This window comes from Apilactobacillus kunkeei (assembly GCF_005930975.1).
Classification (GTDB): domain Bacteria; phylum Bacillota; class Bacilli; order Lactobacillales; family Lactobacillaceae; genus Apilactobacillus; species Apilactobacillus kunkeei_E.
Genome location: NZ_VBSE01000037.1, coordinates 1 through 83,426 on the forward strand (window position 1 = coordinate 1; position 83,426 = coordinate 83,426).

The 83,426-nt window shown below is 36.4% G+C and carries 88 protein-coding genes and 3 tRNA genes; 80 read left to right on the forward strand and 11 right to left on the reverse strand.

All coding sequences use genetic code 11. The features are described 5' to 3' along the window. The 6 genes from FD688_RS02365 (at position 1) to rpoC (ending at position 10,822) form a co-directional block, all read left to right on the forward strand. Positions 1–74: transfer RNA gene (locus tag FD688_RS02365), tRNA-Arg, on the forward strand. 12 nt (positions 75–86) lie between these two features. Beyond that, positions 87–160: transfer RNA gene (locus tag FD688_RS02370), tRNA-Pro, on the forward strand. A 125-nt stretch (positions 161–285) separates the two neighbouring features. After that, on the forward strand, positions 286–753 hold the full coding sequence (locus tag FD688_RS02375) for a CtsR family transcriptional regulator (protein WP_138741663.1): 468 nt from the start codon (positions 286–288) through the stop codon (positions 751–753). A gap of 15 nt (positions 754–768) precedes the next feature. Beyond that, the gene (locus FD688_RS02380) at positions 769–3,267 is read left to right on the forward strand and encodes an ATP-dependent Clp protease ATP-binding subunit (protein WP_138741664.1); all 2,499 of its coding nucleotides are present in this window, start codon (positions 769–771) and stop codon (positions 3,265–3,267) included. 266 nt (positions 3,268–3,533) lie between these two features. After that, positions 3,534–7,142, forward strand: coding sequence for a DNA-directed RNA polymerase subunit beta (locus FD688_RS02385; protein WP_034534412.1), 3,609 nt, complete (start codon positions 3,534–3,536; stop codon positions 7,140–7,142). Positions 7,143–7,159: 17 nt separating this feature from the next. Next, on the forward strand, positions 7,160–10,822 hold the full coding sequence (gene rpoC, locus FD688_RS02390; RefSeq protein ID WP_138741666.1) for a DNA-directed RNA polymerase subunit beta': 3,663 nt from the start codon (positions 7,160–7,162) through the stop codon (positions 10,820–10,822). A gap of 37 nt (positions 10,823–10,859) precedes the next feature. On the opposite strand, the gene FD688_RS07470 is transcribed toward rpoC, so the two are convergent. Continuing rightward, positions 10,860–11,519, reverse strand: coding sequence for a prepilin peptidase (locus FD688_RS07470; RefSeq protein WP_138741667.1), 660 nt, complete (start codon positions 11,517–11,519; stop codon positions 10,860–10,862). A gap of 172 nt (positions 11,520–11,691) precedes the next feature. Between FD688_RS07470 and rpsL the strand changes: the two genes are divergently transcribed. The 39 genes from rpsL to FD688_RS02590 all read left to right on the forward strand — a co-directional run bounded on the left by rpsL (position 11,692) and on the right by FD688_RS02590 (position 34,321). Next, complete coding sequence (rpsL, locus tag FD688_RS02400) at positions 11,692–12,105, forward strand: 30S ribosomal protein S12 (protein WP_034531492.1); 414 nt, start codon at positions 11,692–11,694, stop codon at positions 12,103–12,105. A gap of 40 nt (positions 12,106–12,145) precedes the next feature. Then, the gene (gene rpsG, locus FD688_RS02405) at positions 12,146–12,616 is read left to right on the forward strand and encodes a 30S ribosomal protein S7 (protein ID WP_034531493.1); all 471 of its coding nucleotides are present in this window, start codon (positions 12,146–12,148) and stop codon (positions 12,614–12,616) included. 107 nt (positions 12,617–12,723) lie between these two features. Continuing rightward, entirely contained in the window at positions 12,724–14,814 is a 2,091-nt protein-coding gene (gene fusA, locus FD688_RS02410; protein WP_138741668.1) for an elongation factor G, read from the forward strand. Positions 14,815–15,215: 401 nt separating this feature from the next. After that, the gene (rpsJ, locus tag FD688_RS02415; protein ID WP_034531495.1) at positions 15,216–15,524 is read left to right on the forward strand and encodes a 30S ribosomal protein S10; all 309 of its coding nucleotides are present in this window, start codon (positions 15,216–15,218) and stop codon (positions 15,522–15,524) included. Positions 15,525–15,558: 34 nt separating this feature from the next. Next, positions 15,559–16,194: a 50S ribosomal protein L3 gene (gene rplC / locus FD688_RS02420; RefSeq protein ID WP_034531496.1), complete on the forward strand. Its 636-nt coding sequence runs from the start codon at positions 15,559–15,561 to the stop codon at positions 16,192–16,194. A 17-nt stretch (positions 16,195–16,211) separates the two neighbouring features. After that, positions 16,212–16,835: a 50S ribosomal protein L4 gene (gene rplD / locus FD688_RS02425; protein ID WP_034531497.1), complete on the forward strand. Its 624-nt coding sequence runs from the start codon at positions 16,212–16,214 to the stop codon at positions 16,833–16,835. Beyond that, on the forward strand, positions 16,835–17,122 hold the full coding sequence (gene rplW, locus FD688_RS02430; protein ID WP_034531498.1) for a 50S ribosomal protein L23: 288 nt from the start codon (positions 16,835–16,837) through the stop codon (positions 17,120–17,122). The genes rplD and rplW overlap by 1 nt, the downstream gene beginning before the upstream one ends. 25 nt (positions 17,123–17,147) lie before the next feature. Continuing rightward, on the forward strand, positions 17,148–17,987 hold the full coding sequence (gene rplB / locus FD688_RS02435) for a 50S ribosomal protein L2 (RefSeq protein WP_034531499.1): 840 nt from the start codon (positions 17,148–17,150) through the stop codon (positions 17,985–17,987). A 63-nt stretch (positions 17,988–18,050) separates the two neighbouring features. Then, positions 18,051–18,326, forward strand: coding sequence for a 30S ribosomal protein S19 (gene rpsS / locus FD688_RS02440; RefSeq protein WP_034531502.1), 276 nt, complete (start codon positions 18,051–18,053; stop codon positions 18,324–18,326). Positions 18,327–18,342: 16 nt separating this feature from the next. Beyond that, a complete protein-coding gene (gene rplV / locus FD688_RS02445; RefSeq protein ID WP_034531503.1) occupies positions 18,343–18,690 on the forward strand; it encodes a 50S ribosomal protein L22 in 348 nt (115 codons plus the stop codon). Positions 18,691–18,702: 12 nt separating this feature from the next. Beyond that, positions 18,703–19,374 carry a 30S ribosomal protein S3 gene (gene rpsC, locus FD688_RS02450; RefSeq protein ID WP_034531504.1) on the forward strand — a complete coding sequence of 224 codons (672 nt, stop codon included), beginning with the start codon at positions 18,703–18,705 and terminating at the stop codon, positions 19,372–19,374. A 2-nt stretch (positions 19,375–19,376) separates the two neighbouring features. Next, positions 19,377–19,811, forward strand: a complete 435-nt coding sequence (rplP, locus tag FD688_RS02455; protein WP_034531505.1) for a 50S ribosomal protein L16 — start codon at positions 19,377–19,379, stop codon at positions 19,809–19,811. After that, positions 19,801–19,995 (forward strand): 50S ribosomal protein L29, encoded by a 195-nt coding sequence (gene rpmC, locus FD688_RS02460; protein ID WP_034531506.1) that lies wholly within the window; start codon positions 19,801–19,803, stop codon positions 19,993–19,995. The genes rplP and rpmC overlap by 11 nt, the downstream gene beginning before the upstream one ends. 24 nt (positions 19,996–20,019) lie before the next feature. Next, positions 20,020–20,280 (forward strand): 30S ribosomal protein S17, encoded by a 261-nt coding sequence (gene rpsQ / locus FD688_RS02465; protein ID WP_138741669.1) that lies wholly within the window; start codon positions 20,020–20,022, stop codon positions 20,278–20,280. Positions 20,281–20,332: 52 nt separating this feature from the next. Beyond that, positions 20,333–20,701 carry a 50S ribosomal protein L14 gene (gene rplN, locus FD688_RS02470; RefSeq protein WP_054450328.1) on the forward strand — a complete coding sequence of 123 codons (369 nt, stop codon included), beginning with the start codon at positions 20,333–20,335 and terminating at the stop codon, positions 20,699–20,701. A gap of 32 nt (positions 20,702–20,733) precedes the next feature. Beyond that, entirely contained in the window at positions 20,734–21,042 is a 309-nt protein-coding gene (gene rplX, locus FD688_RS02475) for a 50S ribosomal protein L24 (RefSeq protein WP_034531511.1), read from the forward strand. A 28-nt stretch (positions 21,043–21,070) separates the two neighbouring features. Beyond that, positions 21,071–21,613 carry a 50S ribosomal protein L5 gene (rplE, locus tag FD688_RS02480; RefSeq protein ID WP_034531513.1) on the forward strand — a complete coding sequence of 181 codons (543 nt, stop codon included), beginning with the start codon at positions 21,071–21,073 and terminating at the stop codon, positions 21,611–21,613. An 18-nt stretch (positions 21,614–21,631) separates the two neighbouring features. Further along, a complete protein-coding gene (locus FD688_RS02485; protein ID WP_034531514.1) occupies positions 21,632–21,817 on the forward strand; it encodes a type Z 30S ribosomal protein S14 in 186 nt (61 codons plus the stop codon). Positions 21,818–21,850: 33 nt separating this feature from the next. Next, the gene (gene rpsH, locus FD688_RS02490) at positions 21,851–22,249 is read left to right on the forward strand and encodes a 30S ribosomal protein S8 (protein ID WP_034531516.1); all 399 of its coding nucleotides are present in this window, start codon (positions 21,851–21,853) and stop codon (positions 22,247–22,249) included. 31 nt (positions 22,250–22,280) lie between these two features. Then, positions 22,281–22,820, forward strand: coding sequence for a 50S ribosomal protein L6 (gene rplF, locus FD688_RS02495; RefSeq protein WP_034531517.1), 540 nt, complete (start codon positions 22,281–22,283; stop codon positions 22,818–22,820). Positions 22,821–22,874: 54 nt separating this feature from the next. After that, the gene (rplR, locus tag FD688_RS02500) at positions 22,875–23,231 is read left to right on the forward strand and encodes a 50S ribosomal protein L18 (RefSeq protein ID WP_080695536.1); all 357 of its coding nucleotides are present in this window, start codon (positions 22,875–22,877) and stop codon (positions 23,229–23,231) included. A gap of 20 nt (positions 23,232–23,251) precedes the next feature. After that, the gene (rpsE, locus tag FD688_RS02505) at positions 23,252–23,755 is read left to right on the forward strand and encodes a 30S ribosomal protein S5 (protein ID WP_034531520.1); all 504 of its coding nucleotides are present in this window, start codon (positions 23,252–23,254) and stop codon (positions 23,753–23,755) included. A gap of 14 nt (positions 23,756–23,769) precedes the next feature. Further along, positions 23,770–23,952 (forward strand): 50S ribosomal protein L30, encoded by a 183-nt coding sequence (gene rpmD, locus FD688_RS02510; protein WP_034531522.1) that lies wholly within the window; start codon positions 23,770–23,772, stop codon positions 23,950–23,952. A 25-nt stretch (positions 23,953–23,977) separates the two neighbouring features. Continuing rightward, entirely contained in the window at positions 23,978–24,409 is a 432-nt protein-coding gene (gene rplO, locus FD688_RS02515) for a 50S ribosomal protein L15 (RefSeq protein ID WP_034531523.1), read from the forward strand. Further along, positions 24,410–25,726, forward strand: a complete 1,317-nt coding sequence (gene secY / locus FD688_RS02520) for a preprotein translocase subunit SecY (RefSeq protein WP_053796776.1) — start codon at positions 24,410–24,412, stop codon at positions 25,724–25,726. Between the two features lie 30 nt (positions 25,727–25,756). After that, positions 25,757–26,407 carry an adenylate kinase gene (locus tag FD688_RS02525; protein ID WP_318530871.1) on the forward strand — a complete coding sequence of 217 codons (651 nt, stop codon included), beginning with the start codon at positions 25,757–25,759 and terminating at the stop codon, positions 26,405–26,407. Between the two features lie 158 nt (positions 26,408–26,565). Beyond that, positions 26,566–26,784 carry a translation initiation factor IF-1 gene (gene infA, locus FD688_RS02530; RefSeq protein ID WP_034531529.1) on the forward strand — a complete coding sequence of 73 codons (219 nt, stop codon included), beginning with the start codon at positions 26,566–26,568 and terminating at the stop codon, positions 26,782–26,784. Positions 26,785–26,817: 33 nt separating this feature from the next. Beyond that, positions 26,818–26,934, forward strand: a complete 117-nt coding sequence (gene rpmJ, locus FD688_RS02535; RefSeq protein ID WP_034531530.1) for a 50S ribosomal protein L36 — start codon at positions 26,818–26,820, stop codon at positions 26,932–26,934. A gap of 27 nt (positions 26,935–26,961) precedes the next feature. Then, on the forward strand, positions 26,962–27,327 hold the full coding sequence (gene rpsM / locus FD688_RS02540; protein ID WP_034531532.1) for a 30S ribosomal protein S13: 366 nt from the start codon (positions 26,962–26,964) through the stop codon (positions 27,325–27,327). A 23-nt stretch (positions 27,328–27,350) separates the two neighbouring features. After that, positions 27,351–27,740, forward strand: coding sequence for a 30S ribosomal protein S11 (gene rpsK, locus FD688_RS02545; RefSeq protein WP_034531534.1), 390 nt, complete (start codon positions 27,351–27,353; stop codon positions 27,738–27,740). A gap of 73 nt (positions 27,741–27,813) precedes the next feature. Next, on the forward strand, positions 27,814–28,764 hold the full coding sequence (locus FD688_RS02550; protein WP_034531535.1) for a DNA-directed RNA polymerase subunit alpha: 951 nt from the start codon (positions 27,814–27,816) through the stop codon (positions 28,762–28,764). Between the two features lie 21 nt (positions 28,765–28,785). Beyond that, on the forward strand, positions 28,786–29,169 hold the full coding sequence (rplQ, locus tag FD688_RS02555; RefSeq protein WP_034531537.1) for a 50S ribosomal protein L17: 384 nt from the start codon (positions 28,786–28,788) through the stop codon (positions 29,167–29,169). Positions 29,170–29,324: 155 nt separating this feature from the next. Next, the gene (locus FD688_RS02560) at positions 29,325–30,173 is read left to right on the forward strand and encodes an energy-coupling factor transporter ATPase (protein ID WP_412174673.1); all 849 of its coding nucleotides are present in this window, start codon (positions 29,325–29,327) and stop codon (positions 30,171–30,173) included. Continuing rightward, positions 30,143–31,018 carry an energy-coupling factor transporter ATPase gene (locus tag FD688_RS02565; RefSeq protein WP_138741672.1) on the forward strand — a complete coding sequence of 292 codons (876 nt, stop codon included), beginning with the start codon at positions 30,143–30,145 and terminating at the stop codon, positions 31,016–31,018. The genes FD688_RS02560 and FD688_RS02565 overlap by 31 nt, the downstream gene beginning before the upstream one ends. After that, on the forward strand, positions 31,011–31,805 hold the full coding sequence (locus FD688_RS02570; RefSeq protein ID WP_138741673.1) for an energy-coupling factor transporter transmembrane component T family protein: 795 nt from the start codon (positions 31,011–31,013) through the stop codon (positions 31,803–31,805). The genes FD688_RS02565 and FD688_RS02570 overlap by 8 nt, the downstream gene beginning before the upstream one ends. Positions 31,806–31,814: 9 nt before the next feature. Continuing rightward, a complete protein-coding gene (gene truA / locus FD688_RS02575; RefSeq protein ID WP_138741674.1) occupies positions 31,815–32,615 on the forward strand; it encodes a tRNA pseudouridine(38-40) synthase TruA in 801 nt (266 codons plus the stop codon). Between the two features lie 121 nt (positions 32,616–32,736). Continuing rightward, positions 32,737–33,180: a 50S ribosomal protein L13 gene (rplM, locus tag FD688_RS02580; protein ID WP_034534424.1), complete on the forward strand. Its 444-nt coding sequence runs from the start codon at positions 32,737–32,739 to the stop codon at positions 33,178–33,180. Between the two features lie 13 nt (positions 33,181–33,193). Continuing rightward, complete coding sequence (gene rpsI / locus FD688_RS02585; protein ID WP_034531546.1) at positions 33,194–33,586, forward strand: 30S ribosomal protein S9; 393 nt, start codon at positions 33,194–33,196, stop codon at positions 33,584–33,586. Positions 33,587–33,724: 138 nt separating this feature from the next. Then, the gene (locus tag FD688_RS02590) at positions 33,725–34,321 is read left to right on the forward strand and encodes an ECF transporter S component (RefSeq protein ID WP_054450323.1); all 597 of its coding nucleotides are present in this window, start codon (positions 33,725–33,727) and stop codon (positions 34,319–34,321) included. Between the two features lie 20 nt (positions 34,322–34,341). Here the strand turns inward: FD688_RS02590 and FD688_RS02595 are convergent, their stop codons facing one another. Further along, positions 34,342–34,611 carry a hypothetical protein gene (locus FD688_RS02595; protein ID WP_041152910.1) on the reverse strand — a complete coding sequence of 90 codons (270 nt, stop codon included), beginning with the start codon at positions 34,609–34,611 and terminating at the stop codon, positions 34,342–34,344. A 241-nt stretch (positions 34,612–34,852) separates the two neighbouring features. On the opposite strand from FD688_RS02595, the gene FD688_RS02600 reads away from it, so the two are divergent. The 10 genes from FD688_RS02600 to rlmD all read left to right on the forward strand — a co-directional run bounded on the left by FD688_RS02600 (position 34,853) and on the right by rlmD (position 47,198). Further along, complete coding sequence (locus FD688_RS02600) at positions 34,853–35,419, forward strand: glycoside hydrolase family 73 protein (protein ID WP_080695538.1); 567 nt, start codon at positions 34,853–34,855, stop codon at positions 35,417–35,419. Next, a complete protein-coding gene (locus FD688_RS02605) occupies positions 35,400–35,975 on the forward strand; it encodes a xanthine phosphoribosyltransferase (RefSeq protein ID WP_138741675.1) in 576 nt (191 codons plus the stop codon). Before FD688_RS02600 ends, FD688_RS02605 begins: the two co-directional genes overlap by 20 nt. Positions 35,976–36,081: 106 nt before the next feature. Further along, positions 36,082–38,343, forward strand: a complete 2,262-nt coding sequence (pcrA, locus tag FD688_RS02610) for a DNA helicase PcrA (protein WP_138741676.1) — start codon at positions 36,082–36,084, stop codon at positions 38,341–38,343. 11 nt (positions 38,344–38,354) lie between these two features. Then, positions 38,355–40,373 (forward strand): NAD-dependent DNA ligase LigA, encoded by a 2,019-nt coding sequence (ligA, locus tag FD688_RS02615; RefSeq protein ID WP_138741677.1) that lies wholly within the window; start codon positions 38,355–38,357, stop codon positions 40,371–40,373. 18 nt (positions 40,374–40,391) lie between these two features. After that, complete coding sequence (locus FD688_RS02620; protein WP_138741678.1) at positions 40,392–41,492, forward strand: CamS family sex pheromone protein; 1,101 nt, start codon at positions 40,392–40,394, stop codon at positions 41,490–41,492. A gap of 61 nt (positions 41,493–41,553) precedes the next feature. Then, on the forward strand, positions 41,554–41,859 hold the full coding sequence (gatC, locus tag FD688_RS02625) for an Asp-tRNA(Asn)/Glu-tRNA(Gln) amidotransferase subunit GatC (protein WP_041152907.1): 306 nt from the start codon (positions 41,554–41,556) through the stop codon (positions 41,857–41,859). 5 nt (positions 41,860–41,864) lie between these two features. Continuing rightward, positions 41,865–43,325, forward strand: coding sequence for an Asp-tRNA(Asn)/Glu-tRNA(Gln) amidotransferase subunit GatA (gene gatA, locus FD688_RS02630; RefSeq protein WP_138741679.1), 1,461 nt, complete (start codon positions 41,865–41,867; stop codon positions 43,323–43,325). Further along, the gene (gatB, locus tag FD688_RS02635) at positions 43,325–44,746 is read left to right on the forward strand and encodes an Asp-tRNA(Asn)/Glu-tRNA(Gln) amidotransferase subunit GatB (RefSeq protein ID WP_094750961.1); all 1,422 of its coding nucleotides are present in this window, start codon (positions 43,325–43,327) and stop codon (positions 44,744–44,746) included. The genes gatA and gatB overlap by 1 nt, the downstream gene beginning before the upstream one ends. A 19-nt stretch (positions 44,747–44,765) precedes the next feature. After that, the gene (locus FD688_RS02640; protein WP_138726700.1) at positions 44,766–45,746 is read left to right on the forward strand and encodes a diacylglycerol kinase; all 981 of its coding nucleotides are present in this window, start codon (positions 44,766–44,768) and stop codon (positions 45,744–45,746) included. Positions 45,747–45,830: 84 nt separating this feature from the next. Then, positions 45,831–47,198 carry a 23S rRNA (uracil(1939)-C(5))-methyltransferase RlmD gene (gene rlmD / locus FD688_RS02645; RefSeq protein ID WP_138741680.1) on the forward strand — a complete coding sequence of 456 codons (1,368 nt, stop codon included), beginning with the start codon at positions 45,831–45,833 and terminating at the stop codon, positions 47,196–47,198. A gap of 36 nt (positions 47,199–47,234) precedes the next feature. On the opposite strand, the gene FD688_RS02650 is transcribed toward rlmD, so the two are convergent. Further along, entirely contained in the window at positions 47,235–47,543 is a 309-nt protein-coding gene (locus tag FD688_RS02650; protein WP_138741681.1) for a nucleotide pyrophosphohydrolase, read from the reverse strand. 32 nt (positions 47,544–47,575) lie between these two features. On the opposite strand from FD688_RS02650, the gene FD688_RS02655 reads away from it, so the two are divergent. Further along, positions 47,576–49,369, forward strand: coding sequence for a DUF2075 domain-containing protein (locus FD688_RS02655; RefSeq protein WP_138741682.1), 1,794 nt, complete (start codon positions 47,576–47,578; stop codon positions 49,367–49,369). A 100-nt stretch (positions 49,370–49,469) separates the two neighbouring features. After that, on the forward strand, positions 49,470–50,141 hold the full coding sequence (locus tag FD688_RS02660) for a type 1 glutamine amidotransferase (protein WP_138741683.1): 672 nt from the start codon (positions 49,470–49,472) through the stop codon (positions 50,139–50,141). A gap of 119 nt (positions 50,142–50,260) precedes the next feature. Here FD688_RS02660 and FD688_RS02665 read toward each other — a convergent pair whose 3' ends face one another. Both FD688_RS02665 and gntK read right to left on the reverse strand, forming a co-directional pair. Next, positions 50,261–51,589, reverse strand: a complete 1,329-nt coding sequence (locus tag FD688_RS02665) for an APC family permease (protein ID WP_054604894.1) — start codon at positions 51,587–51,589, stop codon at positions 50,261–50,263. A gap of 87 nt (positions 51,590–51,676) precedes the next feature. After that, a complete protein-coding gene (gene gntK / locus FD688_RS02670; protein ID WP_034531577.1) occupies positions 51,677–53,227 on the reverse strand; it encodes a gluconokinase in 1,551 nt (516 codons plus the stop codon). 219 nt (positions 53,228–53,446) lie between these two features. Here gntK and FD688_RS02675 point away from each other — a divergent pair, with 219 nt between their 5' ends. The 11 genes from FD688_RS02675 (at position 53,447) to FD688_RS02725 (ending at position 62,566) form a co-directional block, all read left to right on the forward strand. Further along, positions 53,447–54,196 (forward strand): GH25 family lysozyme, encoded by a 750-nt coding sequence (locus tag FD688_RS02675; RefSeq protein WP_138741684.1) that lies wholly within the window; start codon positions 53,447–53,449, stop codon positions 54,194–54,196. Between the two features lie 75 nt (positions 54,197–54,271). Continuing rightward, the gene (locus FD688_RS02680) at positions 54,272–55,591 is read left to right on the forward strand and encodes a DEAD/DEAH box helicase (protein WP_138741685.1); all 1,320 of its coding nucleotides are present in this window, start codon (positions 54,272–54,274) and stop codon (positions 55,589–55,591) included. A 51-nt stretch (positions 55,592–55,642) separates the two neighbouring features. Then, positions 55,643–55,715: transfer RNA gene (locus FD688_RS02685), tRNA-Arg, on the forward strand. 142 nt (positions 55,716–55,857) lie between these two features. Then, entirely contained in the window at positions 55,858–56,721 is an 864-nt protein-coding gene (locus tag FD688_RS02690; RefSeq protein ID WP_138741703.1) for a phosphate ABC transporter substrate-binding protein PstS family protein, read from the forward strand. Positions 56,722–56,875: 154 nt separating this feature from the next. Continuing rightward, positions 56,876–57,733 (forward strand): phosphate ABC transporter substrate-binding protein PstS family protein, encoded by an 858-nt coding sequence (locus FD688_RS02695; protein ID WP_138741704.1) that lies wholly within the window; start codon positions 56,876–56,878, stop codon positions 57,731–57,733. A gap of 14 nt (positions 57,734–57,747) precedes the next feature. Further along, positions 57,748–58,662 (forward strand): phosphate ABC transporter permease subunit PstC, encoded by a 915-nt coding sequence (gene pstC / locus FD688_RS02700; protein ID WP_034531582.1) that lies wholly within the window; start codon positions 57,748–57,750, stop codon positions 58,660–58,662. Between the two features lie 2 nt (positions 58,663–58,664). Continuing rightward, complete coding sequence (gene pstA / locus FD688_RS02705) at positions 58,665–59,552, forward strand: phosphate ABC transporter permease PstA (RefSeq protein ID WP_041152894.1); 888 nt, start codon at positions 58,665–58,667, stop codon at positions 59,550–59,552. A 12-nt stretch (positions 59,553–59,564) separates the two neighbouring features. Then, on the forward strand, positions 59,565–60,359 hold the full coding sequence (gene pstB / locus FD688_RS02710) for a phosphate ABC transporter ATP-binding protein PstB (RefSeq protein ID WP_138741686.1): 795 nt from the start codon (positions 59,565–59,567) through the stop codon (positions 60,357–60,359). A gap of 9 nt (positions 60,360–60,368) precedes the next feature. Then, positions 60,369–61,124, forward strand: a complete 756-nt coding sequence (gene pstB / locus FD688_RS02715) for a phosphate ABC transporter ATP-binding protein PstB (protein WP_138741687.1) — start codon at positions 60,369–60,371, stop codon at positions 61,122–61,124. Between the two features lie 11 nt (positions 61,125–61,135). After that, complete coding sequence (phoU, locus tag FD688_RS02720) at positions 61,136–61,843, forward strand: phosphate signaling complex protein PhoU (RefSeq protein WP_138741688.1); 708 nt, start codon at positions 61,136–61,138, stop codon at positions 61,841–61,843. Positions 61,844–61,858: 15 nt separating this feature from the next. Beyond that, on the forward strand, positions 61,859–62,566 hold the full coding sequence (locus tag FD688_RS02725) for a response regulator transcription factor (RefSeq protein WP_138741689.1): 708 nt from the start codon (positions 61,859–61,861) through the stop codon (positions 62,564–62,566). A gap of 47 nt (positions 62,567–62,613) precedes the next feature. On the opposite strand, the gene rbsU is transcribed toward FD688_RS02725, so the two are convergent. Continuing rightward, on the reverse strand, positions 62,614–63,498 hold the full coding sequence (gene rbsU / locus FD688_RS02730) for a ribose/proton symporter RbsU (RefSeq protein WP_054450288.1): 885 nt from the start codon (positions 63,496–63,498) through the stop codon (positions 62,614–62,616). Between the two features lie 285 nt (positions 63,499–63,783). Between rbsU and FD688_RS02735 the strand changes: the two genes are divergently transcribed. Further along, entirely contained in the window at positions 63,784–65,139 is a 1,356-nt protein-coding gene (locus FD688_RS02735) for a gluconate:H+ symporter (protein WP_138741690.1), read from the forward strand. 52 nt (positions 65,140–65,191) lie between these two features. Here the strand turns inward: FD688_RS02735 and FD688_RS02740 are convergent, their stop codons facing one another. Further along, positions 65,192–65,608 carry a GtrA family protein gene (locus FD688_RS02740; protein WP_138741691.1) on the reverse strand — a complete coding sequence of 139 codons (417 nt, stop codon included), beginning with the start codon at positions 65,606–65,608 and terminating at the stop codon, positions 65,192–65,194. Next, entirely contained in the window at positions 65,608–66,543 is a 936-nt protein-coding gene (locus FD688_RS02745) for a glycosyltransferase family 2 protein (RefSeq protein WP_138741692.1), read from the reverse strand. The genes FD688_RS02740 and FD688_RS02745 overlap by 1 nt, the downstream gene beginning before the upstream one ends. Before the next feature lie 166 nt (positions 66,544–66,709). Here FD688_RS02745 and wecB point away from each other — a divergent pair, with 166 nt between their 5' ends. Next, positions 66,710–67,858, forward strand: a complete 1,149-nt coding sequence (gene wecB / locus FD688_RS02750; protein ID WP_318530870.1) for a non-hydrolyzing UDP-N-acetylglucosamine 2-epimerase — start codon at positions 66,710–66,712, stop codon at positions 67,856–67,858. Then, positions 67,848–68,738: a YihY/virulence factor BrkB family protein gene (locus FD688_RS02755; protein WP_138741693.1), complete on the forward strand. Its 891-nt coding sequence runs from the start codon at positions 67,848–67,850 to the stop codon at positions 68,736–68,738. Before wecB ends, FD688_RS02755 begins: the two co-directional genes overlap by 11 nt. Positions 68,739–68,784: 46 nt before the next feature. On the opposite strand, the gene FD688_RS02760 is transcribed toward FD688_RS02755, so the two are convergent. Next, positions 68,785–69,240, reverse strand: coding sequence for a flavodoxin (locus FD688_RS02760; RefSeq protein WP_176589797.1), 456 nt, complete (start codon positions 69,238–69,240; stop codon positions 68,785–68,787). A gap of 79 nt (positions 69,241–69,319) precedes the next feature. On the opposite strand from FD688_RS02760, the gene recX reads away from it, so the two are divergent. From recX to FD688_RS02780, 4 genes are all read left to right on the forward strand, one after another. Beyond that, the gene (gene recX, locus FD688_RS02765) at positions 69,320–70,123 is read left to right on the forward strand and encodes a recombination regulator RecX (RefSeq protein WP_190242886.1); all 804 of its coding nucleotides are present in this window, start codon (positions 69,320–69,322) and stop codon (positions 70,121–70,123) included. Positions 70,124–70,155: 32 nt separating this feature from the next. Further along, positions 70,156–71,265 carry an AI-2E family transporter gene (locus tag FD688_RS02770; protein ID WP_138741695.1) on the forward strand — a complete coding sequence of 370 codons (1,110 nt, stop codon included), beginning with the start codon at positions 70,156–70,158 and terminating at the stop codon, positions 71,263–71,265. 36 nt (positions 71,266–71,301) lie between these two features. Then, on the forward strand, positions 71,302–71,712 hold the full coding sequence (gene tagD, locus FD688_RS02775) for a glycerol-3-phosphate cytidylyltransferase (protein ID WP_034531602.1): 411 nt from the start codon (positions 71,302–71,304) through the stop codon (positions 71,710–71,712). A 107-nt stretch (positions 71,713–71,819) separates the two neighbouring features. Next, the gene (locus FD688_RS02780) at positions 71,820–73,397 is read left to right on the forward strand and encodes a peptide chain release factor 3 (RefSeq protein WP_138741696.1); all 1,578 of its coding nucleotides are present in this window, start codon (positions 71,820–71,822) and stop codon (positions 73,395–73,397) included. An 18-nt stretch (positions 73,398–73,415) separates the two neighbouring features. Here the strand turns inward: FD688_RS02780 and FD688_RS02785 are convergent, their stop codons facing one another. Together FD688_RS02785 and FD688_RS02790 are read right to left on the reverse strand one after the other, a co-directional pair. Further along, positions 73,416–74,441 (reverse strand): MucBP domain-containing protein, encoded by a 1,026-nt coding sequence (locus tag FD688_RS02785; RefSeq protein WP_138741697.1) that lies wholly within the window; start codon positions 74,439–74,441, stop codon positions 73,416–73,418. A gap of 105 nt (positions 74,442–74,546) precedes the next feature. After that, positions 74,547–76,718, reverse strand: a complete 2,172-nt coding sequence (locus FD688_RS02790; protein ID WP_138741698.1) for an ATP-dependent Clp protease ATP-binding subunit — start codon at positions 76,716–76,718, stop codon at positions 74,547–74,549. 481 nt (positions 76,719–77,199) lie between these two features. On the opposite strand from FD688_RS02790, the gene FD688_RS02800 reads away from it, so the two are divergent. The 5 genes from FD688_RS02800 to FD688_RS02820 all read left to right on the forward strand — a co-directional run bounded on the left by FD688_RS02800 (position 77,200) and on the right by FD688_RS02820 (position 83,042). Beyond that, positions 77,200–77,466 carry a phosphocarrier protein HPr gene (locus tag FD688_RS02800; RefSeq protein ID WP_034531608.1) on the forward strand — a complete coding sequence of 89 codons (267 nt, stop codon included), beginning with the start codon at positions 77,200–77,202 and terminating at the stop codon, positions 77,464–77,466. Between the two features lie 238 nt (positions 77,467–77,704). Then, positions 77,705–78,892 carry a glycosyltransferase family 4 protein gene (locus FD688_RS02805; RefSeq protein WP_138741699.1) on the forward strand — a complete coding sequence of 396 codons (1,188 nt, stop codon included), beginning with the start codon at positions 77,705–77,707 and terminating at the stop codon, positions 78,890–78,892. An 8-nt stretch (positions 78,893–78,900) separates the two neighbouring features. After that, positions 78,901–79,923: a glycosyltransferase family 4 protein gene (locus FD688_RS02810; RefSeq protein ID WP_138741700.1), complete on the forward strand. Its 1,023-nt coding sequence runs from the start codon at positions 78,901–78,903 to the stop codon at positions 79,921–79,923. A 2-nt stretch (positions 79,924–79,925) separates the two neighbouring features. Continuing rightward, complete coding sequence (locus FD688_RS02815) at positions 79,926–80,939, forward strand: lysylphosphatidylglycerol synthase transmembrane domain-containing protein (RefSeq protein WP_138741701.1); 1,014 nt, start codon at positions 79,926–79,928, stop codon at positions 80,937–80,939. Positions 80,940–80,981: 42 nt separating this feature from the next. Beyond that, a complete protein-coding gene (locus FD688_RS02820; protein WP_138741702.1) occupies positions 80,982–83,042 on the forward strand; it encodes an LTA synthase family protein in 2,061 nt (686 codons plus the stop codon). The last annotated feature ends 384 nt before the right edge of the window (positions 83,043–83,426 follow it).

Genomic DNA, 83,426 nt, shown 5'->3' on the forward strand with positions numbered 1-83,426 from the left:
GCACCCATAGCGCAACTGGATAGAGTGTCTGACTACGAATCAGAAGGTTGTAGGTTCGACTCCTACTGGGTGCATTTTTTTATTTTCGGGAAGTAGCTCAGCTTGGTAGAGCACCTGGTTTGGGACCAGGGGGTCGCAGGTTCGAATCCTGTCTTCCCGATAATATAAGTAAGAGAGAAAACATTAGATTGTTTTCTCTTTTTTGTTTTTCGTTAAAAATCTTTGCATTTTCAATATAAGTCCGTATAATTATAGTCAGAATTAGTCAAAGAAAGAGGTGGTATTATGCAGGGTAAAAATATTTCGGATATTATTGAGAAGTATTTAAAGGAAATGATTGCTGAAGACGAGAGAGTTGAAATTAGTAGATCTGATATTGCCAGCCATTTTGATGTTGTTCCATCACAAATCAACTACGTTATTAAGACTAGATTTACCATTCAAAATGGATACGTAGTCGAAAGTAAACGCGGTGGTGGTGGATACATCCGTATTGAAAAAGTAAAACTGCTCGATAATATAGATATTTTAGATACGCTGATTAATGCCATCGGCGATGGTTTAACCCAACGTGAAGGTAAGGCAATTATCAATACTTTGGTGTTAAACAATCTAATTACTGACAATGAAGCTGACTTAGTGTTAGCATCTATTAACAAGCAGACACTAGCTGTTGGCAACAAACTACTTGAAAATGAGATTAGAGCGAATATAATGATTGCAATACTTGATCATTTAAGATACAAAAGCTAGAAAGTGAGGCACTATATGGATAACATTTTTACTCCAAGCGCAAAGAACGTATTGATTTTGGCACAAGAACAAGCCAAAGTGTTTGGCCACCAAGGAATTGGGACAGAACACTTATTACTAGCTTTATCAATGGAAGATAACGGCATCGCAAAATCAGCACTAAAGCAGTGCGATGTTCATGAAGATGATATCAAAGGCGAAATGGAAATATTGGTTGGATATGGTAATCTAACTGATTCAGATAAAGACACATACTTACCATATTCTCCTAAAGCGGAAGCCATTTTAACCTTATCAGGACAAATTGCAAAGAAATACGGTGCAATTAAAATAGGAACAGAACACTTATTACTTGCCATCTTAGATACTCCAGACACTTTAGCCGCTAGAATTTTAGTGGCACTAAACGTGGTTGAAGTAAATGATGTAAAGAAGGTGCTATTGCGTAAGATGGGATTCCCAGGCGATTCAAGTTCAAATTCCAAGAACATTCCATTACCAGGAAGTAGGGCATCTCGTAATAAAGGAACTACTCCTACTTTAGATTCACTTGCTACTGATCTTACCAAATCAGCTAAAGATGGTTTGATTGATCCTACTATTGGTAGGGACGATGTTATCAAACGTGTAATTCAAATTCTTAGTCGTCGTACTAAGAACAATCCAGTGCTAATCGGGGAAGCAGGGGTAGGTAAGACTGCTGTTGTTGAAGGCTTGGCATTAAAGGTTGCTCACAGACAAGTTCCAGAAGATATGCAAAATAAGCGTATCATGATGCTTGAAATGGGAACTTTAGTCGCTGGTACTAAGTACCGTGGTGAGTTTGAAAAACGTCTAATGAAGATTATTAGTGAAATCAAGTCAGTGGGTAACGTAATCCTATTCATTGATGAATTACACACCTTAATGGGTGCTGGTGGCGCTGAAGGAGCAATCGATGCTTCCAATATTCTAAAGCCAGCACTTGCTAGAGGAGATCTTCAAACAATCGGTGCTACTACCCTGGATGAATATCAAAAGTACATCGAAAAAGATGGGGCTTTAGCTAGAAGATTCGCAACTGTTTCGGTTGAAGAACCAACTAGAGATGAAGCTGTCGAAATCCTAAAGGGAATTCGTCCTAAGTACGAAAGCCATCACCAAGTTAAAATTACTGATGATGCTATTGAAAAGGCTGTAGATTTATCAAGCAGATACATCAGTAACCGTTTCCTACCTGATAAGGCAATTGACCTGATGGATGAGGCTGCCGCCATGGTTAGAATAAACAACCTAGACGAAAATAATCCATTGGAAGAACTTGAAAACAAGATTAACGAGTACAGTACACAAATGGAAAGTGCCATAGAAGAGCAACGTTTTGAAGATGCTGTTTCACTTCGTCAAAAGGAACAAGAACTACAAGAAGAATTAAAGAATAAACGTCAAGAAACAGCTGATATTAGAAAGAAACGTCAAGAAGACCACAATTTTGATATCAAAGAAACTGGTGAAGATGTCGCTAAGGTTGTCTCAGAATGGACTGGGGTTCCAGTAACGAAGATGACTAAGTCTGACAGCAAGCGTTTAGTTAACCTAGAGTCAATCTTACACAAGAAAATTATTGGTCAAAATGAAGCTGTTTCTGCGGTATCACGTGCAATTAGACGTGCTAGAAGTGGTATCAAGGATCCAAACAGACCAATCGGTTCATTCATTTTCTTAGGTCCTACCGGTGTTGGTAAGACTGAATTAGCTAAGGACTTAGCTGAAGAAATGTTTGGTTCAAAAGACGACATTATCAGAATTGATATGTCAGAATATATGCAAAAGGAATCAGCTTCTCGAATGGTCGGTTCAGCTCCAGGATACGTTGGATACGATGAAGGTGGACAATTAACCGAAAAGGTAAGACAACATCCTTACTCAGTTGTTTTATTCGATGAAGTAGAAAAGGCTCATCCGGATGTCTTCAACTTGTTACTACAAGTATTAGACGATGGATATCTAACTGATTCTAAAGGTAGACATGTTGACTTTAGAAATACTGTCTTGATTATGACTTCTAATTTAGGTGCTAGAACACTACGTGATAAGAAAACCGTTGGTTTTGGTGCTGAACTAGATCATGAGGATGAAAACTACAAGCTAATGAGAAAGACGGTCGAAGAACAAATGAAGAGATTCTTCAGACCAGAATTCTTAAATCGTATCGATGAAACAATCATCTTCCACGAACTAAATGAAAAACAAGTTCAAGAAATTGTTAAATTAATGTCCAATGATTTATTGAAACGAGTTCATGATTTGGGTATCAACGTGAAGATGACTACTGCGGCAATTGAATTGATTGCCAAGAATGGTTTTAATCCTGAATATGGTGCGCGTCCAATTCGTCGTGCATTACAAAATGATGTAGAAGACAAAGTTTCTGAAGAAATTCTTTCTGGTGAAATTAAACCGGGGGATGACGTGTCAATTGGAGCATCTAAAGGTAAGATTACGATTACAAAAAAAGAATCCGTTAAGGCATAATAAAAAAGAGGGAATTATCCCTCTTTTTTATTGTCTAAATCTTGACTTTATATACCTTAGATAGTATCATACTAAATATATAACTACGAAGTGAAATGTGTGTCGGCGATCTATTGTCCGTCAGACACGCCTATATTAACCAAAAATAAGCTTCATTTTGAATTGCTTATTTTGGTTTTTTTTTGCTCATTTTTAGAAAAAAAGGGCAAAAAAAAGCAATTGTAACACAATTGTAATATTTCATTTACGTAGAAATTTTTGGAGGGGTGAAGAACTTGGCAGGACATTTAGTTAAATATGGTAAACACCGTATTCGTAGAAGTTACTCTCAAATCAAGGAAGTTCTTGATTTACCTAATTTAATTGAAATTCAAACAGATTCATACAAGTGGTTCTTAGATGAAGGTTTGCGTGAAATGTTTAACAGCATTATGCCTATCGATGATTTCCAAGGAAAACTATCCTTAGAATTTGTTGATTACCAATTATTAGAACCTAAGTACACTGTTAATGAAGCAAGAGATCATGAGGCTAACTACTCAGCTCCACTTCATATCACATTGAAATTGACCAATCATGAAACTGGCGAAATTAAGACCCAAGATGTATTCTTTGGTGATTTCCCATTGATGACTGATCAAGGTACTTTCATTATTAACGGGGCGGAACGTGTAATTGTTTCACAATTAGTTCGTTCTCCTGGTGTATTCTTCCACAAAGAAGAAGATAAAAATGGACGTATCAGTTATGGTACTACTGTAATTCCTAACCGTGGTGCCTGGATGGAATTCGAAACTGATGCAAAGAACTTATCATATGTTCGTATTGATAGAACTAGAAAGCTACCAATTACTGAACTAGTTCGTGCTTTAGGTTTCGGTTCAGATGACGAAATTACTCAAATTTTGGGTAGCAATGATAGTCTTTCATTGACACTTGAAAAAGATGTCCACAAAGACACAGAAGATTCACGTGTTGAAGAAGCATTAAAGGACATTTACGAACGTCTACGTCCGGGTGAACCTAAGACTGCTGATTCATCTCGTAGCCTATTGACTACTCGTTTCTTCGATCCAAAACGTTACGACATGGCTCCTGTTGGTAGATACAAGACTAACAACAAATTAAGCCTAAAGACTCGTTTACTAGGATTAACCCTTGCTGAAACTTTAGCTGATCCAGATACTGGTGAAATTATTGCTAAGAAGGGTACTGTAATTGACAAGAATGTCATGAAAGAATTAGCTCCATACTTGGACCGCGAAGATTTCAAGGCATACACTTTCAACCCGTCAGAACAATCAGTTGTTCCAGAACCAATGACTGTACAAATCATCAAAGTACAATCAGAAAAAGACCCAGATCATGTTGTTAACATGATTGGAAACGACAACATTTCATTGGATTACCATCACATCACTCCAGCAGACATCATTTCTGCTATTAACTACTTCTTCAACTTGCAAGAAGGAATTGGTGAACCTGATGATATTGACCATTTAGGTAACCGTCGTATCCGTTCTGTTGGTGAATTACTACAAAACCAATTCAGAATTGGTCTAGCAAGAATGGAACGTGTAGTAAGAGAACGTATGTCAATTCAAGACACTACTACTGTTACTCCACAACAATTAATCAATATTCGTCCTGTAGTAGCTTCAATTAAGGAATTCTTTGGTTCATCTCAATTGTCACAATTCATGGACCAAACCAACCCATTGGGTGAATTAACTCATAAACGTCGTCTATCTGCATTGGGACCTGGTGGTTTAACCAGAGACCGTGCCGGATACGAAGTTCGTGACGTTCACTACACTCACTATGGTCGTATTTGTCCTATTGAAACTCCCGAAGGTCCTAACATTGGTTTGATTAACTCACTTTCAAGTTATTCTAAAGTTAACAAGTATGGTTTTGTGGAAACACCTTATCGTCGTGTATCATGGGATACTCACAAAGTAACTGATAAGATTGATTACTTATCAGCTGACGAAGAAGATAACTTCGTAGTTGCTCAAGCTAACTCTCCATTAAATGAAGATGGATCATTCAAGAACGATGTTGTTATGGCTAGATACAAGTCAAACAATATTGAAACTAAGATTGAAAACGTTGACTACATGGATGTTTCTCCTAAGCAAGTAGTTTCAGTTGCCACTGCATGTATTCCTTTCTTGGAAAACGATGACTCTAACCGTGCCTTGATGGGTGCCAACATGCAACGTCAAGCTGTTCCTTTGGTTAACCCACATGCACCACTAGTTGGTACTGGTATTGAATACAAGGCAGCTCATGACTCTGGTGTTGCTTTAATCTGTAAACACCCAGGTACTGTTGAATACGTTGACGCTGACGAAGTTCGTGTTAGAAGAGAAGACGGTTCATTAGACACTTACAAGCTAATGAAGTTCCAACGTTCAAACGGTGGTAAGAACTACAACCAACGTCCAATTGTTCGTGTAAACGACAAGGTTGACGCTGATGAAATTCTAGCTGACGGTCCTTCAATGGAAAACGGAGAACTTGCTTTAGGTCAAAACCCAGTTGTTGCATTTATGACTTGGCAAGGTTACAACTTCGAAGATGCCATTGGTATTTCAGAAAGATTAGTTCGAGAAGACGTATACACTTCAATTCATATTGAAGAATACGAATCAGAAACTAGAGATACCAAACTTGGACCTGAAGAAATGACTAGAGAAATTCCTAACGTTGGGGAAGACGCTTTGAGAAACCTTGACGAAGAAGGAACTATTAGAATTGGTGCAGAAGTACATGACGGTGACATCTTAGTTGGTAAGGTTACTCCTAAGGGTGTAACAGAATTATCAGCTGAAGAACGTTTACTACATGCTATCTTCGGTGAAAAATCTAGAGAAGTTCGTGATACTTCACTACGTGTACCTCACGGTGGTGGCGGTATCGTTCAAGATGTTAAGGTCTTCACTAGAGAAAATGGTGATGAATTAGCACCAGGTGTAAACAAGATGGTTCGAGTTTACATTGCTCAAAAACGTAAGATTCAAGTTGGGGACAAGATGTCTGGTCGTCATGGTAACAAGGGTACTGTTTCCATTGTTATTCCTGAAGAAGATATGCCTTACTTACCAGATGGTACTCCAATTGATATTCTATTGAGTCCCATGGGTGTTCCTTCACGTATGAACATTGGACAAGTTCTTGAATTACATTTAGGTATGGCTGCTAAAAAACTAGGTATTCACGTAAGTACTCCGGTATTCGATGGTGCTCGTGATTCAGATATCTGGGACGCTGTTAAAGAAGCTGGTATGGCTTCAGACGGTAAGTCAGTTGTTTATGATGGTAGAACCGGTGAACCATTCGATAAACGTGTTGCTGTCGGTGTAATGCACTACTTGAAACTTGCTCACATGGTTGATGATAAGATCCATGCTCGTTCAATTGGACCTTACTCACTAGTTACTCAACAACCACTTGGTGGTAAAGCACAATTTGGTGGACAACGTTTTGGTGAAATGGAAGTTTGGGCCCTAGAAGCTTATGGTGCCGCATACACACTACAAGAAATCTTGACTTACAAATCAGATGACGTTGTTGGTCGTGTTAAGACATACGAAGCTATCGTTAAGGGTGAACCAATTCCTAAGCCAGGTGTTCCTGAATCATTCCGTGTTCTTGTAAAAGAACTTCAAGCTCTAGGATTAGACATGAAGGTTCTTAACGAAGACAACCAAGAAATCGAACTTCGTGACTTAGATAGCGAAGAAGACGATGGTGTTGTTAACGTTGATGCTTTAAGCAAATTAGCTGAAAAGCAAAAGAAAGAACAAGAAGAAAAAGATGAAGAAAAGTCTGAACAAGACGATAAAGCGAACACCAACTTTAAGGAATAAAGAAAGGGGACTATCCATTGGTCGATGTAAACAAATTTTCAAGCATGCAAATTGGATTAGCTTCTTCTGATAAAATTCGTAGTTGGTCATTTGGTGAAGTTAAAAAGCCAGAAACTATCAACTACAGAACTTTAAAACCAGAAAAAGATGGTCTATTCGACGAAAGAATTTTCGGTCCTACAAAGGATTGGGAATGTGCTTGTGGTAAATATAAACGTATTAGATACAAGGGTATCGTCTGTGATCGTTGTGGGGTAGAAGTTACACGTGCCAAAGTGCGTCGTGAACGTATGGGACACATTGAATTAGCTGCTCCAGTAACTCACATTTGGTACTTTAAAGGAATTCCAAGTCGTATGGGTCTTGTATTAGACATGAGCCCACGTGCTTTGGAAGAAATTATCTACTTTGCTTCATACGTTGTTACAGATCCTGGTGATACTCCACTAGAAAACAAGCAACTAATCTCAGAACAAGATTACCGTGAAAAGAAACTTGAATACGGTAACCGTTTTGAAGCTAAGATTGGTGCTGAAGCAATTAGAACTTTATTGAACAATGTTGATATCAATAAAGAAGTTGCTGAACTAAAAGATGAACTAAAGAAGGCTACTGGTCAAAAGCGTGTTAGAGCTGTTAGACGTCTAGATATTCTAGAAGCCTTCCTACAATCAGGAAATGACTTGTCATGGATGGTAATGGAAGCAATTCCAGTTATTCCACCTGACTTAAGACCAATGGTACAACTAGAAGGTGGCCGTTTTGCTACTTCTGATTTAAATGACTTGTACCGTCGTGTTATTAACAGAAATAACCGTCTAAAGAGATTATTAGACTTACATGCTCCTGGTATCATCGTTCAAAATGAAAAACGAATGTTACAAGAAGCTGTTGATGCTTTGATTGATAACGGTCGTCGTGGTCGTCCTGTTGCTGGTCCTGGTAACCGTCCACTTAAGTCACTATCACACATGCTTAAAGGTAAGCAAGGTCGTTTCAGACAAAACTTACTTGGTAAGCGTGTTGACTACTCTGGTCGTTCTGTTATTGATGTTGGACCATTCTTGAAGTTCAACCAAATGGGACTTCCAGTTCCAATGGCCATGGAATTATTCAAGCCTTTCATTATGAAAGAACTTGTAAAACGTGGTAGTGCATCAAATATTAAGTCTGCTAAACGTCAAATCGAACGTAAAGATGAAGAAGTATTCGATGTATTGGATGACGTAATTAAGGAACATCCAGTATTGCTTAACCGTGCGCCTACATTGCATAGATTAGGTATTCAAGCATTCGAACCTGTGTTGGTTTCAGGTAAATCAATGCGTCTTCACCCATTAGCTTGTGAAGCTTACAATGCCGATTTTGATGGTGACCAAATGGCCATCCACGTTCCTTTATCAGACGAAGCACAAGCTGAATCAAGACTATTGATGCTAGCTGCTACTCATATTCTTGCCCCTCGTGATGGAAACCCAATCGTTGCTCCTTCACAAGATATGGTTATCGGTAACTACTACCTAACTATGGAAGAAGAAGGTCGTGAAGGTGAAGGTATGATCTTCAACACACCTGAAGAAGCAAGACTTTCATACCAAAGTGGTTTAACACACTGGCACACTCGTGTTGGTATTGCCGCTTCATCAATGAGTGAAAAGCCATTTACTGATGAACAAAAGGACAAGATTTTGGTAACAACTATTGGTAAGATTATCTTTAACGGTATTCTTCCAAAGACATTCCAATACTTGAACGAACCAACTGATACTAACCTACATGGTCACTTATCTGACAGTTTCTTCCTAGAACCTGGTGAAGATATCCATGAACACTTGAAGAATGCTCCACTAAATGGTGCCTTCAAGAAAGGTTTCTTATCAGACATCATTGCTGAAGTTTACAAGCAATACAAGGTAACTGAAACTTCACAACTACTAGATAGAATGAAGGACTTAGGTTACAACGAATCAACTAAATCAGGTTTAACTGTTGGTATCACAGATGTTACTGACCTTAAATCAAAACCTCAAATTATTGCTGATTCACACAAAAAAGTTGAAAACGTTACAAAACAATTCCGTCGTGGTTTAATTACCGACCAAGAACGTTACGAAAGAGTTATCGGTATCTGGAGTGATGCTAAGGATGAAATTCAAAACGACTTGTTGAAGAACTTCGATCCTCAAAACCCTATCTTTATGATGAGTGACTCTGGTGCTCGTGGTAACATCTCTAACTTTACTCAATTAGCTGGTATGCGTGGTTTGATGGCTGCACCTAATGGTGAAATCATGGAACTACCTATCACTGCTAACTTCCGTGAAGGTCTATCAGTTCTTGAAATGTTCATTTCAACCCACGGTGCCCGTAAGGGTATGACTGATACCGCCTTGAAGACTGCCAACTCAGGTTACTTAACTCGTCGTCTAGTTGATGTGGCCCAAGACGTTATTATCAGAGAAGAAGATTGTAATACTGACCGTGGAGTTATCGTTGCTGCATTGAAGCAAGGTAACGAAATGATTGAACCTCTATATGACAGAATCATTGGTAGATATGCTATGAAGACAGTTAAGAACCCAGAAACTGGCGAAGTAATTGTTAAGCATAACCAAATGATTAACGAACCCGAAGCAGAAGCAATTGAAGCTGCTGGAATTGAAGAAGTTGAAATTCGTTCAGCATTCACTTGTAACACAGTGCATGGGGTTTGTGAAAAATGTTATGGTCGTAACTTAGCCACTGGTTCACCTGTCGAAGTTGGTGAAGCTGTTGGTACTGTTGCAGCTCAATCAATTGGTGAACCTGGTACTCAATTAACTATGCGTAACTTCCATACCGGTGGGGTTGCTGGTAACGCGGATATCACACAAGGTCTTCCTCGTGTTCAAGAAATTTTCGAAGCTAGAAACCCTAAAGGTAAAGCTGAAATTACTGAAGTTACAGGTACTGTATCTCTAATTGAAGAAAACCCTGCTGAAAGAGTGAAGGAAGTTACTGTTAAAGGTGACGCCGACACTAGAACTTACAAGGTTCCAATTAATGCTCGTATGAACGTGGCTGAAGGTGACTTCATCCGTCGTGGACAAGCTATTAATGAAGGTTCAATTGATCCTAAGGAACTAATCAAGGTTCGTGACTCACTATCAACTGAAGTATACTTGCTAAGTGAAGTTCAAAAGACTTACCGTATGCAAGGGGTAGAAGTTAGTGATAAGCATGCTGAAATCATGGTTCGCCAAATGTTACGTAAGGTAAGAATCATGGACTCAGGTGACACTGACGTTCTTCCAGGTACTTTGATGGATATTAATGACTTTAAGGAAGCTAATGCTGACGCAGTTATTTCTGGTAAGATTCCAGCAACTGCACGTCCAGTTATCTTAGGTATTACTAAGGCTGCCCTAGAAACTAACAGTTTCTTATCAGCTGCATCATTCCAAGAAACTACTCGTGTTCTAACAGACGCTGCTATCCGCGGTAAGAACGATCCATTAGTTGGTCTTAAGGAAAATGTTATTATTGGTAAGCTAATTCCAGCTGGTACTGGAATGAAGACTTACGGTGAAATCAACGCTAAAGTTGAAGAACAAGAATCACCAAAAGTTGATTCAAACGATGTTTACTCAATTAGTCAAATTGAAAAACGCATGAATGAAGAAGACGTAAATAACCAATAATTTACAACTTAAAATAGCAATCGCTGAAAAGCGGTTGCTATTTTTTTATACATAGAAACATCAGATAGGATAAATAAATGAATGGAATAAACGGAATTTTATTACTTTGTGGTTTAATAAATGGATAGGCTATTAATGCCAAGAAACTGGCAATGAAGATAATTAAAAGAACATGGTTACCGGTTAATAGAAATAGAATTGCGAATAAATCGATATCTGCTTGACCAATAAAATGGTAGTTATAGTTTAAAAGGTAGAAGAAGAAATAAATTGGCAAGAGTATTAATACCCTTGAGAAGGGGAGAACAAAAATAAAAACAGTCAATAGCAATGAATGTAAAATAATATTTGAAACCATCTGTTTATGCATATCTTCTAAACTTAAGTAGAAAAGATAGACGACTATTAGTAATGGCAGCATACTCCTGGTTTCAACGAATATTAATGGAAAGATTGTGCCTAAGAAGACTTCGTTTACAAAGGATAAACTCGAGTATATCCTATGACAGTGACGACATCTACCACGACTGAGTAGATAAGAAAAAATGGGAATCAAATCAATTATATCCAGTTGGTGTTTGCAAATATCGCAATGTGAAAAAGTAAGTAAGCTTTCTTGATGTTCTATCCGATAAAATAGGGCAGTGAGAAATGATCCAAAAGAAGAACCCAGAAAAAATAAAATACATAAAAACATATTTAAAACCTCCAATAATATTTACGAAAGAATTCCTAAGTTTCATTGACACAAATTGGACCTCGTGATAATATTATTAAGTGCTTATTCATCCGGTGAACTTTTACATAAAAAAGAACCACCTGGATGTGTGGACTTAAAAATAAATTTTATTGGAAGGAGGAATTTTTAGATGCCTACTATTAACCAATTAGTACGTAAAGGTCGTCATTCTAGAAGTTCTAAATCAAAAGCCCCAGCTTTAAACCATGGGTACAACAGTTACAAGAAGAAGCAAACTAACAACCCTGCTCCTCAAAAACGTGGAGTAGCTACCCGTGTTGGTACTATGACTCCAAAGAAGCCTAACTCAGCTCTACGTAAGTACGCCCGTGTTAGACTATCAAACTTGATTGAAGTTACTGCATACATTCCTGGTATTGGTCACAACCTTCAAGAACATAGTGTTGTTTTAATTCGTGGTGGTCGTGTTAAGGATTTACCTGGGGTACGTTACCACATCGTTCGTGGTGCTCTAGATACTGCCGGTGTTGCTGACCGTCGTCAAGGTCGTTCAAAATACGGTACTAAGAAGCCTAAAGACTAAAACATTTATTCCGCTATAAGAAAACAAGGAGGATTTTTAAATGCCAAGAAAAGGAAATGTTCAAAAACGTGAAGTTCTTCCTGATCCAATCTACAACTCAAAATTGGTTTCAAGCTTAATTAACCGTTTGATGTTAGATGGTAAGAGAGGAACTGCATCAGAAATTTTATATGGTGCATTTGATCTTATTAAGAAAGAAACTGGAAATGACCCAGTTGACGTATTCGAAGAAGCTATGAACAACGTTATGCCTGTACTAGAAGTTAAGGCTCGTCGTGTTGGTGGATCAAACTACCAAGTTCCTATCGAAGTACGTCCTGACCGTCGTGTTACTCTAGGTTTACGTTGGATCGTAAACTACGCACGTCTACGTGGTGAACACACAATGGTTGAACGCCTAGGTCGTGAACTTATGGATGCTGCTAACAACACAGGTGCCTCAGTTAAGAAACGTGAAGACACTCATAAGATGGCAGAAGCTAACCGTGCATTTGCTCACTACCGTTGGTAAAATAAACGTACAAACTTATTTGTACATTTAATGAGTGGCTAATGTGTTATTATATTAGCCACTTTTTTACAAAAGAGATTTATTTTTGAGAGGAGAAACTTTTTATAATGGCTAACAAACGTGAATTCCCATTAGAAAAAACTCGTAATATCGGTATCACTGCTCATATTGATGCTGGTAAGACTACTGCTACTGAACGTATTTTGTACTACACTGGTAGAATCCACAAAATTGGTGAAACTCATGATGGTGCTTCACAAATGGACTGGATGGTACAAGAACAAGAACGTGGTATCACTATCACTTCAGCTGCTACTACTGCACGTTGGAAAGATACTCGTATCAACATCATCGATACTCCAGGACACGTGGACTTCACTGCCGAAGTTGAACGTTCACTACGTGTTCTAGATGGTTCAATTACTATCTTGGATGCTGCTGCTGGGGTTGAACCTCAAACAGAAACTGTTTGGCGTCAAGCTTCAGAATACGAAGTTCCTCGTATCGTATTCGCTAACAAGATGGATAAGCTAGGTGCTGACTTCGAAGCTTCAGTAGAATCACTACATGAACGTCTAGATGCTAACGCACATGCTATCCAAATTCCTATCGGTAAGGAAGACACTTTCCAAGGTGTTATCGACTTAGTAGAAATGAAAGCATACATCTATGATTTAGATGAAAATGGTTCAAACTACGATATCGTTGATATTCCAGACGATTACAAGGAAAAAGCTGATGAAGCACGTGCTAGCTTAATTGAATCACTTGCTGACATCAATGACGGAATCATGGAAAAATACCTTGAAGGTGAAGAAATTTCTGTACCTGAAATCAAGGCTGCTATCCGTCAAGGTACTCTTAACCTAGAATACTACCCAGTATTAGCTGGTTCAGCATTCAAGAATAAGGGTATTCAAATGTTAATGGACGCCGTATTGGACTTCTTACCATCACCACTTGATGTTCGTCCATACAAGGCCACTGACCCTGAATCAGGTGAAGATGTTGAACTTAAAGCTGATGACAACAAGCCATTTGCTGCTTTAGCATTTAAGGTTGCAACTGACCCATTCGTTGGTCGTTTAACTTTCATTCGTGTATACCAAGGTACTCTAGAATCAGGTTCATACGTTCTTAACGCAACTAAGGACAAGCGTGAACGTGTTGGTCGTTTACTACAAATGCACTCAAATGATAGAACTGAAATCCCAGAAGTATTCTCTGGTGATATCGCTGCTGCTATTGGTTTGAAGAACACCACTACTGGTGACTCACTAACTGATCAAAAGCACCCATTACACCTAGAATCAATGGTATTCCCAGATCCAGTTATTTCTGTTTCTGTTGAACCTAAGACTAAGGCTGACCAAGACAAGATGAACATTGCTCTACAAAAATTATCAGAAGAAGATCCTACATTTAAGGCTGAAACTGATAACGAAACTGGTGAAACTATTATCGCCGGAATGGGTGAACTTCACTTGAACATTATCGTTGACCGTATGAAACGTGAATTCAAGGTTGAAGCTACTATTGGTCAACCACAAGTTGCCTACAGAGAAGCATTTACTAAGCCAACTAAGGCCCAAGGTAAATTCGTTCGTCAATCTGGTGGTAAAGGTCAATATGGTGATGTTTGGATTGAATTTACTCCAAATGAAACTGGTAAAGGTTTCGAATTCGAAAATGCTATCGTTGGTGGGGTTGTTCCTCGTGAATACATTCCTTCAGTTGAACAAGGTCTAAAAGAATCAATGGCAAACGGTGTTCTTGCTGGTTACCCATTGATTGACGTTAAGGCTAAGTTATATGATGGTAGTTACCATGATGTCGATTCATCTGAAGCTGCATTTAAGGTTGCTGCATCATTAGCATTAAGAAATGCTGCTAAGTCAGCTGGCCCAGTTATTCTAGAACCAATCATGAAAGTTGATATCGTGGTTCCAGAAGAATACATGGGTGATGTTATGGGACAAGTTACTGCACGTCGTGGTAACGTTGACGGTATGGAAGTTAGAAACAAAGCTCAACTAATCCATGCTATGGTTCCACTATCAGAAATGTTTGGTTACGCAACTACATTGCGTTCAGCATCTCAAGGTAGAGGTACTTTCTCAATGACATTTGATCACTACTCACCAGTTCCAGCCGCAGTTCAAGAAGAAATTATTGAAAAGAACGGTGGAAACAAGTAATTAGTGTTTCTAAAAAAAGAAGTGTTGATTAATTTCGACGCTTCTTTTTTTGTACATAAAAAATTTATTTATTAAACACAATTTTCTGCAATAATTTAGTTCAATGATCATATAAACATAATTATTGAAGAAAAAATAAAAAATTTTCAATTTTTTAAAAAAAGTTTTATTGAAAAAAACAAAAATATTTTTAATAAAATGAGTGAAAACCCTTGAAACACCGCAGAAAATCTAGTATGATATACAAGTACCTGTTCGAGGGGTTAGTATGCTCTCAAGCAGATATGAGAAAAGCGTTGATGTGGGAGGTTGCGACACACCCGGCCACTTTGTCATGAAGGGTGCGCCGGTAATTTCCACGGAGTTAGTCGTATTTAAAATACAGACGAGGAGGGAAAATAATGGCAAAGCAAAAGATTCGTATCCGTTTAAAGGCATATGAACATCGTACTTTAGATCAATCAGCTGAAAAGATTGTGGCTACTGCGCAAAGAACTGGTGCTAGTGTTTCTGGTCCAATTCCATTGCCAACAGATAGAACTGTTTATACTGTTCTAGCTTCACCACATAAGTTTAAGAAGTCACGTGAACAATTTGAAATGTTGACTCACAAACGTCTTATCGACATCTTAAACCCAACACCAAAAACAGTTGATTCACTAATGAAGCTTGATTTACCAAGCGGTGTTGATATCGAAATTAAACTATAATTAATCAAAATTACAATATATCGGAGGTGTACTCATGACCAGAAAAGGAATCTTAGGTAGAAAAGTCGGAATGACTCAAGTTTTCACTGAAAACGGTGAATTAGTACCAGTTACTGTTGTAGATGTAACTCCAAACGTTGTTCTACAAACTAAATCAACTGAAACTGATGGATACAACGCTATCCAACTTGGTTACGAAGACAAACGTGATGTTTTAAGTAACAAACCAGAAAAAGGTCATGTAGCAAAAGCAAATACAAATCCTAAGCGCTTCATTAAAGAAATCAGAGATGTTGAGCTTAGCGATTACAATGTAGCAGACGAAATCAAGGCAGACATTTTTGAAGCCGGTGACATCGTAGATGTAACAGGTATTACAAAGGGTCATGGTTACCAAGGTAACATTCATAAGGATGGTCAAGCTAGAGGTCCTGAAACTCACGGTTCTAGATACCACCGTCGTCCTGGTTCACTTGGTGTAATTATCAACCGTGTTACTAAGGGTATGAAATTACCAGGTAGAATGGGTAACAAACAAGTTACTATTCAAAATCTTGAAGTAGTTAAGGCTGACGTTGACAACAACGTAATCCTAATTAAGGGTAACGTTCCTGGTGCCAACAAGTCATTCCTAACTGTTAAATCTGCAGCTCGCGGATCACAAAAATAAGAAAGGAGGAACCATAAATGACAAGCGTAGCATTATACAAACAAGATGGTAGTAAGAACGGAAACGTTGAATTAAACGATGAAATTTTTGCTATCGAACAAAACGACAGTGTTGTATTTGACGTTGTTTTGATGCAAAGAGCATCAATGCGCCAAGGTACACACGCTGTAAAGAACAGAAGCGCTGTTAGAGGTGGTGGTAAGAAGCCATGGCGTCAAAAGGGTACTGGACGTGCTCGTCAAGGTTCAATCCGTTCACCACAATGGCGTGGGGGTGGAATTGTCTTCGGACCAACTCCTCGTTCATACAGCTACCACTTACCAAAGAAGGTTAGCCGTCTAGCTATCAAATCTGTTCTATCAGAAAAGGTTGCTAACGACAACTTCGTAGTTGTTGACTCATTAAGCTTTGATGCTCCTAAGACTAAAGACTTCTCAGAAGCACTAAACAAGCTAAATGCTTCAACTAAGACATTAGTAGTCTTGGAAGAAGACAACAAGAACGCTGTATTATCAGCTCGTAACCTAAAGAACGTTGAAATTGTTTCAGCTAAAGGTTTAAACACATTGAGCGTTGTAAACAGTGACAAGATTGTCATCACAAAGGCTGCTCTTTCTCAAGTAGAGGAGGTGCTCGCATAATGGAATCACGTGATATTATCCTACGTCCCGTTATTACAGAACAATCAACTGCTATGATGGACGAAAAGAAATACACTTTTGATGTTGACTTACGAGCAACTAAAACACAAGTGAAGAACGCAATTCAAGACATCTTTGATGTTAAAGTTGCAAACGTAAATATTATGAATCTTAAAGGTAAGCTAAAGCGCCAAGGTCGTTTCTCAGGTTACACTAAGAAACGTCGTAAGGCGATCGTTACTTTATCAAACGATTCAAAAGAAATTAACTTATTTAGCAATAAATAAAATATCAATTTAGGAGGAAAACACCGTGGCTATTAAAAAATACAAGGCAACCAGTAATGGTCGTCGTAACATGACTAGCATTGACTACAGTGTTTTGACTACTTCAAAACCTGAAAAGTCATTATTGGCTCCTAAGTCACACACTGCTGGTCGTAACAACTATGGTCATATGACTGTTCGTCACCGTGGTGGTGGTAACAAGAATCAATACCGTATTATTGATTTCAAGCGTAACCATGACGACGTTGATGGTATCGTTAAGACTATTGAATACGATCCAAACCGTACTGCTAACATTGCGTTAGTTGTTTACACTGACGGTATCAAGTCATACATTCTAGCACCTAAGGGTCTAAAAGTTGGCGACAAGGTTCAATCAGGACCAAACGCTGATATCAAACCAGGTAATGCTTTAGCATTGAAGGATATCCCTGTAGGTACAGTTATTCACAATATCGAATTAAAACCAGGTAAGGGTGGACAATTAGTTCGTTCTGCTGGTACTTCAGCTCAACTATTGGGTAAGGAAGGAAAATACGTATTAGTTCGTCTAGCTTCAGGTGAAGTTCGTATGATTCTTTCAGTTAACCGTGCAACAATTGGTAGCATTGGTAACGAAGAACACTCATTAGTTAACATTGGTAAAGCTGGTCGTAACCGTTACAAGGGCCAACGTCCACACGTTCGTGGTTCTGTAATGAACCCTAACGATCACCCTCATGGTGGTGGTGAAGGTAAAGCTCCAGTTGGTTACCCATCACCATTATCACCATGGCACAAGAAGACTGTTGGTAAGAAGACTCGTAGTAAGAAGGCTCGTTCCAACAAGTTCATTGTTCGCCGTCGTAAGGGATCAAAGATGTAATAAATTAAGTTATACCTTCGGGTATACACTTCCCTATACTGATTTTGAAGAGGAGGTTTCATAATGTCTCGTAGTTTAAAAAAGGGACCTTTTGCCGATAAGCATCTTTTAAAGAAAATCGATGCTCAAAAAGACCAAGACAAGAAAGACGTAATCAAGACATGGTCACGTCGTTCAACAATCTTCCCTAGTTTTATTGGCTACACTATCGCTGTTTATGATGGAAGAAAGAACGTTCCAGTATATATTCAAGAAGATATGGTAGGTCACAAACTAGGTGAATTCGTACCAACTCGTACTTTCCATGGACATGGAAACGACGATAAGAAAACTGTTTAAGCAAGGAGGATAACAAATGGCTGAACAAGTTACATCAGCAAAAGCTACTGCTAGAACTGTTCGCATTGCCGCACGTAAGGTCCGCCTTGTAGTTGATCTTATTAGAGGTAAAAGCGTTTCAGAAGCAGCTGCAATCTTGAAGTTCACTCCAAGAGGAGCTTCACCAGTTGTTTCAAAAGTTTTAATGTCAGCTGTAGCAAATGCAGAAAATAATTTTGATTTAGATCGTGAAGACTTGGTAGTAAGCGAAGTTTTTGTTAACGAAGGACCAACTTTAAAACGTTTCCGTCCAAGAGCAAAAGGTTCTGCTTCTCCAATCAACAAACGTACTAGTCATATCACAGTTGTAGTATCAGAAAAATAGGAGGGATTAGCCGTGGGTCAAAAAGTAAATCCTACTGGATTACGTGTCGGAGTTATTCGCGATTGGGACGCAAAATGGTATGCTGAAAAAGCTGACTTTGCTAACGATCTTAACGAAGACCTAAAAATCCGTGAATACATTAGCAAGAGACTCGCTGACGCTTCCGTATCAAGAGTTGTTATCGAACGTGCTGCAAAGCGTGTTAACGTATCAATTCACACTGCTAAACCAGGTATGGTTATCGGTAAAGGCGGATCAGAAGTCGAAAATCTTCGTAAAGAATTAAACAATTTAACAGGTAAGAGAGTTCACATCAACATCATCGAAATCAAGAAACCTGATTTAGATGCAAAACTTGTTGGTGAAAACATTGCTCGTCAATTGGAAGGCCGTGTAGCATTCCGTCGTGCAATGCGTCAATCAATGCAACGCTCTCGTCGTGCCGGTGCTAAGGGTATCAAAACTCAAGTTGCTGGTCGTCTAAATGGTGCAGATATGTCACGTGTGGAAGCATACGCTGAAGGAACTGTTCCATTGCATACACTAAGAGCAGACATCGATTACGCTTGGGAAGAAGCTCACACTACTTACGGATCAATTGGTGTAAAAACTTGGATCTACCGTGGTGAAGTTTTACCACAAGCAGTTAACGATGCTCAAGAAAACGATAAAGGAGGGAAATAAACATGCTAGTACCAAAACGTGTTAAGTTCCGTCGTGAACACCGTGGTAAGTTACGTGGTCATTCAAAGGGTGGAAACACTGTTTCATTCGGTGAATTTGGTTTACAATCAATCGATTCACATTGGATCACTAACCGTCAAATCGAAGCTTGTCGTATTGCTATGACAAGACATATGAAGCGTGGTGGGAAAGTTTGGATTAAGATTTTCCCTCACAAGTCATACACTGAAAAAGGTGTAGGGGTTCGTATGGGTAATGGTAAAGGTTCTCCAGCAGGATGGGTTGCTCCAGTTAAACGTGGAAAAGTCCTATTCGAAGTTGGTGGAGTTTCTGAAGAAGTTGCTCTAGAAGCTTTACGTTTAGCTTCAGCTAAACTTCCTGTTCGAACAAAGATTATTAAACGTGAGGAAGTAGGTGGCGAATCAAATGAAGGCTAAAGAAATTAATGAACTAACCACTGCTCAAATGCATGAAAAAGAACAAAGCTACAAAGAAGAACTATTCAACCTTCGTTTTCAATTAGCTACTGGTCAATTGGAAAACACTGCAAGATTGAAGCAAGTTCGTAAGAACATTGCACGTATCAAAACTGCTTTGCGTCAACAAGAACTAAACAAATAGAATACGATAGGAGGTCAATGTAATATGGAACGTAATATGCGTAAGGTCTACAGAGGCCGTGTTGTTTCAGACAAGATGGACAAAACCATTACTGTTGTTGTTGAAACTTACAAAACACATCCTACTTACGGAAAACGTGTTAAGTACTCAAAGAAGTACAAGGCTCATGATGAAAACAATGAAGCTAAGATGGGCGATATTGTAGAAATTATGGAAACACGTAAGCTATCAGCTACTAAGAATTTCCGTCTAGTTAATATCGTTGAAAAAGCTGTTATTATCTAACATAAGAATTTTATCGTATTCTGAGTAAATACCGGAAGGAGGGTATTAGCTAATGATTCAACAAGAAAGTCGTTTGAAAGTTGCTGATAACTCAGGTGCTCGTGAACTTTTAACTATCAAAGTTTTAGGTGGATCAAGCAGAAGATATGCAGGTATCGGTGATATCGTTGTTGCTACTGTTAAACAAGCAACACCAGGTGGCGTTGTCAAAAAGGGTGACGTTGTTAAGGCTGTAATCGTAAGAACTAAGTCAGTATCACGTCGTGCAGATGGTTCATACATCCGTTTCGATGAAAATGCTGCCGTACTTGTTCAAGATGATAAAAGTCCAAAGGGAACTCGTATTTTCGGACCAGTTGCACGTGAACTACGTGACAACGAATTCATGAAGATCGTTTCTCTAGCCCCTGAAGTACTTTAATTAATCAATGTCAACCAAGGAGGTGCCAAGAAATGTTTATTAAAACCGGTGACAAAGTTCGCGTTATTAGTGGTAAGGATAAAGGTAAAGAAGGTACTGTTACCAAGACTATCGCTTCAAAAGATCGCGTAATCGTTGAAGGTATTAACATTGTTAAGAAACATCAAAAAGCTTCACAAGCTAACCCACAAGGTGGCATTAATGAAGTTGAAGCTCCTATTCATGTTTCAAACGTTATGTTAATTGATCCTTCAACTAACGAACCAACTAAGGTTGGATTCAAAATTGAAAATGGTAAGAAAGTTCGTATTTCTAAAAAATCAAACAAATCAATCGATTAAAATTTAATTGAAAGGAGGATACCTTTCCATGTCAAACCGTTTACAAGAAAAGTACAAAAATGAAATTACAAAAGCATTAGTTGAAAAGTTTAACTACTCTTCAGTTATGCAAGCTCCAAAAATTGAAAAGATCGTTCTAAACATGGGTGTTGGTGACGCTGTTACTAACGCTAAGAACTTAGACGAAGCTGTTTCAGAATTAACTCTAATTTCTGGTCAAAAACCTTTAGTAACAAAGGCTAAAAAATCAATCGCCGGCTTCCGTTTACGTGAAGGTATGTCAATTGGTGCCAAAGTTACTCTACGTGGTGAACGTATGTATGACTTCTTAGACAAGTTAGTTAACGTTTCATTACCACGTGTTCGTGATTTCCATGGTGTTAACAACCGTTCATTTGACGGTCGTGGTAACTACACACTTGGTGTTCGTGAACAATTAATTTTCCCAGAAATTAACTACGATAACGTTAACCGTGTACGTGGATTAGATATCGTTATTGTTACAACTGCTAACACTGACGAAGAATCCAAAGAATTGTTAACTCAATTCGGTATGCCATTTGCAAAATAATAGGAGGGTATAAATAATATGGCTAGAAAAGCATTAGTTGTAAAAAGTGAACGTCCTGCTAAATTCTCAACAAGAAATTACACTCGTTGCGAACGCTGTGGTAGACCTCATTCAGTTTACAAGAAGTTTCATTTATGCCGTCTATGCATCAGAGATCTTGCGCACAAAGGCCAAATCCCTGGTATGAAGAAGGCAAGTTGGTAAAATTAACTATAATTAGATAGGAGGTCTACGTTAATGTCCATGACAGATCCAATCGCTGACTTATTAACTAGAATTCGTAACGCCAACATGGCTCGTCACGATTCAGTTGAAGTTCCAGCTTCAAAAATCAAAAACAACATTGCTGAAATCTTAAAACGTGAAGGTTTTGTTCGCGATGTTGAATACGTTGAAGACGACAAACAAGGCGTTATCCGCGTATTCCTAAAATATGGTAAGAACAATGAACGTGTTATCACTGGTTTGAAACGTATTTCAAAACCTGGTCTACGTTCATACGTAAAATCTGATTCAATTCCTAAGGTATTAAATGGTTTAGGTATTGCAATTATCTCAACTTCTGAAGGTGTTATCACCGATAAAGAAGCTCGTGCTAAAAAAATTGGTGGAGAAGTATTAGCTTACATTTGGTAATACTTTTTGCTTGAATTGGAGGTGTAATGAAATGAGTCGTATTGGTTACAGAAAGATTGTTTTACCTGAAGGTGTTGAATTATCAACTGAAGGTAACAACGTAACTGTTAAAGGTGCTAAGGGTTCACTAACTCGTGAATTCTCACCAATTATCAAGATGAACGTTAATGATAACGTTGTAACTTTTGAACCAGCAGTTAGATACGATAACAAGACCCGTGCAATGCACGGTACTATGCGTGCTAACTTAAACAACATGGTTGAAGGTGTATCAAATGGTTTTACTAAGACACTTAAGCTTGTCGGTGTTGGTTACCGTGCTCAAGCTAAAGGTTCTGTCCTAGAATTAAACGTTGGTTACTCCAACCCTGTTGAAATGGAAATCAATGATGATCTTAAGGTTGAAACTCCAGATAGTTTAACTATTACTATCAGCGGTATCAACAAAGAACACGTTGGTGACTTTGCAGCTCGTGTTCGTGCTGTTCGTTCACCTGAACCTTACAAGGGTAAAGGTATTCGTTACGAAAACGAAGTTGTACGTCGTAAGGAAGGTAAGACAGGTAAGTAATGAGTTAACTCTCATTGCTTAACTATTTTAATTAATATTTAAGAGGTGACTATTTTGATTAATAAACCAGATAAAAATAAGACACGTCAACGTCGTCACTTGCGTGTCCGTAACAAAATCTCTGGTACTGCTGTGTGCCCACGTTTGAACGTTTACCGTTCTAACAAAAACATCTACGCTCAAGTTATTGATGACGTAGCGGGTGTTACGCTTGCTAGTGCCTCAACTCTAGACAAAGAAGTTAACGGTTCAAACAAGACTGAACAAGCATCATCTGTTGGTGCTTTAGTTGCCAAACGTGCCGTTGAAAAAAATGTTAAAAATGTTGTTTTCGACCGTGGTGGTTACTTATACCATGGACGTGTACAAGCTCTTGCTGAAGCTGCACGTGAAAACGGACTAGAATTTTAATAAAAGGAGGAATAACCGCAATGGCTGAATTTATTGATCCAAATAAATTAGAACTTGAAGATACTGTCGTATCAATCAACCGTATTACTAAGGTTGTTAAAGGTGGACGTCGTCTACGTTTTGCTGCTTTAGTTGTTGTTGGTGATAGAAATGGTCACGTCGGATTTGGTACTGGTAAAGCTCAAGAAGTTCCAGATGCTATCCGTAAGGCTGTTGAAGATGGTCGTAAGAACTTAATTAGTGTTCCTAAGGTTGGTACTACTATTCCTCATGAAATTATCGGTACTTATGGTGGTGGTAAGATCATGTTAAAACCTGCTGAAGAAGGTTCTGGTGTTGCCGCTGGTGGTGCCGTTCGTTCAGTTATGGAATTAGCTGGTATTGACGATGTTACAAGTAAGCGTTTAGGTTCAGATACTCCAATCAATGCTATTCGTGCTACTTTTGAAGGACTAAAAGCATTGAAGAGTGCAGAAAAAGTTGCTACTTTACGTGGCGTTTCTGCTCAACATTTAGCAGAATAAGGAGGGGTTAGAAGATGGCTCAATTAAAGATTACTTTAACTCACAGTGCAGAACACCGTCTCCCCAAACAACGTAAAATTGTTAAGGCGCTAGGTTTAGGTCGTATTAACAGTACTGTTGTTAAACCTGACAACGAAGCAACTCGTGGAGCATTGTTCCATATCGCACACTTAGTTAAAGTTGAACAAGTTAAGTAATAAATAACAAGGAGGTGCACTTCAAATGAAATTACATGAATTAAAAGCTGCCGAAGGTTCACGTTCATCAAGACAACGTCTAGGTCGTGGATTAGGAAGTAAAGGTAAGACTTCTGGTCGTGGACAAAAGGGTCAAAAGGCTCGTAGTAAGACACGTGTTGGATTCGAAGGGGGCCAAATGCCTTTCTACCGTAGAATTCCTAAGCGTGGTTTCACTAACATTAACCGTAAGGAATACGCTATCGTTAACTTATCTACTTTAGATCAATTTGACGACGGTGTTGAAGTTACACCAGAAACTTTAATGGAAGCTGGTATCGTTAAGAGTGCCAAGGATGGAATTAAGATTCTAGGTAACGGTGAACTTAACAAGAAGCTAACTGTTAAGGCTAATAAATTTTCTGATGCTGCTAAATCAGCCATCGAAAATGCTGGCGGTAAGATCGAGGTGATCTAGATGCTATCAGCCTTGAAAAACGCTTTTAAGGTAAAAGATATTAGAAATAAAATCATGTTTACTTTGGGAGTATTGATTGTTTTTAGATTAGGTGCTTATATTACAGTTCCTGGTATAAATGCTAAAGCACTCCAAAGCGTTGCTTCATCTGGCTTGGTTAGCATTTTAAACACCTTTAGTGGTGGTGGATTAACTAACTATTCACTATTTGCTATGGGTGTTTCACCATATATTACTGCGCAAATCATCGTTCAACTATTACAAATGGACATCGTTCCTCGTTTTGTTGAATGGAGCAAACAAGGTGACGTGGGTAGACGTAAGTTAAACCAAGTTACCAGAATACTTACAGTATTTCTTGCTTTCGTGCAGTCTATTGGAATTACAGCCGGATTTAACACTTTAAGCAGTTTGAACCTTGTTCAAAATCCTGGTCCTGCTACTTATTTGAGTATCGGTTTAATTTTAACCGGTGGTTCAATGTTAACAACTTGGATGGGTGACATGATTACTGATCGTGGTATCGGTCAAGGTGTTTCAATGATCATCTTCGCCGGTATTATCGCAAGAATTCCTACAGGAGTTCAACAACTATATAAGGAATACATCGTTGGAGATACTTCTTCACAATTATGGCCTTCTATCTTATTCTTAGTTGCGCTATTCGTTGTAATTCTAATAATTGTTACTTTTGTTACCTGGTTCCAACAAGCTGAACGTAGGATTCCAATTCAATATACTAGAAGAGAAACAGGCGCTGGTGACAATAGTTACCTACCTTTAAAGGTTAACGTTGCTGGTGTTATCCCTGTTATCTTCGCCAGTTCGTTTATCTCAACACCACAAGCAATCTTGCTTTTCTTTGCAGGTAAACATTCTGGTGATGGTTGGTACCAAGTATTGAGTAACGTATTTAATATGCAAACTCTTTCTGGTGCTACCTTATACACTGTATTAATTGTTGTCTTTACATTCTTTTACGCTTTTGTTCAAGTTAATCCTGAAAAACTTTCAGAAAACTTGCAAAAACAAGGAAGCTATATTCCAGGTGTTTGGCCAGGAAATGGAACTCAAACTTACGTATCAAAAGTCTTAATGAGACTTAGCGTAGTTGGAGCCCTATTCCTAGGAATTGTTGCTTTAATTCCTTTAATTGCACAAAACGTTTGGAGCTTAGACGAATCCATCGGTTTAGGTGGTACTAGTTTACTAATTGTTGTTGGTGTTGCCATCGAAACAATTAGACAAATTCGTGGTTTAATGATGAAACAAGAATATGTTGGATTCATTCAATCACCTCGTCCAAATGATTTATAAAAGTGTGAATGGAGGTAATTAAATATGTCAATGAACTTAATCTTAATGGGGCTTCCTGGAGCTGGTAAAGGTACACAAGCTGAATCCATTATTGAAAATTATGGTATTCCACATATCTCTACTGGAGATATCTTTCGTGCCGCTATAAAAGACCAAACTGAAATGGGATTAAAGGCAAAACAATATATTGACAAAGGGAACTTGGTTCCTGATGATGTAACATGTGGAATTGTTAAAGATCGTCTTGCACAAGATGATACTAAAAAAGGATATATGTTAGACGGTTTTCCTAGAACAATCGAACAAGCAAATGCTTTACAAGAAATTTGTAAAGAGCTTGATCGTCCATTGGATGCTGTTATAAATATTGACGTTGACCCTAAAGTTCTTGTTGATCGACTTTCTGGTAGATTTATTTGTAAGAACTGTGGTGCCACTTACCACAAGCTATACAAAATGCCAAAAGTTGAAAATACTTGTGATATTTGTGGTGGCCATGAATTTTATCAACGTAGTGATGACAAGCCTGAAACAGTTAAGAATCGTTTAGATGTAAACATCAAGATGAATACACCATTAATTGATTTTTACAAAGAACGTGATTTATTATTCACTGTTGATGGTGGTCAAGATATTGATGATGTTACTAAAGACATTGACAAAATACTTAAGCAATTCTAGTAATTGCTTCTGCGGCTAGCATTGTTGCTGGAAGTATGTTTGTGTGATAAACTAACCCATGTGTATTTGCGATTAGCTACATGGCGGTCTTTGTCGATAATATCTTGGCATTTGGCTACCTTTATGTAGTAATCGTATTTTTCGAGGAGGAAAATTCTTTGTCTAAAGATAATGTTATTGAAATTGAAGGTAAGGTTAGCGAAACCTTACCAAATGCTATGTTTCGTGTTGAACTAGAAAATGGTCACGAAATTTTAGCTCACGTTTCCGGTAAAATTAGAATGCATTACATTCGTATTTTACCTGGTGATCGTGTCACAGTTGAAATGTCACCATATGATTTAAGCAAGGGACGTATTACTTACCGTTATAAGTAAGGATACTGTCTTGAAGTATAGGAGGGTTATATAATGAAGGTTCGTCCATCAGTAAAACCAATGTGTGAAAATTGTAAAGTAATTAAGAGAAAAGGCCGTGTTATGGTCATTTGCTCAAATCCAAAACATAAACAAAGACAAGGTAAGTAATTTTATATAAACAGGAGGTGTGTTTGAATGGCTCGTATCGCCGGAATTGATTTACCACGTGATAAGCGTATCGTTATTGGTCTAACTAGCATCTTTGGAATCGGTCAAAGCAGAGCTGCTGAAATCCTTTCAAAGGCTGGCGTTTCAGAAGATGTTCGTGTTCGTGATCTAACTCCAGACCAAGAAGATAAAATCCGTGAAGTTGTTGACAATTACAAAATTGAAGGTGACTTACGTCGTGAAGTAAGAATGAATATCAAGAAGCTTCAAGAAATTGGTTCTTACCGTGGAATGCGTCACCGTCGTGGTTTACCTGTTAGAGGTCAACACACAAAGAACAACGCCCGTACTCGTAAGGGTAAAAAAGTAACTATTGCTGGTAAGAAAAAATAATAAATAAAGGAGGTTAGTAAATCATGGTTCAAAAGAAAGGTTCTCGTAAGCGTAGAGTAAAGAAGAACATCGAATCTGGTGTTGCTCACATTCATTCTACTTTTAATAACACATTAGTTATGATTACCGACATGCAAGGTAATGCAATTGCTTGGTCATCTGCTGGTGCTTTAGGATTCCGTGGAAGTCGTAAATCAACTCCATTTGCTGCACAAATGGCTTCAGAAGCCGCTGCTAAGACAGCTATGGAACATGGTATGAAGACTGTTGAAGTTGCTGTTAAAGGTCCTGGTTCAGGTCGTGAATCAGCTATCCGTGCACTTCAATCAACTGGTTTAGAAGTTGCTGCTATTCGTGATGTTACTCCAGTTCCACATAATGGATCTCGTCCTCCAAAGCGTCGTAGAGTTTAATTTATTCTCATCTCTGTATGATGGACTAATTAATATTTAACTCAGAGCGTTTTGAAAGGGGTAGAAGATAAGAATGATTGAATTTGAAAAACCTAATATTCATAAGATTGATGAAACTGATAATTATGGAGAAGTTGTTGTTGAACCACTAGAACGTGGATACGGAACAACTCTTGGAAACTCGTTGCGTAGAATTTTACTTTCATCTTTACCTGGTGCAGCCGTAACTAGCATTCAAATTGATGATGTTTTACATGAATTTTCTACAGTACCTGGTGTTGTAGAAGACGTAACTCAAATTATTTTAAATGTTAAAAAGATTTCATTGAAGTTGGATGCCGAAGATGGCGAAGACAAAGAAATGGAAATCAATGTTACAGGTCCAGCTCAAGTAACTGCTGGAGACATTCAGGCTGATGGTGATGTAACTGTCTTAAATCCAGACTTACACATTGCTACAGTTGCTGAAGGTTCTACATTCCATATGAGAATGACTGCAAACAAGGGTCGCGGATACGTTTCTGCTGATGAGAATAAGGCTCGTAATGATGGAATGCCAATCGGTGTCTTACCAGTTGATTCCATTTATACCCCAATCGAACGTGTTAATTATCAAGTTGAAAACGCACGTGTTGGTCAAAGATCTGACTTTGACAAACTAACTCTTGACGTTTGGACTGATGGTTCCATCACTCCTAGTGAAGCAATTAGTTTAGCAGCCAAGATTCTAAATGACCATCTTGCAATGTTTGTTGATCTTACCGATGAAGCCAAGAACACTGAAGTTATGGTTGAAAAGGAAGAAACACACAAAGAAAAGATGCTTGAAATGACAATTGAAGAATTGGACTTATCAGTTCGTTCATACAACTGTTTGAAGCGTGCAGGAATCAACACTGTTCAAGAATTAACCAACAAAAGCGAAGCAGACATGATGAAGGTTCGTAACTTAGGACGTAAGTCACTTGTTGAAGTAAAGAATAAGTTAGAAGCCCTTGGATTGTCATTGCGTAAAGAAGATTAGTATAAAGGAGGATATCCATTTATGAGTTACCGTAAATTACAACGTACTAGTGCACACCGTCGTTCATTACTACGTAACCTAACTACTGACTTGTTAGTAAACGGTGAAATTAAGACCACTGAAGCTCGTGCTAAAGAAGTACGCTCAACTGCTGAAAAGATGATTACTCTTGGTAAGCGTGGAGATCTTCATGCTCGTCGTCAAGCTGCAGCTTTCCTACAAAATGTAGTTGCTGATGCTAAAGAAGATGGTGATGACGTAACTGTTACTACTGCATTACAAAAGCTATTTGATGAAATTGCTCCTAAGTATGCAGAACGTAACGGTGGTTACACTCGTATTCTAAAGACTATGCCTCGTCGTGGTGACGGTGCATCAATGGTTATTTTACAATTAGTTGATTAATTAATCGTAAACTTAATTTAATAGTAACAACAAATCACTAGGGCTATTGATATAAAGCGTTATGATGATGGGCAAGCCCCAAGTCTAGCTTGAATGGAGCTTTGCTTCGCATCAATAGCCTATTAGTGATTTTTTTATACATAAATTTAAACGGGGTGGATGAATTGTCTAGTAAGATTATTAATGTATCAAATTTAAAATTTAAATATACTGATTCAACAAAATTTGCGGTAAATAATTTATCTTTTGATATTAATGAAGGTGAATGGGTATCTATTATTGGAAAAAATGGTAGTGGTAAATCAACATTAATTAGCTTACTAGATGGTTTATTAAAGGCTCAAAGTGGTAGTATCACTGTCGATGGAATCGACTTAAACGAAGATACAGTTAATGACATAAGAGATAGAATTGGAATTGTTTTCCAAGATCCTAATAACCAATTCGTAGCATCAACCGTTCAAGACGATATTGCATTTGGTTTAGAAAATAGAAATATTCCTCAAGATAAAATGAGGTTAGCTGTTGAAAAAGCGTTAACAGATGTTGATATGTTGGATTATGCTGAAAAAGATCCAACCAGACTATCTGGTGGACAGAAACAACGTGTTGCAATTGCGGGAATCTTATCGATGAATCCAAAGATTATTATATTAGATGAAGCTACTAGCATGTTGGATCCAAAAGCAAAACACTTAATAACAAATTTGATTAATGAGGTTAGAACAAAGTATAATTTAACTGTATTATCGATTTCGCACGATATTAATGAAATCGAGAAATCAGACCGGACGATTTTAATTCGTGATGGTAGTATGGTATTGGATACCACTCCACAAAAACTGTTCACAGAATTAGATAACGTTGAGGAATATGGTTTAAAGTTACCTTTCTCAGAACAATTACGTTTGAGATTAAAAGAAGAGGGCTTTGATATTTCTGATGACTATTTGAATGACGAGGAGATTGTAGAATGGATAACGCAATATTATTCAAAAATGTAAGCCATGTGTATCAAGAGAATACGCCATTAGAATTTAATGCTCTAGAAGATGTGAATTTAAAGATAAAGAGCGGCTCTTTTGTTTCAATTATAGGTAAGACTGGTAGTGGTAAATCGACATTGATTAAACATATTAATGCACTGTTAAAACCAACTAGTGGGAGTGTCACAATTGGTGATAAGAAAATTACAAGTCATACTAATAACAAACATTTAAAGCAGTTGAGACAAAAGATTGGAATGGTATTTCAGTTTCCAGAACAACAATTATTTGCTGAAACCGTTGAGGAAGATATTTCATTTGGACCAAGTAATTTTGGTGTTAGTGGAGAAGAATTAACAGATACTGTAATGCATGCAGCTGACTTGGTACATTTAGACCGTGATTTAATGAAAAAGTCACCATTTGATCTTTCAGGTGGCCAAAAAAGAAGGGTAGCGATTGCCGGTGTCCTAGCAATGAATCCTGAAATATTGGTATTGGATGAGCCAACAGCTGGTTTAGATCTTGAAGGGCAACAGTATATTCTTGATTTGATTAGAAGACTTAATCGAGAAGAAAAAATGACTATCATTTTAGTCAGCCACCAAATGGATGACGTCGCTAAATATTCGGATCGAGTGGTTGTAATGAGTGAAGGAAAAGTTGTTAAAAAATGTTACCCTGATGAACTATTCATTGACGTGGATTTCTTGAATAAGTATGATTTACAAGTGCCTGAGACTGTTAAGATTACCAAGGAGTTAGCTGATAAAGGTGTAAAACTAGATAAGTTATCTTTAGATGCAGATGAATTGATTAACGGCATCATTAATAAATTAAGGAATGAAGATAAGGATGAATAACTTTATATTTGGAAGATACCTTCCTGGTAACTCAATAATTCATAAAATGAATCCGGCTGCCAAGATGTTAATCGCATTTGCATATATCATCATGGTTTTCTTTGCCAACAATCTAATTACATATGTTGTAATGGCTGCGACTGTATTGTTATTTGTCATGTTATCCAAGTGTTCTTTTGGATACTTTATCAAGGGATTAATGCCGATGCTGTGGGTGATTATCTTCACAGTCATGATTCAGGTGTTCTTTGGATCAGGTGGTCACGTGTACTTTTCGTGGGGAATTATTAAATTAACCAGCTATGGGATTTTAAACGCAATTGTATTAACTATTCGTTTTATGCTAATTATTGCGATGTCGACCGTGTTGACACTAACGACATCACCACTTGAGATATCACAGGGTATTAGTTCACTATTAAAGCCACTAAAGAGATTTAAATTTCCAGTTGAAACATTTTCTTTAATGATCTCGATTTCATTGAGATTTGTACCAACATTGACTGATGAAACTAAATTAATCATGGATGCACAACGTTCTCGTGGTGTAGATTTCGGTGATGGGGGATTAATCAAACGTGTTAAGGCATTTGTCCCACTATTGATTCCTTTGTTTGTTAGTGCATTTAAGCACGCCGACGATTTAAGCATCGCGATGGAAGCAAGAGGATATCAGACTAATAAGCAACGCTCTCACTTTCATGTATTCAAATGGAAACCAAATGATTTTGTATGCATGCTATTAATTTTAGTCATGGCGATAGTTATATTTATATATAGGAGTTAGATAATAAAAATGTCATATCGTTATAAAATCACGATGGCTTACGATGGAACCGATTTTTACGGTTTTCAACGTCAGCCAAAGAAAAGAACAATCGAAGGAATCTTGACTAAGATTGTTAATAAGATGGCCAAAAATCCGGAGCCAGCAATTACTGTATATGGTTCTGGTAGAACAGACGCAGGAGTACATGCTTTAGGACAAGTTGCTCATTTTGACTTTCCATACGACCTTCCTGAAGAAAATATGCTAAAGGCATTAAACAGTATGTTGCCTTTGGATGTTCAAATTAAAAAAGTAGAAAAAGTTCCAAGCGATTTTCATGCTAGATACGATGTATCTGGGAAGAGATATATGTATCGAATGGATATGGGTGAGTTCCGTAACCCTTTTAAACGTAGGTATACAGCTCAATGGCGCTTCCCCGTTGATATCGAAAAGATTAACATTGCACTAAAAGACTTGATTGGAGAACATGACTTTACTAGTTTTGTTGCCTCAGGCTCTTCTGCTAGAACCAATGTTAGAACCATCTATGAAGCAAAATGTAGAATTGATGAAAAAGAAAATGAATTGATATTTGAATTTTATGGTAATGGTTTTTTATATAACATGGTAAGAATCATGGTAGGAGTCTTAGTTGAAATTGGTTCTGGTTCAAGGGAAGTGCATGATATTTTAAGACTATATGAAATTAAGGATAGAACAGAAGCGAGAAGAACTGTTCCCGCTAGCGGACTATACTTAAAACATGTATACTATGAGGGAGATGATCCTGCTCATCCTACAAAACTACCTCATCATCAAAGATGATTTTAGGTTGACTTTATAATTAAAAAATTGTAGTATAAAGCATGGTATTGTTTGCCCCACAATAAGCCCCGGAAACTTATATTGGTGTCGAACAAACACAGAAACATGGAGGAAGATTAAAGTGCGTACAACATATATGGCAAAACCAGGTGAAGTAGAACGCAAATGGTACATCATTGACGCAACTGATATCAGTTTAGGTCGTCTATCAACTGTCGTTGCTTCTATTTTACGAGGAAAAAACAAGCCAACATTTACACCTCATGTAGATACTGGCGATAACGTTATTGTTATTAATGCTTCAAAAGTTGCATTAACAGGTCGTAAAGCTAGCGATAAGCTATACTCCCACCACACAGGTTATTTAGGTGGTCTAAAACAAAAAACTGCTGGTCAAATGTTAAATGATACTCCAGACAAGTTAGTTGAAACATCAGTTAAAGGTATGCTACCAAGTGGTACATTAGCTCACAAGCAATTACTACACTTACACGTATACGCTGATGCTAACCATGCTCACCAAGCACAAAACCCTGAAGTATTAGACATTAATAACCTAATTTAAGGAGGAAACTTAATTGGCTCAAGTACAATATCGCGGCACAGGCCGTCGTAAAGACTCAGTAGCCCGAGTAATTTTAGTACCCGGTACTGGTAAAGTTGTTATGAACAAAAAGGATATTGAAGATTACATTCCATTCCCTAACTTAAGAGCAGTGGTAATGCAACCATTCAATGTTACTGAAACATCAGGTAACTACGATGCTTTAATCAATGTTAACGGTGGTGGTTTCTCAGGACAAGCTGGTGCAGCTCGTCACGGAATCGCTCGTGCATTGCTAGAAGTAGATCCTGACTTCCGTGCTTCATTAAAGAGTGCCGGTTTATTAACTCGTGATGCTCGTATGAAAGAACGTAAGAAACCAGGTCTTAAGAAAGCTCGTAAGGCTGGTCAATTCTCAAAACGTTAAGATACACTTATCTTTCTGTTTTCAAAAGAACTTCCCATGTGGAAGTTCTTTTTTTATACATAATTGGACTTATTAATTAAAATAGTGTTTAATATTCAATGTTGTTTTATATGAAAGTAAAATCTCAAAGAGGAGATGATGATCATTAGAAATAAGACTTATAAGATGAACATCTTATCCGTGTTTATCGCCATAATTATCGTACAAACAAGTATCCCTGGATTGGGAAATATTCCAATTGGACCACTTAGCGTTACTATTATTCCAATCACCGTTGTATTAGCAGCAATTGTATTAGGAACTAAAGATGGGGCAATCGTTGGTGGTGTTTGGGGATTAATTACCTTTGTCCGTGCATTCTGGTGGCCAACTAGTCCATTGGCAATTTATGTATTTACAAATCCATTAGTATCTATTTTACCTAGAATTCTTGTTGGGTTAGTTGCTGGACTTATTTTTACACGTTTATACAAACCTAATAAACCATATCGGATGTACATGTCCATTACTGGTTTTGTCAGTTCAATTGTGAATACGGTTGTATTATTAGGATTAGTTTATATATTCTATCGCGGTGATGCATTTAATATTTATCACATTAATGTTGATCAATTATTACCTTACTTATTATTTGTAGCCTTAACTAATGGTTTAGTTGAAGCATTTCTATCAGCCGTATTGGTACCGGTGATAGGTTCACCATTATTAAAGATAAGAAAAAGCACCGATGACTAATGTCATCAGTGCTTTTTTTATTACTTTTCGTCGGCTTCACTATCTTTGTTTTTACCCTTTGAGTTGTGAGGTCCTTCTTTTACCATGGTGATGTTCTTGTTGTTAATAACAATCTTTCCGTGGTATTTGTCCTCTAATGCAGGATCGGTGGTTTGAAAACCAATCATGTATGAGTTGTTGTATCCTTTTTCAATAATTCCTTGGAATTTCTTTTTTTCTAGCATGAATGAAACTTGGTCACCAACATCAAATGGTGATTTGTCATTGCTTGTTAATTTATCTTTTACCAAAAGCATACATCTCCTAACTTATACCTTAAAATTACAGAAAAATGAGTCATTTGTCAATTAAACAATATTTAAGTTAAAATTTGATTTTCATTTTTTTAGTGAATAGTTTAGAATATTAAATAATATAAGGAGAGATTCTGTGAGTAAAAGAAGATATCGAAAAAGAAGAAAGAAGAAAACATCTAACTTTGGATGTCTTATTTTTATTTTAATTGTTGGTGTATTATTATTTGCAGGCGGAATGAAGATATTTGATCGGATTTACACATATGATTCATATACACAACAGAATGTGTTAAAAAAGCATCGTAAGTTTATCAACGCTTTATTACCAGCTGCAAATGATGTACAAAGACGTTATAACATCCTAGTTAGTATTAGTTTGGCTCAAGCAATCCTTGAGTCAAATTGGGGAACTAGTCAATTATCTAGTCAATATAATAATCTATACGGTGTTAAAGCGTCAGGGAACCAACCATCGGTGAATCTTTCTACACAAGAGTTCGTAAATGGCCAATTTATCACGATTACGGGTCGTTTCAGAGTATACAACAGTTGGTCTGAGTCAGTTGAGAGCCATGCGTTATTGCTTGTAAATGGGACTGATTGGAACCCAAATCAGTACAAGGATGTAATTGATTCAGATAATTACGTTGCTGCTGCCAAAGGACTACAAGTAGACGGATATGCGACAGATCCAACTTATCGCAATAAGATTATTGAAATTATCCGTAAATACAAATTATATCAATATGATAAACAAACTACCACTACAGGAGGAACATCAAATGAAACTACTGGAAGATAAGATTAAAGAAGTCGGACGTGTATTACCAGGGGATGTATTAAAGGTTGATGCATTTCTAAACCATCAGGTTGATCCTAAATTGATGGCTGAAATGGGTAAAGAATTTGCCAGATTATTTAAGGACGACAACATTACCAGAATTGTAACTGTTGAGTCTTCTGGAATTGCTCCTGCAGTGATGGCTGGATTATACATGGATGTACCAGTTGTATTTGCTAGAAAACATAAGAGTTTAACGCTAACAGATGACGTATATACTAGTGAGGTATATTCATACACTAAACAAACCAGCAACCAAATTAGTATCGATAAAAGATTTATTCAACCCAATGACCATTTATTAATCATTGATGATTTCTTAGCCAATGGCCAGGCCGTTCAAGGATTATTGGACGTAGCTAAACAAGCTAATGTATCAGTTAATGGAATTGGTATCGTGATTGAAAAGTCATATCAAAAGGGCCACGATTTGATTGAAAAGACAGGAATCCACTTAGAATCTCTTGCTAGAATTAAATCACTAGATAACGATAAAGTCACTTTTGTAGAAGATTAAATAGAGTCGGCATAATTTGCCGACTTTTTTATTTGGTGCTAAATGAAAATATGCCCAGCTATGATATAATTAAACTATATATAAATTTGAGAGGATTGTGTTTTTTGTGCCAGTAAACGATTTAATTTCAGGAATGAATGATAAACAAAAAGAAGCAGTATTATGTACCGAAGGTCCTCTATTGATAATGGCCGGTGCAGGTAGTGGTAAGACCCGTGTCTTAACCCATCGCATTGCTTACTTAATCGAAGAAAAAAATGTATTGCCATGGAATATCCTAGCAATTACTTTTACCAATAAAGCAGCTCGTGAAATGAAAGAACGTGTTTCTAACCTATTGGATTACGGTGGGAACGACGTTTGGATTTCTACTTTCCATGCTCTATGTGTCAGAATTTTAAGAAGACATATTGATAAGATTGGTTTTAACCGTGCATTTACCATTGCCGGTAGTAGTGAACAAAGAACTTTGGTAAAGAGAATTCTAAAGGATTTTGATATTGATCCTAAGAAGAATGATCCAAGAGCAATTCTTTCAGCTATTTCAAACGCTAAAAACGATTTATTAGACCCAATTCAATACAGCGAATCAATCGATCACAACAGTCCATTTGAAGAAACTGTATCTAAGGTGTATGAAGAATACCAAAAACGTCTTCACGGAAACCAAGCATTGGACTTTGATGATTTAATCATGTTAACCATCCAATTGTTTGAATCCGACAAAGAAACATTGGAATACTACCAAAACAAATTCCAATACATTCACGTTGATGAATACCAAGATACCAATGAAGCACAATACAAACTTGTTACTATGCTTGCTAAGAAGTACAGAAATATCTGTGTTGTTGGTGATTCTGATCAAAGTATTTATGGTTGGCGTGGTGCCAATATGAACAATATCTTGAACTTTCAAGATGACTACAATGATGCTCACACAACATTACTTGAACAAAACTACCGTTCAACTAAGAACATCTTAAGTGCCGCTAACGACGTTATTCAAAATAATGTTGCTAGAAAGGCTAAGAATCTTTGGACTGAAAACAAAGAAGGAGACAAAGTTTCATACTACCGTGGCCAAAGCGAAATTGATGAAGCTCGTTTTGCCGTAACACAAATTCAAAAGATTATGGATGAAAAGCATTACTCATATAATGATTTTGCTATCCTATACCGTACCAACGCTCAATCACGTATCATTGAAGAAACACTTCTAAAATCAAACATTCCATACAACATTGTTGGTGGACACAAGTTCTACGACAGAAAGGAAATTCAAGACATCTTGGCTTACCTAACACTAGTCGCTAACCCAAGTGATTCAATGAGTTTAGAACGTATTATCAATGAACCTAAACGTGGAATTGGTGCATCCAGCGTTGATAAACTTAGAGTTTTCGCTGGGGAAAATGGTTGGTCAATGCTAGAAGCTTCCAAGAATGTTGATTTAAACAACACACTTTCCAGTCGTGCAAGAAACTCAATTGCTGACTTTGCCAACGTGATGACCAAAATTCAAAAGGTTGCCAAAGAAGGTAGTGTAACGGATGTTGCCCAACATGTTTTGGATGACACAGGTTACTTAGATGAATTGAAGAAGACTAACTCACTTGAAAACAAAGCAAGAATTGAAAATATTGAAGAATTTATTTCAGTAACTCAACAATTCGATACTAATAGAAGCGAAGAAGATAACGAAGATGGAAATGAACCATTAACAGATTTCTTAGCTGATCTAGCGTTAGTTTCCGCACAAGACGACGTGGAAGAAAACTCTCCTCAAGTTACCTTAATGACACTTCATGCTGCCAAGGGGCTAGAATTCCCAGTTGTATTCTTAATGGGAATGGAAGAAGGAATCTTCCCATTAGGTCGTTCAATGGAAAACGAAAAAGAACTAGAAGAAGAACGTCGTTTAGCATATGTAGGAATTACCCGTGCGCAAGAAAAACTATTCTTAACCAACGCATTCTCAAGAATGTTATATGGTCGTCGTCAAACTAATCCGGAATCTCGTTTTGTAAACGAAATTTCACCAGAATTAATTGAATCAGAGAATAACTTTGCACAAAGTAGTACTGTAAAGACCCCATTTGATTCAAACAGAAGTCAACGAAATGCTCGTTTTGCACAACAACGTGCCTACAAGCAACCAGCTAAGAAGGTTCAAAAACCTGAAGGAACTGGTGCTGACAAGAAAGCATGGACTGTTGGTGATAAGGTTGAACACAAAGCATGGGGAACAGGTACCGTCGTTAAAGTTAACGGTGCTGGTGAAGATATGGAACTAGATATTGCCTTCCCAGACAAAGGATTGAAGAGACTATTAGCTGCATTCGCACCAATTCAAAAAGTTCAATAGAGGTGAGCTAATTGACTGATCAAAGTAACAATATTCAAACTGAATACAATAAATTAAAAGACCAACTAAAGACTTGGAGTCGTCAATACTATCAAGAAGATAGCCCAAGCGTAGAAGATCATGTTTATGATATGAGCTACCGTCGACTTCAAGAAATCGAAGCTAACCATCCTGATTTAATTGCTAATGATTCACCAACTCAAAATGTTGGGGGACAAACATTACCTGGTTTCAATAAGGTCAATCATGAAATTCCAATGCTTTCTTTGGGGGATGTCTTCTCTGAAGAAGAATTAAAGGACTTCATCGATCGTCTGGATAAAAACTACCCAGAAATCACTGAATATAATTGCGAATTAAAGATTGATGGTTTAGCAATTTCACTTCGCTATGAAAATGGAATTTTAGTACAAGGTTCAACTCGTGGAAACGGAACAATTGGTGAAGATATCACCAACAACCTAAAGACGATTGAATCAATTCCACAAAAGTTGACTCGTCCAATTGACATTGAGGTGCGTGGCGAATGTTATATGCCTAAGTCATCTTTTGTGAAACTAAATGAACAACGTGAAAAAGACGGTGAATCTGTTTTCGCTAACCCACGTAATGCGGCAGCAGGAAGTCTAAGACAATTGGACTCAAATGTTACTGCTCATCGTAAATTAAGTACCTTTATGTACAATGTTGCTAATTACGATGATTTAGAAACTAACACCCAAGCTGGATTATTGGAGGAACTTAAGGAACTAGGTTTTACCATTAATCCCACATACCGTGTAATTAAGAATATGGACGATGTTCATAACTACATCGAATATTACACACAACGTCGTGACGAACTTAGCTATGGAATCGATGGAATTGTGATTAAGGAAAATGACTTATCCTTACAAGAACAAATTGGAACTACAGTTAAGGTTCCAAAGTGGGCAATTGCTTATAAGTTTCCACCAGAAGAAGTTGAAACTAAACTGCTGGATATTGAATGGACCGTCGGTAGAACTGGTGTTGTTACACCAACTGCCATCATGAATGAAGTTCAATTAGCTGGTACTAAAGTTTCCAAGGCATCATTGCATAACCCTGATTATTTAGAAGAAAAGGGTGTCCGCATTGGTGACACTGTAAAGTTGCATAAGGCGGGAGATATTATTCCAGAAATTTCTGAATATATTCCAGGTAAACGTCCAGCTGACAGTGAAGAATATATAATTCCAACTACTTGTCCATCATGTGGTGACAAGCTAGTTCATTTGGATGATGAAGTTGCTCTGAGATGTATCAATCCGAAGTGTCCGGCTCAATTAAGTGAGCAAATTAATCACTTTGCTTCTAGGAATGCGATGAACATTGATGGATTGGGACCTAGAATTGTTCAACAACTTTTTGATCGTCATATGCTAGACGATGCTGCAAGTTTATACAAGCTAACTCAAGAAGAACTTGAAACTTTAGATAAATTTGGTAGCAAATCTGCAACTAACTTATTATCTGCAATCGATAATAGCCGTAGTAATTCTGTTGAAAGATTATTATTTGGTCTGGGAATCAGACATGTTGGGGCAAAGGCTGCTAGAATTATCTCTGAACACTTCGGTGACATGGATGAGCTAATGGCAGCTAGTGCTAACGATATTGCTGAGATTAACGGAATGGGTCAAACAATCGCTGATAGCATTGTTACTTACTTCGAAAATCCTGAAGCACAAAAACTAATTGATGAATTCAAGTCATTGGGTGTTAATATGCAATATCTAGGAGCAACCCAATCTGATATCGATAATTCAGATTCACCAGTTGCTGGAAAGACAATGGTCCTAACTGGAAAGCTTTCAGAATGGACACGTCCAAAGGCCAGTGAATGGTTGGAAAACCACGGTGCAAAAGTTACTGGAAGTGTTTCTAAGAAGACTGATGTTTTAATCGCTGGTGAAGATTCGGGAAGCAAGCTAACAAAGGCCCAAAGCCTTGGTGTAGATGTATGGACCGAACAAGATTTTATTGCTGTAGTTAATGAAACTAAGTAATTTGTGGAGGAAAGCAAATTGAAAAAATTAAATGTTTTATTCGTAGCACTACTAAGTGCATTAGTGTTAGCAGCTTGTGGAAGTAAAGATGATAGTAGCAGTTCATCTGGTACTCAAGTTATTTCACAAACTAATAGCAATTATTATCAAGGTGTAATTAAGAATGGTCATTACTTAACAAGTAAGTCCAGAGGGGTGTCCGTTCAACAAAATGATAACCAATTAAATCTTAAAGGTTTTGAAAATGGATTACTAAGTATCTCAAAGGATCAATTCCCAACAGATACATACATCTTACAAGAAGGCCAATACATCGACACTAGTACTGCCGAAGATTGGTTGGGCCGTAAGAGTAAAAATAACCCTGATGGTTTAAACCCATCGGGTAGTGACGCCAAAGAACCACTTTACTTACAACAAATGGACGAACAAGATTTCATGGAACAAAGTCATGGCTCTTTAAAGATTAAGGGAATGACCATTGGTCTTGGAATTAATTCCGTTTACTACTACCGTAAGGAAGCTTATGGTGCTGTCTACCAAAAGAAATTAAGCGATAGTGATATTAAAAAACAAGGTAAAGAAATTGCTGATAAGGTATTACAACGTTTAAGACAAAAGAAAGACTTAAAGAACATTCCAATTGTGATTGCGTTATACAAACAAGCATCAAATGATAGTCTAGTAGGTGGTAACTTCTACTCATATTCAGTTAACAAGGCTGGTTCAACCAGTGTTGATAACTGGAAGTCACTAGATATTAAGAACTATGTCCTACCAGACAGTTCAACTAGTGAAGTTAATAGTAATGATGAAGATGCTTTTGAAAACTTTAAGAACCAGGTGCAAAAGTTCTTCCCTAACTTAAGTGGTGTTACCGCTCAAGCACATTACGTTGACGGAACTCTACGTGGACTACACGTTAACATCACTACACAATTCTATGGACAAAGTGAAATTATCAGTTTCACCCAATATGTTGCTGCAACTGCTAAGAAATACTTACCAAACAATATTCCAATTGATATCCAGGTTTCTTCTTCAGAAGGAATTCAAAGCTTCCTATCAAGAAAAACCGGATCAAAGAATTTCTATACTCACGTTTTTACCAGTTATTAATGTGAATGTGTTAAAATACTGGTAGCGTATTATCAATATATATAAGAAAGAGGGAACAACGATGTCTGAAAAAATTAGTAAAGAGACAGTAAGTCACGTTGCATCATTGGCTAAGTTGGAATTAACCGATGAACAACTACCATACTTTACTGACCAATTAGGTAGTATCATGGGAATTTTTGATTCCTTAAATGATGTAGATACTAGCAATGTCGAACCAACATTTAGTGTTACTGATCAAATTAACGTTATGAGAGAAGATGTTGCTGATAATTGGGGACAAAGGGATGCACTATTGAATAATGCACCAGACGTTTCCGACGGATTAATTAGAACACCTACAATCATTGATGAAAGCGGGGACTAGTGAAGATGGACTATTTAGGAAAAGATATTTTTAGCATTCACGAAAGCCTAGTTAATGGTGATATTACCGCCGAAGAATTAACAAGACAAACAATTGAAAATGCTAAGAAGAACGATGAAGATATTAACGCTTTCGTCGTTTTCGATGAAGAAAATGCAATTAAGCAAGCCCAAGAAATTGATAAGGCCGGAATTGACCCAGATAACGTATTATCAGGTATTCCAGTTGCAATGAAAGATAACATGTTAACCAAGGGTGTATTAACATCTGCAGGTTCAAAAATGTTATCAAACTTCAAACCAATCATTGATGGGACAGCCGTTGCTAAGATGAAAGAAGCTGGCACTATCAACATTGGTAAGACCAACATGGACGAATTTGCAATGGGTGGTTCAACCGAAACTTCATTCCATGGTAAGACTAAGAACCCATGGAAATTAGACAAGGTACCTGGTGGATCATCAGGTGGTGCCGCTGCTGCAGTTGCTGCAGGGGATGTCTTAGTATCACTAGGTTCAGATACCGGTGGTTCAATCAGACAACCAGCATCATTTAACGGTATCGTTGGTATGAAACCAACATACGGTCGTGTATCTAGATGGGGATTAATTGCATTCGCATCAAGTTTAGACCAAATTGGTCCATTGACTAGAACTGTTAAGGACAACGCCGTAGTTCTAAATGCCATTGCCGGTAAAGATGAACATGATATGACAAGTTCAAACAAAGAAGTTCCTGACTTTACTGCAAACATCGATAAGGGTGTTAAAGGTATGAAGATTGCTTTACCTAAGGAATACTTAGGTGAAGGTGTTGATAAGGATGTTCAAGATGCTATTCTAGCCGCTGCTGATAAGTACCGTGAATTAGGTGCAACTGTTGAAGAAGTATCTCTTCCAAACAGTAAGTACGGTGTGGCAGCTTACTACATCATTGCTCCTTCAGAAGCATCATCAAACTTACAACGTTTCGATGGTATTCGTTATGGTTACAGAGCTCAAGATGCTAAGAACCTAGAAGAACTATACGTTAAGAGTCGTTCACAAGGTTTTGGTGACGAAGTTAAACGCCGTATCATGGTTGGTACTTACTCACTATCAGCTGGTTTCTTTGATGCTTACTTTAAGAAGGCCGCTGAAGTTCGTACTTTAATCATTAACGACTTTAAGAAGGTTTTCCAAGATTACGATGTAATCTTAACTCCGACAGCTCCTACTCCAGCTTACAGCTTGAAGGATGAAAAAGATCCAATCACTATGTACATGAATGATATTTTAACCATTCCTGTTAACATGGCAGGTCTTCCAGGAATGTCAGTTCCTGCAGGTTTCTCAGACGGACTACCAATTGGTATGCAATTAATCGGTAAGCCATTTGATGAATCAACTCTATACCAAGCTGCTTACGCTTTCGAACAAAATACTGATTTCCATAAGCAAGATCCAAAGATGGGGGGAGCACAATAATGAACTTTGAAACTACAATTGGACTAGAAGTCCACGTTGAATTAAAGACTAACTCTAAGATTTTCAGTCCATCTCCCGTACAATACGGGGTTGACCCTAACTTAAACACCAACGTAATTGATTGGGGATACCCAGGGGTATTACCATCAACCAACAAAGGTGTTGTTAAATCAGGTATTATGGCTGCTTTAGCACTACACGCTGAAGTTGAAAAACACCCTCACTTTGATCGTAAGAACTACTTCTACCCAGATAATCCAAAGGCTTATCAAATTACGCAAAAGGATACTCCTGATGCGCATGATGGTTGGATTGAAATTGAAGTAGATGGTAAGAAAAAGAAAATCGGTATCGAAGAAATGCATATTGAAGAAGATGCCGGTAAGAATACCCACGGAAACAAGTTCTCTTACGTTGACTTGAACCGTCAAGGTACTCCACTTATCGAAATTGTTTCAAAACCAGATATCGCTTCACCTGATGAAGCATACGCTTACCTTGAAGCTTTACGTGAAAGAATCCTATTTACAGGAATTTCTGATGTGAAGATGGAAGAAGGTTCAATGCGTGTGGACGTTAACGTTTCAATCCGCCCATACGGTCAAAAAGAATTCGGTACTAAGGTCGAATTAAAGAACTTGAACTCATTTAACTACGTAAGAAAAGGTCTTGCATACGAAGAAAAACGTCAACAACGTGTAATCATGGCTGGTGGCGAAATTCAACAAGAAACTAGACGTTTCGATGAAACAACTGGTAAAACAGTCTTAATGCGTGTTAAGGAAGGTGCGGATGATTACAGATACTTCCCAGAACCTGACCTACCAGCACTAGACATTACGGACGCATGGATTAATGAAATCAACGATTCAATGCCTGAAATGCCAGCAAGTCGTCGTCAACGTTACGTTAACGAATTTGGTTTGAAGGACTACGATGCAATGGTTCTTACCCAAACTAAGGAAATGGCAGATTTCTTTGATGCCATGATTAAATTAGGTGCAGATCCTAAGATGGCATCTAACTACCTACAAGTTAACGTTAACGCTTACTTGAATGATGAACAAAAAGATTTATCTGAAACTGAGATTACACCAGAAAACTTAGCTACAATGATTAAGCTAATTGAAGACGGTACTATTTCATCTAAGATGGCTAAGAAAGTCTTCAAAGGTATTACTGAAGGTAAAGAACCTAAGAAGTTCGTTGAAGACAACGGAATGGTTCAATTATCAGACCCAGCTCAATTACAACCAATTATTGATGAAGTACTATCAAACAACCCACAATCTGTGGAAGACTTCCATAATGGTAAGGACCGTGCTATCGGTTTCCTAGTCGGTCAAATTATGAAGCAAACTCGTGGTAAAGCTAACCCACAAGTTGTTAACAAATTATTAATGGCATCCATTAATAAATAAAGTTTAGGAGAATTTGGAAATGCAAAAAAGGGCACGTGTAATATACAATCCAACATCTGGCCGTGAGGCCTTGAAACGCAACCTGATTGATATTCTCGCTGTTTTCGAAGAAGCTGGTTATGAAACTAGTGCATACGCAACTACTCCTAAACCTAATTCAGCACGCGATGAGGCCAAGAGGGCATCATTAGATGGTTTTGACTTAATCGTTGCTGCTGGTGGGGATGGAACTATTAACGAAGTCGTTAACGGGATTGCACCACTAGAAAAACGTCCTAAGCTAGCAATTATTCCAGCTGGGACTACCAATGACTTTGCCCGTGCATTGCATATTCCAAGAGAAGATCCAATTGAAGCGGCCAAAGTTGTTTTGAAGGGTCAAACTTTCAACATGGACATTGGTAAAGCTGGAGAAAAATACTTCATGAATATCGCAGGTGGTGGTTTATTAACCGAATTAACATACGATGTTCCTTCAGATTTAAAGACCATTTTTGGTTATTTAGCTTATCTAGTTCGTGGAGCAGAATTACTTCCAAGAATTAAACCAATTCAAATGGATCTTGAATATGATGGTGGAGAATTTAAAGGTAAAGCTTCAATGTTTCTACTTGCCATGACTAACTCAATCGGTGGTTTAGAACAAATCGTTCCGGATGCTAAGTTAGATGATGGTAAGTTTACAATGATTATTGTTAAGACTAGTAACATCGTTGAAATCGTTCAATTACTTGCGAAAGTCTTAAGTGGTGGTCGCCATATCAATGACCCTAGAATCATTTACAAAAAGACCAGCAAGTTAGTTGCTAATCCTGTCGAAGACAAGATGCAAATTAACTTGGATGGTGAATATGGTGGCGACGCACCAATGACTTTTATTGACTTAAAACAACATATTGAAATGTTTGCTAATGTCGATGAAATGCCAAAGAAATCTATCAGTTTTGATGCTGAAAAGGTGGAAAAAGAATTCGTCGATAAAGTTGATAAATTATCATAGTGGAATTTAAAAACGAAAAGTTTTGTTGTATGATTATTTTAGAAGATTACAACAAAACTTTTTTGTTTAGAAAAAGGGGTAAATATGAAATTTAAAGCACCAGTTACAAAGAACGAAGAATATGAAGTCGATATTATCGACTTAACTTATCAAGGCCTAGGAGTTGCTAAGATAGAGGATTATCCTTTGTTTATTGAAGACACTCTTCCAGGCGAAAAAGCTTTGATTAAAGTAATCAAAGTTAACCAAAACTTTGGTTTCGCAAAGTTAGAAAAATTACTAACTAAATCACCAGATCGTGTAGAAAACATTGATAAGAACTACACTCGTACCGGAATCGCTCCATTACAACATCTAAAATACGATGCTCAATTGGAATTTAAGCAACACCAAATCCAAGAACTTTTCGATAAGTCTAAGATGGATGTTGAAGTATTGCCAACTATTGGGATGGATAACCCAACTCATTACAGAAACAAGGCGCAAATTCCAGTTCGTTCAATTAATGGAAAACTACAAACTGGTTTCTTCCGTAAGCACTCACATGATTTAGTAACTATTGAAGATTTCTACATCCAAGATCCAGAAATCGACAAGGCTATTGTTGTCGTTAGAGACATCTTACGTAAGTACCACATCGAACCATACAATGAAACTAAGCACAATGGTGTGATTAGAAACATCATGGTTAGAAGAGGACACTACACTAACGAAATGATGATTGGTTTAATTACTCGTACCAAGAAGATTCCAATGGTTGATATAATTGTTCGTGAAATCAAGGAAGCCTTACCAGAAGTGACAAGTATCATGCAGAACATCAATTTGTCAGATGGTAACGGATTATTAGGTAAGAGTACTATTTGTCTAGATGGTAAGAAGTACATCGAAGATAAGTTACTTGGCTTGAAGTTCGCTATTTCATTGAACTCATTCTACCAAGTTAACCCAGAACAAACTGAAAAACTTTACTCTCTAGCAATTGAAAAGGCTCAACTAAATGGTACTCAAACAGTAATAGATGCTTATTGTGGTATCGGTACAATTTCACTAGCTGTTGCTGAACATGCCAAGAAGGTTTATGGTGTGGAAATTGTTAAGGAAGCCATCGAAGACGCTAAGATTAACGCTCAAAAGAACCACATCAACAATACTACATTTGTAACCGGTAGTGCAGAGGAACAAATGGAAAAATGGCAAGCACAAGGATTGAAACCAGATGTTATCATGGTTGATCCTCCACGTAAGGGACTTGCATCATCATTCATCGACAGTGCTGCTCAAGTAGCACCTAAGAAGATTGTTTATGTATCATGTAACCCATCAACATTAGTACGTGATGCTTGTCGATTAGCTGAATACGGATATGAAATTACTCAACCAGTTCAACCTGTTGATCAATTCCCACAAACCGTTCACGTTGAATCAGTGACTGTATTTGAAAAGAAATAGATAATAAAGAAGACACCTTGAGGAGGGTGTCTTTTTTTATTTGTCGAATTTCCAACTTCGACCCTTATTAATATTTATTTTTTCTTGTATAATATCATTAGGATTAACTTGTAGTTTTTCGCACATGTAGTAGCAATATATCAATACATCAGCTAATTCTAACTTCAAGTTATCTTTTTCTTTAGATGACATAGCATTATCATCTTTCTTCCATAGAAAGATTTTTTCAACTTCAGAAGCTTCAATACCTAAAGCTCTAGATAATGAAATGAGTGTATGATATTGATTCCATCCTCTGTCATTTCTAAATTCAATTAATTCTTGAATTATATCTTTATATTCCATAAAAATTCTCCTTTAAGGTGGGTGTTTCATAAATGTCTAATAGCGAAATAGCTAAACCAATCATTAGAAAATATGATTACAGTATTAATAGTGACATAGAACAAGAAATTTTGAAACAAAATAATACTGATGAAGAGCATGAATTAATAACTAGATTTCCAACTGTATACATAGTTATAGATAAAATTCGTGGTAATAGAAAAAAATTTGGACAATTTAAAGCATATGTTGGAGAAACCAATAATATAGTTCGAAGAACTGAGGAACATTTAAATAGTGAGTCAGAAGATAGAACAGATTGGACAGAATTAAATAATTCTAATGATGCTAAAATAATTGTTATTGCTCATAAAGAGTTCAATAAATCATTAACTCTTGATGTTGAAAATCAATTGATGAAATATTTACTTAGTGATGATGCTATTGGTGAATTGAATAATCGTAGATCCAATGACCAAGATTTATATTTCACAAGAGATCACTTTAGAGACATATTTCAGAACATTTGGGATGAACTATCTAAAAGAAATGAAAATATATTCCCAAGTGTTGATGATATTACCAATTCCGCAATTTTTAAAGCGTCTCCATTTCACAAATTAACAGATGAGCAACTAAATGCTAGAGATAAAATAATTGATAAAATCAAAAAAATCAGGAATGGAGATAGTACTGATAATTTGATTATTATTAAGGGTTCTGCTGGTACAGGAAAAACAGTCTTATTAAGTTCTTTATTTTCGGAGCTTAATAAACCTGATAACCAAGAAGCGTACATACTTGTTAATCATGATGAACAGGTAAAAGTTTATGAAAATATAGCTTCAAAAATTGGAATTAAGACTAAGATGGGTGATAGTATTGCTAATAAGCCAACTATGTTTTTGAATCAACATCTAGTTGACGAAATTAATAAAGGTAAACAAAATAAAGTTGATATTTCATTAATTGATGAAGCTCATTTATTATTCACACAAGGTAATCAGTCATATCAAGGTAAAAATCAATTGGGTGATATAATGAACGTTTCAAATGTTGTAGTGGCGGTTTTAGATCCAATGCAAGTATTAAAAAATAATGGATACTTAGAACAAACTTACTATGATACATTAATAACGAATGCTAAAAAAAATAATAACTTAATCGAATTATCGGATCAAAACAGAATGGTTGCTTCAAAAGAAACGATCAATTGGATTGAAGATATTGTTACTAAGAATGAAATTAATAAGATTCCTAATGACGAAAAATATGATTTAAGAGTATTTGGCAATGTTAATGATATGTATAATGAAATCAAGAAGCATAATGATAATATAGAATCATTAACTAAAGGTTTATCTAGACTAGTTGCAACGTATGATTGGAAATATATTAAAAATAAGAAGAATATAATTAAATTAGAAAATGGAAATGAATTTGCGGACTTATGGCGTGTTAAAATTGGTGATAAATTTAATTTACCATGGAATAATCAGCTACCCGTTGAAAAAAAATATAAAGGATTATCTTGGGCTGAACAACCACAAACAATAAATGAAGTTGGATCAACATTTACAATTCAAGGATTTGATCTTAACTATTGTGGGGTTATTATTGGACCATCTGTCAAGTTTAGAGATGGTAAAATAGTTTATGATAAATCAGAAAGTTATGACAAAAAAGTGACTGGTAGGAGAACTTTAAAAAATGATGAAAAAAAGGATGTATCGTCAGAGTTAATTCGAAACCAGCTTAACGTATTATTAAAACGTGGTGTTCATGGACTATTCATTTATGCAGTTGATGACGAACTAAGAAAAGAACTACTGCGACAAAGTAAGTAAATTAAAAAGACACCTCCACTCAGGTGTCTTTTTTGCACTCTCATGTTTTTTGTTATATATTATTTTTTATAAAAAATGAATGTAAAAGTAGGCGAAGATAATGCGTATTAATATTATTCAACATACTCCAAACGAACGACCAGGTTCAATTTTAGATTGGGCACATGACAGGGGACATGATGTTTATATCTATCATCCATACCAATTTGGTATTCTACCAAAGGTAGATGAAACTGATATGTTAATTATTATGGGTGGTCCAATGAGCGTTAACGATGATATTGATTGGATTGAGTTCGAACGTGATATTATTAGAGAACTCGCTGAAAAAGATGTTCCAATCTACGGTGCTTGTTTTGGTGCACAACAAATTGCCAAAACATTTGGTGCCAAGATTACTACTTCAATGGCTAAGGAAGTAGGATGGGCGCCTGTATACTTAAGATCCGAACGCATTCCTGGAATTTACAACAAGCTTACTGCAATGCATTGGCATGGTGAAATGTTTGAGATTCCTAAGAATGGGGAATTATTATTCTCCAGTGATTTGGTGGAAAACCAAGGATTCATTATTGGTGAAAGAATTGTTGGTTTACAATTCCACTTTGAACTAGGTACTGACGAAGTTAGAGAAATTGTTACCAACGACAATAAGTACGTTGCAGGATCTGCTTTAAATCAAACCAATGAAGATATCTTAGCTAGACCAGTGCCAAAAGAAAATAAACAAGTGATGTATGCAATCTTAGATTACATCTCTAAAGGCAAATAATCGCTATATTTGAAGATGTATTAATCATTAATATAAATAGACTATCCGTATATTAAAATTGCTTCAATCAATAAATTAATACGAAAAAAAGCATTCGAACTTAATCGAATGCTTTTTTATTATTTACTGTTCTTCAAATGTCTTTGTTGTAGGTAGTAAACTGGAATTCCAATTAGTGTTAATAGTAATCCAACTAGAGCTAAACCAGTTTGTGTAATTAGTGTTTCGGCTAGGATGAACACACCACCAACCAACGCTATAATTGGCACGATTGGGTACCAAGGAACCTTATATGGACGAATCATTTCAGGTTCTTTACGGCGAAGTTTAAATACGGCAATGAATAGTAGACAGTTAAATATCCACATAACAAACACTAACATGTCAGTTAATAAGTCGAAACTTCCCGCGAAAATCATTAAAATTGCGATTACGAATTGGAAGATTCCAGAAGTGTATGGCACGCGAGTTTTCTTAGAAAGTTTAGCAAACCAATCACTAAATGGAAGGGACTTACTTTGACCCATTGCATAAGGAATTCTCATTCCTGATAGTGTGTAACCATTTAAGGAACCATAAACTGAAACTAGAATACCGATAGTAACTAACTTACCACCGAATTCACCGAATAGCTTGATAGCAGTTTCAGACGCCGTGTTTTGGTTACCAGCAATGTGATCAATTGGTAATGTTTTTAGAAATGCAACGTTTACCAATGTGTAAATTACCATAATCAAACTTAGACCAATAATAATAGCTTTTGGTAAGTTTTTCTTAGGGTTCTTAATTTCACCAGCAACGTCACAAACACCAATCCAACCATCGTAAGCAAACATAGTTGCTAATAAACCTGAACCAAAGGCAGTCCAAACGTTGGCGTGATTACTTGGACTAATTGGTAAGAAGGAAACGTGAACAGCACCAGGAATAAATAAACCAAAAATAGCAATTAAAATAATTGGAATTAACTTACAAATAAGTGCAACTGTTTGAACGTTTCCGCTAATTTTTGATCCCAATAAGTTAATGAATAACACACTCAATGCCACAATGATTGCCATTGGGTTTAGGATGCTAGGATTTAAATGGAATAGATTAATTAATTGTGTTGAGAAAATGATTGCTTCAGCGGCAATATTAGCAGGGTAGTAGACCAATATTTGAGCCCAACCCATTGAGAAACCGGTTAGCGGACCATAGGTATAATCTAGATACTTAATGGCTCCTCCGGTCTTAGGAATGGCAGCAGCTAATTCAGATACAGTTAAACCAGCACAGATGGTCAATAAACCACCAACAATCCATGCTAAAACAGTTAATGTAAATGAGTGGGTGCTATTAACAACACTGGCAGTTTTAAAGAACACACCAGCACCAATAACAGTTCCCATCACTGTTGAAAGAGCCGCCATCATGCCAATTCCACGTTTTAGTTCGTTTTCTTGCATGACGAATATCCTCCTAGATAATTTTTAATATAAAAAAGGAAGGGGTCTAAATAGACACCCAACCTTTTTAATAAATAATATTAGTTATTATTTGTCTTCGCTTTCAACATCGTGTTTACGTTGGAATTCAGCAATGTTCTTGTATTCAGTTTGAAGTTGACGACTCAAACGAATGTAGATAGGAGCTAATTCACGGTAAACTTTGTAGTTGTCAGGATTTGGCTTGTGGGCGTTAGTTACTCCAACGAAGTCTTTAACCTTTTCTAGGTCATCAATGATACCTAATGAGTACATACCTAATGTGGCAGCACCTAAAGCAGTACCTTCAAAACTTTCTGGAATAGTAACATCTTGTTCGAAGATGTCAGCTAACATTTGACGCCATAGTTCTGAACGAGCAAAACCACCAGTAGCTTGGATACTTGTTGGTTTACCAATAACTTCTTCTAAGGCAAGACTAACAGTGTATAGGTTAAATACGATTCCTTCTAGAGCTGATCTAATCATATGAGCACGAGTGTGGATACGAGTTAAACCAAAGAATGAACCACGAGCGTTAGCGTCCCAGATAGGTGCACGTTCACCACCTAAGAATGGGTGGAATAGTAATCCATCAGAACCGGCTGGAATTTGTGAAGCAATTTCAGTTAATAGGTCGTATGAATCCATGTGCATTTGTTCAGCAGTAACCTTTTCAGGAGCACATAGTTGATCTCTTACCCAACGGAAGACGATACCACCGTTGTTAACAGGTCCCCCGACAACCCATTTGTCTTTTGATAAGTAGTAACAGAAGACACGACCCTTAGGATCAATAACAGGTTTGTCAGTAACGACACGAACGGCACCAGAAGTACCAATTGTAACAGCTAGAACACCTGGCTTAATAGCATTAACACCAAGGTTAGCTAATGGACCATCTGAAGAACCGATAACGAATGGGGTATCTTCATCGATACCAATTACGTTAGCGTAAGCTTTGTTTAGTCCTTTGAATTGGTATGTAGTGTCAACTAGTTCAGGAAGTTGGTCACGTGATACACCAGTTAATTCAAGTGCTTCTTCGTCCCAATCCATCTTGAAGATGTTGAACATACCAGTAGCATTGGCAATTGAGTAATCTTCTTTTAATTCACCAAATAGTTTGTATAGGATGTATTCCTTGATACCTACGAAGTAGGCAGCCTTGTCATATACATCTTTTCTTTCATTCTTCAACCACATTAACTTGGTTAGAGGAGTCATAGGGTGAACTGGAGTACCAGTCTTTTCATATAATTCCTTAGCCTTACCGCTTTCCTTTAGTTGGTCAGCGTAGTTAACGGCACGGTTATCAGCCCATGTAATAGCACGAGTTAATGGTTTGTGGTTTTCATCAAGTAAAATCAAACTGTGCATAGCACATGAGAATGAGATACCCTTCAATGTACCATGTTTAAGGTCAGCCTTACGTAAAACTTCAGTTAGACCTGCAAGCATGGCAGAGAAGATTTCTTCTGGATCTTCTTCGGCCATATCTGGAGTATCTTGGTATAAAGGATAACCATCGTTTGAGTATCCCTTAACTTCTCCATCGGTATCGTACAAAACAGTTTTTACACTGGTTGTTCCAATATCAACACCAATGATGTAGTTCATAACATAACTTCCTTTCGATCTAAAAAGAGAGACTTAATTATTTTTTTAATAATGTTAACTATTATAATAAAATCCACATAAAAAGTCATCACTAATTTATTTAGTTACCGCTTTCATTATATTGAAAACAAATGGTCGATTCAAGTGTTTTAACGTGTTTTATAGTAATTTGCAGTCATTATGATTATAATAAGGATATTGTACAAAAGAGGTGAGTGAATGGATACCAGAATGTCTTTGTATCATCAAAAACCAAAGCCTACTAAAAAATACGGCCAGTTTTTCAAAAAATATGCATGGTTAATTGCAATTTTAATTGTGTTATTTGGTTCCATCTTTAGCTATGTTTCATACCAAAACTATGAGAATAATATGATTAATAAGTATCAAGTTAAGGGAATCATGATTAGCCAATCTAATGGGTATATTGATTTTGTGACCCTAGCCAATACCGGCCAAAAATTTGTCTATATTCGTGCCAGTCAAGGTGCCACATATACAGATGATGACTTTAGTGATAATTTTCAACGCAGCCAGGGATCTGGTTTGCAAGTTGGTTCTTACCACGTTTTTAGTACACAAACGGCGATTAAGGATCAATTGAAGAACTTTACACGAGAAGTTGGCGATGATTACGGGACATTACCGCCATTAGTAGAGGTGACTTCACCTTTATCTGATGATCAAGTTCATCGACTTTCTGATTTCATTTACATGGTTCATAAATACTATGACACCAACGTAGTTGTAAGAAGTAGCACGAGTGTCTTCAATCGATTAGACGAGAAAGTAGAACATGATGTGCAGTTCTTTAGCGGAAACGTTAATAATAAACGGGCTAATTTTATCGAAGTGAAGAATAATAGGAAAATTAATATCGATGGTTCAAACGTCTATGTTAATCAAATTGCCTTTAATGGTAACAAGAAAGGTTGGCAACAGTACCTATTGAAGAATCAAGACCGTTAATAAACATCGATATTAATGAAGATATTTGCTAAAATAGAACATATATTAATTCGAATTTAAGTAGGGGAACCCAGAATGTTAGAACAATTTCAAAAGTATTTTAACAAGCTTGGATATGACAAACAGACGCTGATTCAAGAGCGCGTCTATCCAATTATCAAGAACCATGATAGTGTATTAGGACTATCACCAACCGGATCCGGTAAAACAGTTGCATTTTTAATTCCAAGCATCGAAATTCTAGAACCTGAAGGTGGTTCACAATTACTAATCATCGAACCATCTCAAGAACTAGCAATTCAAACTGCAAAGGTAGCTAGAAATTGGGCTAATTTGCGTGGAATGAAAGTGTTAGCTCTAACTGGTGGAGCCAACATTAAACGTCAAATGGAACGTTTGAAAAAACATCCCGAAGTAATTGTTGGGACAGCAGGTAGAATAAAGAATTTAATCGATGATAAAAAATTAAAAACACATCTTTTTTCTACTATTATAATTGATGAGGCTGATGACTTATTACAAGGTGAGACTCTGACTACCGTTAGGGACATTGTTTCTTCTATGATGTCAGATGTTCAATTGGAATTCTTCTCAGCAACAGCCACACCAATTCTAGAACAATTATCAGGTTGGTTTGGTAACCGTGAGATTAAAAAGGTCGACGTTCGAGAAGAAGACAAAACACAAGGACACGTTGAACATGGCTTGATGAATGTTTTACGAAAGAATAGAAATAAGATGTTGGCACGTTTACAACACGTTGCTGGTTTCAAAGCATTGGTTTTCTTCAATCAAACCGTTGATTTGAATAAGACCTATAGTTTCTTCGTTCATAATCACTATCAAGGAGTGGCAAAGCTAACATCTGATCAAAATCAAACAAAGCGTCAAAAGGCCATGGATGATTTCAGATTAGGGCGTATCAAGTTACTACTAACTACTGATGTTGCGGCGCGTGGTTTGGATATTGCTAAGCTACCGGCGGTTGTTAACTATGATTTACCTGATGAAGCCATCGACTATGTTCATCGTGTAGGGAGAACCGGTCGAATGGGTGAAGACGGCATGGTAATTAATTTCGGTGATGACCATGATTTAAGAGACTTGAAGAACTTGTTATCCGATTATGACTTTAACTTTCAGCCAAGTTACTTCTACAAGAATAAGATTGTAAAGTCTGTTCCAAAGACTGCTGAAAAAGTTGTTGAAGTTGTTGAAAAAACAACCAATAACGACAAGCCATCTAAGGATGAATCAACCAAACCTCGTGTTAAGAAGGTTAAAAAACAAGTGGTTTCCAACCCAGCACCAAAAAAACGCGTCAAGAAAAATAAACACACCAAGAATAAAGGTATGCGTAACAAATGGCGTAAAAACAATAATAAGCATAATTAAAGAGCTTTACATTAATTTACTAAAATGCGACAATATTAATTGTCGTTTAATGACTCCATAGCACAACTGGATAGGGCGACCGCCTCCTAAGCGGCTGATCTCGGTTCGATTCCGAGTGGGGTCATAAAAAGCACTAGCATTTTAAATGTTAGTGCTTTTTTTATATTTACATAACTTTTACATGAAAATAACTTTAAATTTACAAACCATCGATATACTAAGCTTGTAACATAAAATATTGGTTAGGAGATATTGATATGATTAAAATGAATAAGGTTCTATCAATTGCTTCAGTTGTTTTGGTTTCAGCTTCACTATTAGCTGCCTGTGGTAGTATAAGTGGTTCACAGGCTAGCGGGGATGTATCAGTTGTTGGTTCAACTGCTTTACAACCATTAGTGGAACAGGCAGCAAAGGATTATCAAAAAGATAATTCAGGTGTTAACATTTCTGTTCAAGGTGGTGGATCTGGAACAGGATTAAGCCAAGTTCAATCCAAGAGTGTTTCTATTGGTAATTCTGACGTTTTTGCGGAAAAACAAAGTGGGATTGACGCTAGTAAGTTAAAAGATAACAAGGTTGCTGTAGTTGGTATGGCACCGGTTGTTAACAAGGGTGTTGGAGTTAAGAATATTTCACTAGAAAATCTAAAAAAGATTTTTACTGGTAAGATTACCAACTGGAAAGAACTTGGGGGTAAAAACCAAAAGATTGATGTTATCAATCGTGTAAAGGGAAGTGGAACCAGAGCTACTTTTGAAAGTAACGTTTTGAATGGAGCTTCAGCTATCCAAACCCAAGAACAAGATTCTAATGGTGCAGTTAAGAAAATTGTTTCATCAACTCCTGGAGCAATTAGTTACCTAGCATTCTCATTCATTGACAGTAGTCTTCAACCACTATCAATCGACAATGTTGCACCAACAGACAAGAACGTAGAGACTAACGCTTGGAAGATTTGGTCATATGAACACATGTATACACCAAAAACCGCAGATAAAAACGCTACTAAATTTATCAAGTACGTTGAATCTGGTAAAGTTCAAAAGACTTTAGTTAATAAGCTAGGTTACATCAGTATCTCAGACATGAAAGTAACCAAAGATAGTAATAACAAAATCGTAAAATAAACCAATTTTAAGAGATCAGTTTAATAAAACTGGTCTTTTTTTGTACCCATTTCTAAAATTTACATAAAATTTACAAAAAATCTAAATTAGATTTACATTAAATCGTTATACTTAGTTTTGTAAATTAAAAAAGGATGATTTTATTATGATAAAAATTAAAAAGTTAGCGATTATGACATCGGCAGTCTTATTCGCAGGGACAGTATTAACAGCGTGCGGAGTTAGCTCTGCGTCAAACGATAAAATTACAGCGGTTGGCTCAACAGCCTTACAACCTTTAGTAGAAGAGGCGGCTAACGATTATCAAAAGGAACACAAGAATCTATCAATTACGGTTCAAGGTGGTGGTTCCGGAACAGGTTTGAGTCAATTGCAATCTAGAGCAGTGACAATCGGTAATTCTGATGTGTTCGCTGAGAACCAAAAGGGAATTAAATCCAAAGACATCGTGGATCATCAAGTCGCGGTAGTTGGAATCACCCCCGTCGTTAACAAGGGGGTCGGAATTAAAAATATTAGCATGAAGAATTTGCAAAAGATTTTCGAAGGCAAGATTACCAATTGGAAACAAGTTGGCGGTAAAAATATTCCAATCGAAGTCATTAACCGTGTGAAGGGTAGTGGTACCAGAAATACATTTGAAGCGAATGTAATGGATGGCCACAGTACCGTAAAGGCACAGGAACAAGATTCAAATGGAACCGTTAGAAGAATCATTGCTACTACTCCTGGAGCAATCAGTTACCTATCATTCTCGTTTGTCGACAAGACCATTAAATCACTATCAATTGATAACGTTAAACCTATAGATAAGAATGTAGAGACAAACGCTTGGAAGATTTGGTCATATGAACATATGTACACAGCCAAAAAGGTTAGTGATAACACTAAGAAGTTCTTGGCATACATGAATTCAGCAGAAGTGCAAAAAGGTTTAGTAAAGAAATTAGGTTACATTAGTATCAGTGATATGAAAGTTAAAAAGGATGCTAACAATAAAGTAATCAATTAATTGGAGGAAGACTCATGGAAATTAATAAGAAAATATTAATGCCATCTAAGGAAACACGCCAAGAAAGATTTGGTCGTACTTTAAGTTTCATTAGTATTTCAGCAATCGTCGTCTTGGTGGCTTTAATTTTATACTTCATCATCTCAAAAGGAATTTCTACCTTTACTGATAACCACGTTAACTTGTGGGATTTTATCAGTAGACAAGATTGGTCACCTTCAACAATCGGAAAAGATGGTAAACCTGAAGTAGGGGCACTACCAATGATCGTGACATCATTTAGTGTTACTTTCTTATCTGCATTGCTTGCAACACCATTTGCAATTGCGGCTGGTATTTACATGACAGTAATTGGTCCTAAGAAGAGTCGTGGGTTCCTACAAACTGTTATCGAATTACTAGTTGGGATTCCTTCGGTAGTTTATGGTTTTATCGGATTAACCATCATTGTTCCAATCGTTAGAACTTTATTTGGTGGAACTGGTTTCGGGATTCTATCAGCAACATTAGTATTGTTCGTCATGGTTCTTCCAACCATCACATCACTAACTGTTGATAGTCTAAACGCCGTACCAAAGCACTTATCTGAAGCATCACTTGCTTTAGGTGCCACTCGTTGGCAAACAATCTACAAGGTTATTCTAAGATCAGCAACACCAGGTATCTTAACAGCCATCATCTTTGGAATGGCCAGAGCATTCGGTGAAGCATTAGCCGTACAAATGGTAATTGGTAATGCCATCCTAATGCCTAAGAACTTGATTACACCATCATCAACATTAACAAGTCAATTAACTACCGGAATTGGTAACACTGTCATGGGAACTCTAGGCAACAATGCTTTATGGTCATTAGCCTTAGTGCTACTTCTAATGTCACTATTCTTTAACATCTTGGTTAAGTTAATTGGAAAGAGAGGTAAGTTCTAATTATGAATCCAAAAGTAGTTAATAAAATTGCGACCGGCGTGATTTACGGATTAGTAATTCTAGTTGTTGCAATTCTAGCAGCATTAATTGGTTACATCTTGGTAACCGGTGTGCCTCACATCTCATGGCACTTCTTAACCAGCCCAGCACAATCATTCTTAGCTGGTGGGGGAATTAGAGATCAACTATTTAACTCAATCTACCTATTAGTTCTTACATTAATCATTTCATTTCCAATTGCCTTAGGTGCCGGAATTTATCTAGCTGAATACGCTCCTAAGAACTGGTTTACTGAAATCATTAAGACAACCATTGAAGTATTAAGTTCACTTCCATCAGTTGTTGTGGGACTATTCTGTTACCTATTATTCGTTGTTCAAATGAGAATGGGATTCTCAATTCTATCAGGTGCGATTGCACTTACATTTTTCAACTTACCTCTATTAACAAGAAACATTGAAACATCATTAGAATCAGTTTCATCACTACAAAGAGAAGCTGGACTATCACTTGGTTTATCACAATGGAAGACAATCACTGGTATCATCCTACCAGCTGCAGTTCCTGGAATCATCACAGGGATTATCCTAAGTGCCGGTAGAGTATTCGGTGAAGCTGCCGCATTGATTTACACAGCTGGTCAAAGTGCTCCATTCGTGGATTACACTAACTGGAATATCTTCTCAGACACTAGTTTCTTGAATCCACTACGTCCTGCTGAAACGCTGGCCGTTCATATTTGGAAGGTTAACTCAGAAGGAATCACTCCTGATGCTAATGCCATTTCAAGTGGTTCATCAGCCGTATTAATTATCGTAATTTTACTATTTAACATTTTCGCACACTGGATTGGAAACCGTTTGTACAAGAAAATGACCTCAAGCAAGTAAGGAAGGTTTAACATGAAAAACTACAATTTAAATCAACAATATGTACGTGACTTCGCAGTCGAGAATGCAATTGAAGCTCACCATGTAAACGTTTCTTATGGTGAACACCAATCAATTTTTGACGTATCACTATCATTTCCTCGTTTTAAAGTTACTGCCATGATTGGTGCATCTGGATCAGGTAAGTCAACTTTTCTTCGTTCAATCAACAGAATGAACGATAACGTGGCAACTGTCGACGGCGATATTATGTACCGTGATGTAAATATCAACGACGATAAGATTAATGTTTATGAATTAAGAAAACACATCGGAATGGTGTTCCAACGTCCGAACCCATTTGCTAAGTCAATTCGTGAAAATATCACGTTTGCACTTAAGAAGCATGGTATCAAGGACAAAAAGGAATTAGATGAACGTGTTGAAACCAGCCTAAAAGAGGCTGCCTTGTGGGATGAAGTAAAGGATAAACTAGATGAAAGTGCGCTATCACTATCAGGTGGTCAAGCTCAACGTTTATGTATCGCCCGTGCGATTGCTATGAAACCAGATGTCTTACTTCTTGATGAACCAGCATCAGCGCTGGATCCAATCTCGACTTCAAAAATTGAAGATACTTTAAATCGTTTGAAGGAAAAATACACAATCATCATTGTTACTCATAACATGCAACAGGCTTCTAGAATGAGTGATTATACTGCATTCTTCCACCAAGGCCATTTAATTGAATTCAACAAAACTTCTCACATCTTTACCAGACCAAAGATGCAAGCAACAGAAGACTATATTTCAGGAAACTTCGGGTAGGTGAATTACATGACTTCTATTTTAAGAACAGAAAACGTTCATTTATACTATGGTGAAAAAGAAGCATTACATGGTTTTGACATTGAGTTTGAACAAAACGAAATTACTGCTTTAATCGGGCCATCTGGTTGTGGTAAATCAACATTTCTAAGATGTTTAAACCGTATGAATGATTTAAGAAATAACACAACCGTTACTGGTAGTTTCAAAATTGGTGATCGAGACATTTATGCACCAACTACCGATATGACCGAATTAAGAAAAGAAATTGGGATGGTATTTCAACAACCAAACCCATTTCCATTCTCTGTGTATGACAACGTGGCATATGGATTAAGAATTGCCGGTGTTAAAGATAAAAAAGTTTTAGATGAAGTAGTTGAAAAGAGTCTAAAGCAAGCTGCTGTTTGGGATGAAGTAAAGGATGATTTAAACAAGAACGCATTATCATTTTCAGGTGGTCAACAACAAAGAATTTGTATCGCCAGAGTGTTGGCGGTAAAACCTAAGATTATTTTGATGGATGAACCTACCAGTGCGCTAGACCCAATCTCAAGTGCCAAGATTGAAGATACTCTGTTAGAATTAAAGAAAGATTTTACAATTATCATCGTTACACACAACATGCAACAAGCATCAAGAATTGCTGACAAGACAGCATTCATGCTAAATGGGGATTTAATTGAATACAACAAGACTTCTAAGATGTTCTTAAATCCTGACAAGCAACAAACTAGTGACTACTTAAATGGAGAATTCGGATAGGAGAGCTGATTATGAGTCAAACATTTAACGACAAACTAAAAGTACTACAAAAGACCTACATGAAGATGGGAATTAATGTTTCTGATCAAATTTACCAATCAATCAAGGCCTTCACTGAAAACGACCAAAAACTAGCTACCGAAATTGTTAATCGTGATAGCAAGGTTAATGACGAAGAAGTGGACCTAGAAAAAGAAGCACTAAACTTAATTGCATTAAGACAACCAGTTGCGTCTAACTTCCGTTCAATCATCACTTTATTAAAGGCTAGTTCTGACTTGGAACGAATTGGGGATCACGCATCATCAATCGCCAGAGAAACTCTTCGTATCAACACAGAAAGTCGTATTCCAGAAGTCAACGAAGCTATTAATCAAATGGCATTAAAGATTAGGGGAATGCTAGAATCATCATTAGATGCTTATGTTCATTCTGATCAAGAAGCTGCAAAGCTAGTTGCACAAGAAGATATTTTAATTGATAAGAAGTTTGTTTTAGCTAAAAACTTAATCGTTTCTGAAATGGAAAAGAATAGTGATAAAATTGAACTAGCAACTATCTATTTAATGGTAGTTCGTTACCTAGAACGTATTGGGGATCATATCGTTAACTTATCAGAATGGATTGTATATAATGCTACTGGTAAGATAGTCGAATTAAATCCTGGTAAGATTGAGCCAGAATTGATTGCCAAGGAACTAAAAAGCAATCCAAAATAGGGAGGTTTAGATGGGATGCAAAGTCTGTTGTTAGTAACAAAACAATTAAGATTAGCCGCTGATGTAAGTCAATTAGCGTTGCAAGATGAATATTTCGTTAATAGCGTTAGTGATGACGAAGATATCGAAATTATGGCTAAAAAAGATAACGTTTTTGCTGTTATTATTGATTTATCAATCTTTGATGACTTTAATCACGTCAAAACGTTGATTGAACAAGTTACTAAGACATTCTCAGGCCCTATTGTTACTTTTGATGACCATTATGATGATCAAAAAGAAAGAGATTGTTTTGAATTAGGGGTTAATGATTACTTCAGTGATTACGTTGATGCCCAAAGAATCATGTTAAGAACACTAAAGCGTGTCAAAATTTATGATGAGATGTTAGAGAATACCGATAAAGCTAAACGTAAAGAGCATTTTAAGGACTTTGAGATTAGTTTGAAGCATTTCCAAGTAAAGTATAAGGGAGAGGTTTTAAACTTTACACCGAAGGAATTTAACATCTTTTATTATCTAATCAGACACCATGACCAGGTATTAAGTCGTGAACAAATATTTAATGGTGTCTGGCGTGAAGATCGAGACGATGGAGATTCATTTATATCTTCTCGTATTGTTGATATGCACGTTAGTCATGTTAGAGATAAGCTTAAAGACTTACCCGAAAATGACGTTGAAATTAAAACGGTCCGTGGATTCGGATATGTACTACAATAAAAAAATCCCGCTTGGAATTTCCAAGCGGGATTTTTTTTTAGGTTTTATTAGTTTAAGAATGCAGTAACTGCAGCTGCTAGAATAATGATTACTAAACCGATTATTGTAACAACCATTTCTTTTTTAGTCTTGTGTTGGTGTAGGAAGTAGATACTAGTTAAAGTAGCTAACACAACAGATGTTTGTGATAACACGAAACCAGTAGCTAAACCATTCATTTTAGGTTCTGCGGAGATTAGGTAAGTTAAAGCGGCAAATCCGAAGAAGAAACCTGAAATGATTTGTAGATAGGAAGTCTTACTAGCAAATACATTGTTGTTCTTAACGTGGAACAAGCAGTATACAACAGCAACTAAGAACATTCCAAGAGCTTGAGGGAAGAACGCATGCATACCATCTAAGTGACTTGATGCTTGTGGTGCTGCTGAGTAACCCCAGTAACCAATAACACCGATAACCAAAAGACCAATTGCTTTCTTTAAGTCAGCTGAACTTTTAGTATCTTTGTTTTCTTGCCAAGCAGTCATAGTAGCACCAATAATAATTACTAATAAAGCAATGAAACCAATGATACGGTGTGTTTCTGAGTGCCAGTTACCTAATGCGAATACACCCCATAGGGCAGTTACAATTAATTGTAACGCAGTGGTGATAGGCATTACTCTTGAAGATCCAACTAATTCAAATGCCTTAAATGACATAATTTGACCAAAGGCCCAACCAGCACCGGAAAGTAATGCTAATACAAAATCCATACCTGTCGGAATTGAATTACCTGAGATTAAAAGAAAAATAGCGGCGAAAATAAGTGTTCCCAAAGTGGAACCATAAATTTGGTTAGTAGGTTTGCCTCCAAATAATGAAGCAATAGTAGGGTATAGACCCCAACCTAAAACTGGACCTAGTCCAATTAATAAAGCAACAGCGTTCAAAGCGTGTCCTCCTTATCATTATATATTATTTCTATAATTAACAATTTACCACAAGTGTTGTTAACATAGTTAGAAAACGAGTAGATTTCATCCAAACTTAAATAAATCTTAAGTTTTAAAACGCCTAAAGTAATATAACATATTTATTAGGGGCTATGTTTCATAAAGTTAAATGAAATCGTTTTCATTTTCCAAAAAGTATGTTATATTATTTCTACAGAAAAGTAAAGCGCTTTCATTCAAGAAACATAAAAATATTTTTAATAAAAGAAGGGGTATTAAAATATGCCATTTGTTGTTTTAGTATTAGGGATATTATTGCTTTTGTTCCTAATCATTAAATGTAAATTAAATACATTTATTTCATTAATTGTTACATCTGTTATTGTTGCTTTAGGTTTAGGAATGAACCCAGCACATATTGCTGTTTCCATTAAAAACGGTATCGGAAGTTCTTTGGGGGAATTGGTTATCGTTTTTGGATTTGGTGCCATGATTGGTCGACTAGTTGCTGATGCAGGTGGTTCTTACAGAATTGCCAGAACACTAATTGATCTATTCGGTAAAAAGAAACTTCAATTTGCAATCGTTGTTGCTTCATTTATTATTGGAATGTCATTATTCTTTGAAGTTGGATTGGTTCTATTAACACCAATCGTATTTGCCGTAGCACTTGAAGCTGAAGTTCCATTTGTTTATCTAGGGATTCCAATGGCAGCTGCATTATCAGCTACTCAAGGTTTCTTACCACCACAACCAGCTCCAACAGCTGTTGCAACAGCATTAGGTGCTAATATTGGTCAAACACTTCTATTAGGTATTATTGTAGCAATCCCTTGTGTGATTGTAGCTGGTCCTTTATATACAAAGATTGCTAAGAAAGTTGCTCCTGAAACATTTGTTGTAAAGACTTCTCTACCAGCCTTTGGTGAAATGAAGAAATATGATTTAAAAGACACTCCAAGCTTTGGACTTGCCGCATTTACTTCATTGCTACCAGTTATTTTAATGGCTATCTCAACTGTTTACGACATGGTATTCAATGGTGGTAAAGCTGTTGAAAATCCACATGGTATTGGTGCCGTTGTTGCAATGTTTGGTAACCCAGTAATTGCAATGATTGTTACTTTATTATTTGCTATCTGGGCTATGGGATTCCATCGTGGTAAAAAGATGGATGATATCACAAATACTGTTACTGAAGCTATTAAATCAATTGCAATGCTTCTAATGGTTATCGGTGGTGGATCAGCATTTAAACAAGTATTAATTGATGGTGGTGTTGGAAAGGCCGTTCAAAACGTAATGGGTCATGCTAACTTATCACCAATCATCCTAGCTTGGTTAATCGCTGTTATTCTACGTGTATCATTAGGTTCAGCTACTGTTGCAGGAATGACAGCCGCTGGATTAGTAACTCCACTAATGCACTCAATGAGTGTAAGTCCAGTATTAATGGCGCTAGCAATTGGTGCTGGATCACTTGCCGCATCACACGTTAACGATGCTGGATTCTGGATGTTTAAAGAATACTTTGACTTAAACGTAAAACAAACATTAAAAATTTGGACAGTTCTAGAAACAATCATTTCCATTACGGGATTATTGATGGTTCTTCTATTAAGTCTTTTCATTCACTAATAATTTAGGTACAAAAAAAGCGATGAGATAATTTTATCTCATCGCTTTTTTATTAGCCTTTGCGATTAACAAAAACTACGAATTTAGACCAGAAGTAATTAAAGATAATTACAATAATCTGACCGAATATTTTAAGTAAATCAAAGTTGTTTTGACTGATGATACTAACACCAATAATCAAGATGATTTCTTCTAGTATTAATGAAGCCAAACGGCCTAGGAAGAATGAAATCATTTCAGTGATGTATTCTTTAGCTGTAGTTGCTTGAGATTGAAAAACCCATTTTCTGTTGGTAAAGAATGCAAATAAGACACTTGCAATCCAAGCAATTAATGTGTTCCAGAATACATCCATGTTTGGTAGTAGTCGATAGAGCACCAAAGCGACAACAATATCGATAACAGTGGTTAATACACCCCAAAACAAGTATGCGATGACTTGCTTGTATTTATTCCACAAATTTTTCATTATTTTTTCTCTTTCACAATGTATTTAGGACGGTGTTTTGTTTCCAAGTAAATTTTTCCAATGTAGTTACCAACGATTCCTAAACAGAATAATTGAACACCGTTAATTAATAAAATGATGGATACTAATGATGGCCATCCAGATACGGATCCACCAAATATAATAGCTCTTAAAATAACAAATAAAAGTCCAATTATTGAAAGGAAGAAGGAAACTCCGCCGACCCAGGTTGCCACTTTAAGTGGAACATCAGAGAAGTCAACAATTCCTTCCAATGAATATTCCAATAATTGGTATAGTGACCAGTGTGATTCACCGGCAGCTCGTTCAACCCCATCGTATTCGATGTACTTAGTTTTAAAACCAACCCAGCTAAATATTCCTTTAGTAAAACGGTTGTATTCAGTTAATCTCAAAACATTGTCAACATATTGACGAGTCATTAGTCTGTAATCTCTAACGTTTTGTTTGATTTCAACGTCAGACATTTTGTTGATGACTTTGTAAAAGCTAGAAGATAGGAAAGCTCTTACAAAATTCTGCTTTCTACTCTTTTGCACACATCCAACGACGTCATAATCGTCTTCTTTTATGTACTTAATCATTTGGGCAAGCAATGCAGGTGGATCTTGTAGGTCAACGTCCATCACGGCAACATAATCACCACCAACGTTTTCTAATCCAGCTGACATAGCAGATTCCTTGCCAAAATTACGTGAGAAGGATACAAAATGAACGTTTTCATCATTTTTACGTAATTTTTTAATTTCTTCTAAAGTGTTGTCAGAAGAACCATCATTAATAAACCAGTATTCATGATTATAATCCATGTGATTAGCATGCATTTCGCTAAAAACACGTTCTACTTCATCATAAAAGATTTTAATGGAAGGTTCCTCATTATAACAAGGTACAATTAAACCAATGGTTTCCATAATTGTAACCTCCTTCATTAATCCATAATTATTACTATTCTATCATAATACTTCAAAAATTTTTTCATGAATAGCACTAAATTTTTCTTAAGATGTTTTTATAATCGTCAATCATAGGATTATTTTGTTATAATTAAATAAATATATTTTTTGTGGAGGCATAATCTTGAAAAAACCGATTAAAGTGATGACCATCTTTGGAACTCGTCCAGAAGCTATTAAGATGGCTCCAATTATTCTAGAAATGAAAAATAATTTAGATGAGTTTCAACCCATCACAGTTTTGACTGGCCAACATAAAGAAATGCTAGATCAAGTTATGGATATTTTCCATATTGATGCAGATTACAATTTACACGTAATGAAGGCACAACAAACTTTAAGTTCAATTACAACTACTGTTATTAACAAACTAGACAGTATTATTAATGAAGCTCAACCAGATATTATTTTGGTTCATGGGGATACCACTACTACATTTGCTGCAGCAGTGAGTGCATTTTACCATCAAATTCCACTTGGACATGTTGAAGCTGGACTTAGAACTTGGGATAAGTACTCACCATATCCAGAGGAAATGAACCGTCAAATGACTGATGTACTTTCTGATGTGTACTTTGCACCAACAGAATTAAGTAAAGAAAATCTTTTAAAACAAAACCTAAAAGAAAATCGTATCTATATTACTGGGAACACAGCAATTGATGCGTTAAAACAAACTGTTGATAGAAATTATCATCACAGTGTGTTAGATGATATCGATAAGACTCATAAAATTATTCTATTAACCATGCATCGTCGTGAAAATCAAGGCGAACCAATGCGTCGTACTTTTGAAACAATTAAAAAAGAAGTATTAAATAGAAATGACATTGAAGTCGTATACCCTGTTCACTTGAGTCCGGCAGTTCAGTCTGTTGCTCATAGCGTGTTTGATGGGGTAAACCGTGTGCACTTAATTGATCCGTTGGATGTTGTCGACTTTCATAACATGGCAGCGCGCAGTCACTTTATCATGACCGATTCAGGTGGAGTCCAAGAAGAAGCACCTTCATTAGGTAAACCTGTATTGGTACTAAGAGAAACCACTGAACGTCCGGAAGGAGTCGATGCAGGAACGTTGAAACTTGTGGGAACTAATCCTGAAAAGATTAGTGCAAGCATTGACCAATTACTAGACGACACAGCGGAATATAAGAAGATGGCAACTGCCAAGAATCCTTACGGGGATGGCACTGCTTCTGAACAAATTTTAGATGCAATTAAAGAATTATTTGCGACTAATAAACTAAGCGGTGATAGTAATGAAGCTTAATAAAGACACTGCTAGAAAGTGGAAACACTTTTTCTTGGTCATAAAGAAGCACTACAATGAATCTAACGTATCAGATTCAGCTGTTGTGATTGCATTTTATTCTTTGTTATCACTATTTCCAGCAACAATCATTGCAGGGAATTTGCTGGAGTTGTTGCATGTTAACCAATATGAAATTTTAGATTACCTAGAACCATTGCTGCCATCAACGGTATTTAAGACGGTGAGTCCAATTGTCATTTCCGCTTTAAAGGGTGCTAATGCTGATAAGCTATCAATTGGATTAATCGTAGCTATTTGGTCTGCTAGTCGTGCGTTAGCTGCCTTTCAACGGGCAGTTAACTCGTCGTATGGAATAAAAAACGTAAGCAATTTGATGAATCGAATTGTTTCGTTTGTCTGGATGTTATTGTTGGTAATGTCATTAGGTATTTTCTTACTGTTCTTTGGTTTTGGAAAAGTTATAATTAGCTACTCAGCTTATCTAATGGGTTTATCAAATATGAGTGTAGGACTTTTCATTCTGTTGAGATATCCATTGACTATCATCGGAGTATTTATTTTGGTACTTTTGATGTATTACTTTGTGCCAAATGTAAACACCAAGTGGCGTTATGTTTGGATGGGATCATTGATTGTTACGATTAGTATGATTGTTCTATCCAAAGGATTCTCAATTTATCTTCATTATTTCGCACGTAGCGTGGATGCTTATAAAGCACTGGGAACATTTGTTGTTTTAATGCTTTGGCTATACATCATTGGAATGATATTAATACTAGGGGCGGTTATTAATGCATCCGTTCAAGATGTTAAGAATGTTGAAATCAAGGGCAGAAAACCTAGCATTAAATCATTTATGCCAAATAAGAAAAACTAAGATTGCAAAACAAAAAAATCGTTGATAAATATCAACGATTTTCTTTTTAACCATTTATTTTTTTGTAAGTATCAACTAAACTTGAAGCAAATTCATCAAGTTTTTCTATGTCGTCTTCATCAGGTTCCAAGTTGATTTTCACACCCTCAAAACCTTGAGTAGCGTTAGTCTTCTTGAACTGATTGATGAAGTCATCAACTGAAGTATTGAAAAATTCTTCGTAGAAGATATCACCAGAACCAGCAACACCAAAGACCTTGTTTGAAAGATCTAAATCACCTAAGTCATCAAAGAAGTCTAACCCTTCTTCTGGAAGGTGACCTTCGTTGTAGGTGTATGCACAAACGACACAGATATCCGCATCTTCAAAATCCTGTGCATCTGTTTGTGAAATTTCGGTTTGGGTGACTTCAGCTCCTAAATCTTCTAGGCCTTCAGTAACAATATCAGCGACATCCTCGTTGTTACCTGTGATGGTTGCAAAAACTACATGTGCTTTCAAAGTAATATACGTCCTTTCGCAATCTGATAACTAATTATACCAAATGTAAAATGGGATGTTAAATAAAGGAGTGAGAGTAATGGCATCTAAAATTACCATGATTGAAGCCCAAAAGAGAAAAGGGCGCTTTAATGTATACTTAGACGGAGTATATGCATTTCCAATTAGTGAAAACGTAATGATTAAATATCGTATCTTTAAGGGAATGGAAGTAGACGATGAATTAAAAGAAGAATTAATAAATGCCGATGACATTTCTAAACTTTACAGTAAGGCGATTAACTTCTTATCCCACCAATTAAGAACTGAAAACGAAGTTGTAAAGAAACTCCAAAGCTATAGTGAAAATCAACAACATATTGCAGCAGTAATGCAAAAGCTAGTTGAGTTAAAACTAGTAAATGATCAAAGTTACGCTGACAGTTATGTCAGAACTGAAGTGAAGAAGCAAGACAAGGGACCCTCAAACATCTTTTATAAGTTAAAGGAAAAACAAATCAACGAAAAACTGATTGAAAACGCCTTGAATAACTTTTATTCACATGAAGAAATGATTAATAACTGCCAAATCCAAGCAGATAAAATATTTAAGAAACATAAGCGAGATGCATTTAAGAACCGTTTAGATAAGACCAAAATATCATTAATGAAAAAGGGGTATCCAACCGACGTTGTTTTGAGTGTTATGGAAGATATGGATTTTCAGGTTGATGAAGAAAATCAATTGGATTTGTTGAGACAACAGGGTGAAAAAATTTGGCATCGTAATCGTAAGTATGATGGAATGCAAAGAATTATGAAGACCAAACAAGCTCTTTATCGTAAAGGTTTTGATATGGATGATATTAATTCGTTTATAGATGAGAAAAATATAGATGAATAAAATGGTATAATGGTTTCGTGGAGGTTTCGGATATGTTTAACAAAATTAAAAATTCCTCAATAATCTTATGGACAGTGGAATTGTTGCTGGTCGTAAGTATTATCTGGATATGTACAAAACTTGAGTTTATTTTCAGCCCAATTGGGATGTTTATCTCAGCAGTATTTATGCCAATCCTAATCGCTGGAGTATTGTATTACATGCTAAACCCAGTGGTTAACTTATTAATGAAAATCAAAATTAGCAAAACCAAAAGAATTTCCCGTAACTGGGCAATATTGATTGTATACATATTTCTAATTGGAATAATCGTATATCTATTTTCATCATTTTTACCACGCTTAATAACTCAGATAACAAACTTGGTAACTAATCTACCCAAAATTGCCGATGATATTAATCACTATATAGAAGTGCACAGTCAAAAGGGGATTTTTAAGAAATTCTATTCATCAGAATACATTTCTTCACTTCAAAACTATGTTTACAATTATTTCCAACACAGTTTAGGGGGTATTACTTCTAGTGTTGGATCGATTATTTCTACCGCTGCGTCAGCAGTGATTGTGATGATTACAGTGCCAGTAGTACTATTCTATATGCTAAAAGATGGACACAAAATGATTCCAAACATTGCCAAGATGTTACCACCAAGAAGTCGCCGTAGAACCATTAAGCTATTAGGTAAAATGAGTGATACTATTTCTCACTATATTGGCGGACAAATGGTTGAATGTTTGTTTGTTGGAGTATTTACATCTATTGGCTATGTTTTAATTGGTCAGAAATATGCATTGTTATTAGGTGTGTTCGCTGGAATTTGCAATATTATTCCATACGTTGGACCATACATTGGAATTATGCCATCAGTATTCGTTGCACTTTCTAACAGTGTCAGCGAATTAGTATGGGTGGTAATAGTGGTAATCATAGTTCAACAACTGGATGGTAATTTAGTTTATCCAAATGTAATCGGAAAGTCTTTGAATATTCATCCACTTACCATTATAATTATCTTAATGGCTGCCGGAAATATTGCTGGTTTAATGGGAATGATTCTAGCAATTCCACTATATGCTGTTATTAAGGTTGTGGTTCAATACGTATACAGCATTTGGATGATTGAGCAGTCACACAAGTGAGTTATAAAAACAAAGAGAGATAAAGCAGGAGATAATATGACAAAAGTAATTACTTATGGAACATTTGATCTATTACACAAGGGTCATGTTCGTTTATTAAAACGTGCCAAGGAATTAGGGGACGACTTAACAGTTTGTGTTTCTACCGATGAATTCAACGCTGAAAAGGGTAAGAAAGCTTACACTTCATACGAAGATAGAAAGTATGTTTTAGAAGCTATTCGTTACGTTGATCACGTTATTCCGGAAAATAACTGGGATCAAAAGATTAAAGACGTTGTTGATAACAACATCGACATCTTTGTTATGGGAGATGACTGGGAAGGTAAATTTGACTTCTTAAAGGATTACTGCAAGGTCGTTTACCTACCTAGAACTGAAGGCATTTCAACTTCTAAGATCAAAAAAGACTTAGGTCTTACTGACGAAGACGACTGGAAGAAATAAAAAAACATCCTCGATTTAATCGGGGATGTTTTTTAATTCACATATGGAAGATTGTTTTAATATGTTACAATTATATTTATATATTATAAAACGGAAGGATTCGAATAATGGGTAATAAAAAATTAGAGCAAAGCGTTGATAAACGTCGTACTTTTGCTATCATCTCTCACCCGGATGCTGGTAAGACTACAATTACTGAACAATTACTATTGTTTGGTGGAATTGTGCGTGAAGCTGGTACTGTTAAGGCTAAAAAATCTGGAAACTTTGCGAAATCTGACTGGATGGAAATTGAAAAGAAACGTGGAATTTCTGTTACAAGTTCAGTGATGCAATTTGATTACGCTGGTAAGCGTATCAACATCTTAGATACCCCAGGGCATCAAGATTTCTCAGAAGATACTTACCGTACTTTGATGGCTGTTGACTCTGCTGTCATGGTTATTGATGCTGCCAAGGGGATTGAACCACAAACTAAAAAATTATTCCAAATTTGTAAGATGCGTGGAATTCCAATCTTTACCTTCATGAACAAACTTGATCGTGATAGTCGAGACCCAATGGAATTAATAAGTCAATTAGAAGATGTTTTGGGAATCGAAGGATACCCAATGAATTGGCCAATCGGTTCAGGAAAAATTTTAAGAGGACTATATGATCGATACAACAAACGTGTTGAATTATACCGCCCCGAAGATGAAAACAATCCATACTTACCATTGGATGACGAAGGCAACTTGTTAGAAGGCAACAAGTTAGCTGAAGACAGTGTTTACCAAGATGCAAAAGAGAGCATGGATTTAATCACTGAAGCAGGTAATCCATTCGATGAAGAAAAAATTAAGAATGGTGAACAAACTCCCGTATTCTTCGGATCAGCGTTGGTTAACTTTGGGGTCAAGACTTTCTTAGATGCATATCTAAACTTTGCACCAAAACCAGGTGAACACGAAACCGAAAACGATGTTGAAGTACAACCTGAGGATGAACAATTTACTGGTTTCATCTTTAAAATTCAAGCTAACATGAATCCTAAACATAGAGACCGTATTGCATTTGTGCGTGTATGTTCCGGAATGTTTGAACGTGGAATGGACGTTACTTTGGAAAGAAATCAAAAGAAGCTACGTTTATCTAATGTTACTGAGTTCATGGCTAACACTCGTGAAAATGTTGAAAACGCTGTTGCTGGGGACATCATTGGTTTATACGATACTGGTAACTTCCAAATAGGTGATACTATCTACTCTGATAAACGTGATGTTAAGTTTACTAAGCTACCTCAATTTACGCCGGAACTATTTATGAAGGTTTCTGCAAAGAATGTTATGAAACAAAAGTCATTCCACAAGGGAATCCAACAATTAGTTCAAGAAGGTGCTGTTCAACTTTACACTTCTTATACTACTGGTGACTATATTTTGGGTGCGGTTGGTCAGCTTCAATTCGAAGTTTTCCAATTTAGAATGCAAAATGAATACAACTCTGAAGTTGTAATGGAACCAATGGGTAGCAAGACTGCTCGTTGGATTAACCCTGATCAATTAGACGAAAAGATGTCTTCTTCAAGAAATATCTTGGTAAAAGATGGTCATGGTGATCCATTGTTCTTATTCGAAAATTCATTTGCTGAACGTTGGTTCAAGGAAAAGTATCCAGATGTAGAACTTACTTCTAAACTATAAACAAAAAGAGCTTAGATATTATCTAAGCTCTTTTTTTACGTCATCGGAAACGATGTAGTGAAGGTTATTGATTTCGACCCACTGAACACTATTTTGATCGACAATTTCCTGGGTAACGAAGAAGGAGTTACCATTGTGTAAGAAGCCGATACAACTACCGTAAGGGAAGTTGTAAACGGCAACACTTTGATTCTTGTCATTTTGAATTGTTGCAGGATAGTGGACTTTTTTAATCTTCCATGAGTCTGTGTTGGTTAGTTTTTTGGCGAATGGATATTTCATTCTGTAGAAGTTTCTATCGATAATCCACTGGTTTGGTCCAATGTTTAACCATAAAGCGTCGTCAGTGGTGACTTGGTAGAATACCTTCCAAATACTTGTTTTTGGTAATAAAACATGAAGTACATCACCATTAGTGTCGTTATAGACTTTGGTATATTCTCTTAAACGAATATAGAATGTCTCTTTTTGTACACCATGCCAATCTTTTCGGCGGTAATAGATGATTAAATGTTTCATGTAGTCATCAAAAATACCGTTTGAGTCACCGGAATAGTTCATTAGTTTAAACCCAGATAATTCTGGAATGTTAATTTGAAATTCGTTGTTGTACTTACCAATGGCCATTTGAGGAAGACGAATCATTGAATATGTATCATAGTTAATGAAGAAAATATTAACTGGTTTTCCGTTCAAACGATTATATTGAAGGGTGACAACGTTATCCTCTTTTTGCATGTAGGTTGAAACACCTTTGATTTTGAATAAAACATAATGATCAAAATCCGGGATGATGAAACTAACCGGGTCACCTACGAATCCCTTAATAACGCTGAATTCGTGAAGATAGTGACCATCCTCATCAACATAGTAGATAGTCATTTTTGCCCTTGTCTTAGAAGAAGGAGAAGGGGTTTCATCGATATTATTGGTATTTTCTTCAATGGATTCATCACCGGTTGTGATTGTTGAATCATCAAAGTCATTTACTTTTGGTTCGTCTGGCTTAAACAAACGAATGATGTCATGAATAAAATGAAACATGCCTTTTCCTCCTCTCTAATAACCATATTAACATATGATATTACAAAAAAAGTAAAAAAAACAGCTAAGAATAAGTCTTAGCTGTTTTTTAATTATTCAATTCAATTATTTTGTGTTAACGAATACTTTGTTTTCGTTGTCCACATCAACGCTTAAATGTTTGCTACTTGGATTGTTTAGGTAATAGTCAGCAACTTTGTCTTCGACTTCTTCTTGTATTACACGGCGAAGTGGACGAGCTCCCATTTCCGGATTGTATCCTTTTTCGACTAATTTATCTTTAGCAGCATCTGAAACATCGATAGTAAAACCGCGTGTTTCGAGCATTTTGTTAACGTTGTCTAACATTAAGCTGACAATCTTCTTCAAGTCATCCTTACTTAGTTGGTTAAATTCAACAATGTCATCGAATCTATTTAAGAATTCTGGTTTGAAGTAATCACCTAACTTATTCAATACTGAATGAGTCTTGTTGTTAGCTTCAGCACCAAAACCAACACTAGCGGTGGAAGTACCAGTACCGGCATTACTGGTCATAATGATGACTGTATCCTTGAATGATACGGTTCTTCCTTTTGAGTCAGTTAAACGGCCGTCATCTAGAATTTGTAGGAAAGCGTGAAGAACGTCTGGGTGAGCTTTTTCAATTTCATCGAAAAGAATTAGACTATATGGATTTCTTCTAACTTTTTCGGTTAATTGACCGGCTTCATCATAGCCAACATAGCCCGGAGGGGAACCAATTAATTTAGAAATTGAATGTGGTTCACGATATTCGGACATGTCAAATCTAATCATTGCCTCCTTAGAACCGAATAGTTGCTTAGCTAATTGCTTAGCAAGTTCAGTCTTACCAATTCCAGTCGTTCCCACGAATAGAAATGATCCAATTGGACGACCAGTTCCGTTGAAACCAATTCGGTTACGTTTAATTGCACGAGCAACTTTTTCAATTGCTTGATTTTGTCCAATAACGCTTCCTGCTAACTTCTTATCAAGATCTTTTAGGTTATCTTGTTCTTGTTCCTGCAATTGGCCAACGGGAATCTTAGTAATGGACTCGATAATTCCTTCAATATCTTTTGTAGATACAATGGGGTAGGTATTATCTGATTCATCGAAGTCTTTTAGCTTGTAGTTAAGTTCTTCAATCTTATCACGATAGAAGGCGGCTTTTTCGTAGTCTTCTTTCTTTAGAGCATCCTTCTTTTCTTTTTCACACTTATTTAATTCATCTTTTAAATCATCTGGCGACTTAACGTCTGATTTGATATTAAGTTTAGAACCAGCTTCATCAATTAAATCGATGGCTTTATCTGGTAAGAAACGATCTTGAATATAGCGGTTTGATAGGTAAACTGCCGCATTGATAGCATCATCACTGTATTTGACGTGGTGATACTTTTCATAACGTCCCTTGATACCATTTAATATATGAAGAGCTTGCTTCAATGATGGTTCATCTACTTGGACGGTTTGGAAACGACGAGCAAGTGCTGAATCTTTTTCGATACCACGGTATTCATTAAGAGTAGTGGCACCAATTAGTTGGAAGCTACCACGAGCAAGCGCAGGCTTCAAAACGTTTCCTGCGTCCATGGCCCCGTCGGCATTACCGGCTCCCATGATTTCATGAATTTCATCAATGAATAAAATAATGTTCTTGTTTGATTGAACTTCCTTAATGAGTTCTTGCATTCTTTGTTCGAATTGACCACGCATAGATGTTCCTTGAACAATAGATACAACATCTAGTCTAATAACACGTTTGTTCTTTAACTTATCTGGAACTTCATGATGAGCAATCTTTAGTGCTAGTCCTTCGACAACAGCAGTCTTACCAACACCGGCCTCACCGATTAAGACAGGATTGTTCTTAGTTCGACGGTTGAGAATTTCAATCACACGATTGATTTCTTTATCACGACCGATAACAGGATCAATCTTATTCTTTCTTGCTAAGTCGGTTAAATCATATCCATACTTTGCTAACACAGAGTTGGAATTGTTATTGTTATTATTTTTTTGCTGATTATTCTCAGGACGGCGGATAGAATTTTGATTACTTTGATTCATCGCATTGAATAAGTCATCTAAGCTACTGAAACCAAATGGATCATTCATCATATCAACACCTCCGTTATTACGATATTGTTCGGATTGCTGACTCAATTTTTGGTAACAGTCCTGACAAATATCAATATGTCTTTTTTCGCCATTGAAATTGACGAGTAAATGAATGGTTGCCTCATTTATATGGCAGTTTTCACATTTCATACGACTGCTCCTTTCTGAAAACAACTAAATGGTTAAAGGTTATTTTTGACCTTTACTGACCATTTGTAGAAATATTATAACTCATCAGAAATTTAGTGCAAGTAATTTGATTAGATTAAAATAACTGGTATTTTTTTCATATTTTTTAATTATGATATGTTTTAATTAGTATCAATCGTATATAATATATATTGAAAGAGGGAATATAATTATCGCAGATAAGAATTATACTGAATTATTAAATGACCTAAAAGACAACAAAATCAAAGAATTGGTAGTCAAACCCGACGAGTTCACTGAGTTTCAAGTTGCATATATGAACTTTGACACCAGGAAGCGCGTGATAGGGAAAGCCGATCAGAACGGTGTAATTACGTATACTTACCTATCTGATAGTGGTACCAATAGTTAAAAATGTTGAGTTTTATCACATTAATTGATATTCTAAAATTAGTATAAGAATAAAAGGAGATGTTCAAAAATGGAAAAACGTCAATTTAAAGTTGTTTCTGAAACTGGAATCCATGCTCGTCCTGCAACACTTTTAGTTCAAACTGCTACTAAATTTAAATCAGAATTAAAATTAGAATACCTTGGCAACACTGTTGACTTAAAGTCAATCATGGGTGTTATGTCATTGGGTGTTGGTCAAAATGCTGAAGTAACTGTTATTGCTGATGGTCCTGATGAAAAAGATGCAATTGAAGCAATTGCTAAGTCATTCAAAGATGAAGGATTAACTGATTAATTACAAGTTATATATGGTATGTCTATTAAAATAATGAGTCAGAAATATTTTATGTTTGGTTGTCATAATAGTTCATTGTCATTATTGAACGAATATGGAAACAACTACTTCGATAGAATTGTTCTGGCTCGTTTTTTTATTAATATAGGGAATTATGGCATTTACATGAGTTTGCAATGCAAACAGCAAAACAATATAATTACAAATAATTAATATTGAAAGAAAAGGAGGTGCTAGTATGAATGTTGGAATTTTTACAGATACTTATTTTCCACAGGTCAGTGGGGTTGCCACATCCATTAAGACATTAAAAGATCAATTGGAAAAGGATGGCCATCAGGTGTATATCTTTACTACAACTGATCCTCACGTTGATAAGACCACATATGAAAAGAATATTTTTAGATTTTCCAGTATTCCCTTTATTTCTTTTACTGATCGCAGAATCGCTGTAAGGGGAATGATCCAAGCTTATCAAATTGCTAAGAAGCTTAATTTGGACATTGTTCACACACAGACTGAGTTCTCAATGGGAATTATTGGTAAGTTCGTGGCTAAATTTTTAAGAATCCCTTGTGTACATACTTATCACACAATGTATGAAGACTACCTACATTATGTGGCTAAGGGTAAGATATTAAGACCGGTACATGTTAAAGACGCAACGTTGGCGTTTTGCCATAATATGTCAGGGGTAGTTGCGCCAAGTAAAAAAGTATTAGACACGTTAGTTAGGTACGGGGTAAAGAGCCCCATTAGGATTATCCCAACAGGAATTAATATTAATAAGTTTGCGACAGAATCAAATTTCGATTTACGTAAATATTTAGGAGTAGATAAGAATGCTCCTGTGTTATTATCAGTGAGTCGCCTGGCTTACGAAAAAAATATAAAAGAATTAATTAATTCCATGCCAACAATTTTAGCTAAAAAACCATTAACCCAATTAGTAATTGTCGGAGATGGACCAGCAGGAGAAGATTTGAGAAAGCAAGTCAATGACATGAAGCTAAATGCTAATGTTAAATTTGTTGGTGAAATTAATAATGATGAAATATACAAATATTACCGAGATGCTGACTTGTTTGTTTCTACATCTAACTCTGAATCACAGGGTTTAACTTACATTGAAGCAATGGCTGCCGGAGTCAAAGTGGTGGTTGCGTCAAGTCCATATACTGAAGAATTATTAAGTGATAAAGCATTAGGAATGACTTTTTCAAATAAAGATGGCTATATTTCAAGCGTATTGGAATACTTGAATCAAAGTAAAGCTACACTAGACCAATCTGAGGAAGAACTTAGACAGACTAAGTTACATGAAATATCATCTGAAAACTTTGCTAATCGAATTGTTGCCTTTTATAAGAGTGCCCAATTAGATTTCAACAAAGAATTTAGTGATGATAATGGGATAAGTGACTAGGAGGATTTATGATAAAAATAGATATGTTTTCAACTGCCGACAAGGTAAAGGGACAAGGAGTTGGTAGTGCCTATCTAGAATTAATTAAATTAATGGAAAAGCGTTTTGCAGATGATTTTGACATTGAAATCAATGATTCAAAGAAGTCTGATATTACTCACTACCATACAATTAATCTAAGATATTACTTCTCTACTTTCCAGAAAAAACGTGGAAGAAGAATTGGCTATGTGCATTTTCTACCTGAGACATTGGAAGGAAGTTTAAACCTACCTAAGCCAATTAAATGGATTTTTTACAAGTATGTAATTGCGTTTTACAAGCGAATGGAACATATTGTGGTAGTCAATCCAACTTTTATACCTAAGTTGGAAGCATATGGGATTAATCGTGATAAAATTACCTACATTCCAAACTTCGTTAGTAAGAAGGAATTTTATCCCTTCACCGAAGACGAAAAACATGCTGCTAGAAAAGAACTGGGTATTTCTCAAGATAAATTTGTAGTAGTTGGAACTGGGCAGGTACAAACTAGAAAAGGAATTTTTGATTTTGCCAAACTAGCCGAAGAAAACCCAAATGTCGAATTTATTTGGGCAGGTGGATTTTCGTTTGGTAAAATTACTGATGGATACAAGAACTTAAAACTATTGGTAGACAATCCTCCCGCCAACCTTAAATTTCCGGGAATTGTTGATCGTGATAAATTAGTTCAATACTACAACATTGCTGATTTATTCTTGTTACCATCTTTTAATGAATTGTTTCCAATGTCGGTATTAGAAGCATTCTCATGTGGGACTCCAGTAATGCTTAGAAGTTTGGATTTATATAAAAAAATCATCAGTGGTTACTATGAACCATTTACTACTTTTGAAGAAATGAATGATAGTTTACATCGCTTAATTGATAACCGTGATGAACTAAAAGAATTGTCTGATAAAGCATTAGCTGCGTCTGATTACTATTCAGAAGATCATCTAGCTTCAATTTGGCATAAATTCTATAAGGGTCAGATAAAAGAGGGATAGTAATGTCAAAGAGAAATGTAATAACGTTCTTTATGATGTTTCTAATTGGGATACTGATTTTTTGGTATTTCATTAGAGATATCAATATGGATGTATTAATTGCAGATTTTTTTACTATTAATTGGTGGTGGATTGCCGTTGCTTTCTTATGTATGTTGTTATACCTAGGGCTAGAAGCGGTCGTCACTAAGACAATCGTTGACACCCAGGTTGATCACTTTACTTGGTGGGATGCAATTAGAGTCCCATTGGTAGAACAACTGTTTAATGGAATCACACCGTTCTCATCAGGTGGGCAACCAGGACAACTATATGTAATGGTTCAAACAGGCGTGGATGCCGGTAAGGCCAGTTCAACGCTACTGATGAAATTTGTTGTCTTTCAAACCATGATAGTAATTAATTTCATTTTGAGTCTTATTGTCGGTTTTCAATATGTTGAAGAAAAGCTACATTATCTAGCCTGGCTGGTGCTTTTCGGATTCTTCGTGCATTTATTTGTAATTATTGCTTTGTTATTGGTAATGTATTGGTATACATTTACTAAAAAATTGGTTGATAATTTGGTAAAACCACTTAAAATATTTATGAAGGATGAAAAGTATCTTTCATTTAAAGAGATGCTCGACAATAAAATCGACACGTTCCATATGGAAAGCATCAGAATCGCTAAACAATGGAAGTTAATGTTAAAGATTATTGTTATTACTTTCTTCCAACTAGCTTTTTATTACCTAATTCCATATTTCATCATATTGGCATTAGGGTTTGATCAAGTTAACATCATCATGATTGTTAGCTTACATGTATTAATCTTTATGATAATCTCGTTATTTCCAATCCCGGGTGGAGCAGGTGGAGCAGAGTATAGCTTTGAAACTTTGTTCAAGAGTTTTATCACTAATAACACGAAGTTAATTCTAGCGTTAATTGCTTGGCGCTTGATAACTTATTACTTAGGAATGATTTTAGGGGCAGTTGCATTCTTCATTCGCCCCAATAAGATTGATAAGTAAATTTACTAATATTTTATATTTTTTTATTTTGGAGGCATAGAAATGTCTAGTCATATTAAGAACACCAGAAAGTTTTTTAATACAAAATTTGGCTTTTTTGTATTAATCGTAGCTTTATTCTGGTTGAAAACATATATTTCATATCGTGTTGATTTTACCTTAGGTGCAAAGGGTGGCATTCAACAATTCCTATTGGCTGTTAACCCACTACCAGCTGCGTTGCTAATTTTTGGAATTGCTTTGTACTTTAGAGGTAAGTTAGCTTACTGGTTAATGATTATTATTGATTTAATTGAATCAATTTGGATTTTTGCGAACGTTTTATACTATCGTGAATTTTCTGATTTCCTATCATTTGGAATTATCAAGGGTTCAGGTACAGTTCAAAACAATCTTGGTAAGAGTTTAGCTGAAATCTTACATCCATTAGATTTCTTTGTATTTATCGATATCATTATATTGATTTTATTACTACTATTCAGAGTGATTAAGGTTGATCATTCTCCGTTTAAGAAAAGAAACGCCTTTGCAATCACTATCTTATCTCTAGTTTTGATGTTTGCTGAATTTGGTGTTTCTAATGCAGATAGATCAGGGCTGCTAACAAGAACTTTTGATAATAACTATATTGTTAAGTACCTTGGTTTAAATGAGTATGCAGCATTTAATGCATATCAAACTCACAAGGAAAGTCAAACTAGAGCTGAAGCTAAACCATCTGATTTAAATAGTGTCCTTACATATCTAAAGCACAACCGTAGTAAGTCCAATATCGAATACTACGGTAAGGCTAAGGGTAAGAATGTCTTTATCATTCATTTGGAAAGTTTCCAACAATTTTTAATTGATTACAAAGTTGATGGTAAGGAAGTAACTCCAAACCTAAACAAGTTCTACCATAACCAAAATACATTATCATTTGATAACTTCTACCACCAAGTAGCTCAAGGTAAGACCTCTGATGCTGAAATGATGCTAGAAAACTCACTATTCGGTCTACCAGAAGGCTCAGCAATGGTTACTTATGGTACTCAAAACACATACCAAGCTGCTCCAGCTATCTTAGCCCAAAAGGGTTACAGTACTGCTGCATTCCATGGGGATGTGCCTAGTTTCTGGAATAGAGATAATGCATACAAGTCATGGGGATACCAATACTTCTTTGATTCAAACTACTACACTGAAAAACCATCATACAGTGTCGGTTATGGTTTAAAGGATAAGATCTTCTTTAAGGATGCTGCTCAATACATCCAACAATTACCACAACCATTTTATGCAAAGCTAATTACATTAACTAACCACTATCCATATGAATTGGATAAACAAAATGTATCATTCCCAGCAACTAAGACTGGTGATAATACTGTTGATCCTTACGTTCAAACTGCTCATTACCTAGACCAAGCTTTTGGTGAATTTATGAATTATCTAACTAAGACAGGGTTAATGAAGAATAGTATGATTGTTCTATATGGTGATCACTATGGTATTTCAAACAACCATAGACCTGCTATCGCTCAATTACTACACAAGAAGTCTATTAATAGCTTCGACTTAGCACAATTCCAAAAGGTTCCATTTATGATTCATATGGATGGACTAAAGGGTGGTATTGACCATACTTATGGTGGAGAAATTGACGTATTGCCAACACTATTACATCTATTAGGTGTAAAGGACGATAATACTATCCAATTTGGTAATGACTTGTTATCTAAGAAGAGAAACCAAGTTGTTGCATTTAGAAATGGAGACTTTGTCTCTCCTGAATATACCGTTGTGGGTGGAAGTGTATACCTAACTAAGACTGGTAAACAAATCACACCAAATAAGAAACAAGCTGCTGAAATTAAGAAAATGCAAAATCATGTAACAACTGAACTATCTCTATCAGATAAGGTTGTGCTAGGGGACTTACTACGTTTCTACAACCCTAAAGGTTTCAAGAAGGTAGACAAGAAGTCATACAGCTACAAGTACGCTGATGGAATGAAGCTTCTTAAGGAAATGGATAAAAAGAAAAAGACTGATCTATTGAATAAGTTAAAGAAGAAAGATACTTTAAACTTATACAAGACTGATGCTCCTGAATTAAAATAGTTTCAAAAAAAAGACGACTTTATAAGTCGTCTTTTTTATTTTGAAATTCATGTTGACGCAATGTCGATATTTTGATAATATAAATATTGCTGTTGATGAGGAAGTTAAAAAACCTCTTTAAAACGTTAAAAATTCAATAAAAAAGTTGTTGACTTTACGTTAACAAGATGGCATAATATTTATTGTTGTCGATAAGCGACAAACGCTGTTGTTAAAACATTCATCAGCAAAATAAATAAAAAAGTTATTGACACTGTGTTGATAATTTGTTAATATTAAATAGTTGTCAATTGAGATGACATTTAATGTTAAAAGGTAGATCTTTGAAAACTGAACAAGATTGATAATCGATGATGTGTAAGGAACTTACAACTTGGTTGTAAG

What these genes read in the sequence shown, in the direction of transcription:
- FD688_RS02780 (WP_138741696.1), top strand. Translation starts at nt 71,820, where the DNA reads ATGGGTAATAAAAAATTAGAGCAAAGCGTTGATAAACGTCGTACTTTT.
- FD688_RS02650 (WP_138741681.1), bottom strand. Translation starts at nt 47,543, where the DNA reads ATGGAATATAAAGATATAATTCAAGAATTAATTGAATTTAGAAATGAC.
- rpsG (WP_034531493.1), top strand. Translation starts at nt 12,146, where the DNA reads ATGCCAAGAAAAGGAAATGTTCAAAAACGTGAAGTTCTTCCTGATCCA.
- recX (WP_190242886.1), top strand. Translation starts at nt 69,320, where the DNA reads ATGGCATCTAAAATTACCATGATTGAAGCCCAAAAGAGAAAAGGGCGC.
- secY (WP_053796776.1), top strand. Translation starts at nt 24,410, where the DNA reads ATGCTATCAGCCTTGAAAAACGCTTTTAAGGTAAAAGATATTAGAAAT.
- pstB (WP_138741687.1), top strand. Translation starts at nt 60,369, where the DNA reads ATGACTTCTATTTTAAGAACAGAAAACGTTCATTTATACTATGGTGAA.
- pstA (WP_041152894.1), top strand. Translation starts at nt 58,665, where the DNA reads ATGAATCCAAAAGTAGTTAATAAAATTGCGACCGGCGTGATTTACGGA.
- FD688_RS02640 (WP_138726700.1), top strand. Translation starts at nt 44,766, where the DNA reads ATGCAAAAAAGGGCACGTGTAATATACAATCCAACATCTGGCCGTGAG.
- FD688_RS02800 (WP_034531608.1), top strand. Translation starts at nt 77,200, where the DNA reads ATGGAAAAACGTCAATTTAAAGTTGTTTCTGAAACTGGAATCCATGCT.
- rplP (WP_034531505.1), top strand. Translation starts at nt 19,377, where the DNA reads ATGCTAGTACCAAAACGTGTTAAGTTCCGTCGTGAACACCGTGGTAAG.
- FD688_RS02590 (WP_054450323.1), top strand. Translation starts at nt 33,725, where the DNA reads ATGATCATTAGAAATAAGACTTATAAGATGAACATCTTATCCGTGTTT.
- FD688_RS02570 (WP_138741673.1), top strand. Translation starts at nt 31,011, where the DNA reads ATGAATAACTTTATATTTGGAAGATACCTTCCTGGTAACTCAATAATT.
- rpsQ (WP_138741669.1), top strand. Translation starts at nt 20,020, where the DNA reads ATGGAACGTAATATGCGTAAGGTCTACAGAGGCCGTGTTGTTTCAGAC.
- gatA (WP_138741679.1), top strand. Translation starts at nt 41,865, where the DNA reads ATGGACTATTTAGGAAAAGATATTTTTAGCATTCACGAAAGCCTAGTT.
- rpmJ (WP_034531530.1), top strand. Translation starts at nt 26,818, where the DNA reads ATGAAGGTTCGTCCATCAGTAAAACCAATGTGTGAAAATTGTAAAGTA.
- rpsS (WP_034531502.1), top strand. Translation starts at nt 18,051, where the DNA reads ATGTCTCGTAGTTTAAAAAAGGGACCTTTTGCCGATAAGCATCTTTTA.
- rpsM (WP_034531532.1), top strand. Translation starts at nt 26,962, where the DNA reads ATGGCTCGTATCGCCGGAATTGATTTACCACGTGATAAGCGTATCGTT.
- rplX (WP_034531511.1), top strand. Translation starts at nt 20,734, where the DNA reads ATGTTTATTAAAACCGGTGACAAAGTTCGCGTTATTAGTGGTAAGGAT.
- FD688_RS02565 (WP_138741672.1), top strand. Translation starts at nt 30,143, where the DNA reads ATGGATAACGCAATATTATTCAAAAATGTAAGCCATGTGTATCAAGAG.
- rlmD (WP_138741680.1), top strand. Translation starts at nt 45,831, where the DNA reads ATGAAATTTAAAGCACCAGTTACAAAGAACGAAGAATATGAAGTCGAT.
- FD688_RS02785 (WP_138741697.1), bottom strand. Translation starts at nt 74,441, where the DNA reads ATGTTTCATTTTATTCATGACATCATTCGTTTGTTTAAGCCAGACGAA.
- FD688_RS02660 (WP_138741683.1), top strand. Translation starts at nt 49,470, where the DNA reads ATGCGTATTAATATTATTCAACATACTCCAAACGAACGACCAGGTTCA.
- rpmD (WP_034531522.1), top strand. Translation starts at nt 23,770, where the DNA reads ATGGCTCAATTAAAGATTACTTTAACTCACAGTGCAGAACACCGTCTC.
- rpsH (WP_034531516.1), top strand. Translation starts at nt 21,851, where the DNA reads ATGTCCATGACAGATCCAATCGCTGACTTATTAACTAGAATTCGTAAC.
- FD688_RS02815 (WP_138741701.1), top strand. Translation starts at nt 79,926, where the DNA reads ATGTCAAAGAGAAATGTAATAACGTTCTTTATGATGTTTCTAATTGGG.
- FD688_RS02735 (WP_138741690.1), top strand. Translation starts at nt 63,784, where the DNA reads ATGCCATTTGTTGTTTTAGTATTAGGGATATTATTGCTTTTGTTCCTA.
- rplQ (WP_034531537.1), top strand. Translation starts at nt 28,786, where the DNA reads ATGAGTTACCGTAAATTACAACGTACTAGTGCACACCGTCGTTCATTA.
- rplW (WP_034531498.1), top strand. Translation starts at nt 16,835, where the DNA reads ATGGAATCACGTGATATTATCCTACGTCCCGTTATTACAGAACAATCA.
- pstB (WP_138741686.1), top strand. Translation starts at nt 59,565, where the DNA reads ATGAAAAACTACAATTTAAATCAACAATATGTACGTGACTTCGCAGTC.
- phoU (WP_138741688.1), top strand. Translation starts at nt 61,136, where the DNA reads ATGAGTCAAACATTTAACGACAAACTAAAAGTACTACAAAAGACCTAC.
- rplN (WP_054450328.1), top strand. Translation starts at nt 20,333, where the DNA reads ATGATTCAACAAGAAAGTCGTTTGAAAGTTGCTGATAACTCAGGTGCT.
- rplD (WP_034531497.1), top strand. Translation starts at nt 16,212, where the DNA reads ATGACAAGCGTAGCATTATACAAACAAGATGGTAGTAAGAACGGAAAC.
- rpsK (WP_034531534.1), top strand. Translation starts at nt 27,351, where the DNA reads ATGGTTCAAAAGAAAGGTTCTCGTAAGCGTAGAGTAAAGAAGAACATC.
- FD688_RS02525 (WP_318530871.1), top strand. Translation starts at nt 25,757, where the DNA reads ATGAACTTAATCTTAATGGGGCTTCCTGGAGCTGGTAAAGGTACACAA.
- FD688_RS02770 (WP_138741695.1), top strand. Translation starts at nt 70,156, where the DNA reads ATGTTTAACAAAATTAAAAATTCCTCAATAATCTTATGGACAGTGGAA.
- pstC (WP_034531582.1), top strand. Translation starts at nt 57,748, where the DNA reads ATGGAAATTAATAAGAAAATATTAATGCCATCTAAGGAAACACGCCAA.
- rplE (WP_034531513.1), top strand. Translation starts at nt 21,071, where the DNA reads ATGTCAAACCGTTTACAAGAAAAGTACAAAAATGAAATTACAAAAGCA.
- tagD (WP_034531602.1), top strand. Translation starts at nt 71,302, where the DNA reads ATGACAAAAGTAATTACTTATGGAACATTTGATCTATTACACAAGGGT.
- truA (WP_138741674.1), top strand. Translation starts at nt 31,815, where the DNA reads ATGTCATATCGTTATAAAATCACGATGGCTTACGATGGAACCGATTTT.
- FD688_RS02550 (WP_034531535.1), top strand. Translation starts at nt 27,814, where the DNA reads ATGATTGAATTTGAAAAACCTAATATTCATAAGATTGATGAAACTGAT.
- rplC (WP_034531496.1), top strand. Translation starts at nt 15,559, where the DNA reads ATGACCAGAAAAGGAATCTTAGGTAGAAAAGTCGGAATGACTCAAGTT.
- FD688_RS02600 (WP_080695538.1), top strand. Translation starts at nt 34,853, where the DNA reads ATGAAGATATTTGATCGGATTTACACATATGATTCATATACACAACAG.
- FD688_RS02665 (WP_054604894.1), bottom strand. Translation starts at nt 51,589, where the DNA reads ATGCAAGAAAACGAACTAAAACGTGGAATTGGCATGATGGCGGCTCTT.
- rplV (WP_034531503.1), top strand. Translation starts at nt 18,343, where the DNA reads ATGGCTGAACAAGTTACATCAGCAAAAGCTACTGCTAGAACTGTTCGC.
- FD688_RS02745 (WP_138741692.1), bottom strand. Translation starts at nt 66,543, where the DNA reads ATGGAAACCATTGGTTTAATTGTACCTTGTTATAATGAGGAACCTTCC.
- FD688_RS02810 (WP_138741700.1), top strand. Translation starts at nt 78,901, where the DNA reads ATGATAAAAATAGATATGTTTTCAACTGCCGACAAGGTAAAGGGACAA.
- FD688_RS02790 (WP_138741698.1), bottom strand. Translation starts at nt 76,718, where the DNA reads ATGAAATGTGAAAACTGCCATATAAATGAGGCAACCATTCATTTACTC.
- FD688_RS02655 (WP_138741682.1), top strand. Translation starts at nt 47,576, where the DNA reads ATGTCTAATAGCGAAATAGCTAAACCAATCATTAGAAAATATGATTAC.
- FD688_RS02820 (WP_138741702.1), top strand. Translation starts at nt 80,982, where the DNA reads ATGTCTAGTCATATTAAGAACACCAGAAAGTTTTTTAATACAAAATTT.
- rpsL (WP_034531492.1), top strand. Translation starts at nt 11,692, where the DNA reads ATGCCTACTATTAACCAATTAGTACGTAAAGGTCGTCATTCTAGAAGT.
- FD688_RS02690 (WP_138741703.1), top strand. Translation starts at nt 55,858, where the DNA reads ATGAATAAGGTTCTATCAATTGCTTCAGTTGTTTTGGTTTCAGCTTCA.
- rplO (WP_034531523.1), top strand. Translation starts at nt 23,978, where the DNA reads ATGAAATTACATGAATTAAAAGCTGCCGAAGGTTCACGTTCATCAAGA.
- FD688_RS02805 (WP_138741699.1), top strand. Translation starts at nt 77,705, where the DNA reads ATGAATGTTGGAATTTTTACAGATACTTATTTTCCACAGGTCAGTGGG.
- rplF (WP_034531517.1), top strand. Translation starts at nt 22,281, where the DNA reads ATGAGTCGTATTGGTTACAGAAAGATTGTTTTACCTGAAGGTGTTGAA.
- FD688_RS02680 (WP_138741685.1), top strand. Translation starts at nt 54,272, where the DNA reads ATGTTAGAACAATTTCAAAAGTATTTTAACAAGCTTGGATATGACAAA.
- rpmC (WP_034531506.1), top strand. Translation starts at nt 19,801, where the DNA reads ATGAAGGCTAAAGAAATTAATGAACTAACCACTGCTCAAATGCATGAA.
- gatC (WP_041152907.1), top strand. Translation starts at nt 41,554, where the DNA reads ATGTCTGAAAAAATTAGTAAAGAGACAGTAAGTCACGTTGCATCATTG.
- gatB (WP_094750961.1), top strand. Translation starts at nt 43,325, where the DNA reads ATGAACTTTGAAACTACAATTGGACTAGAAGTCCACGTTGAATTAAAG.
- FD688_RS02605 (WP_138741675.1), top strand. Translation starts at nt 35,400, where the DNA reads ATGAAACTACTGGAAGATAAGATTAAAGAAGTCGGACGTGTATTACCA.
- fusA (WP_138741668.1), top strand. Translation starts at nt 12,724, where the DNA reads ATGGCTAACAAACGTGAATTCCCATTAGAAAAAACTCGTAATATCGGT.
- FD688_RS02375 (WP_138741663.1), top strand. Translation starts at nt 286, where the DNA reads ATGCAGGGTAAAAATATTTCGGATATTATTGAGAAGTATTTAAAGGAA.
- FD688_RS07470 (WP_138741667.1), bottom strand. Translation starts at nt 11,519, where the DNA reads ATGTTTTTATGTATTTTATTTTTTCTGGGTTCTTCTTTTGGATCATTT.
- FD688_RS02740 (WP_138741691.1), bottom strand. Translation starts at nt 65,608, where the DNA reads ATGAAAAATTTGTGGAATAAATACAAGCAAGTCATCGCATACTTGTTT.
- FD688_RS02485 (WP_034531514.1), top strand. Translation starts at nt 21,632, where the DNA reads ATGGCTAGAAAAGCATTAGTTGTAAAAAGTGAACGTCCTGCTAAATTC.
- FD688_RS02675 (WP_138741684.1), top strand. Translation starts at nt 53,447, where the DNA reads ATGGATACCAGAATGTCTTTGTATCATCAAAAACCAAAGCCTACTAAA.
- FD688_RS02725 (WP_138741689.1), top strand. Translation starts at nt 61,859, where the DNA reads ATGCAAAGTCTGTTGTTAGTAACAAAACAATTAAGATTAGCCGCTGAT.
- FD688_RS02755 (WP_138741693.1), top strand. Translation starts at nt 67,848, where the DNA reads ATGAAGCTTAATAAAGACACTGCTAGAAAGTGGAAACACTTTTTCTTG.
- FD688_RS02380 (WP_138741664.1), top strand. Translation starts at nt 769, where the DNA reads ATGGATAACATTTTTACTCCAAGCGCAAAGAACGTATTGATTTTGGCA.
- gntK (WP_034531577.1), bottom strand. Translation starts at nt 53,227, where the DNA reads ATGAACTACATCATTGGTGTTGATATTGGAACAACCAGTGTAAAAACT.
- rpsE (WP_034531520.1), top strand. Translation starts at nt 23,252, where the DNA reads ATGGCTGAATTTATTGATCCAAATAAATTAGAACTTGAAGATACTGTC.
- rpsJ (WP_034531495.1), top strand. Translation starts at nt 15,216, where the DNA reads ATGGCAAAGCAAAAGATTCGTATCCGTTTAAAGGCATATGAACATCGT.